This is a genomic window from Nonomuraea guangzhouensis (assembly GCF_019396345.1).
In the GTDB taxonomy this organism is placed as follows: domain Bacteria; phylum Actinomycetota; class Actinomycetes; order Streptosporangiales; family Streptosporangiaceae; genus Nonomuraea; species Nonomuraea guangzhouensis.
Genome location: NZ_JAHKRM010000026.1, coordinates 115,066 through 196,481 on the forward strand (window position 1 = coordinate 115,066; position 81,416 = coordinate 196,481).

At 68.7% G+C, this 81,416-nt stretch carries 76 protein-coding genes, 1 tRNA gene and 1 pseudogene (1 of these 78 running past the window's edge); 38 read left to right on the forward strand and 40 right to left on the reverse strand.

The annotated features are described in order from the left end of the window. The 5 genes from KME78_RS43440 to KME78_RS43460 all read left to right on the forward strand — a co-directional run. Positions 1–429, forward strand: the final stretch of a protein-coding gene (locus tag KME78_RS43440) for a PucR family transcriptional regulator (protein ID WP_219535472.1). It extends 798 nt beyond the left edge of the window; the window shows 429 of its 1,227 coding nt (coding positions 799–1,227); the start codon falls outside the window, past its left edge; its stop codon occupies positions 427–429. Positions 430–568: 139 nt separating this feature from the next. Then, a complete protein-coding gene (locus tag KME78_RS43445) occupies positions 569–2,164 on the forward strand; it encodes an ABC transporter substrate-binding protein (RefSeq protein WP_219535474.1) in 1,596 nt (531 codons plus the stop codon). After that, a complete protein-coding gene (locus KME78_RS43450; RefSeq protein ID WP_219535476.1) occupies positions 2,164–3,138 on the forward strand; it encodes an ABC transporter permease in 975 nt (324 codons plus the stop codon). The genes KME78_RS43445 and KME78_RS43450 overlap by 1 nt, the downstream gene beginning before the upstream one ends. After that, on the forward strand, positions 3,138–4,991 hold the full coding sequence (locus tag KME78_RS43455) for a dipeptide/oligopeptide/nickel ABC transporter permease/ATP-binding protein (RefSeq protein ID WP_219535478.1): 1,854 nt from the start codon (positions 3,138–3,140) through the stop codon (positions 4,989–4,991). Before KME78_RS43450 ends, KME78_RS43455 begins: the two co-directional genes overlap by 1 nt. Continuing rightward, positions 4,988–5,761 carry an ABC transporter ATP-binding protein gene (locus tag KME78_RS43460; protein WP_219535480.1) on the forward strand — a complete coding sequence of 258 codons (774 nt, stop codon included), beginning with the start codon at positions 4,988–4,990 and terminating at the stop codon, positions 5,759–5,761. Before KME78_RS43455 ends, KME78_RS43460 begins: the two co-directional genes overlap by 4 nt. Here KME78_RS43460 and KME78_RS43465 read toward each other — a convergent pair. After that, the gene (locus tag KME78_RS43465; RefSeq protein ID WP_219535482.1) at positions 5,717–6,541 is read right to left on the reverse strand and encodes an NAD(P)H-binding protein; all 825 of its coding nucleotides are present in this window, start codon (positions 6,539–6,541) and stop codon (positions 5,717–5,719) included. The genes KME78_RS43460 and KME78_RS43465 overlap by 45 nt on opposite strands. 85 nt (positions 6,542–6,626) lie before the next feature. Between KME78_RS43465 and KME78_RS43470 the strand changes: the two genes are divergently transcribed. Beyond that, complete coding sequence (locus KME78_RS43470) at positions 6,627–7,577, forward strand: Lrp/AsnC family transcriptional regulator (RefSeq protein WP_219535484.1); 951 nt, start codon at positions 6,627–6,629, stop codon at positions 7,575–7,577. 5 nt (positions 7,578–7,582) lie between these two features. Here KME78_RS43470 and KME78_RS43475 read toward each other — a convergent pair whose 3' ends face one another. After that, positions 7,583–8,938: a dipeptidase gene (locus KME78_RS43475; RefSeq protein WP_219535485.1), complete on the reverse strand. Its 1,356-nt coding sequence runs from the start codon at positions 8,936–8,938 to the stop codon at positions 7,583–7,585. Positions 8,939–9,185: 247 nt separating this feature from the next. On the opposite strand from KME78_RS43475, the gene KME78_RS43480 reads away from it, so the two are divergent. Beyond that, positions 9,186–10,568, forward strand: a complete 1,383-nt coding sequence (locus KME78_RS43480) for an aspartate aminotransferase family protein (RefSeq protein WP_219535487.1) — start codon at positions 9,186–9,188, stop codon at positions 10,566–10,568. A gap of 27 nt (positions 10,569–10,595) precedes the next feature. Then, positions 10,596–11,711 (forward strand): alanine dehydrogenase, encoded by a 1,116-nt coding sequence (gene ald / locus KME78_RS43485; protein WP_219535489.1) that lies wholly within the window; start codon positions 10,596–10,598, stop codon positions 11,709–11,711. A gap of 91 nt (positions 11,712–11,802) precedes the next feature. Here the strand turns inward: ald and KME78_RS43490 are convergent, their stop codons facing one another. The 6 genes from KME78_RS43490 to KME78_RS43515 all read right to left on the reverse strand — a co-directional run bounded on the left by KME78_RS43490 (position 11,803) and on the right by KME78_RS43515 (position 16,257). Continuing rightward, positions 11,803–13,191 carry a tetratricopeptide repeat protein gene (locus KME78_RS43490; RefSeq protein WP_219535491.1) on the reverse strand — a complete coding sequence of 463 codons (1,389 nt, stop codon included), beginning with the start codon at positions 13,189–13,191 and terminating at the stop codon, positions 11,803–11,805. Between the two features lie 50 nt (positions 13,192–13,241). Beyond that, positions 13,242–14,234 carry a sulfite exporter TauE/SafE family protein gene (locus KME78_RS43495; RefSeq protein ID WP_219535493.1) on the reverse strand — a complete coding sequence of 331 codons (993 nt, stop codon included), beginning with the start codon at positions 14,232–14,234 and terminating at the stop codon, positions 13,242–13,244. Positions 14,235–14,368: 134 nt separating this feature from the next. Then, positions 14,369–14,605, reverse strand: coding sequence for an SHOCT domain-containing protein (locus tag KME78_RS43500; protein WP_219535495.1), 237 nt, complete (start codon positions 14,603–14,605; stop codon positions 14,369–14,371). 113 nt (positions 14,606–14,718) lie between these two features. Next, a complete protein-coding gene (locus KME78_RS43505) occupies positions 14,719–15,465 on the reverse strand; it encodes a class I SAM-dependent methyltransferase (RefSeq protein ID WP_219535497.1) in 747 nt (248 codons plus the stop codon). Between the two features lie 119 nt (positions 15,466–15,584). Beyond that, positions 15,585–16,052 carry a Clp protease N-terminal domain-containing protein gene (locus KME78_RS43510; RefSeq protein ID WP_219535499.1) on the reverse strand — a complete coding sequence of 156 codons (468 nt, stop codon included), beginning with the start codon at positions 16,050–16,052 and terminating at the stop codon, positions 15,585–15,587. 7 nt (positions 16,053–16,059) lie between these two features. After that, positions 16,060–16,257: a helix-turn-helix domain-containing protein gene (locus KME78_RS43515; RefSeq protein ID WP_214633670.1), complete on the reverse strand. Its 198-nt coding sequence runs from the start codon at positions 16,255–16,257 to the stop codon at positions 16,060–16,062. 56 nt (positions 16,258–16,313) lie between these two features. Between KME78_RS43515 and KME78_RS43520 the strand changes: the two genes are divergently transcribed. Further along, positions 16,314–18,026 carry an FAD-dependent monooxygenase gene (locus KME78_RS43520; RefSeq protein WP_219535501.1) on the forward strand — a complete coding sequence of 571 codons (1,713 nt, stop codon included), beginning with the start codon at positions 16,314–16,316 and terminating at the stop codon, positions 18,024–18,026. Between the two features lie 129 nt (positions 18,027–18,155). Here the strand turns inward: KME78_RS43520 and KME78_RS43525 are convergent, their stop codons facing one another. Continuing rightward, positions 18,156–18,827 carry an NADPH-dependent F420 reductase gene (locus KME78_RS43525; protein ID WP_372455073.1) on the reverse strand — a complete coding sequence of 224 codons (672 nt, stop codon included), beginning with the start codon at positions 18,825–18,827 and terminating at the stop codon, positions 18,156–18,158. Positions 18,828–18,901: 74 nt separating this feature from the next. On the opposite strand from KME78_RS43525, the gene KME78_RS43530 reads away from it, so the two are divergent. Beyond that, the gene (locus KME78_RS43530) at positions 18,902–19,303 is read left to right on the forward strand and encodes a winged helix-turn-helix transcriptional regulator (RefSeq protein WP_219535506.1); all 402 of its coding nucleotides are present in this window, start codon (positions 18,902–18,904) and stop codon (positions 19,301–19,303) included. A gap of 556 nt (positions 19,304–19,859) precedes the next feature. Here the strand turns inward: KME78_RS43530 and KME78_RS43535 are convergent. Further along, positions 19,860–20,024, reverse strand: a complete 165-nt coding sequence (locus KME78_RS43535) for a hypothetical protein (protein WP_219535508.1) — start codon at positions 20,022–20,024, stop codon at positions 19,860–19,862. A gap of 105 nt (positions 20,025–20,129) precedes the next feature. Here KME78_RS43535 and KME78_RS43540 point away from each other — a divergent pair, with 105 nt between their 5' ends. Next, a complete protein-coding gene (locus tag KME78_RS43540; protein WP_219535510.1) occupies positions 20,130–21,500 on the forward strand; it encodes a hypothetical protein in 1,371 nt (456 codons plus the stop codon). 486 nt (positions 21,501–21,986) lie between these two features. On the opposite strand, the gene KME78_RS43545 is transcribed toward KME78_RS43540, so the two are convergent. After that, on the reverse strand, positions 21,987–22,934 hold the full coding sequence (locus tag KME78_RS43545) for a quinone oxidoreductase family protein (protein WP_219535512.1): 948 nt from the start codon (positions 22,932–22,934) through the stop codon (positions 21,987–21,989). A 92-nt stretch (positions 22,935–23,026) separates the two neighbouring features. Between KME78_RS43545 and KME78_RS43550 the strand changes: the two genes are divergently transcribed. After that, entirely contained in the window at positions 23,027–23,491 is a 465-nt protein-coding gene (locus tag KME78_RS43550; protein WP_246653198.1) for a MarR family winged helix-turn-helix transcriptional regulator, read from the forward strand. Positions 23,492–23,676: 185 nt separating this feature from the next. Here KME78_RS43550 and KME78_RS43555 read toward each other — a convergent pair whose 3' ends face one another. Continuing rightward, positions 23,677–25,266, reverse strand: a complete 1,590-nt coding sequence (locus KME78_RS43555) for a hypothetical protein (protein ID WP_219535516.1) — start codon at positions 25,264–25,266, stop codon at positions 23,677–23,679. Positions 25,267–25,652: 386 nt separating this feature from the next. Continuing rightward, positions 25,653–26,645, reverse strand: coding sequence for an Lrp/AsnC family transcriptional regulator (locus KME78_RS43560; protein ID WP_219535519.1), 993 nt, complete (start codon positions 26,643–26,645; stop codon positions 25,653–25,655). Between the two features lie 116 nt (positions 26,646–26,761). On the opposite strand from KME78_RS43560, the gene KME78_RS43565 reads away from it, so the two are divergent. Beyond that, positions 26,762–28,300 carry an FAD-dependent monooxygenase gene (locus KME78_RS43565; RefSeq protein WP_219535521.1) on the forward strand — a complete coding sequence of 513 codons (1,539 nt, stop codon included), beginning with the start codon at positions 26,762–26,764 and terminating at the stop codon, positions 28,298–28,300. A gap of 59 nt (positions 28,301–28,359) precedes the next feature. Further along, the gene (locus KME78_RS43570; RefSeq protein WP_219535523.1) at positions 28,360–28,947 is read left to right on the forward strand and encodes a Uma2 family endonuclease; all 588 of its coding nucleotides are present in this window, start codon (positions 28,360–28,362) and stop codon (positions 28,945–28,947) included. Positions 28,948–28,969: 22 nt separating this feature from the next. Here KME78_RS43570 and KME78_RS43575 read toward each other — a convergent pair whose 3' ends face one another. The 4 genes from KME78_RS43575 to KME78_RS43590 all read right to left on the reverse strand — a co-directional run bounded on the left by KME78_RS43575 (position 28,970) and on the right by KME78_RS43590 (position 31,385). Then, a complete protein-coding gene (locus KME78_RS43575; RefSeq protein WP_219535525.1) occupies positions 28,970–29,383 on the reverse strand; it encodes an SRPBCC family protein in 414 nt (137 codons plus the stop codon). Continuing rightward, the gene (locus KME78_RS43580) at positions 29,380–29,853 is read right to left on the reverse strand and encodes a MarR family winged helix-turn-helix transcriptional regulator (protein WP_219535527.1); all 474 of its coding nucleotides are present in this window, start codon (positions 29,851–29,853) and stop codon (positions 29,380–29,382) included. Before KME78_RS43580 ends, KME78_RS43575 begins: the two co-directional genes overlap by 4 nt. Next, positions 29,840–30,757 (reverse strand): N-acyl homoserine lactonase family protein, encoded by a 918-nt coding sequence (locus tag KME78_RS43585; RefSeq protein WP_219535529.1) that lies wholly within the window; start codon positions 30,755–30,757, stop codon positions 29,840–29,842. Before KME78_RS43585 ends, KME78_RS43580 begins: the two co-directional genes overlap by 14 nt. An 88-nt stretch (positions 30,758–30,845) precedes the next feature. Next, positions 30,846–31,385, reverse strand: a complete 540-nt coding sequence (locus KME78_RS43590) for a cellulose binding domain-containing protein (RefSeq protein WP_219535531.1) — start codon at positions 31,383–31,385, stop codon at positions 30,846–30,848. 38 nt (positions 31,386–31,423) lie between these two features. On the opposite strand from KME78_RS43590, the gene KME78_RS43595 reads away from it, so the two are divergent. Continuing rightward, the gene (locus KME78_RS43595; RefSeq protein ID WP_219535533.1) at positions 31,424–31,567 is read left to right on the forward strand and encodes a hypothetical protein; all 144 of its coding nucleotides are present in this window, start codon (positions 31,424–31,426) and stop codon (positions 31,565–31,567) included. Positions 31,568–32,187: 620 nt separating this feature from the next. Here the strand turns inward: KME78_RS43595 and KME78_RS43600 are convergent. Continuing rightward, positions 32,188–32,766 carry a TetR/AcrR family transcriptional regulator gene (locus KME78_RS43600; protein WP_219535535.1) on the reverse strand — a complete coding sequence of 193 codons (579 nt, stop codon included), beginning with the start codon at positions 32,764–32,766 and terminating at the stop codon, positions 32,188–32,190. 59 nt (positions 32,767–32,825) lie between these two features. Between KME78_RS43600 and KME78_RS43605 the strand changes: the two genes are divergently transcribed. Further along, a complete protein-coding gene (locus KME78_RS43605; RefSeq protein WP_219535537.1) occupies positions 32,826–33,971 on the forward strand; it encodes an FAD-dependent monooxygenase in 1,146 nt (381 codons plus the stop codon). 25 nt (positions 33,972–33,996) lie between these two features. Here the strand turns inward: KME78_RS43605 and KME78_RS43610 are convergent, their stop codons facing one another. Then, positions 33,997–34,803: a twin-arginine translocation signal domain-containing protein gene (locus KME78_RS43610; RefSeq protein ID WP_219535541.1), complete on the reverse strand. Its 807-nt coding sequence runs from the start codon at positions 34,801–34,803 to the stop codon at positions 33,997–33,999. Between the two features lie 316 nt (positions 34,804–35,119). On the opposite strand from KME78_RS43610, the gene KME78_RS43615 reads away from it, so the two are divergent. Next, positions 35,120–35,818, forward strand: coding sequence for an SDR family oxidoreductase (locus KME78_RS43615; RefSeq protein ID WP_219535543.1), 699 nt, complete (start codon positions 35,120–35,122; stop codon positions 35,816–35,818). A gap of 125 nt (positions 35,819–35,943) precedes the next feature. On the opposite strand, the gene KME78_RS43620 is transcribed toward KME78_RS43615, so the two are convergent. Beyond that, the gene (locus KME78_RS43620) at positions 35,944–36,879 is read right to left on the reverse strand and encodes a CU044_5270 family protein (protein ID WP_219535545.1); all 936 of its coding nucleotides are present in this window, start codon (positions 36,877–36,879) and stop codon (positions 35,944–35,946) included. After that, entirely contained in the window at positions 36,879–37,442 is a 564-nt protein-coding gene (locus KME78_RS43625; RefSeq protein WP_219535547.1) for an RNA polymerase sigma factor, read from the reverse strand. The genes KME78_RS43620 and KME78_RS43625 overlap by 1 nt, the downstream gene beginning before the upstream one ends. 174 nt (positions 37,443–37,616) lie before the next feature. Between KME78_RS43625 and KME78_RS43630 the strand changes: the two are divergent. Then, positions 37,617–38,111 (forward strand): annotated as a pseudogene (locus KME78_RS43630) (transposase); the annotation flags it as partial. Positions 38,112–38,293: 182 nt separating this feature from the next. Here KME78_RS43630 and KME78_RS43635 read toward each other — a convergent pair. The 3 genes from KME78_RS43635 to KME78_RS43645 form a co-directional block, all read right to left on the reverse strand. Further along, positions 38,294–39,112, reverse strand: coding sequence for a DUF4097 family beta strand repeat-containing protein (locus KME78_RS43635; RefSeq protein ID WP_219535551.1), 819 nt, complete (start codon positions 39,110–39,112; stop codon positions 38,294–38,296). Positions 39,113–39,171: 59 nt separating this feature from the next. Next, positions 39,172–40,362, reverse strand: a complete 1,191-nt coding sequence (locus KME78_RS43640; RefSeq protein ID WP_219535554.1) for a lipase family protein — start codon at positions 40,360–40,362, stop codon at positions 39,172–39,174. Positions 40,363–40,791: 429 nt separating this feature from the next. Next, a complete protein-coding gene (locus KME78_RS43645; protein WP_219535556.1) occupies positions 40,792–41,934 on the reverse strand; it encodes a helix-turn-helix domain-containing protein in 1,143 nt (380 codons plus the stop codon). 224 nt (positions 41,935–42,158) lie between these two features. Between KME78_RS43645 and KME78_RS43650 the strand changes: the two genes are divergently transcribed. Then, complete coding sequence (locus tag KME78_RS43650; RefSeq protein WP_219535558.1) at positions 42,159–42,617, forward strand: ATP-binding protein; 459 nt, start codon at positions 42,159–42,161, stop codon at positions 42,615–42,617. Then, entirely contained in the window at positions 42,614–42,865 is a 252-nt protein-coding gene (locus KME78_RS43655) for a hypothetical protein (RefSeq protein ID WP_219535560.1), read from the forward strand. The genes KME78_RS43650 and KME78_RS43655 overlap by 4 nt, the downstream gene beginning before the upstream one ends. 331 nt (positions 42,866–43,196) lie before the next feature. On the opposite strand, the gene KME78_RS43660 is transcribed toward KME78_RS43655, so the two are convergent. The 3 genes from KME78_RS43660 to KME78_RS43670 all read right to left on the reverse strand — a co-directional run bounded on the left by KME78_RS43660 (position 43,197) and on the right by KME78_RS43670 (position 45,689). After that, the gene (locus KME78_RS43660) at positions 43,197–43,436 is read right to left on the reverse strand and encodes a hypothetical protein (protein WP_219535564.1); all 240 of its coding nucleotides are present in this window, start codon (positions 43,434–43,436) and stop codon (positions 43,197–43,199) included. A gap of 446 nt (positions 43,437–43,882) precedes the next feature. Further along, positions 43,883–44,530: a response regulator transcription factor gene (locus tag KME78_RS43665; RefSeq protein WP_214633688.1), complete on the reverse strand. Its 648-nt coding sequence runs from the start codon at positions 44,528–44,530 to the stop codon at positions 43,883–43,885. 46 nt (positions 44,531–44,576) lie between these two features. After that, positions 44,577–45,689, reverse strand: a complete 1,113-nt coding sequence (locus KME78_RS43670) for a sensor histidine kinase (protein WP_219535566.1) — start codon at positions 45,687–45,689, stop codon at positions 44,577–44,579. A gap of 93 nt (positions 45,690–45,782) precedes the next feature. Here KME78_RS43670 and ggt point away from each other — a divergent pair, with 93 nt between their 5' ends. Next, positions 45,783–47,513, forward strand: a complete 1,731-nt coding sequence (gene ggt / locus KME78_RS43675) for a gamma-glutamyltransferase (RefSeq protein WP_219535569.1) — start codon at positions 45,783–45,785, stop codon at positions 47,511–47,513. On the opposite strand, the gene KME78_RS43680 is transcribed toward ggt, so the two are convergent. Then, positions 47,514–48,968 (reverse strand): flavin-containing monooxygenase, encoded by a 1,455-nt coding sequence (locus KME78_RS43680; RefSeq protein WP_219535571.1) that lies wholly within the window; start codon positions 48,966–48,968, stop codon positions 47,514–47,516. A 161-nt stretch (positions 48,969–49,129) separates the two neighbouring features. Next, a complete protein-coding gene (locus KME78_RS43685) occupies positions 49,130–49,300 on the reverse strand; it encodes a hypothetical protein (RefSeq protein ID WP_219535573.1) in 171 nt (56 codons plus the stop codon). A gap of 105 nt (positions 49,301–49,405) precedes the next feature. On the opposite strand from KME78_RS43685, the gene KME78_RS43690 reads away from it, so the two are divergent. Together KME78_RS43690 and KME78_RS43695 are read left to right on the forward strand one after the other, a co-directional pair. Further along, positions 49,406–50,191: an SURF1 family protein gene (locus KME78_RS43690; protein WP_219535575.1), complete on the forward strand. Its 786-nt coding sequence runs from the start codon at positions 49,406–49,408 to the stop codon at positions 50,189–50,191. Positions 50,192–50,193: 2 nt separating this feature from the next. After that, a complete protein-coding gene (locus KME78_RS43695; protein WP_219535578.1) occupies positions 50,194–50,505 on the forward strand; it encodes a DUF3817 domain-containing protein in 312 nt (103 codons plus the stop codon). Positions 50,506–50,526: 21 nt separating this feature from the next. Here the strand turns inward: KME78_RS43695 and KME78_RS43700 are convergent, their stop codons facing one another. The 3 genes from KME78_RS43700 to KME78_RS43710 form a co-directional block, all read right to left on the reverse strand. Then, positions 50,527–50,721: a tail-anchor membrane protein gene (locus KME78_RS43700; RefSeq protein ID WP_219535581.1), complete on the reverse strand. Its 195-nt coding sequence runs from the start codon at positions 50,719–50,721 to the stop codon at positions 50,527–50,529. A 103-nt stretch (positions 50,722–50,824) separates the two neighbouring features. Further along, the gene (locus tag KME78_RS43705) at positions 50,825–51,928 is read right to left on the reverse strand and encodes a protein kinase domain-containing protein (RefSeq protein ID WP_219535583.1); all 1,104 of its coding nucleotides are present in this window, start codon (positions 51,926–51,928) and stop codon (positions 50,825–50,827) included. Positions 51,929–51,971: 43 nt separating this feature from the next. Next, positions 51,972–52,826 carry an arylamine N-acetyltransferase family protein gene (locus KME78_RS43710; RefSeq protein WP_219535586.1) on the reverse strand — a complete coding sequence of 285 codons (855 nt, stop codon included), beginning with the start codon at positions 52,824–52,826 and terminating at the stop codon, positions 51,972–51,974. Positions 52,827–52,898: 72 nt separating this feature from the next. Here KME78_RS43710 and KME78_RS43715 point away from each other — a divergent pair, with 72 nt between their 5' ends. The 7 genes from KME78_RS43715 (at position 52,899) to KME78_RS43745 (ending at position 62,109) form a co-directional block, all read left to right on the forward strand. Continuing rightward, positions 52,899–53,582 carry a response regulator transcription factor gene (locus tag KME78_RS43715; RefSeq protein ID WP_308127352.1) on the forward strand — a complete coding sequence of 228 codons (684 nt, stop codon included), beginning with the start codon at positions 52,899–52,901 and terminating at the stop codon, positions 53,580–53,582. Further along, a complete protein-coding gene (locus KME78_RS43720; RefSeq protein WP_219535588.1) occupies positions 53,579–56,848 on the forward strand; it encodes a DUF4153 domain-containing protein in 3,270 nt (1,089 codons plus the stop codon). Before KME78_RS43715 ends, KME78_RS43720 begins: the two co-directional genes overlap by 4 nt. A gap of 127 nt (positions 56,849–56,975) precedes the next feature. Beyond that, a complete protein-coding gene (locus KME78_RS43725) occupies positions 56,976–58,565 on the forward strand; it encodes an N-acyl-D-amino-acid deacylase family protein (RefSeq protein ID WP_219535590.1) in 1,590 nt (529 codons plus the stop codon). Positions 58,566–58,597: 32 nt separating this feature from the next. Then, positions 58,598–59,239: a class IV adenylate cyclase gene (locus tag KME78_RS43730; protein WP_219535592.1), complete on the forward strand. Its 642-nt coding sequence runs from the start codon at positions 58,598–58,600 to the stop codon at positions 59,237–59,239. Between the two features lie 188 nt (positions 59,240–59,427). Next, positions 59,428–60,510, forward strand: a complete 1,083-nt coding sequence (locus KME78_RS43735) for an alanine racemase (RefSeq protein WP_308127353.1) — start codon at positions 59,428–59,430, stop codon at positions 60,508–60,510. A gap of 9 nt (positions 60,511–60,519) precedes the next feature. After that, complete coding sequence (locus KME78_RS43740; protein WP_219535595.1) at positions 60,520–60,903, forward strand: RidA family protein; 384 nt, start codon at positions 60,520–60,522, stop codon at positions 60,901–60,903. A gap of 9 nt (positions 60,904–60,912) precedes the next feature. After that, positions 60,913–62,109, forward strand: a complete 1,197-nt coding sequence (locus KME78_RS43745; RefSeq protein ID WP_219535597.1) for a hypothetical protein — start codon at positions 60,913–60,915, stop codon at positions 62,107–62,109. Positions 62,110–62,176: 67 nt separating this feature from the next. Here the strand turns inward: KME78_RS43745 and KME78_RS43750 are convergent, their stop codons facing one another. Further along, positions 62,177–62,722 (reverse strand): TetR/AcrR family transcriptional regulator, encoded by a 546-nt coding sequence (locus KME78_RS43750; RefSeq protein ID WP_219535599.1) that lies wholly within the window; start codon positions 62,720–62,722, stop codon positions 62,177–62,179. A gap of 4 nt (positions 62,723–62,726) precedes the next feature. Beyond that, positions 62,727–63,344: a LysE family translocator gene (locus KME78_RS43755; RefSeq protein WP_219535601.1), complete on the reverse strand. Its 618-nt coding sequence runs from the start codon at positions 63,342–63,344 to the stop codon at positions 62,727–62,729. A 102-nt stretch (positions 63,345–63,446) separates the two neighbouring features. Here KME78_RS43755 and KME78_RS66650 point away from each other — a divergent pair, with 102 nt between their 5' ends. After that, on the forward strand, positions 63,447–66,182 hold the full coding sequence (locus tag KME78_RS66650; protein WP_308127354.1) for an ATP-binding protein: 2,736 nt from the start codon (positions 63,447–63,449) through the stop codon (positions 66,180–66,182). A 247-nt stretch (positions 66,183–66,429) separates the two neighbouring features. Here KME78_RS66650 and KME78_RS43765 read toward each other — a convergent pair whose 3' ends face one another. Beyond that, positions 66,430–66,816: a response regulator transcription factor gene (locus tag KME78_RS43765; protein ID WP_219535611.1), complete on the reverse strand. Its 387-nt coding sequence runs from the start codon at positions 66,814–66,816 to the stop codon at positions 66,430–66,432. A gap of 116 nt (positions 66,817–66,932) precedes the next feature. On the opposite strand from KME78_RS43765, the gene KME78_RS43770 reads away from it, so the two are divergent. The 3 genes from KME78_RS43770 (at position 66,933) to KME78_RS43780 (ending at position 69,047) form a co-directional block, all read left to right on the forward strand. Beyond that, positions 66,933–67,004, forward strand: a tRNA-Arg gene (locus KME78_RS43770). A 259-nt stretch (positions 67,005–67,263) separates the two neighbouring features. Next, entirely contained in the window at positions 67,264–68,133 is an 870-nt protein-coding gene (locus tag KME78_RS43775) for a hypothetical protein (protein ID WP_219535613.1), read from the forward strand. 206 nt (positions 68,134–68,339) lie between these two features. Next, positions 68,340–69,047, forward strand: coding sequence for a hypothetical protein (locus KME78_RS43780; RefSeq protein WP_219535615.1), 708 nt, complete (start codon positions 68,340–68,342; stop codon positions 69,045–69,047). 139 nt (positions 69,048–69,186) lie between these two features. On the opposite strand, the gene KME78_RS43785 is transcribed toward KME78_RS43780, so the two are convergent. Next, positions 69,187–71,082: a hypothetical protein gene (locus KME78_RS43785; protein WP_219535617.1), complete on the reverse strand. Its 1,896-nt coding sequence runs from the start codon at positions 71,080–71,082 to the stop codon at positions 69,187–69,189. A gap of 211 nt (positions 71,083–71,293) precedes the next feature. Here KME78_RS43785 and KME78_RS43790 point away from each other — a divergent pair, with 211 nt between their 5' ends. Further along, positions 71,294–71,479 carry a hypothetical protein gene (locus KME78_RS43790; protein ID WP_219535619.1) on the forward strand — a complete coding sequence of 62 codons (186 nt, stop codon included), beginning with the start codon at positions 71,294–71,296 and terminating at the stop codon, positions 71,477–71,479. Between the two features lie 342 nt (positions 71,480–71,821). Here the strand turns inward: KME78_RS43790 and KME78_RS43795 are convergent, their stop codons facing one another. The 4 genes from KME78_RS43795 to KME78_RS43810 form a co-directional block, all read right to left on the reverse strand. Further along, positions 71,822–73,030 (reverse strand): pentapeptide repeat-containing protein, encoded by a 1,209-nt coding sequence (locus KME78_RS43795; protein WP_246653200.1) that lies wholly within the window; start codon positions 73,028–73,030, stop codon positions 71,822–71,824. A 945-nt stretch (positions 73,031–73,975) separates the two neighbouring features. Beyond that, positions 73,976–74,431: a DUF4231 domain-containing protein gene (locus KME78_RS43800; RefSeq protein ID WP_219535621.1), complete on the reverse strand. Its 456-nt coding sequence runs from the start codon at positions 74,429–74,431 to the stop codon at positions 73,976–73,978. 67 nt (positions 74,432–74,498) lie between these two features. Then, positions 74,499–78,518: an nSTAND1 domain-containing NTPase gene (locus tag KME78_RS43805; protein WP_219535624.1), complete on the reverse strand. Its 4,020-nt coding sequence runs from the start codon at positions 78,516–78,518 to the stop codon at positions 74,499–74,501. Positions 78,519–78,527: 9 nt separating this feature from the next. After that, positions 78,528–79,004 carry an NBR1-Ig-like domain-containing protein gene (locus tag KME78_RS43810; protein WP_219535626.1) on the reverse strand — a complete coding sequence of 159 codons (477 nt, stop codon included), beginning with the start codon at positions 79,002–79,004 and terminating at the stop codon, positions 78,528–78,530. A 198-nt stretch (positions 79,005–79,202) separates the two neighbouring features. Here KME78_RS43810 and KME78_RS43815 point away from each other — a divergent pair, with 198 nt between their 5' ends. The 3 genes from KME78_RS43815 to KME78_RS43825 all read left to right on the forward strand — a co-directional run bounded on the left by KME78_RS43815 (position 79,203) and on the right by KME78_RS43825 (position 80,943). Beyond that, positions 79,203–79,379, forward strand: a complete 177-nt coding sequence (locus KME78_RS43815) for a hypothetical protein (protein ID WP_219535629.1) — start codon at positions 79,203–79,205, stop codon at positions 79,377–79,379. Then, on the forward strand, positions 79,376–79,666 hold the full coding sequence (locus tag KME78_RS43820) for a hypothetical protein (protein ID WP_219535633.1): 291 nt from the start codon (positions 79,376–79,378) through the stop codon (positions 79,664–79,666). Before KME78_RS43815 ends, KME78_RS43820 begins: the two co-directional genes overlap by 4 nt. Before the next feature lie 431 nt (positions 79,667–80,097). After that, entirely contained in the window at positions 80,098–80,943 is an 846-nt protein-coding gene (locus KME78_RS43825; RefSeq protein WP_504740171.1) for an NsdA family TPR-like regulatory protein, read from the forward strand. Positions 80,944–81,416: the final 473 nt, after the last annotated feature.

Sequence of the window (81,416 nt, forward strand, 5' to 3'; positions counted from 1 at the left end):
GGCGAGCCGGTCGACGACCTGCGCGACTTCTACCGCTCCTACCAGCAGGCCGCGCACGCGGCGCGGGTGACCCGGCTGGCGGACGGGTTCGGGCAGGTCACCTCCTTCGACCGGCTGGGCGTGTACGGGCTGCTGTCCCGCATCCCGCCGGAGGAGCTGACCGTGCACGCTCTGCCACCCGGGCTGCGCCGGCTCCTGGAAGCAGGCGTCAAGGGTGAGCAGCTCGCCGACACGCTGGAGGCGTTCCTGGAGCACGCCGGCGACGTCCAGGCGGCGGCCGAGAAGCTCTTCATCCACCGGACGACCCTCTACTACCGGTTGCAGCGCATCGAGGAGTACACCGGGGCGCAGCTGGCCCTCGGCGAGGACCGTCTCGCGCTCCACCTCGGGCTGAAGATCGCCCGCCTGATCGGCCTGCGCCACGACTGACGGCCGCCGAGCGGTCACTCCGACAATCTGCTGCGTTTGTCCGCCGAGGATTGCGACTCCTGTCGTTACCGCTGGTCCGCGGCCCGTACGACACTGATGCGAACGCGCTCAGCTGAGCCCTTTCGATTGGAACAGAACCATGCGCATCAGGTTCAGCGTTCTCATCGCCGCCACTCTGACGACCGGGCTGGCCGCCTGTTCGGGAGGACAGGCCGGCGTCGGCGGCAAGCCGGTGGAGTACGCCAAGGACGGCACGTTCACCTTCACCCTGCCGAGCGATCCCGGCGTCGTCGACCCGTACCGCAACATCGCCAGCCTCGGCGAGATGGGCAGCCTCGCCTACGACCCACTGATCAACGTGACGCCCGAGGGCGAGATCGTGTCCGGACTGGCCGAGAAGTGGCAGGCCGACGAGAAGACGGCCACGTTCACCCTCAGGAGCGGCGTCACCTGCTCCGACGGCACCCCGCTGACCGCGAGCAACGTGGTCAAGGCCTTCGACTACCTCAAAGACCCGAAGAACCAGTCGCCGCTGTACGGACTGCTGGTCCCCACCACCCCCTTCACCGCCACCGCCGACGACGCCGCCCGCACCGTGCGGGTGGAGATGAAGACGCCGTTCGCGCTCCTGCTGCAGACGCTCGGCCGGGTGCCCGTCATCTGCCCCAAGGGCGTCGCGGACCCCACGCTGCTGGAGAAGTCGTCCGCCGGCACCGGGCCCTTCGTGCTCAGTGAGATCGTCCGAGGCGACCACTACACCTTCACCCTGCGCAAGGGCTACGCATGGGGACCGGGCGGCGTGCGCAACGACGTCCCCGGCACCCCGGCGAAGATCGTCGCCAAGGTCGTACCCAACGAGACCACCGCCGCGAACCTGCTGCTGTCCGGCGAGGTCAACATGGCACTCGTCGCCGGCGCCGACCGCGATCGGCTCGCGGCCCGCAAGCTGCCGCACTTCGACGTCTCCGCGACGCTCGGCGAGCTCTGGTTCAACCAGCGCGACGGCCGGCCCGGCACCGACCAGCAGGTACGGCGCGCGCTCACCGCCGCGCTCGACCTCGACGAGCTGGCCCGGGTCTCCACCTCCGGGAAGGGCAAGAGGGCCGACGGCCTGGTCGCCAACGACTCGCAGCCGTGCGCCGCCGACACCGTCACCGGGCTGCTGCCCGCGACCGACCCCGGCCAGGCCGCCGCCCTGCTCGACCAGGCGGGCTGGAGCACGGGCGCGAACGGCGCCCGCGCCAAGAACGGCAAGCCACTCAAGCTGGACCTGCACTACAGCACCAACGACGGCGAAGGCAACATCGCCGCGGCCGAGCTGGTGGCGCAGAAGTGGAAGGCGCTCGGCGTCGAGGTCAAGCTCACCGGAGACGACCTGAACGCGCTCAACCGGGCCATGTTCGAGACCGGCGACTTCGACGCGTACTGGGCCGGGTTCAAGCTCAACCTGCCCCACCAGATCGTGCCCTTCGCCACCGGCGGGACCCCGCCACAGGGCCAGAACTTCGTCGGCATCAAGAACGCCGCCTACGAGAAACTGGTGGCACAGGCCGACCGGACCGCCGGCGAGGCGGGCTGCAAGCTGTGGAACGACGCGGAGAAGGCGCTGTTCCAGTCGGCGGACGTGGTGCCGGTCTCGGAGTCGGAGGTCCCCTACTTCCTCAACAAGGCCGAGGCGCGGACCGAGGGCTGGCTCCAGCTGCCGATCCCGACCAGCATCCGGGTGCTGCGCTGATGACCAGCGTGCCGATCAGGCCGCTGAGCGCCCCCTGGCTCTCGTTCGCGCTGCGGCGGACCTGGCGGTTCCTGGTGTCGCTGTGGGTCCTCGTCACCGCGTCGTTCCTGATGATCCACCTGATCCCGGGCGACCCGGTGCGGGCGGCGCTGGGCACCACGGCGCCCGTCGAGCTGGTCGAGGCCCGCCGCCAGGCCCTGGGGCTGGACGCTCCGCTGTGGCAGCAGTACGCCGGCTTCCTGCGCGGCTGCCTCACCGGCGACTTCGGCGCCTCGATGGTGAGCAACCTGCCGGTGTCCCAGGTGCTCGGCGAACGCCTGCCGGAGACGGTCAAGCTGGCCCTGCCGGCGTTCGTCCTGGTGCTCGCGGTCGCGGTGCCCGTGGGCGTGCTGATGTCCGTGCTGACCAGGGGCGGTCGGCGGCGGGGCGGCGAGCTGGCGTTCACGTCGGCCAGCGTGTTCGTGGCCGCCGTCCCGGAGTTCCTGCTGGCGGTCGGGCTGGTCTACGTGTTCGCGGTGTACCTGCCGTGGCTGCCGGTGGCCGGGCGGGAGGAGCTGAGCTCGTACGTGCTGCCGGTGCTGTCGCTGGCGATCGCCCCGGCGGCGGTGATGGCGCGGATCGTCCGCGTGGAGATGCTGTCGGTCCTGGGCGAGGACTACATCCGCACCGCACGGGCCAAGCGCCTGCCGGACCGGTTGGTGTACGTCCGTCACGCGCTGCCCAACGCCCTCACCGCGACGCTCACGCTCGCCGGCCTGATGCTGACGGCCATGGTCGCGGGCACGGTCCTCGTGGAGAACGTGTTCGCCTGGCCAGGACTGGGATCGACGATCGTCCAGTCGATCCTGCAGAAGGACTACCCGATGGTGCAGGGCGTCGTACTCGTCTACGGCATCGGCGTGCTGCTGGTGAACCTGCTGGTCGACGTGCTGCTGGCGGTGCTCGACCCGCGTTCGACGATCAAGGAGAGCTGATGGGCGGGAAGTGGCTCGCGGCCCTGCGCACCCCCGTCGGGGCCTGCTCGGCGGTGCTGCTCGTCGTGGTGGGCGCGCTGGCGGTCCTGGCGCCGATCCTGTGGGGCGTAGGCGCGGACGCGACCGACACCGGCGCCATCCAGCAGGGCCCGTCAGGCTCGCACCTGCTCGGCACGGACTCGCTGGGCCGGGACATCTTCCTCAGGGTGCTGGTCGCGACCCGCCTGTCGGTCGGGCTGGCCGTGACCGCCACCCTGATCGGGCTGGTGGCCGGCGTGATCCTGGGCATGGCGCCGTCGGTCCTGCCGCGCCGGCTCGGCCGCCTGGTGGTCTCGGCGGTCGGCATCGCCGTGGCCTTCCCGGCGCTCCTGCTGGCGCTGTTCCTCGCGGTGATCTTCGGGGTCGGGATGCAGGGCGCGGTCCTGGCCATCGGGCTCGCGGGCGCGCCGTCGTTCGCCCGGCTGACGCAGACGCTCGCGGCGTCGGTCGCCGGGCGGGACTTCGTGTCGGCCGCCAGAGTGGTCGGGGTCGGCCGGCTCCGGCTGATGACCCGCCACATCCTGCCGAACATCGGCGAGCCCCTCGTGGTGAACGCCACCATCGGCGCCGGCAACGCGCTGCTGGCCTACGCGGGCCTGTCGTTCCTCGGGATCGGGGTGCAGGCCCCCGACTACGACTGGGGGCGGCTGCTCGGCGATGGACTCGACCGCATCTACACCAATCCGGCCGCGGCCCTCGCGCCCGGCGTCGCCGTGGTGATCGTCGGGCTGGCGTTCAACCTGTTCGGGGAGACCGCCGCCGCGGTCGTCGGCACGCGTACCCGGACCCTCAGGCCCGGCCGCGAGCCGACGAGCCGGGCCGCGCTCCCCTCCTCAGGCGGCGGGTCCGTGCTGGCGGTGGAGAACCTGCGGGTGGCGTTCGGGTCCGCGACCCCTGTCCGCGGGGTGAGCTTCACCGTGGCGGCGGGCGAGGCGGTGGGCGTGGTCGGGGAGTCCGGCTCGGGCAAGAGCCTGACCGCGCTGGCGGTGTCGAGGCTGATCGAGCCGCCTGGCGTCGTGACGGCGGACCGGCTGGAGTTCATGGGCGCGCCCCTGAACACCACTCCTGACCGCCTGCTGGGGACCTCGTTGTCGGTGGTGTTCCAGAACCCGATGACCTCCTTCAACCCCACCCGGCGTGTCGGCAGGCAGCTGGCCGAGGTGTCGGAGCAGCACCAGGGGCTGTCCCGCCGGGCGGCGCTCGACCGGGCCGTGGACCGCCTGCGCGCGGTGCACGTGACGGATCCGGGTCGGCGCGCCCGCCAGTACCCGCACCAGTTCTCCGGTGGGATGCTCCAGCGGGCGATGATCGGCATGGGGCTGATGGCGAGCCCGCGACTGGTGGTGGCCGACGAGCCCACCACCGCGCTGGACGTCAGGGTGCAGCGCGAGGTGTTACGGCTGCTGGCGGAGGTGCGTGCGCGCGAGAACGCGGCCATCCTGCTGATCAGCCACGACATCACGGTGGTCGCGCAGGCCTGCGAGCGGGTCCTGGTCATGTACGCGGGCCGGATCGTGGAGGACCTGCCGGTCGGAGACCTCGACGGCGGCGCGCGCCACCCGTACACGCGGGCCCTGATCGCCGCCGTGCCCGGCATGGACACCGACCGCGAGCAGCCGCTCGCCGTCATCCCCGGCCGGCCGCCGGAGCCGGACGCGATGCCTGACGGGTGCGCGTTCGCGGCGCGCTGCCCGTCCGCGAGCGACCGCTGCCGCGCGGCCGACCCGGAGCTCGCCACGGCGGGGCCGGGGCACCGCGTCGCCTGCTGGCACCCGGCGGACCTCGTCATAGGAGCTACGGGAGGTGCCGCATGAGCGAGCTGGTCTTCGAGGAGGTCAGCGTGCACTACGGCAAGGTCGCGGCCGTCGAGCGGGTCACCCTGGCGGTGCCGTCAGGCACGACGGTCGGGCTGGTCGGCGAGTCGGGATCGGGCAAGTCCACCCTCGCCAGAGCCGCCGTGGGCCTGGCGCCCATCAACTCGGGCCGGGTCCTGGTGGACGGCACGGACGTGCGACGGTTCTCGCGGCGGCACCGGCCGCTGCAGATGGTGTTCCAGGATCCGTACGCGTCACTCGACCCCCGCATGACCATCGGCGAGTCGATCACCGAGGCCATGCCACGCGGCACCGCCGACCGGCGCGGCGAGGTGGCTCGGCTGCTGGAACTGGTCAGCCTCGATCCAGAGCGGGCGGCTATGCTGCCTGCCCAGCTCTCCGGTGGCCAGCGACAGCGCGTCGCCCTCGCTCGCGCGCTGGCCGGCCGGCCCGAGGTGGTGATCGCCGATGAGATCACCTCGGCGCTCGACGTGTCCGTGCAGGGCGCGATGCTCAATCTCCTACGGGAGCTGCGGGGCGAGATGGACCTGACGATGCTGTTCATCTCGCACAACCTGGCGGTGGTGCGCTACGTCAGCGACATCGTCGCCGTCATGCGTCACGGACAAATCGTCGAGGCCGGCCCTGTCGACCAGGTGCTGGAGGATCCGCAGCAGCCGTACACCCGCGACCTGCTGGACGCCGTCTCCCATCCGCTCGGCTCCTCAGCCGAAGTCGGCCGCGTGGTCGGTGGCCCATTGGCGCAGTGATCGGGCCGGGGCGCCGGTGACGTCCTGGACGGTGGTGGTCAGGGTGGGCGGCGGCCCGGCGAGCATGGCGGCGTAGCCGTCGAGGAGCACGTCGACGAAGGAGTCGGGGAACGTCTCGTCGGCCAGCAGCCGTCGGCGGGCCTCCTCCCGGGTGAGCTCCCGCCAGCGCAGCGGCCGGCCCAGCGCCTCGCCGATGACGCGGACCTGGTCGGCCTGGGTGAGCACCTCGGGGCCGGTCAGGGTGTACGTGGCGCCGTCGTGCCCCGGCTCGGTGAGGGCACGGACCGCGACGGCGGCCATGTCGGCCTCGTGGATCAGGGACATCGGCAGCGCGCCGTAGGCCCCTTCGACGATGTCGCCCGCCCGGATCTGGTCGGCCCACCACAACGTGTTCACCGCGAAGGTGCTCGGCCTGATCATGGTGGACTCGATTCCGCAGCCGTGGGCGAGCCATTCCTGCTCTTCGAAGCTGAAGTCGGGGACGCCGCCCGTACCCAGGAAGACCACCCGGCGGGCCTGCCGCGCGATGACCTCCAGCACGGCGGGCAGCTGCTTGCCGGTGTGCAGCGGCCAGAGCAGGAAGACCGCGTCGATGCCGTTCAGGCAGGCCGCGATGGTGTCCGGTTCGGACAGGTCGCCGCGCATCACCTCGACGTCGGCGGGGAAACGGGCGCGGTCCGGATCGCGGGTGACCGCCCGCACGGCATGGCCGGTCTGTTGTAACTGGGTGATGATCTGGCCGCCGACGTTTCCGGTGGCGGCGAGGATGAGCAGGTTCATGGCACGAGCGTCGCCCACGACCCCGTACCGTGCCCATCCAGGCGACTAGGATCGCCGGAAACCGTCACTAGAGCGGGGTTTCCGGATGGATACTGTCGACCGGGGTCTGGTTCACGCACTGCAGATCGACGGCCGGGCCTCGTTCAGGGCGATCGCCGACGTGCTCGGGGTCTCGGAGAACACCGTGGCCCGCCACTATCGGCGGCTGCGCGGCCAGGGCGTGCTGCGGGTGGCAGGCCTGGTCAACGGCGGACGGCTGGGGCACACGCAGTGGACCATCCGGCTGCGCTGCACCCCGGACGCGGCCGGGCCGGTCGCCAAGGCCCTGGCCGCCCGTGACGACACCTCGTTCGTGTACCTGCTGTCCGGCGGCACCGAGGTCTCCTGCACCGTGCAGACCCGCGGCACCCAGGACCAGGACGCCCTGCTGCTGGGCAGACTGCCTCGCACCAGCGGGGTCGTCTCGATCTCCGCCCACCTGTTGCTGCGGGGGTTCGTCCTGCCGGACGGCTGGCAAGGGCTCGCCTGGCTGGCACCCGACCAGGCCGACCGGCTGCGACCGCCGCCGGTCGAGGCCGGCGACGGCCCGATCGAGCTCGACGAGGGCGACAAGGCGCTGCTGCGGGCGCTCAACCTGGACGGCCGCGCGCCGTACGCCGAGCTGGCCGCCGCGACCGGCTGGTCGGAGACCACGGTGAAACGCCGCCTGTACGCGCTACGCAGCCAGGGAATCGTCAGCTACCAGCTCGACATGCCGCCCTCGGCGGTCGGATTCGGCACCCAGGCCCGGCTGTGGATCGCCGCCCGGCCGGCCAAGGCGGTCGAGGTCGGTGAGGCACTGGCGCGGCACCCAGAGATCGCCTTCGCGTCCCTCACCACCGGCCCCACCAACCTGCTCGCGGCCCTGAACTGCCGCGACCCACGGGACCTGGGCCACTACCTCACCGAACGACTCGCCCCGCTGGAAGCGATCACCACCATGGAGACCGCTCCCATCATCCGCACCGTCAAACGCGCCGGGCCGCTGCTGCTGTAGCGGAATCAGACCCCGAGAGCGGAGGGCAGGCTGAGCTCCCGCAGGAACAGCGCCTCGGCGGTGGCGATGCGGCGCAGCTCCTCCAGGTCCACCCGCTCGTTGGGCGCGTGGATGGCCGCGTCCTCGTCCTCGGCCCCGAACAGCAGGATCTCCGCCGCGGGGAACTGCTTCAGCAGCGTGTTCACCAGCGGAATGGACCCGCCGGCGCCCACGTCACGCGGCGGCCGCCCGAAGGCGCGCTCCATCGCCCGGTTGAGCGCCGCGCGGGCCTTGCCGCCCGAGTCGGCCTGGAAGCCCGACCCCACGGTGAAGTCGCCGAACGAGACCTGCGCGCCCCACGGCGTGACCTGCCGGAGGAACTCGACCACCGCGTTCACGGTCGTCTTGGGGTCACCCGACGGGGGAGTACGGACGGTGACGCGGGCGCGGGCCGCGGGCTGGACGGCGTTGATGGCGCCCGACACCGAAGGCGCGTCGATGCCGGTCACGGTGATGGCGTACGACGCCCACAGACGGTCCGCCAACGAGCCGGAGCCGACCAGCGAGACGTCGTCCAGCGCCCCGGCGGTCTTGCGGAACTCCTCCTCCGACGGTCCCTGACCGAGGAAGCTGCCCCGGGGCAGGCCCGGCACCCGGATGTCGCCGTTGTCGTCGTGCAGCGAGGTCAGCATCCGCATGAGCGCCGCGAGCGCGTCGGGGGCGGCACCGCCGAAGGAGCCGCTGTGCACCGGCTCGCGCAGGGTGCGGACCTCGATGGTGAAGGCGGCCATGCCGCGCAGCGAGGTGGTGACCGAAGGGTCGCCGACCCGCGGGTTGCCGGTGTCGGCCACCACGATGGCGTCGGCCCGCAGCAGGTCGGGGTTGCGCTCGACGAACGCCTCCAGGCGCTCCCCGGCGTACTCCTCCTGGCCCTCGATGAGGACCTTCACCCCGACGGGGAACTGCCGCTGGAACACCCGCAGAGCGGTGACGTGCGAGATGATGCCCGACTTGTCGTCCGCGGTGCCCCGGCCGTACAACTGGCCGTCGATCAGGGTCGGCTCGAACGGTGAGGTGCGCCAGGCGGCGGGATCACCGGCGGGCTGCACGTCGTAGTGCGCGTAGAGCAGCACCGTGGGCGCGCCGGGCGGTGCGGCCACCTCCCCGTACACCGCGGGGAAACTGCCCTCGACGGGCACCCGCTGCACGTGCGACAGCCCGGTGCTGCGCAGGAGTTCCTCGGTCAGGGCCGCGGCGGCGAGTACGGGCTCCTCGGGATGCCCGGGAAAGGCCACGGACGGGATGGCGGCGAGCCGCCTGAGGTCCTCGACGGCCTGCGGCATCGCGGCCGCGACGGCGCTCTCAATCTGTTCAGGAGTCACGGACGGTCCCCCGGGGCTTTCTCGGTAGTTGTCGTTCTCGACAGTTAACGTCTCATTGGATCACAGAAGGCTCCACAACGCGTGAAACAGGCATGACCCGCGCGCTAATCTACCTGCGGATTTCGTAGCTGTTACATACCGTTCCTGCGGATCTCGGATTTCTTGCATACTGTTGCGACGCTTTCGCTTGGCAAACCCGAGGTGAACATGCAGACTGTGGGGAGATCGGACACGAGGGAAGATAATCATGACGCAGCCGGAAAACGAGATTCTCAAGGCCGCGCAGGATCACCTGTGGTTGCACTTCACCAGGCACAGTGCCTACCAGCAGTCGGAGATCCCGACCATCGTTCGCGGTGAGGGCTCCTACATCTACGACATCCACGGCAAGCGCTACCTGGACGGCCTGGCCGGACTCTTCGTGGTCCAGGCCGGTCACGGCCGGAGCGAGCTGGCCGAGGCGGCCGCCAAGCAGGCGCAGGAGCTGGCCTTCTTCCCGCTGTGGTCGTACGCGCACCCGAAGGCGGCCGAGCTGGCCGAGCGGCTGGCGAGCCTGACTCCGGGCGACCTCAACAGGGTCTTCTTCACCACCGGCGGTGGCGAGGCGGTCGAGTCCGCCTGGAAGCTGGCCAAGCAGTACTACAAGCTGGTCGGCAAGCCGCTCAAGCACAAGGTCATCAGCCGCCAGATCGCCTACCACGGCACCCCGCAGGGCGCCCTGTCGATCACCGGTATCCCGGCGTTCAAGCAGATGTTCGAGCCGCTCGTGCCCGGCTCGGTGCGGGTGCCGAACACGAACCACTACCGCGCCGACGAGATCACCGGCGTCAAGGGGATGAGCCCGGAGGAGTACGGCATCTGGGCCGCCGACCGGGTCGCCCGCGCGATCGAGATGGAGGGCCCCGACACGGTGGCCGCCGTCTTCGCCGAGCCGGTGCAGAACGCCGGCGGCTGCTTCCCGCCCCCGGCCGGCTACTGGCAGCGGCTGCGCGAGATCTGCGACGAGTACGACGTGCTGCTCGTCTCCGACGAGGTCATCTGCGCCTTCGGCCGGCTCGGCACGATGTTCGGCGGCGAGAAGTTCGACTACGTGCCCGACATCATCACCTGCGCCAAGGGTCTGACCAGCGGCTACTCGCCCATCGGGGCGATGATCGTGCACGACCGGCTGTTCGAGCCGTTCAAGAGCGGCGACGAGATGTTCGCGCACGGCTACACCTTCGGCGGCCACCCGGTCTCCGCGGCCGTGGCGCTGGCCAACCTCGACATCTTCGAGCGCGAGGACCTGCTCGGCCACGTCACCAAGAACGAGCCGCTCTTCCAGGCCACCCTCGACGGGCTCAAGGACCTGCCGATCGTCGGCGACGTCCGGGGCGCCGGTTACTTCTGGGGCATCGAGCTGGTCAAGGACAAGGCCACCAAGGAGACGTTCACCGCCGAGGAGTCGGAGCGGCTGCTGCGCGGGTTCCTGTCGAAGGCACTGTTCGACGCCGGGCTCTACTGCCGGGCCGACGACCGTGGCGACCCCGTCATCCAGCTCGCGCCGCCGCTCATCGCGGGGCCGAAGGAGTTCGACGAGATCGGGTCGATCCTCCGCAACGTGCTCACCGAAGCGTGGGCTCGCCTCTAACGCTTTAACGGAACGAAAGGATCCGCGATGAAGATCGGCGTGCCTGCCGAGGTCAAGAACCACGAATACCGAGTCGCCGCAACCCCGGCAGGCGTGCACGAGCTGGTCCGCCACGGCCACGACGTGACCGTCCAGCGAGGTGCGGGCCTGGGCTCGCACATCCCGGACGAGGAATACCTGGCGGCGGGCGCGAAGATCATCGACAGCGCCGACGCGGTGTGGGGCGAGTCGGAGATGGTGCTCAAGGTCAAGGAGCCGATCGCCGAGGAGTACCACCGGCTGCGCGAGGGCCTGGTGCTGTTCACCTACCTGCACCTGGCCGCCTCCCGGCCGTGCACCGACGCGCTGCTCGGCGCGAAGACGACGGGCATCGCGTACGAGACCGTGCAGGTCGGCCACACGCTGCCGCTGCTCGCCCCGATGTCCGAGGTCGCCGGCCGGCTGGCCCCGCAGGTGGGGGCGTACAACCTGATGCGCTTCAACGGCGGGCGCGGCGTGCTGCCGGGCGGCGTGCCCGGCGTGGCCCCGGCCAAGGTGGTCGTGATCGGCGGCGGCGTCTCCGGCCTGAACGCCGCCCAGATCGCCGTCGGCATGGGCGCGGACGTCACCGTGCTCGACACGAACGTCGACCGCCTGCGCTTCATCGACGCCATCTACCAGGGCCGGCTCAAGACGCTGGTCTCGACGTCGTACGCGATCGAGCGGGAGGTGCTGAACGCCGACCTGGTCATCGGCGCGGTCCTGATCCCGGGCGCCAAGGCCCCGACGCTGGTCTCGAACGAGCTGGTCTCGCGCATGAAGGCGGGTTCGGTGCTCGTCGACATCGCCATCGACCAGGGCGGCTGCTTCGAGGACTCGCGCCCGACCACGCACGCCGAGCCGACCTACACCGTGCACGGCTCGATCTTCTACTGCGTGGCGAACATGCCGGGCTCGGTGGCCAACACCTCCACCTACGCCCTGACCAACGCGACGCTCCCGTACGCCGTCAAGCTGGCCGACCAGGGCTGGCGCGAGGCGCTCAAGGCCGACGCCGGCCTGGCGGGCGGGCTCAACACCTATGACGGGCTGCTCACCAACGGTCCGGTGGCGCAGGCACTCGAACTGCCGTTCACGCCGGTGACCGAAGTCCTCGTCGCCTGAGCCCTCTCAGCCTGAGCTGTCTCAGGCTGAGCTGTCTCAGGCTGGGGCAGATAGCGAGCAGTAGCTTGAGCGTCCGATAGCGCGAGTGGTGCTATCGGACGCCGAGCCGTTGGCGCAGGTCGCGGGCCGTGGCCAGGACGTGGTCGATCTCGCCGGGGCTGGGCCAGGGCGCGCTGCCCGGACGCAGCAGCGTGCCGCGTACCGACGCCAGATACTCGATCGCGCTGGAGTGCAGGCCGCTACGCCGCACCAGCCAGCCCAGCACGTCCGCGTGGTCGTGCAGCGGCCTGGTCGCCAGGTCCCAGGTGCCGAGGATCTCGGCCAGCTCGGGTACGCCCAGCGAGACGCCGCCCCTGCGACCGGTGGCGGCCGCGGCCAGCTCGGCCCGCGCGGCCAGCTCGGGCTCGGCCAGCCGGTTCCACGCCGGGGGTGGCGGGTCGGCCAGCCATCGCGCGGCCTCGTCCGTCTCCCCGGACGCCGACAGCAGCCCGGCCAGCTCGATGGCCGCCTGGTGATGCCCGGCCAGCGCGGCCTGGCGGAACCAGTGCCGCCCACCCGCCAGATCACCGAACTCGGCGATGAGCAGCAGCCCGAAGTGGAAGGCGGACTCGGCGTCGCCGCTGGCCGCCGCCCGGCCGAACCAGTGGCCGGCCCCCGCGGGATCGCCGAGCTCGACGCAGACGAACCCGGCCATCCGCTGATCCGCCAACCGGCCCGCGTTGGCGGCCCGCTCGAACCAGGCACGGGCCGTACGCAGATCCCCGTGACTCAGCGCGATGCCGCCGAGCTGCGAGGCGGCACCCGGATGCTCGCTCTTGGCGGCCAGCCGGTAGTACGCCTCGGCCCCCTCAGGGTCGCGGCTGGCCTGGAGGAACAGACCGAGACAGTAGGCCGACTCGGCATGGCCCTCGCGCGCGGCGTACTCCCACCAGTGCAGGGTCTCCTCGTCCTCGCCCGCCGCGTACGCCAGGAAGCCCAGATCGTGCGCGGAGGCCGCGTCGCCGTCGGCGGCCGCCCTGCGGTGCCACTCGCGCGCCGCCGCGACCTCGCCGCCGTCCTCGCAGACCAGCGCCAGTCGCCGGGCGGCCGTCCTGGAGCCCTCACGGGCCGCGGTCTCGAACCACCTTCTGGCGGCCTCGACGTCTCCGCGCTGCTCCAGCAGCATCGTCGCCAGGTTGACCGCGGCCTCGACGTCGCCGGTGGCGGCGGCCAGTTTGTACCAGGAGACGGCCTCATCCAGGCTGCCGTGCTTCTCGTGCCAGACGCCCAGGTTGTAGGCGCTGTCGATGTTGCCGCCCGCCGCCGCCCGTTCCCACCACTCCTTGGCCGCCGACCGGTCGCCGCGCTGCGCGCACAGCCGGCCGAGCCGGTGCGCCGCCTGCGGGTCGCCCGCCTGCGCGGCCATCAGCAGCTCAGGCTCGTCTCCCACGCGTGGCGCCGGAACGGCCGGCGCCGCCACCTCCTCTTGCCACCACGCCATGGGCACAGGGTGCCAGGTAATCGAGAGAATGCGAACAGTAATCGCCGACGCTAGGAGAAGTTGATGTACCCGATGTACATCCCCATCCCGCATACGTAGCGAAGTGACCCTGGGCGTTGTGATGGCAGGCGTACCGTCGCGGGCAGGGCGAAGTCCCGCCCGGCGATCGTGACCGTCCGGGTGCAGCCCTGATCGGCCAGCTTGAAGACGATGTCGACGGGCACTCCCGCGCGCGCGGTCACCATCGCGGGCCGGTAGCCGTCGCGCGTCGCCCAGACGGTGACCGTACGGGCGGCTGTGGATTCATCGGTGGCCGGCCCCGGACCCGCTTCGGTGGTGGCCGATCCCGGAGCCGCGAGTGTGGATTCAGTGATGGCCGACCCCGGTGGCGCGAGCCAGCCGCCCAGACTGACCCCCGAGCCGACCGTCCACAGGCCGGCCACGAGCGCCGCCACCCCGGCCAGCCTGGCGAGCCTGGTCCGCGAGACCCGCCGCAGGACCCAGCCCAGCAGCGCGAAGGCAGGCGCCGTGCCGATCACGAACCCGGCCATCACCGCCGCGCCGCCCAGCGGCGACCCGCTGGAGACCGCGACCATCTCCATGCCCAGCGTCACTCCACAGGGGATGAGGATGGTGGCCGCGCCCAGCAAGGGTGCGCTGCCGACCGCGTTGCGGATCGCGCTGCGGACCGCACTGCTGGCCTCGCGCCTGGGGGTCTCGTCGCAGCCGGACTGTCGCCGCCGCCGGAGCAGCCTGGTCGCGTACGCGATGACCATGATGCCCGCCGCCACCAGCAGCAGCGCCCGCACCTCCGGGGGCAGGCTGACGGCCGAACCGACAAGGCCGAGCAGCACCCCGGCGGCCGAGTAGGAGACCAGCCGGCCCGCGAGGAACCAGGCCACGAGCACCGGATCGCGCGACGGCCGCTCACAGCCGCCTGAGGTGAGGCCCACGAGCAGGCCGCCCTGTACTGCCGTACAGGACGCGGTCCCCGCCACGAGTCCGGCGACGAGCCCGCTGGCGAGCAGGGCGAGAGGCTGCACGCTCAGCAGCTGCACTGGCCGCAGAACCGGGCGATCGACTGCATACGAGCCCCCACTTCTCGACAGTCCCTAGAAGCAACGTAACGTTGCGAACCGGGTGCGGCCAGTAACAGTTCTTTCACCCGCCGGGACGGTTAGCTCTTGAGTACCGACATCCGCTCGAAGTACTCGTCGTCGGTCATCTCGCCGCGAGCGTACCGCTCGGCGAGGATCCGCTCCGCCGACCCCGTCGCGCTGACCTCGGTACGCCGGCGACCCTTCTGCCAGGCCCGGGCGCCCAGGGCGACGAGGGCCACCCAGAACAGACCCCAGAGAACCGGAATGATCGGCCAGAAGCCAGCGCCCCAGCCCCAATGCGTCATCGTGTTCATGTCTTCCAGGGTCGCCGCCGGATGAGCCCGGCACATCAGACCCTCGGCGCGTCCTGAGCTTCACCCAGGGGAGTGTTCGGCCTCGTTCGTCGTACGCCCGCGGTGGTAGCCGGTCAGGCCCTGGCCTCGATCAGGAAACGGGTGGAATGGGCGACGAACGGTCCGTCTTCCTGGATGCGTTCGTGCAGCTCGCGCAGCTCTTTTCGATAGCGGCCGACCGAGAAGTCCGGCACGGTCCAGATGACCTTGCGCAGGAAGTAGATCACCGCGCCGATGTCCCGGAACTCCATCCGCAGCGACTCGGCCCGGAGGTCGGTCACGGTGAGCCCGGCCTGCTCGGCCGCTGCCCTGGCCTTCTCGGGGTCGCGGCTGGAGCCGTCCAGCGGGCCCAGGAAGTATTCGCTCAGCTCGACGACACTGCGCGGGCCGACCTGCTGCGAGAAGTAGGTGCCGCCCGGCCTGAGGATCCGGGCGATCTCCGCCCACCAGGTGTGTACCGGGTGGCGGCTGACGACCAGGTCGAAGGTGTCCGCGCGGAACGGCAGGCGCGGCCGCTCGTCGTCGGCCACCAGCGCGGCGCCGCGGGGCCGCAGCCGCCTGGCGGCCAGGGCGAGGTTGGGCGGCCACGACTCGGTGGCGACGGTGATCGGCGGGAGCTTCGGAACCCCGGCCAGGATCTCGCCGCCGCCGGTCTCGATGTCGAGCGCGGCCTCGGCCGTGGCCATCCGGCCGGCCAGGAGACGGGCGTACCCCCAGGAGGGGCGGGCCTCCGTCGCCCGGCCATCGAGCCAGGAGAAGTCCCAGCCGTCCACGGAGACCGACTCGGCCTCTTCGACCAGGTCGTCGAACGTGCGGTTCATCCTTCGAGCCTGTCAAGGGGGTGGCTCGCGATCAACTCGATTTCCCCGCACACCGCCTTGTTCTTAGGCGGCCAGGGTTAAGTGGCCAGGTTTAGGCGGCCCGGTTTAGGCGGCCCGGTTTAGGCGGCCAGCCGATCGCGAACCTCCGTGCGGTCGATGCCGAGGTGGTCGATCAGCGCGGCCACGGGATCGGGCCGTCCCTGGGCGAGCAGGGCCAGCAGGAGCTGGGCCGGGCCGGCGGTGTTCCTGACCTTGCGGGTGGTCGCCTTGATCGACTGATTGATCGCCGCCCGCGCGCTGGAGGTCAGCGCGGTGCCCGGCACCGCCGGATGCTTGCGCGGCCGGGCCGGTGGCACCTCACCCACGTCGATCCCGAGCGCCCGCAGCGCCGCCCGGTCGAGCTCCTCGAGCGCTGCCCGCGCCCGTTCCAGATCCACGCCGAGCGCCTGGGCGGGGGCCTGACCCGGATCACGCAGCAGCCCGAGCAGCAGATGCTCGGTCCCCAGCCGCCGATCGCCGCGCTGCCTGGCCTCCTCCAGCGCCGCGGTCACGACCACCGCGAACGGGCTCTTCTCCATCCCGAACATACGAACCTCACTTTCCGTACTTCGCGTGCACCGACTGCCGTGACATGCCGAGCGCGTCGCCGATCTGCTCCCACGTCCACCCCTGCTCCCTGGCCAGGGCCACGGAGACGGCCTCGACCTGCTCGGCCAGCCGGTGCAGCGCGCCGACCGCGCGCAGCCCCATGGCGGGGTCGTTCGACTTGATGCGCTCAGAGAGTTCTCCCATGTCCACCCTGTCAGGCTAGGTTGACAGGGCTGCTTTGTCAATCTAGCCTGACGGCCATGGAAGAAGTAGTGATCATAGGAGCGGGCCCCGCCGGGCTCATGCTGGCGTGCGAGCTGCGCCTGGCCGGCGTCCGTACGATCGTGCTGGAGAAGCGAGCCGAGCCCGGCGACCTCCCCAAGGCCAACGGCCTGGGCGGGCAGATCATCCGGCTGCTCGACCACCGGGGTCTGCTCGAACGGTTCAGCGCGGGCAGCCCGTTCGCCGGGCGCGCGCCGCGCTTCCCGTTCGGCTCGGTGCCCCTGAACTTCGCAGAGCTGGGCGGCGACGCCCCCTTAGAACTGCTGATGATCCAGCAACCGCGCCTGGAGCGACTGCTGGGCGAGCGCGCGGCCGAGCTCGGCGCAGAGGTCAGATGGGGCCACCGGCTGAGAACGCTCGTCCAGGACGACGAAGGCGTGACGTTGGAGGGTGACGGCTTCCGGCTCCGGGCCCGGTATGTCGTCGGATGCGACGGCGGTCGCAGTCTGGTGCGCGAACAGGCGGGCATCGGCTTCCCCGGCACAACGGACGACGAGGTGCTGCTGCTCGGCCACTTCAAGGCGCCCCATGCGTCCCTCTTCGACAGCCCGCAGGTCAGTGGCCTGCAGCCGGGCTGGAACCGTACCCCGAACGGCCGCCTGCTGCTCACCTCACTCCGGCCCGGCGTCCACATCGTCGGCGTGCGCGAGAAGATCGCTGATGCCGGCGAGAAGATCGTCGGCCTACGCGAGGAGGTTGTAGGCGTACGCGACGAGGCCGTCGGCGTCGGCGAGGAGGTTGCGGGCGTACGCGAAAAGGGGACGGCGCCTGCGTCGGCCGTCACTCTGGAGGAGTTCGAGGAGGCGGTGCGCCGGGTCATCGGTGTCGACCTGCCGCTTGGCGAGCCCATCTGGCTGTCGAGCACGGTCTCGCAGGCCCGCCTCGCCGACCGCTACCGCGAGGGCCGGGTGTTCCTGGCCGGTGACGCCGCCCACCTGTTCCCGGCAGGCGGCTCGGCCCTGAACGTCGGCCTGATGGACACCGCCAACCTCGCCTGGAAACTGGCCGCCCACCTGCACGGCCACGTGCCGACCGGCCTGCTCGACACGTACGAGGCCGAACGCCGTCCGGTGGCCGCCCACACCCTGCGCCACACCCGCGCCCAGGCAGCCCTGGAGCGCCTCACCGGCGAGGACGGCACGGCCCTGCGCGACCTCCTCGCGGAACTGCTCACCTTCGAGCAGCCCCTGCGCCACCTCGGCGAAATGCTGCAGGGCTCCGACATCCGCTACGGCACAGCACCCCACCCACTGACCGGCCGCTTCGCCCCCGACCTGACACTGACCACCGCGGACGGTCCGACCCGCGTGGCGGACCTCATGCGATCGGCCGACTGGCTACTCCTCGACCTGCGCCCCACATCCTCGGAGCCGGGCGAACTCGTCAGCCAGCGTCCGGTGGCGTCGGACCTGGGCGAGTTGGTCGGCCAGCGTCCGGTGGCGGCGTCGGATCTGGGGGAACTGGTCGGCCAGCCGGTGGCCTCAGACCTTGGCGAACTGGTGGGCCGGCGTCCGGTGCCGTTGGACCTGGGTGACCTGGGTGACCTGGTCCGCGATGGCCGCCTCCGAGTCGTCGTCGCGCACTGCGCGGCCCCGCCCGCCGACGCCCTGCTCATCCGCCCCGACGGTTACGTGGCCTGGGCGGGTACGGACGGCCTGCCCGAGGCGGTGACCACCTGGCTAACCCCTTGACCTGCTGGTCGTTCCGGCGGAGTCACTCGCGACCACCTGGCTCACCCCCTTGACCTGCTGGTCGTTCCAGCGGAGTCGCTCGCGACCACCCCGTACAACCCCCGCCCGACCCTCCAGTGCCCTTGGACGTCAATGAGCGATGGCCATCGCGAAAGGCACAGGCCCGAGCGCGCGAACGAGGCCGCCGACCATCAGCAGGAACGCCTCGGGCCCCCGTGCCGTCTCCACACCCCCGAGGTCGATGATCCACTCCGGTACCCAGCCCAACTCGGCCAGCAGCCCACCGACGACCTTCTTGGCGTCGGCATCGTCCCCGGACAGGAAGGCGGTGGGCGACACGGCCAGCAGGGCCGGATCGGCCATGACCGATGAGTGCATGGTGTTAAGCGCCTTCACCACGCGTACGTCCGGCAACGCCCGCTGGATCTCCTCAGCGAGACTGCTGCCCGGATAAAAGAGAGCCGACGCGAAGCCGTACGCGTCGGATTCGGTGGCGTTGGCGATGTCGACCAGCACCTTGCCCGACAACTCTGCCGCGAGGCCGGTCAACACCTCCACCGACACCCCGCCGGGCAGGGCATTGATCACCACCTCCGCTGACTTCGCCGCCTCACGCAGCCCGGCGACCCGTACTCCGAAGTCGGCGGCGACCGCGTCCGGGGCACGAGAGCCCACAATGACCTCGTGCCCCGCGTCGCGCAGCCTGCCGGTAAGAGCCCGGGCCACATTGCCCGAGCCGAGGACGGTGATCGTCGTCATGCTCTCTTCACTCCTAGATCGGGCGGGATTCGCCCTGTTCATGAGCGAAGTTAGGCGGTGCTACGGTCGAACGGCAGTACGCACTTCAAAGTGCCCAGCGCACGCGAAGGGATGCCATGACCACGCGCACCGCCGCCCACCGGCGCGTCGACGGCCGGGACTCCTACCAGGCCCGCTTCACCGCCTGCCCGGTCAACCGACTGATCGACCGCATCGGCGACAAGTGGGTAGCCGTCCTGCTCAACGAACTCGCCGAAGGCCCGCGCCGCTACGGCGACCTGACTCGGACGATCGCGGGCGCGAGCCAGAAGATGCTCACGGAGACACTGCGCCACCTCGAACGCGACGGCCTGATCTCACGCACGGTCACCCCCGCAGTGCCGGTACGCGTCGACTACGCACTCACCGACCTGGGCCGGAGCCTGCTGCCCGTGATCGAGGTCATGAAGCAATGGGCCGAGGAGAACATCGACCAGATCGACAGCGCCCGCGAGGCATACGACACCCGCGACCGCTGAACCCCCTCCAAGCAATGCCTTCCCCAGTGGGCGCTCCGCGCTCAGAAGCTCAGACAGTGTCCAGTGGGGGCGCGCCCCCACACCCCGCTCAACTACATCGCCTTCGCCGTGGGGGCGCTTCGCGCCGATCAAACTCAGACTGTGTCTATTGGGGCTCCCGCCCCAAACCCCAAGCCGAGGGGCTCCCGCCCCTCGAACTCCCCGACCGCTTCGCCGTCTGGAGCGGTCGCTTCGTTGACCTGAGTCACATCAGCAAAGCTAGTGACCCGTCACGCAATCTTGGCCAGGTAACTGGTCCAGCTCCGGATGAGTGAGTTGGCGGCGAAGCTGGTTTTCGGCTACGCGCGAGTGTTGCGCCAGTGGACGTAGGCGACGATCGCGGCTTTCCGCTCGTCATGAGTGCGATGATCGGTGCCGTTGACGGCGTAGTAGCGCAATGCGACGAATTCGGACTCGATTCAGTTCAGCCACGAACCGTAGGTGGGCAGGAGCATTCAGCTCGATGTCGTTGTCGGCGGCCCAGGAGCGGACCTGGGGATGTTTGTGCGGTGAGTAGTTATCCAATGACCACGTACAGTTCCTCGCCGGAGAGCTTGCCGGCGGCCAAGTCGAGCGCGGCGATCATGCGCACCACGCCGAAGTAGCGGTTGTAGGTGGCCCGCAGCCGAACCGGGTTTCCGGCCGGCCGCCAACGTTTGCCCTTGCGCGACATCAGCTTCACACCGAAACCGCAGGTCGCAACGTCACTTTACGACCTCTTAATGCCACTCGAACCAAAGCCTCAACCACATGACCGAATGGCAGCAAACACGAATATCATGTGGACATGTGGAAGGTGCCGGTCACCGCTCCCGAGGCACTGCCGTACGTCGTGGACGCGGCGCGCCGTGAACGCTATCTCGGGCTCATGGTCATTCTGGCCCGCACCGCGGAGGCGCGCACGCTTCACGAGGAGTTGGTACGGGACTGGACCAGCATTCATGACGTGACCGGCCAGAGCATTGCCGTGCTTTGCCCGGACCCCGGGTTCGTGCTGAGAGAGTCGGAGAAGGAGGGCAGGTACTACGGGATCGAGAACAGCGTCACCAGATACTGGTCGAACCTGACCCTCGACGAGGCTCGTGACCTTCCCCACACCCGGTTGGTGATTCCCGGCCAGGACAGTCTCCCCCGTGGGCGACCGCTCCCGCTCCCGCCTTATCCGGCAGAGGTGCAGCAGGCCGCCTGGACCGAGGCCGTGACTCGCTGTGCCACCTACTTCGGCATCCGCGAAAGCCGTCTCCCCGCGTTGCTCGTGCTGTGCTTGCGAGACGAACGGGACGCACTGATCCAACTCCGGCCGCAGACGAGCATCTACCGGCTGTGCAAGAGAATCGCGTCGCACCCCGGCCACGAGCCGGGAGACGAGGACCGGCTGGAGGAGCGCGACGAACTCGCCGAACTGGTCGAACACCTCGCGATCGGTCGCGGTCACCATGCGCTGGTACCGGACAACGACCCTCCGCGGACCATGCGCAGGCTGCTGACCGTCGCAAAGGTGAGCACGCAGTTCGAGGGGTTGCACAAACACCTGAGCATGATCGCGAATGTCGATCCCGATCTTAACCTTGCGTGGTGCACACGACTCGATGAGCTCACCGAATCGGACGCCGACCACAACGCCGTGCTGTCCTACCTGTCCGAGATGGCACAAGCTGTCCACGCGCACCCACGCAGGACCGAGCTTCTCAATCTGAACAAGAAGGCCCGCAAAGTTGAGCGCGCCGTCAAGGCAGCCGCGAATCCACCTCCGGAGTGGCGCTATATCCCCGAAAGTCCGGCCGCGAGGGCCAAACGAGAGGCGGAACGCGCCCGAGCGCAGGCTAAATTGGCCGAACTGGAACGAGTGTTGAACAGAAGGCCGGGGTTGGCGGCCGCATGCGAGACCGCGGCCAGAGCCGAACTGGGCGCATGCGAGATCGCCCAGCTGGAACTTGACGAGTACATCGGCATCCTCCGGGGCTATCCCACACAGCGAATACACGCGGTGACGCCGATCGGCCCGCCACCCGATGATGGCGCGAACATCGCGACCCACAACGACATCTCCGGGACGGTGCACGGGACCGCGGTGCAGGCGGGGCACATCGACGCTGTGCACTTTCACGGCCGCCGCAGGTTGTTCGGCATCATTCGAAAGCGTGGCCGTCGGCAGTAGATCCAATGCCGCAACCATCCTTATGGCCCAATGCAGGCCGTGAAGTGCTTCTCGGCAGCAGCCCAGGTACTACGCATGACCCCCGAACCACCCGTGCAACGGGCCAGCGCACCCGTGTCTGCAGCCCGGCCACCCAACCCGGTGGCCGGGCCAGCTTGCAAGATCACCCCAATGGGCGGCCGTGATCAGCACCCGGTCACCGTGACGGACATGTAAGCCAGGCATCAGCGCAGTTCAGAGGAACGATCTGGTCATCGGCGGTCGGTAAAGACTTGCACCACACCCCGGGCGATGAGGTGTTCGGCCAGGGTGCGCAGGCTCCAGGTGGAGTGGCCGGTGATGTCCATTCCGCGGGGACCGTCCGGGCGATCAGGCAGATGTGCTCGCGCACCTGTTCACTTCAAGGACGGGCCACAGTAGCTGCCGATCAGGCGGCCCAGGGCGCTTGTGGTGCCCGACAGCGCCCCGAGCAGGCATGGGCTGACGTCACCCGATCCGGACGATGCTCTTGCCGCGGGTCGCTCCACCGGCGAGATCGGCGATGGCGGTCTCGACGTCGGCCAGCTCGTATTCGGCGGTGATATCTATGCCGACCTTGCCGTCCCCGACCAGTTCCAGCGCGCGGCGTACGCTGTCGGCGAGCCGCTCGGGATGGGTCTGGCTGAGCAGGTTGCTGTTGTAGGTCAGCATCGACGTGCCCCGCATCAGCAGATCGTTGGCCGAGACCGAGACCGGCTCGAAGGTGGCGATGTTGCCGTAGACCACGATCCGGCCGTGCGCTGCCAGGCGTTCCAGGTTGGCCAGCCGGGTCTGGCCGCCGATGGGATCGAGAATCACATCGAAGTGCTCCCCGTCCAGAGCTTGGGGGAACTCCTCGCGGCTGAGCACCAGGTCATAACCGATCTGCCGCGCGTAATCCACCTGTGCCGGATTGCCCACGACACCTACGACCCGCCCCGCGCCGGCGGCCCGGGCGAACTGCCCCGCGAGCGTACCGACCCCGCCGGCCGCCGCGTGGATCAGCACGCTCTGGCCCGGTCGGACACCCGCGACCGTGTTGATCAGGTCGTAGGCGGTGGAGGTGACCCAGCCGAACGCGGCGGCGGTCCGCGAGTCCACGGTGGGCGCCGCGATCGCCAGCACCGAGGGAACGACGACGACTTCCGCGAAGCCGCCCGAACTGGTCAGCGCGATGACCTGCTCCCCGACGCGCGCCGGATCGACACCCTCCCCGACCGCGACGACCTGCCCGGATGCCTCGAAGCCGGGTACGAAGGGACGAGGAGTCGGGAAGTGACCGTCACGGATGAGCACGTCCCCCCACTGAACACCCGCGTAGGCGACGCGGATCGCCACCTCCCCGCGCCCCGGGACAGGCTCGGCGATCTCGGTCATGCGGAGCTGGTCATCGGTGGCGAGCACTGCAGCCTTCATAGTTCACAACCTTCTTGCTCGACTCAGTATCCTGATACTCGGAAGCTAGCGAGTCTCAGGTAGCTGAGTCAAATTAGGAAGCTGTGACAAAAATGGCCGAGGTGTCCGCCGAGGAGTACCTATGCACAAGGATCCGCCGCGCCGAACAGGCTCTGACGGCCCATCACGAAGCCGTCCTGCGTACCTACGGGCTCACCATGACCCAGTACGCGGTGCTGCTCACGCTCTCCCGCGATGAAGGCATGTCCGGCGCCCAACTGGCTCGCGCCTGCGGCGTCACCCAACAGAGCATGGCCACGGTCCTCACCGGCATGCAGGCCAAGGGACTCATCGATCGGCAGCCATCACCCGTGCACGCCAAGGTCATGATCGCCGATCTCACCGACGCCGGCCAGAGCCTCCTCGACAAGGCTTACCAAGAAGTCAACGTGCTCGAGAAAGCCTTCATCGACAGGTTCACCCCGGCTGAGCACCGGCAATTCTGCGACCTCCTCGATCGAGCCACGGAAACTCTGGTCGAACAGACCATCCGACCCCCGAAGCCGGCGTCGACCTGAGTCGAGCCGGGAGAACCGCGGCGCTGGCTGGGGGAGGGGAAGGCCGTAGCGAGGTCGGGCCACGGGAGCAAGTAGCGGGACCTGATTTCCCTGCGGGCGATGCGCCAGCATCCGTCCTCATGAACACAGTCGTCGCGGTAGTAGACACAGGCAAGCACCATCCAGGCCATGCTCGGCGTGTGCGCTCACGGTTCCGGGCGCATGGAGGTGCCGAATAATTCGGATAGACACTTTGTGCTGAAAGAGCTCTGCGCGAGGCGCACCTCCGTTGCGGCGGCGAACATGAGAGCTGGAATGCCGTACAGCGCACTAGCTTGAACAACGCGATCTACTCCAGCGCCTACAAGGGGCGATACGGTGCGTAGTGTCCCTTCAAGCGCCACCGAGCCGGTCTGGCCCGCATGGACAATTAAATTTCTTTGCCGGTAGAGTCGGCGAAATGAATCTTCGAGTTGATTTACGATGCGGGGCAAGATGGCATTCGGATTGGCTGTCAGTGCGCGAATGCGCAGAAGTGCGAGTTGCGGCCCTGCGCTTTCAAAGTCATCCAGGGTTCCGCTTCTTATCGCCTTCTCAAGAAAGACAGCTCTCTCCTGGTCGTCGCTAATTGACCGCAACTGCGCGGCGATCGCGTCATCTCGGGTGCTGGCATGCGCTTGCGCAAGGGAAAGAAGCTCGCTTGTAATGTAACCGCAAGTCACGATGCGTGCCATCCGTGTTGCGGCGACCACTCGGTTGGAGGTGTCTCCTGGCCCTATCAGAAGCGCTTCGAGTGCGGCCCAACTGCCCGCTGTTGCTGCAGCAGGTGTGCCGCGGTCCAGTGGCTGTAGGAGTTCAAGGGCGGCATCGATTTGGGGATCGAGGCGAAGGCGGAACACTTCTTTTGTGCGTTCGAGTGCGTGCACTTGGACTCGGCGCGGGCCGCCTATGTAATCCAATGGTTCTTGTTCGCCGATCATGTACAGCGTTGGATGAAACTCCAGCCGTTGGCGGGCACCCACCTGGAAGCGAGCCGTGAGCCTATCGACCTCGCCGTTCACTTCCTTGAGGGCCGAGTATTTGTCTTTGGCGTCGATTTCTAGAACAAGGCCACCGGATTGCCTGATGTTCGGAGCGGATGGAAACCAGTGTGCGAGCCATTCCGCGGCCTTCGGTGAATCCAGCCAACAGTCTGGTCTTGCTTCTGGAAGCGGCGGGCAAGCTGTCAGCGGAACTAGGATATTGAATCTTACTTTAGGTCGGTTGAGGAGGACCTGTGCTTCCTCGCACAATTCGCTTAGGGTGATCTTGACTTTGCTGTATTTAATGTGATAAGTGAACCATTTGTGTGTTGCTTCTGCGCTGTAGCCTTCATCCATTATATGGCTGACGATTGCCCGAGCAACCGGCTCGCAGTTTGCTGCCTCGTCCCTGAGGTGACTCGCCCATCGAGATAGATATTTGGGACGGCTCTCCTGTAGTAGGAGATTTAGCGCTACCCAGTCGTGTCCATCTATCTGCATGGTTCTGTTCACATGCTTGATCAGCTGACCGCGTTCAGCGGGAGAGCCCATCCCGGGGTCGCGCTGAATCCTTTTCGCGAGCACATCTCCTAGGTATTTTACGGAAGACTCGGCGAGCGCTCCCAAGGCTTTTGCGTTTATCGCCTCAAGAAGCTCGGACAACTCGAGCAGGGTGCCAAGCCGCCACAACCTGCGATGCCAAGGGGTTGCGGCAGTTGCGAAGTCAAGCATCCGCTTGGCTGTGTAGTGATGCTGCTGGTTGTCATCGAGCATCGGAAGAGGTAGTCTCCTTCTCATACGGGAGGAAGTCGCTTCGGCCGCTTCCTCCCTTTCACGTGCTGCAGTATGCCATCTCTTGATTGCTCTTTGTGGGCTCTTTGCGTTTGTCCCAGATTTACCAAATGATGCGCTGTCGGGGTCGCGAGAAGGCGTTGGGCAAGTATTAGCGCTTAGGTTTGGGATAGTGATGGTTTGAGTCGGGTGGCAGGTTTGCGCGGCGCCGTCGACCTCGCAGCCCCGGGCACAGCGCTGGGCGGCCTCAGCTCGCATCTTGATGGCCCTGGTCATGGTGGGTCTGCGGAGGGTCGGCAAGGCGCGGACGACACCCCGTTCAAGCGCATCGCCACGTCGGGTAAACGTGCCGGCCGGGGGCCTGGGGTTCAGAAGCGACGCGGTGGCAATTGGCTCAGTGAGCCCCCGTATTTCACGGCGCGCAGCACAGGCGCCGTCTCCAGGTGGTGAATGCCGCGCAACGGCGCAACCCGGTTGGTGAGGTAGTCGTACAACGCCACCCCGTCCGCGCTGGAAACGCTCATGCACAGGCCGGAAGATCCGGTGGTGGCCACGACGAAGGCGGTTTCGCGGTGATCGGCCAGCGCCTGCCCGATGGATTTGAGACTCGCGGGGGAGACGGTGAGCCAGATGATGGTCCGCAGCCCGAGCCCGAACAACCGCGGGTCGAACTCCACGTCGAAATACATGGCGCCGCTCAGGCGCAGCGCGGCCATTCTGTGCCGCAGTGTGATAGCTGACATGCCCGTCTGCGCGACGAGTCGCGTGATGGGAACACGGGCGTCATGACGTAGAACGGCCAGGATCCGGCGGTCGGCGGCGGTCAGTTGGAGATCGACGACCGGAGTGGCGGGCTCAACGTGCTCCTTCAGGCGTTCCACCTGCTCCTCGCTCAGGGCGGGATACTTCTCCAGCAGGCTGAGGGAGCCGCCGTAGAACAGGTGCAGGACACGGTGCGCCTCCACAGAGAGCAGCCGAGGGGTGTGGGGCAGTCGCTTGAGCAGTTCCTCGCCGCCACTCTCATCCGGCTGGGCGCGTACGGCGCAGAAGATCTCGGTGCCCACCGAGGTGAGGTAGACCCAGGAGGTGTCATCGCGGCGGGCCAGCGCCTCCGCCATCGGATGCGCCGCCCCGGGAGCGCATCGAAGTCGCAGGAACCAGTGGACATGCCCGGTCAGCAGCGGGTTGGCCAGCCCGACGACCCGCAGCAGGCCGGCGGAGCGAAGCCGGGCATACCTGCGGGCCACGGTCTGGTCCGATACGCCGAGCACCTCGCCGATCCGGCTGAACGGCGCGCGAGCGTCGACCTGCAACGCGTGGGTGATCTGGCGATCCAGGTCGGTGAACGTATCGGATCCCATCGCTTCTTCATGCTCCATTGGGGAAAAAGGATGATCTGTGGCCTACGGATGGGAACAGGGTGTCACTCCACAGCACAGTGGGGCGAAATATCCCCAAGCCTTGAGGAGATGGCCCCATGGCCACCAACAGCCGCTCACTTGCGGAGGTGATCGTCGCGGGCGCCGGCCCGGTCGGCCTGACGCTGGCCGCGGAGCTACGCCTGGCCGGGATCGACGTCCTGGTCGCCGAACGTGCCCTCGAACCCAGCCGCCACTCCCGCGCGTTCGGCCTGCTCCCGCGCACCATGGAGGTCTGGGAGCAGCGCGGCGTCGCCGATCGTTTCACCGGCCCGCGCCTACCGCACGCCGACCTGGCCGCTGACCTGGTCGATCTCGACTTCACCCGGCTCGACACCCGCCACGGCCAGATGCTGCTGGCCCAGGCAACGACCGAACGGGTGCTCGCCCAGTGGGCGGACGAACTGGGCGTCAAGCTGGTTCGCGGGTACGAGGTCGTCGGCGTCGAACAGGACGCTGACACAGTGACGGTCGACATCCGCACCGCGGGCGAACGCCGACGGATCCACGCCGACTACCTGGTGGGCTGCGACGGCGCGCACAGTACGGTCAGGACCTGCGCGGGCATCGACTTCCCCGGTGAGTACACCCGGGCGGAGTTCGTGCTGGTCGATCTCGTCGAGGTCGACCGGAGGAGCGACCCGCGTTTCGAGCGGTTACCGCTGTTCGAGCGAGGGCCGAACGGGTTGCTGGTGATTTTGCCGATCTCCGCCGACACGGTGCGCGTGGTGGTCCATGAGTACGGCGCGCCGTACCGAGGAGGGCGCGGCGCCCCGACGTGGGAGGAGGCCAAGCAGGTGTTCGCCAGGGCCGCCGGGTTCGATCTCACGGCCGGCAGGCCTGTGTGGATCAGCCGTTTCGGCAATACCGCTCGCCAGGCCACGGCGTACCGGCAGGGCCGGATCCTGCTGGCCGGCGACGCCGCGCATACCCTGCTGCCCGCCGGCGGCCAGGGGCTCAACCTGGGCGTGCAGGACGCCGTCAACCTCGGTTGGAAGCTGGCGGCCGAACTGGGCGGCTGGGCCCCGCCGGGGCTGCTGGACACTTACCGCAGCGAGCGCCACCCGGTGGCCGGGCAGGTGCTGCGGAACGCCAAGGCACAGTTCGCGCTCATGCTGGGCGGCCCCGAGATCGACGCGCTACGCGAACTGCTGGGCGAACTCCTGGCCTTCGAGGACGTCAACCGTTTCCTCGCCGGCCAGGTAGGCGGTACGGCCATCCGGTACGACGTCGGCCCGGGTGCCCATCCGCTGTCCGGGTGCCGTCTGCCGTACCGGCCGCTGACCGTCGAGGGCGAGCGGACCGACACCATGCGGTTGCTGCACCGGGCCCGGGGCGTGCTGCTCGCGCTCGCTCCCGGGCCGTGGACGGTGGCGGACGGCTGGACGGACCGGATCGACATCGTGCGCGCCCGCGCGCTGGACACCGACGCGGGGTACGCCTGCGCGCTGATCCGCCCTGACGGTCACGTGGCCTGGGCCGCGACCGCGGAGGCTCCTGACGTGGACGGCCTCAACGCCGCCCTGCGCCGCTGGTTCGGCGCGCCACGAGGTGAACGGGTGACGGGCAGGATGAGCGAGTGCCCTGCCGAGCTATGATCGACGCAATTCCCAAGCCTGACATTGCTCGGTGTTCGCCTCAAGCGGGGGAGGCCGGTATGGAAATCCCGCCCTGGTTCGAGTCGCTTCCCGAAGTGATGGGTGAGGCCGAATATCAGGCGCTGCCTGAGGGCATCGCCAGAAGCATCGAGGTCGTGCACGGCCATGTGATCAAGTGCGAGTCGCCGGCTCCGCGGCACAACCGGATCGCACGTCGCCTCGCCAGTTCGCTGGAAACCGCCCGTCCCGCTAGTGGTCCATGTATGAGTGTCGAGACCGACATTGATGTAGTGCTCTGGCGGGTTCCCAAGTTCACCTTCCGGCGTCCGGATGTCGTGGTCTATAAATGCCTGGACGATCCTGGCCAGAAGCCGGAGGCATCGCAGACCCTCGCGGTTGTCGAGGTGTCCTCGCCGGGCACGGTCCGCGAAGACCTCACCGACAAACGCATCCAGTACGCGGCCTCTGGTATCCCGCTCTACCTTCTGATCATGCTCGACGAGAAATACGAGATCGTCGAGGTGAAGGAGTTCCACCTTGACGCCGTCGCTTCGGAGTACCGGCTCCATCAGGTGCACAGGTCCGAACTCGAGCTGGAACTCCCCATCCGGGCGACCATCCCGTTCCTCACCCTGACCGCCCCCTGAAACTCGACCGCGTACCCGCGCCTCACATCAAGACGCGCGGCTGATGAGCCCGTTGGGTGAGGCGGTCGAGTCGTAGTTCGGCGACGCCGCGAAACGCCTGGCTCAGGATGCCGGCGAGAGGTCCCGCATGCCGGAACTCGTGGGTCACAAGGGTGCCGTCGTCCTCCGGCTCCAGCAGCCACACGGCGGTTTCCCGGAATCCGGGGACGTGCCAGGCCGTATCGATGCGCTGGTCCGCGATGGCCAGGTACTCCCAACTCCCGGTGAGCCCGCCGCGCACGGTGATGGGATAGGTGACACCGGTGGCGGCGTGGGCGGGCCCATCGAGGGTGTGGAAAGCCGGGTTCCAGGCGGGCAGCGCCAGTGGGTCGAGCAGCACCCGGTGGACGTCGTACGGTGGGACGTTCAGGCGCCGGATCGCTTGCTGGGCGGTCATAAAAGAGCTCCCTCGTCAGTGGTGATACGCCGAGCCAGCGCCTCGCCCGCGGGTCGGCCGGCGACGAAGGCTCGGAGAAACGCGGTGACCGCATCGAGGTCGTGGCCTTCGGCCGCGGCGTCGATGGACCGGTAGAGGTCGTCTTCGATCTCGATGATCTGCCGGGCCAGGCGCAGTCCCTCTTCGGTGAGGGACAGTTCGATGTGGCGGCGGTCGTGTGCTGACACCTGACGGTCGACCAGGCCCACGGACGTGAGCCGATCGACCAGGCGGCTGGGGCTGTTGCCGCTCTCGCAGACCAGCAGGTCGCCGAGGCCGTTGAGGGTGAGCGATCGGCGATCCTGCAGGATGCGGATCACTTCGGCCTGCGAGGGGGTGATGCCGAGCGGGCGCAGGGCTTGGGCGAGCAGCCGGTTGCCTTCGCGCTGGGCGGCCAGGATCAGGTATCGGAGTTCTTCAGCCGGTCGCACCCGAACGCACCTCCAGCTTCCCGGAGAAGGACCCGCTCACGGCGGCCAGACGTGCGGCCGCTCCAGGATCGTGCGCCGGCAGGATCACCAGATCCGGGTACTGCTCGCGCAGGGTGTTGATCGCCTCGGTGGTAGTGCTCAGTTGGCGCCTCTCTCCGACTCCCGGGACCAGGCTCTCCCGCAGCAGGCGAGCGTCGTACGTCAGGTCGCCGACCATGAGCAGTGGCGGATGTCCGGCACCGCGGACCAGCAGTGACAGCGACCCGGGAGTGTGGCCGGGGGTGGGGAGCAGGACGAGGTCACCGTCGCCGAACAGGTCGTGGCCGGTCGTGAAGGGCGCGAGCCGAGGGTCGTCGATGGGGCCGGGCTCGACCTGGCGCCAGCGCAGTCCGGGAAGGTCGATGTGAGAACGCAGGAGCCCGCGGAGCTCGGGCAGGGGCTCTTGGAAGGATCGCCATTCCGCGCCGCTGACCACGATCTCGGCATGGGTGAGCTCGCGCAGGCCGCCGATGTGATCCTGGTGCAGGTGGGAGAGTATGGCCATGCGTACGTCGGCGATGTCGTAGCCGATGGTGGCCAGCCGGCCCTTGAGGGTGTCGTCGGGGCCGATGTCGAAGCGTGCCAGCCTGTCGTACATCACGCCGGTGATGCCGCCGGGAAAGTAGCCGGGGTCGGTGACCGACGCGCGGTCCTGACCGGTGTCGAACAGCACCAGCCCATCGGCGCGCTCGATCACATAGACGTTGATCGGCAGCGGCGGGGTCCATCTGCGCGAGGTGAACAGCCACCAGTACATCGGCTTGCGGGTGGGGCCCACGTGCTCGGGGTGGATCGCCACGCTTCCCGTGCTGACCACCGAGACCTGCTTGATCGTGCTCGTCGCACCTGTTGGTTCGTTCCTCATGCAAGTTAGATTACACGACATGTATGTCGTGTCAAATATATGGAGTCCCGGTCCACCCGCGCTGGCGGGGGACCTGGGGGCACGGATGTCAGGCGCAGGTGTAGCCGGACGGAAGTGCGGTGTTGCCGTTCGGGCGGGTCGCCTGGAAGCCGACGCTGGTGGTGCTGGCCCCGGGGGCGAGGGTGCCGTTGTGGCTGACGTTCCTGATCGTCACGGTCTGTCCGCTGACGGTAGCGGTGCCGTTCCACGAGCCGGACAGCGTATGTCCGGCCGGCAGCGTGAAGGTGGCCGTCCATCCGGTGATCGTCGAGGTGCCGGTGTTGGTGATGGTCAGGGGCTGGATGACGTACCCGGTGCCCCACTGGGTCTGTACGGTCGGAACCGTCGTGCAGGTGCCGCTGGACGGGCCGGGCTGGGTGGTGAGCTCGGCGGTGTTCGAGACCGGCGAGGTGTTGCCCGCGGCGTCCCGTGCCCTGACCTGGTAGCGGTACGTGGTGCTCGGGGTCAGGCCCGTGTCGCTGAACGAGGTGGTGGTCGAGGTGCCGACCTGGGTGAACGTGCCGCCGCTCGCGCCGGGCGCGCGCAGGATGTCGTAGCCGGCGACGCCGTTGTCGTCCGTCGAGGCCATCCGGCAGGCACGCGAGCGCTACCAGGCTCGACCCGGACGTGAGACTGACCGTCGACACCCCCGGCGGGGTGGTCGTCACGCTCGGCGCCACCGAAGTCGCCGCCGGTGGCCGGATCACCGCCATCGCGATCGTGGCCGATCCCGCCAGGCTCGCCTCAATACGCCTGTCGGACCCTGCGTGAGCTCCTGACTTGTGATAATTGGTTCGCCTGCCAGGAGCCCTGCGGCATCATGTGATGTACGCCGTGTTCTGATTACAGAAATCAGCTGTAGAGCCAGAGGGCGTAGCCGGGGCTGTCCCATTTGCACTTGTAACTCTTGGCGTGCTCTATTCCTACGAAGTAGCGACCCCAGCTGTCGCATTGGAGCGCAGTTTCGTACACCTTATAGATATACCCGCTGGTCGGCTCGACTGCCGACGCGACGGTCGTGGGGGCGGACTGAGCGGCCTGAGCGGGCGATGCCACGCCAATGCCCGTGAGGAGGGCCGCGGCTGCGACGAGTAGCGCAGCAGTTCTCTGCCGTTTGCCGGGCAGGCGCTTGCTGTCGGCCTTCGCCAAGGGGGATTGCATGTGTGCTCCATTCTCCGGCGGGCGTCCGATATCGAGACCGGCTGTCTCACGGAGGATTGTCGCGGATGGCGCCACAAAATCACTACAGGATCGCCACAATTCGCTCTTTGCGCGCCTGAATGCCCAGGTGAGGCTATGCCGCCTTGACAGATTTGGTCATGGTGAGTTATGTGGAGGGTTTGCAAGGTGCGGGTGACACACCGCTCGGCAGACGCGGCATTGCGGCCGAGTCAAGGCCGCCGCTGGACGTGTCCGGCACAGCCGTACACGATGCCCTGAACCACGTTCTGGACGACATCCCTGCTCACGCTCCCTGGCGGCGCGGTGACCAGGGTGAACAGCGCGCCCCCGTAGAGCGCGATCAGCGTGGGGATCCTCTCGGGTGGGGTGGCGAGGCCGAGTTTGTCGTGGTGCCCGGCGGTGACCAGCAACGCCGTGTCCTGTAGGCGCGCGAGCACCGAGGCGAGCGCCGGCCGGCGCGCGGCCTCCAGTTGCAGTTCGAAAATCGCCAGATAGCGGTTGCGCAGGGTGGTCGCCGCTGTGAGCAGCGATTCCGTAAGCAGGTCGACCAGGGACGCGGGCTGCTCGATGGCCTGGTCGGTGTCGGCGTGATGCAGTTCGGCGATGCGCTCTGCGGCTGCCACCAGCAGGGCTTCCCGACTGCGGAAGTAGTTGGAGGCTGTTCCCGGCGGGAGATCCGCTGCTTTCTCCACCGCGCGGTGGGTCAGTCCATGCACGCCGGCCGACGCCAGCAGTTCGATGGCGGTATCGGTCAAGGCTTGGCGACGGGCTGGATTGGTGGGTGGCACGCGAGGATGATACCAATATTCGTACTAGTACGATCGTAGTGAATCAATCAGGAGGTCTCATGAGGATCGTGGTGGTCGGCGCCGGGCTCGGAGGAGTGGCGGCGGCGGTGGGGCTGCACCGTCTGGGTCATGAGGTGACACTCTTCGAACGGGGTACCGAGCTCCGTGAAGCGGGCACGGGGATCGTGGTCATGCCCAACGGGCTTCGCGCGCTGGACGCGCTGGGGCTGGCTGAGGACGTTCGCGGGCACGTCATGCATGCGACCCACGGGGGATTGCGGGACAGGCGTGGACGGCCGCTGCTGGTGACTGACTTGGCCCAGGCGCAGCAAGAGGTCGAGACACCCGCCATCATCGACCGGACGGAACTGCACCGAACGTTACGCGCCCCACTGCCCCCCGACCTGGTACGAGCCGCGACCCCGGTCGAGCGCCTGGAGCCCGACGCCACCGGGGTAACCGTGATCAGCGACGGCGACCCCGTCGCGAGAGCGGACGCCGTGATCGCGGCCGACGGCATCAGCAGCAAGTTGCGCGCACAGCTCTTCCCCGACCATCCCGGGCTGCGGCGGACCGGCCGGATGGACCTGCGCGGCATGCTGCCCCGTCCTCCCGGCCTGGCTCCAGACCTGCTCGTCAGCCAGCTCGTCGACCGCCGCAACGGGGCGATGTTCGGCCTGTTCCCCGTTGGCGAGGATCGCCTGTACTGGTTCACCGACTCCGTCCTGCCAGCCACGCCGCCCGACGCGAACGAGGCACGCCGGCAAATGCTGTCCCTGATGGCCGACTGGCACCCCCTCGTCACCGCGCTGATCGAGGCCACCCCGCCCGAGGACATCTACGTCGACCTGATCACCCGCCTGGCCGAACCCCTGCCTTCGTTCGTGGCCGGCCGGATCGCGCTCCTCGGCGACGCCGCGCACGCCATGCCACCCGACCTCGGCCAGGGCGCCAGCCAGGCCTTCGAAGACGCGGCCGCGCTATGCCGCCACCTGACCAGCACCGAGCCGACCGACGTCGTCCGACAGTTCCTGCGCTACGACGCCGAGCGCAGACCCAGTGCCAACCGGATGATGCGGGCGGCGTTCCGGCAATCGCGGCTGACGTCTCAGACCGGCGTCGCCGCATGGCTGCGCGACATGGTGCTGCGTGCCATACCGTCCCGACTGGCCACTCGGCAGCTTGCCGCCCTCTGGCGCGCGTAGCGCTCGATCCGTCGCAGCGGGTATCTCAGCCGATCAGGCGAGCGTTGTCCCAGCCCGAGCCGCGTGGGTATTCGATGAGATAGCCGTACGCGTCAAAGCCCCATTCCGACATCATGCCGTTGTTCTTGAGCTCGACGAACCGGATTCCGGTGTTGTCCCCGTCATGATTGACTCCCGCGATCAACCGTGTGTTGTCCCAGCCGACGCCGATGGGGAGCTCGGAGAGTCGCTTCGTCGACCACTCGATGCGCCAGAGCGACAGGTTACCGTTCTGCTTGATTTCCAGGAAATCGCTCCCATACTGCGTTGAACCCCGCTGCAGCCCGGCGATCAACCGCGCGTTGTCCCAGCCCGAGCCGACGATCGTTTGCTGGTACCCGTTTCTGCCGTAGACCCAGAGGGACAACAGGCCGTTGTTCTTGACCTCGAGGAACTCTCCGGTCTGGCCGCGGAGGCCGGTGATGAGCCGGGCATTTTCCCAGCCGTTGCCCACGTTCAGCTCTTGGTAGGCGCTGTTCTCCCAGTACCAGGCCGAGAGTAAGCCGTTTGTCTTCACCTCGAGGAAGCTCCAGTGGTCGTACAGGCTGATCAGCCGAGCGGTTCCCCAGCCGACGCCGACCACGCTGCGAATCCAGTTGGGGCCGCTGTTCTGGGCAGACCAGCTGACGAGCTCGCCAGCCTTGTTCACCTCGAGGAAGTTCCTGTTGGGCACCCAGGCAGCCGGAGACGCGCCGTCGCCGGGCGACGCATGCGCCGGAGACGCCCCGACCGCGGCCAGGCCGGCGACGCCGGCGACCGTCGTGAGAAAATTACGTCTGGTGCTCTTCAGCATGAGCGTTCCCTTTCCACGCACGAACGAGAAGCCGTCGGCATAGATGTACGAAACCCCGATGTCGTGGCGATGTCGCGGCCCTGTCGTGCACCACCGTGCCCGGTTCGACATGAGTGAGTTCCTGGAGCGCCACACCATCTTCCGCCTGCTGGGCGCGTCGCCCGCTTATCGGGGGTGCGCAGGACGATCCGGAGCACCTGGACAGCGCGGTTCTGGCGCTTGGCGGAGGGGGCCCGCTGCCGGCGTTCGTTCTCCGACATACCGTCCACGATGCGAGCTTGACCTTGAGTCGACTTCAGGTCCTAACGTCCTTCCCATGACTGACTCCGTGACTCTGATCACCGGTGGCGGCAGTGGCATCGGGGCCGCGACAGCCCGGCTGCTGCTGGGGCAAGGACAACGAGTGACCATCACCGGGCGTGGCGAAGATCGCCTTCGTCGTTTCGCCGAAGAACTCGGTAGTCCATCCGAACTGCTGCCGCTGGTCGGCGACGCGTCCGACTACGACGACGTACGGTCGGCGGTACAGGCCACCGTCGAAAGGTTCGGGCGGCTGGACACCGTGGTGGCCAATGCCGGCTTCGCCACGTTCGACAACCTCGACGACGGGGATCCCGCCGGGTGGCGCGACATGGTGCTGACCAATGTGCTCGGCCCTGCCTTGCTGATTCGCGCCGCGCTGCCCGCCTTGAAGCAGACACGCGGCCGGATCGTCCTCGTGGGTAGCGTCGCGGGCCTCATCCACACCCCGGGCAATATCTACGGGGCGACCAAGTGGGCGGTGACCGGGCTCGCCGAGAACACCCGGCTCATGGTGGCCGCGGATGGCATCGGCGTGACGTTGATCAGTCCGGGAGCCACGCAGACCAACTTCTTCGACGCTGACGGCGGCCCACCTGATCGCGCCATGCTGACGGCCGACCAACTCGCCGGCTCCATCGTGTGGGCGATCAACCAGCCGCACGGCGTCGACGTCAACACCGTGACCGTACGGCCCACCGGTTCACCTCGCTGATCGTTTCATGTGACGGGGCTGGTGGCGGCTCGGGTCTGGGGCGAGAGCTGATGACCGTGCCGCGCGCCAGGGCGGTCGGCTGGACCGCCGCCCTGGTTCTCGTCGTCGGCCTGCTTCTGCTGTGATCAGGGGCGTTGGCCGGGCTGGTTCACGATCTTGGCTTCGAGCTGGGCGGTCATGCTCACCGTTCCCGCCTTGAAGGTCTCCTTACTGCCATCGGCCCGCTCGTATGTCCGGTCCTGCAGCCGCGTCGAGTTGGTGCCCAGAAACCGGAAGGTCTGCGGGTCCAGAACGAGCGATTGCCGTGCCCCGTCGTCGTCGAGGCTGAACGCCAAGCCTCGCCGTCCGTCGGCGACGGGCACGTCCTCGGTTTTGATGATGCCCTTGATCGTGGGCAGCGCGCGGAAGAGCGCGGCCCGCACCTCGGGGGCGAGCCACTGCTCGGTGATGAGCTGGTTGATCTCCATGAAGAGGATCTGTGTCGGGACATGGCCGTTCAGTTCCTGCGGCCCCCGGCGATCTTCGTCGAGGATGGCCGCCTTGATCTTGGCGATCACCCCGGCCGGGGTGACAGGAGCTTTGGCCAGCTCAGCCGGGTTGAAGACCGCGCTGCCCTGGAACATCAGCTTGCCGCCCTGGTACCAGGCCGACCGCTTGCCGTCCACGCTGGTCCAGCGTTCCCAGGTGTTGCGCTGGTCTCGGTCGATGTCCCCTTTGACACCGGCCAGCTGCAGTTCGTTTGTGTAGAGCCACTGAGTGGGGTCCGGCGCGGGCGTCGGGTCGTTCTCGGCCGCGTCGGCGGCACGCTCGCCCAGTTCGGCCACGCTGGCCACCGGCGCCATGTCCGGCTGGTCCCTGAGCGCCACGACGGTCCCGCCGACGACCAGGGCCAGCGCCGCCGCCACCGCGATCCGCCAGCCGAACCTTCTCGCGCCGGATGCAACCGACTTGCGCGCGGCCTCCGGTTCGTGGATCGCTGTCATCAGCCGCGCCTTGGCAGCGGTCGCGGCGTTGTCCGTCATCGCCGGGGTGTTCCGGCGCAACTCCTTCAGCTCGTTCACTACAGCTCCTCATCCCCTAGCACGTTGCTGGCCTTCTTCCGCGCCCGGTGCAGCCGTGACCGCACAGTCCCCACAGAGATGTCCAGCGCCCGTGCCACTTCCTCGTACGACATGTCCTCCCACGCCACCAGCAGCAGCACGTCTCGCTGCCCACGTGGCAGGGACGCCAGCGCCCCCGCCAGCTCACGCTCCCTGCCCTGCGCCGCCACCCGACACGCCACGGTCTCGTCCAGCGCCTCAGGCAGAGGGTCCACCCCAGTGCGGCTCAGCGCCCGCAGCAGCCGCTCCTCCTGCCGCCGATGTCGGGCGATCAATGTGGTGGCGATCCCGTACAACCAGGGCCTGGCCAGCGCGAACGAGGTGTCATACGTCCCGCGCCTGCGAAAGGCTGCCAGAAACGTCTCGGCCACGATGTCGTCGGCGGCCTGCGTGCCGAGCCGCCGCGCCGCGTACAGATGGATCTGCTTGGCGTAGCGGTCGAACAGCGCGGCGAACTGCTCTGGGTCGTGCGCCGATCGCCGGATCAGTTCTCCGTCGTCGATCTCGACCGTCTCAGCACTCAACGCCTCTCCTTCGTGAGTAGGTAATTTCACCCTGCTGTCTCCCGAAGGGCGTCACCGGGTTCCCGGGAATCGTGACGCGTTGGAGAAGATGCTGCCGCCGCCCGCAGGCGGCAGCTGTATGCGATATTTCGTTGAGTTCCGCCGACAGAGGTGGGCGTGCTGGTCGACGACCTCATGACCGCGCTGGCACCGATGTTCACCCGGCTCGAACCACGGCTGCAGGCCGCCAAGTACGTCCGAGCCGTCATGTCCGAGCTGCCCAGACGCAACGGCTGGACGATCGCCGAGTGGATCGGCGACCGCCGTCCGGACGCCACCCAGCGCTTGCTGAACCGGGCTCGGTGGGACACCGCGGGCGCGATGAGCACCATCCGCCGCTTCGCCGTCACCCGACTCGATGCCGCCGCCCGGCCGGGCAGCCTGACCATCGGCGTGCTGGATGAGTCCGGCCAGGAGAAGAAGGGCGTGGCCACGGCGGGTGTCAAGCGCCAGCACATGGGCTGCGCCGGCGGCATCGACAACGGCATCAACACCGTCTACCTCGCCTACGTGCGCGCCGCCACCGGGCACGCGCTGATCGGCGCACGGCAATGGATCCCCGCCGAGCAGATCAGCGACCCCGCCACCGCGATCACCACCGGCCTGCCGCTGCATCTGACCTTCGCAACTCTGCGCGGCCACCGCCGCCGCGACCCGGCACCGCACCGATACCCAGGCCACACGCCCCACCCGTCCCGACGAAGCACCCGCCCGAGGAGCCTGGCCTGATCCCGCTGACGATCGCAAAGGTCAAGCGCCTGTTCAACGCCGTCGCCGGCCACAAACCGCCCCTGGAACACGTTGCTCACTGGTCAGCCTGGCGACGCCGCCATCAAGCACGCGCCCGCTGGTTCCATCACCGCGCCCATCTGGCCACCGCATACACCCAGCTCAGCTAACGAATGGCAGCTGTCGCTGGGCGGCGCCGGTAAGGGCGTCCTGACCTCCAGGTCCCCGGAGTCGCTGGACAGCGCGATCGTGCGCTGCGCCGAGGGGACGCTCGCGGGCTTGATGTTCTTGTGGCCGGAGTCCGTCTTGGCCACGATGTTGTACGACCCCTGAGGCACCTGGATCACGGTCTTGCCCGAATCCGTGGTGGTGGTGACCTGGTCGGGCGGTCCGGCGAAGGCCAGGTTCATATCGCCCGAGTCGGTCTTCGTGGCGATCTTCTTGCCTGTCAGCTCAGTGGCCTCGATTGCCCCGGAGTCGGTGGTGGCTTCCAACTCGCCCGACAGGTTCTTCAGTGTCAGGTTCCCCGAGTCCGAGCTCACCTTGACGCGAAGTCCCTGGGGCATCTCGACCTGGTAGTGCACGTCGCAGGACGTGCCCAAGGCGCCCCACCCCCAAGTGGTGGGACAGGTGAACGTCAGTTCCAGCGTGTCTCCTTGCACCTTATGGCTGGTCTTCGGCCTGTTCCTGAGCCAGCTGAGCCGCTCCGTCACACGGATGCTCCGACGATGGGACTCCACCACTTCGACGGTCCCGGCGTTGTCGGCTTCGACGTGCAGCGCCGCCACCTTGTCGGTGACGTCGTACGACACGGTGTCCTCCTCCGGCGGGCTGCTGGTGCCGCAGCCGGTCGACACCGCCACGAGCCCGAGAAGGCCCGCGATTATCATGGTTCTCTGCATCTTCGTCATGTTCATATCTGAGAGATTCGGCCGTAGCGGTGTTCTCGAGGCCAGACGGATCAGGCCCGGTTGCCCGTGAAGCCGGCGACCACCAGGGGCAGCACCTTACGGACGCTCTGGTTATGATCCACGTTGCCCGCGTCGGTGAGGGTCTGCGTGGCGCCATGCGAGCGTAGTTGACGCTGGCAGTACAGCGCGTTGTCGTACGCGACGTCCGTGTCGCCCTTGGCGTGATGCAGGCGGACCGGAACGGCTGGCTTCCAGTTGCAGGTGGAGCCGAGCGCGGTCAGCAGTTCTTTCAGTTTGCCGGTCGGCTTGCGGATCCTGTCCAGGAACTGCGCGGTGAACAACTTCTCGGACGTCGGCGGCAACGCCTTGGCGATCTCCGCGGCCTGGTGGTTTCCGTCGAAGAGCTTCTCCACCTGCTCGTCGTACGGGGCGCGGAAGGCCTCGCTCGGCGTGCGGTAGATGTCGGTATAGCGGTCCGCCGAGATCACGAAGTAGGCCAGGTAGAGCGAGGCCATCCGAATCTTGTCGTCCGCCGCGGCGGCCTCGAAAGAACTCAGGTCGAAGGGACCGGCGATCGAAGCGAGGCCGCCCAGCCGGAAGTACGGGTCCTGGCCCTGTTGCAGGAAGCGCCCCACCATCATGGTCGCGGGGCCGCCCTGTGAGAAGCCGCTGACCAGCACGCGCGAGTCGAGCCGCGCTCGGCCCCTGGTGAAGGCGCGGGTCGCGCGCAGGGCGTCGACCGGGGCGGAGACCGTGGTCCGCGGGTCTCCGTAGGTGTGGTAGCCGGGCCCCGTGCCCAAGCCGAGATAGTCAGGGGCGGATACCGCATGCCCGGCCCCCGCGAACAGCAGCGCCGCGGCGCGGTCGGTGGATTTCTCGTTCACCGAGGCCACATCACCCCGGTAGACGGTGGTGCCGTGCAACCAGGAGACGACCCGGAGGTTGCGCCGGGTGTTGTCAGGCAGGGCGACCAACTGGCTGGCGGTGGTGGACCGGCCCTTGGCGTCCACGGTGCGATAGACCACGCGATAGGCGCTGACCCCGTATTTCACCTGCGCCGCATCGATGCCGGTTGCCTTGATTCGCTCGGCGACCTGGCCCCTGTCCAGCTTCTCCACGAGGGTCGAGGAGACCACGCCGCCGCGTGCCACGGTTTGTGCTACTGAGGCTTCGGCGGGGAAAGTGGTGGCAAGGCAGCCCAGGGTGAGCCCGGCGGTCACTATGGCGCGAGAAAAGGTCATGCCGAAACCCTAGATACAGCCGCAATGAGCGGCATTGCTGGCGGCACCCTGGTTCTCGGTAGTGCCAGCCTTACCCCTGCGCCTCCGTGCAGCGTGAACGGCGTCTTCGTCCCGCCCGGACCGCACCTGCCGGCATCAAGTACGCGCCCGCTGGTTCCACCAACACACCCGCCTGGCCACCGCATATACCCAGCTCAGCTAACGAATGGCGGCTGCCGTATTAGGAACCGTCCGCGAGGCGCCAAATCAAGTGCCTTGCGCCAGCCGACAGATCTTAGTTTGTCCGCCATCTCGAGGCGGAGACTTGCGGCCATATCGCCTATGCCGCCATCAGCGAAGGCGCGAGCTATCGCGTCGCTATGCTACGACAGGCTGATCGCAATACAGGCGTGTCACCTCGTAAATCCCACGGACGAATACGGGGTCTCGTCAAGCGGGAGAAAGTTCAGGCGACAGCATCGCGTGCAGACGCTCACGGGAAACACGGACCTCAGGAATTTGATCCCATTTGGCGGAGCCCTGAATGATGTCCTTCGCCTGACTGTTCACCCGAGCGGAGCTGATAAAAGGCAGCGCCCGCGTCAGGCTTTGTATGTGGTTGACGGCGAGTGCCGGGTTGTTCGCCTGGATTGCCGTTTGTGCTAGCCGGCCTAGGTATTGGGTCCGGAAGAGGAGCGACCACTGCCCCATGGCATCGGCGGCATCGCCCAGGAGTTGTGCCGCTTGACCGTATTGCCCAAGTTGGCTTAGGCCGATAGCTACATCCCCGCTGAGAGCGGCTTCCGCGAACGCGCTCAGGCCGCGTGCGTCCAGGGCGCGATCGAGGGCGTCCCTCGCCTCCTTCTGGCTCCCCTTGATGCCGGCCAGGCCACGCCCGAGGCGCATGTGCAAGCTCGACAGGCGGCTGGAGGGAAGGTCTGGTATTCGTAGCCCGCGCTGGGCATAGTGCACGGCCCGCATCGAGTCATCGCGGTAGAGGCTGACGCGGCTCAGTGCATCGTAGGCGCGTGCCTGCGCGGGGAAGTTCTGTGCATGGTGCGCCAGGTCGAGGGCGATCGTCCCCGCGTGCTCGGCTTGAGCGAGCCTCCCGGCGTCGTACAGGGCAATGCTGGCCTGGTACATCAGGTCGGAAGCGGCTCCTTGCAGTTCGATCCCGATCGTGCTCGTTTTGATGTTATTGATTTGCTTCACATGCCCCAGAGCGCGTGCCGCAATCGGCACTCCTCCCAGCTCGTATCGGCCACGTGCCAGGCTGTCGGCGAGAGCACGCACATAGTCCGGGTCGAGATAGGGATTCGAGCTGGCAGCGGATGATACGAACATCACGGATGCGGCGGCTGCCAGGAATTCCCTGCGTTCCACAGGTTCCTCCACAGAAGGTGAAAAGCGCATCTCCCAGCCGACGCGCGCAAGCAGCTGCTTTGCCCTGGCCAAACCGGTATCCGCGACGCCACGGCAGATGCGCGAGATCCATGCTTGAGAAACTCCCAACTCGTGGGCGAGCTGGATCTGTGTCCAACTCCGTTCTTCCATGATCGCTTTGAGCGCTTCGGGGAGAGTCCGGATGTCCACTGGCTCAGCGTATAGCGGAGAGGTATTGGCTCAATACTGCCTTATACCTCTGGTGAATACCCGTGCTGGTTCTGTGGAAACAGGCTGCGCGAGCATGTGCCGGTCGCGAGATGAGATGAGGCGCATCGCGAGCTTGGATCTGATGACGGCGATGGAGGCAGACGGTGTCATTGGTTCATCAGCACGGCACGCCCGCCACGGCCCTCACGTGTCCGCAAGGCGGTATGACCCTGGTCTCGGCTGCGAGCCTGCGGCGCAGTAACGAGGCGCCGCGACAGGCGAGAACAGCCTTGTGCGGTTGGCTTGGGCAAGATGATCCGCTCTTGCTGGATGCTCAACAGGTCATCACTGAGTTGATCTCGAATGCCATCACACATGTTGAGGGCGGCGAGGGGCGCGATTGGGTGGTGCTGCGCGTCGCTCGCGGCAACGGCTCCATTCGCGTTGAGGTCATCGATCCGGGCGCCGTCGATGGGGATGGACCGCAGGTCGTGCGGCAGCCGCCGACCCCAGATCCGAAGACGCGCGAGGGATTGAAGGCCCTGACGGAATCAGGACGGGGTTTGTACATCGTGAGGACGCTTTCTAGCGCCTGGGGCACATATCTGAGCGGCCAACGCCGTGTGGTCTGGGCCGACCTGCCGTACCCGGCTTCTTCACGATGCGAAGAGGTGGCGCGATGACCAAGGAAAGCCTCCAAGAGCGGTTCGGCAACGAATGGGTGATCCACACTTTTCTCATGATCGGCGTCGCGGCCTCCCGTGGACGACAAAGGCTGACGCCGGAGGAGGAAGCGCGCGGCATGGTCCTTGTGCTCCTCGCCGCCGACCTGGAGGAGTTGGCCGGCAAACTGGCCGCGCAGCCGGACTGCCGCACGCCCGTCACTCCTCTGACCTCCAAAATCGGATGGCGGGCCATCCCTGGCCCGTGATCATTGGCCACAAGCCTGTGACCAGTCGAGAGCCGTTCAACGGCCTTCCCCCGTGGCTGGTCACGCCCCCCATGGTCCTGCCGCTGAGGGGCGGAGATAAGAGAGACGGGCTCCGTCCATCCGGGCCTGTCTCTTGGAAGTGGACCTTGGGGGCGGCCCCGCCGTCGAGCCTGGCCGGGCGCAGGCGGCGGGGCCGCAACAAGCCCCAGAATTGGCCCCACGGTCCTGAAGGATCACGGGGATTCCTCGCTAACCTCCACGAAAGCGCCTCAAGCCGCTGGGCGCACCGCCCGGCTGGCCAAGCCGTTGACGATGGCCTTGGCGCGGGGCTTTATGGCGCGTGTTCGGGTTTGGAGCCCTCATTTGAGGTTGTTTCGGGGCCTGGTGGTTGTCTGTCTCGTGTCCGCTTATCGGGGGCGCGCAGGACGATCCGGAGCACCTGGACAGCGCGGTTCTGGCGCTTGGCGGAGGGGGCCCACAGGGCGGTCAGGCCTGCCGCGACAACGATGATCGCCAAGGCGAGCGGCAGCACCGAGGCACTTAAGCCCACTGTCTTGAAGAAGTCGAGCACGGACGGCCTCCTGGCAGCGCGAAGCTTGCCAGAGGTCTCTCCCGCCCGGTTCAGGTGCGGACCAGCAGCCCCGGGGGCCCCGTGGAGCGGGGCTGCACCGTAATGACGAGGCTGCTGCGAAGGGATACTCCCCCCTGTACTGCGAAGAGTAAGGCTGGGCGAACTCGCTGTCTGTATGCAAGGCAGTAAGGCTTGACGAACTCCGGTCCTTGAGCGCCACGGCTGGGTAGCGGGATGCCTCTTACCGGTTTCGTCGGCGGAACCCAATGATTTCTATGCCGAGGTCCCGACGGGTCAGGGGCGGTAGCCCGGGCGAAGCGTGTCGGGAGGGCGCCCGAGCGGAGCGAGGACCATGCTTTTGTGGGGGTGTGGGGGGCGCGGAGCCCCCCACTGAACACAGTCTGAGTCCCCTTGCGCGAAGCGCCGACCGGGCGAAGGCCTTGCGTTTAGAGCCACCCGGGTTTCACCAGGCCGGATTCATAGGCGATGACGACGAGTTGGGCGCGGTCTCGGGCGTGGAGTTTCATCATGGCGCGGCTGACGTGGGTTTTTGCCGTCGCGGGGGACATGAAGAGGTTCGCGGCTATCTCGTCGTTCGTTTTGCCGGTGCCCACCAGTGACAGTACTTCGCGTTCGCGGTCCGTCAGTTGGTCCAGGTGGTTGGTGGCGGAGGGTTCCTTGGCGCGGGTGGCGTACTCGGCGATCAGGCGGCGGGTGACGCTGGGGGACAAGAGGGCTTCGCCGGCCGCGACCACGCGGACCGCCTGGATGAGTTCGGCTGGTTCGGTGTCCTTGACGAGGAAGCCGCTGGCGCCGCCGCGCAGGGCCTCGAAGACGTACTCGTCCAGCTCGAATGTGGTCAGGATGATGACGCGTGGGCCCGGTGGCATCTGGCGGGTGGCGGCCAGGCCGTCGGTGCCGGGCATGCGGATGTCCATGAGCACCACGTCCGGCGCGTGCTCGCGCGAGAGGCGTACCGCCTCGGCGCCGTCGGCGGCCTCCGCGACGACCGTCATGTCGGGCTGGGCGTCGAGCAGGGCTTTGAAGCCTGCCCGTACCAGTGCCTGGTCGTCGGCGAGCAGGAGCTTGATCATGAGGTCTCCTCTGCGACGGCTGTCATGTTGAGCGGGCCCAGGTTGATCATGAGGTCTCCTCGGGGAAGGGCAGTTTGGCCTCGACCTGGAAGCCGTTGCCGACCGGGCCGGCGGTCAGGGTGCCGCCGAGGGCTGAGGCGCGTTCGCGCATGCCGGGGATGCCGTTGCCGCTGCCTGCTTCGGCCAGTACGGCCGGCTTTGTCGCGCCGGTGTCCGAGATCAGGACGCCCAGCTCGCTCGTGCCGTACTCGAGCCGGACCGTCACCCGGGAGCCGGGCGCGTGGCGGGCGGCGTTCGTGAGGGCTTCCTGGATGATCCGGTACGCGGCGCGTTCGAGTTGTGGCGGTAGCGGCCGGGAGCCGACGTGTTTGAGTGTCACGTCCAGGCCGGAGCGGGTCACGAGCTCGTCGAGGCGGTCGAGGCCGGCCGTGGGGGAGCGGGGGGCGCCTTCGCGGAGGACGTTCAGGACTGAGCGCATCTCGCCGAGAACCTCCTTGGAGGCGGACTTGATGGTGGTCAGGGCTGTACGTGCCTGCTCGGGCTGTTCGTCCATGAGGTGCAGGGCGGTGGACGCCTGAACGTGGATCAGCGAGATGTTGTGCGCGAGTACGTCGTGCAGCTCCTGCGCCATCGTCAGCCGCTCCTCGCTGGCCTGCCGCCTGGACTCCTCCTCGACGACCCGCTGGTGCTCGGCGCGCCGCTCACTGCGGATCCTGACCAGCTCGCCGATCACCATGAACAGCAGGATGAACGCGGTGATCGCCAGCGTGTGGAAGGCCCAGAGGCCGTGATCGCCCCCCAAAGAGGCATAAATCACGAAGACGGCGAGCGTAACCCCCGAGAGGATCCACGCGATCAGCCGCCGCCCGCCCAGGATGAGCGACCAGAGCATGAAGATCGGCGCCAGAAAAACCGGCCCATACGGATAGCCACCCACCACAAACGCATATGTCGCCAAAAGCGTGACAACGGTCGAGATAACGGGAAATTTCCGGCGGGCCAGGATCGCCACCGGCCCCACCAGCAGCAACACGTACGCCAGCGAGTCCAACGGCTCCCTGTATCCCCGCTGCCCCCAGGCCGCCCCCTGCGACAGCACCACCTGGACCACCGCGACGATCAACGCGACGTAGACGTCGTTCCCGGGCTTCTTACGCACCCCCCAACGCTAGGCCACCTACCTGACCCGCACATCACCCTCCAGCCGCAGGGGCCCTACCGCGATGGGCGTACCTGGTCCATCGTGGAACACATGCGCCGAATGATCGTTCCCGCAGCAGCAGTCCTCCTCTCGCTGGTGTCCGCCCCAGCGCTGGCTGCCACACCCCCGCCGCCGCAGAAGGCTCCCGTCGCCGAGGGGTACGGCGGCGCGGCCGCCACGGTGGACTTCGACGCCAGCAAGGCCGCCATCGCCGTACTCAAGCAGGGCGGCAACGCCATCGACGCGGCCGTCGCCGCGGGTGCGGTGCTCGGCGTGACCGAGCCCTACTCCGCGGGCCTGGCCGGCGGCGGCTTCATGGTCTACTACGACGCCCGCAGCCGGAAGGTGGTCACGCTGGACGGCCGCGAGACCGCCCCGCAGGCCATGACCGCCACCACGCTGGAAGGCATCCCGTTCGACGAGGGCGTCACCAGCGGCCTGTCGGCCGGCATCCCCGGCACGCTCGCGCAGTGGGACCTGGCCCTGCGCAGGTACGGCACGCTCTCGCTGAAGCAGGCGCTCCAGCCGGCCATCGAGGTGGCGTCCAAGGGCTTCGTCGTCGACCAGACCTTCTACGACCAGACCGCCGCGAACGCCGCCCGCTTCAAGGACATCACCTCCACCGCCAAGCTCTACCTCCCGGGCGGCGCGCCGCCGCCCGTCGGCTCCGTCTTCAAGAACCCCGAACTCGCCGCCACCTACCGTGAGCTGGGCAAACGTGGAATCGGCTGGCTGTACGACGGCCAGCTCGGCAGGGAGGTCGTCGCCACGGTCAAGCAGCCGCCCGTCACCCCCGGCGCCACCCGCAACGTGCGGCCGGGCCTGATGGAGCTGTCCGACTTGCGCGCCTACCGCGTCATCCAGCGCGAGCCCACGCGCGTGGACTACAACGGCATGCAGGTGTACGGCATGGCGCCCCCGTCATCCGGCGGTTCGACCGTGGGGGAGGCGCTCAACATCCTGGAGTCCCTGCCGAGCGTGGGCCTGCACGAGTATCTGGAGGCGTCCCGCCTGGCCTTCGCCGACCGCAACAAGTACGTCGGCGACATCCCGAACGTACCGCTGAAGGAGCTGCTGTCCGACGGCTTCGCCAAGGAGCGCGCCTGCCTGATCGGCGAGAAGGCGATGGCCCACCCGGCCCCGCCCGGTAGTCCCGACGGCAGCTATGAGGCGTGCGCCACCCCGGCCGGCACGGCCACGGCGACCACCGACGAAGGCCCCGAGACGACCCACATGACCATCACCGACCGGTGGGGCAACGTCGTCGCCTACAACCTGACGATCGAGTCGACCGGCGGCAACGGCATCGTGGTCCCGGGACGCGGCGTGCTGCTCAACAACGAGCTCACGGACTTCACGTTCGGGCCCGCCCCCGGTGACCCGAACCTGCCGGCCCCCGGCAAGCGCCCGCGCTCGTCGATGGCGCCCACGCTGGTGTTCGACCACGGCAGGCCGGTGCTGGCGGCCGGGTCGCCGGGCGGCTCGACGATCATCACGACCGTGCTGCAGATCCTGGTCAACCGCTACGAGCTCGGGATGAGCCTGCCCGAGGCGGTCGCCGCGCCGCGGGCCACGCAGCGCAACACCGAGCAGACGCTGGCCGAGCAGGCGTTCCTCGACAAGTACCGGGCCGAACTCGAGGCCCGCGGGCACAAGCTCGCGCTGACCACGGAGATCGGCGCGGCCACCGCGCTGGAGTTCCTGGGCCGGGGCAAGGTGCAGGCGGTCGCCGAGCCGGTCAGGAGGGGCGGCGGCAGCGCTCTGGTGGTGCGGCCGGGCTAGCTAGTAGATCAGTTCGTACGCGCCGGGCTTCATCTTGCGGGTGCGCGCCCAGTACTCGAAGGTGAAGCCCGGCCAGATCGTCCGGTTCACGCCGTGCTCGTCCAGGTACCAGGACGTGCAGCCGCCCGCGTTCCACACCAGCGGGTCGAGCCGTTCGCGCAGCCGCCGGTTGAACTCCCGCTGTCGTCCCGGCTTGACGTCGATGGCCCTGGCCTGGGTTTTCGAGAGCAGCCGGAGGCAGTCCATGACGTACCGCACCTGTGACTCGATCATGAAGACGACCGAGTTGTGGCCGAGGCCGGTGTTGGGGCCGAGGAGGAAGAACAGGTTCGGGAACCCGGCGGTGGAGATGCCGTAGTAGGTCTCGATCCCGTCCTGCCAGGCGTCCTGGATCTTGAGCCCGTCGCGGCCCACGATCCGCTGCCGCTGGAGCGCCTCGGTCACCTTGAACCCGGTGCCGTAGATGATCACGTCGACCTCGTGCTCCACGCCGGCGGCGTCGACGATCGAGTGCTCCCTGATCTCGGTGATCCCGTCGGTGACCAGCGCGACGTTCGGCCTGGTCAGCGCGGGATAGTAGTCGCTGGACAGCAGGGTGCGCTTGCAGCCGATCGTGTAGTCGGGGGTCAGCCTCCTGCGCAACTCCGGGTCGGGGATCTGGCTCTCCAGGTGCTTGAGCGCCAGCTTCTCGTGCGCCTTCATCAGCTTCGGGTCGACGGTGAAGCCCAGCGCCCTGGTCTCCAGCAGCCAGTAGAGGGCGGTGCGTACCGTCCTGGCGGCGCCCGGCAGCTCCATGAGCCGCCGCGTCCGGGGTGAGAAGGCGACGTCCGGCTTGGGGTGGATCCAGGGCGGCGTGCGCTGGAACACGGTGAGCCGCGCCGCACGGTCCGCGATCCGCGGCACGAACTGGATGGCCGAGGCCCCGGTGCCGATGACCGCGACGCGCTTGCCGGTCAGGTCGACCGAGTGGTCCCACTCGGCGGAGTGGAAGGCCGGACCGGCAAAAGCCTCACGCCCCGAAATTTCGGGGAACGATGGGATGTGCAGGGCGCCGATGCCTGACACGACGGCGTTCGGGCGCAGGGTCTCGCCGTCGTCCGTGGTCACCGCCCACCGGCGGTCGACGTCGTCGTACTCGAGCGAGACGACCCGTTTGCCGTACCGAATATGCGGGGTGATGCCGTACTTCTCGCCGCACGCCCGCATGTAGTCCCAGATCTCCTCCTGCGGGGAGAACAGCCGCGACCAGCCGGGATTGAGGTCGAACGAGTAGGAGTACAGGGGCGACGGCACGTCGCACGCGCAGCCGGGGTAGGTGTTGTCGCGCCAGGTGCCGCCCAGGTCGGCGGCCTTCTCCAGGATCACGAAGTCGTGGTATCCGGCGGCCTTGAGCTTGATCGCCATGCCGATCCCGGCGAAGCCGGAGCCGATGATCACTATCCCTGGCTCGTCCACTGCTCCTCCGCATTATTAGACGCAATGTCCAATGTAGTGAGAGATGGCGAGGTCCGTCCAGAGTGACGCGAATCACACCGACTGGTCGGTATGTTATCCGCCCCCAAGGCGCACGAAAAGCGCCGAGGGCGGTTTGCCGTCGGCGCCCTGGTGCGCGTGAGTCAGCGCAGGAGCAGGAAGGCGGCCACGCCGATGATCACGACGACGGCGATCACCGCGATGATCGGGATGAGGGGGGACTTCTTGCTCGGCGCCGCCTCCTGCTCGGACCGCTGCGCGAACGCGCGGAACTGCTGAGTATTGCCGGCAGGGTCGATATGCTGGTCAGACATGCCCAGCAGCTTAGCGTGATCGTCTGGTGCGTTTGCGGCTTTTAGTGTGATCTGTGGACATGGGCTGATTAGGGGACCGGCCTGGTGGGCGGATAGCTTTGAAGCATGCTCCGGACCCTGTTCTCGCCACGCGTGGTGGGTTTGCACCTGCTGACGATCGGGGTCCTCATCGCCTTCATCCTGCTCGGGCGCTGGCAGCTCGGCGTGTTCCAGGATTCCGGCAAGCCGCACGCGGTCACCGATCCCGCCCCGGTCGGCGTCACCACGCTGTCCCAGGTGGGCGCGCAGCTGACGGGGCCCGCCGTGGGCCGCAAGGTCTCGGCGGAGGGCGTCTACGACGCGTCGCGCCAGTTGCTCGTCGCCGACCGCCCGGCGGACGTCGACGCGCCGGGTGGCAACGTCTCGCGCGGCGAGGGTTACTGGGTGCTCACGCCGCTCCGGCTCGATGACGGCACGCTGATGCCCGTCGTACGCGGCTGGGTGGCCGAAGCCGGTGACCCGGCGGCGGCCGTGCCGGGCGGCAAGGTCGCGGTGACCGGACGGCTGCGCCCGCAGCAGAGCACCGACAGCGTGCAGCGCCGCACCGAGGAGTTGCCCGCGGGGCAGGTGCAGACGGTGTCCACCGGTGAGCTGATCAACCTGTGGAGCGGGCAGAAGGTACGCAACGGTTTTGTCGTCGCCCAGCCGCCCTCGGGGCCGCTGGTCCAGGTGAAGGTCCAGCCGCCGGTCGTCGGTGGCGAGCTGACCTGGCGTAATCTCGCTTATGCCGCCAACTGGTGGATCTTCGCTGGGTTCGCGGTGTTCATGTGGTTCCACTTCGTACGCGATGCCGTACGAGCGGATCGTGATCGGGACAGTGGCAAGTCCCCCGAAATTGTTCTGGAAGGTTAACGGTGGAATCGGCTCTGAAGCCCTTCCGGGTGCTCGCCTACATCGTCGGCGTGATGCTGCTCGTGCTCTGCGTGGCCATGGTGCTCCGCTACGGCTTCGGCATCGTGGGCATATCGAAGATCGTGGCGCCCATCCACGGCTTCCTCTACATGATCTACCTGGTCACGGTCATGAACCTGGGCATGAAGGCCCGCTGGAGCTGGCCGTACATGCTGGGCATCATGCTCGGCGGCACGGTGCCGTTCCTGTCGTTCTACATCGAACGGCGGGTGACGAGCCGGGTGCACGCGGCCCTGGCCGCGGCGGCGGCCTGAGGGCCGCGCCGCGAACTCGGGTCAGCTGCCGATGCCGCGTCTGCGGGCTCGCTTGAGCCGCTCGCGCTGCGACGGGTCCAGCATCAGGTAACCGACTACCGGGGCGGCGACCACGCCGAGGACGACCAGCAGGGTGATAAAGCCGGGCCCGAAGATGATCAGTGAGAGCAGGACCGCGGCACCTGCGCCGATGGCGTACTTCTGGACTGGTGACATCCTCAACTTCCTCCGAACGCGGAGCGCGCGCCCCGCCTCTCCCACATTGTGCGTCGTGTGTTCAACGCATGGACCACTCTGGTGGTTCCAATCGCGATGTATCTCAAAATAGGTCGGCGACGGCTTTCAGATCTTTGCGGAGCGCGTCCGGCCCCGGCCGGTGCGCGGGGAACCCCGACAGCAGGCGGAACAGCACCGGCGCCAGCGCGCCCGCCCTGGACAGCGGGGCACCGGGCACCGGCGGATGCCCCTCGACGGCCGCGAACAACGTGGCACCCAGCGACCACAGATCAGCCGCCGGTCCTGGCACCCGCTCGGGCGCCGTGTAGGCCGGGATCGTCGCCGGCATCACGGGGGCGAGCGACATCGGCGCGGGCAGCGGCGTCGTGGCCAGCGTGGCCCGGTCGTCCACGTCGATCAGGACGTTGCCCGGTTGTACGCCGCCGTGATGCGCTCCCCGGGAGTGCAGTTCGGCGAGCTGATCGAGGACGGCCAGCCCGATCTCGGCCACCCGGGCCGGAGGCAGCGGTCCGCCCGTGGCCAGCACGTGGCCGAGCGTCTGCGACACGGCGAGCCGGTCGAGCATCTCGGCCACCACCTCGACCGGCGGCGGCCCGGCGGGGTCCAGCATGGCCCGGACCAGCCACCGGAACGCGTCGGTGCTCTCCGCGGGCGCCCGCCCCGGCGGCCGGCCCTCGACGGCGAAGTGCAGCGTCGCGGCCATCGACCACATGTCGGCGGACGGCCGCATGCCGAGCCCCGGCAGCCCGAACCCGGTGAGCACGGCCCGGCCCGTCGAGGTGAGCAGCACATTGCCCGGATTGACCCGTCCGTGGACGATCCCCGCGTCGTGCGCGGTCCGCAGCGCCGACAGCAGGCACACGCCCACTCTGGCGGCCTGCTGGACGGGCAAGGGGTGCCGCGAGTCCACGGTCTTCTCCAGCGAGGTGCCGGAGACGAACTCCATGACCAGCCACGGCTCGCCGTCCTCCACCACCACGTCGAGCACTGGCACGACGGAGGCATGACGGAGCTCGGCGGCCCGCCGCGCGTCCTGCAGCGCGGCTCCCCGTAGCTCGGCGGGCACGCGTAGCTCTCTGACTGCGACGTCACGATGCTCTGTCTCATCGAACGCCAGTCGTACCGAACCCGCGCCCAAAGGATTCAGCAGCCGGTAGCGACCGACGAGCTTCCTGAACTCTCCCATTCCGAGGTGCACCATAGCGCCCCGGATCAGACCAAAGCCATGGCTAGGCCGGGGTTCCCGCCACCCACTTCTCGTGGGCCTCAAAAACCTTCCCGAACAGGGCGTCCTTCTCCTCTTCACTCACGTCATCCAGCTGCAATCCGAACACGTCGGACAACGCGGAGTAGTAGTCACGAGCCGTGTGCAGAGTGACGGAATGAGCGCCGTTGCCCAGGCGTGACAGGGCGAGCCCGCGGAGGAGGTCGACGCCGGAGGCGTCCCGCCGGGCGACCGACGCGACCCGCACGAAACCCGACTCCGGCGACGTCGACAGGTGATGATGCATCGCGGTAAAGGCGGACATGTCGGCCGGGGCGGAGTCGAAGTCCATGCCGATGAACGAGCCGCTCGGGTCGTGGTCGAGCCGCCAGCCTTCTGGCGCGACCTCTGAGTGCCGCAGACCGTACGAGAAAGGGCCCTGCCGGTAGATGCCCGCGACCAGCGGGAGCGGCTCGTGCAGCGCGTCGCCCAGCCCCAGGTCGGCCAGCCACTCGCCGCCCGGGTTGTCCTCCGACGGCAGCCCGCGCACGGTGAGCACCAGATGGTTGGCGGTGATGGCGGGCTCGCCGCCCCGGCCCTGCACGCCGCCCACGTGCCTGGTCACGGCGTAGCCGAGCTCCTTGATCAGCAGGGAGAACGCGCCGTTCAGGTGGTAGCAGTAGCCGCCGCGGCCACGGATGATCCGCTCGGCCGACTCGGCGGGATCGACCGTGGTGGGGCGGCCGAGCCAGATCTCCAACGCCTCGTACGGGACCCGCTCGATGTGCGCGACGTGCAGTCGGCGGAGGTTCTCGGCCGTGGGCGGGGCGTCCAGCAGGTCGGGCAGCCCGATGCGGCGCAGGTATGCGGCGGTGTTCACCGGCCAAGTCTGCACCGGATGTGCACACATTGGGGAGTGCCGTCTGCACAGTGCCCTTCTAGGCTTTCGTCCGTGGCAGAGCAGCGACGCATCCTCCTGGTCGAGGACGACGAGACCATCGCCTTGGCGGTACGCAACAGGCTGGCGGCCGAGGGTTTCGACGTCCGGGTGGCCGGTGACGGGGAGACGGCCCTGGTCGAGTACGGCAGGGCGGAACCCGATCTGGTGATCCTGGACCGGCTGCTGCCGGGGCTCGACGGGCTGGAGGTGTGCCGCCGGATGCAGCTGGCCCGGCCGGTGCCGGTACTCATGCTGACCGCGCTCGGCGAGGAGACCGACGTACTGGTCGGGCTCGGCGTGGGCGCGGACGACTACCTGGCCAAGCCGTTCAGCATGCGCGAGCTGGTGGCCAGGATCCACGCGCTGCTGCGCAGGGTCGAGCGGGCCGTCCAGCTCGCCTCGGAGGACACCGTGATCAGGGTGGGCGAGGTGGAGATCGACACCGCGGCCCGCCGGGTGTTCGTCCGCGGCGCCGAGGCGCAGCTCACCAGGACCGAGTTCGACCTGCTCCGCCGCCTGGCCGAGCGGCCCGGCCAGGTCTTCGAGCGCGACCGGCTGCTGTCCGATGTCTGGGGCTTCTCCGAGGCCGCCGCGACCCGAACCGTCGACAGCCACGTACGGGCGTTACGCCGCAAGCTCGGCTCCGGCGTCGTGCGTACGGTGCACGGCGTGGGCTATGCCCTGGTGCGCCGATGAAGCAGCCGCTCGACTTCCTCGGCCGGATCAAGGTCAAGCTCGGCCTGGTGATCGTGCTGGCCGTGGGCACCGCCTTCGTGGTGAACGAGGTCGGCATCAACTCCGGCCTCTCCCGGGGCATCAGGATCGCGGTCGCGCTGGTTCTCGCCCTGATCATGGTGCAGGTGCTCGCCATGGGCATGACCAAGCCGCTGCGCCAGATGGCCAGGGCCGCCCAGACCATCGCCAAGGGCCGCTACACGCTGCGGGTCCGCGCCACCTCACGCGACGAGGTCGGGGAGCTGGCCAGGGCGTTCAACGCGATGGCGGCCGACCTCGGCGAGGTCGACCGGCAACGGCGCGAGCTCGTCGCGAACGTCAGCCACGAGCTCCGCACCCCGATCACCGGCCTGCGCGCCGTCCTGGAGAACGTCGTGGACGGCGTCTCCCCGGCCGACCCGGTCACGATGAAGACCGCGCTCGCCCAGACCGAACGGCTCGGCCGGCTCGTCGCGCAGCTGCTCGACCTGTCACGGCTCGACTCGGGCGTACGCCTCATCGAACCCGACGCGGTCGAACTCGCGCCCCTGCTGGAGCAGGCCGTGCGCGAGGCCGCACTGGCGCGCGAGGACGTCCGGCTCGACCCTTCGGTCCCCGTCGACCTCGTCGTCCGCGCCGACCCCGACCTGCTGGCCCAGGTCCTGGCGAACCTGCTCGACAACGCGGTACGCCACAGCCCGCCCGGCGGCGCGGTCACCGTGACGGCCGCTCCCGACGGCGACGGGGTCCGCATCGCCATCACCGACCAGGGGCCGGGGATTCCCGCCTCGGCTCATGGGCGGGTGTTCGAGCGCTTCTCCCGGCTGGACACCGGGCGGACGGCGGACGCCGGGGGTGCCGGGCTGGGGCTGGCGATCGTGAAAGAGATCGTCGAACTGCACGGCGGTTCGATCCGTATCGGCGACTGCGCGGGGTGCCGCATGATCGTCGATTTACCAGGGAGGACGACTATGGCGGACACGCCGTTAGAACCTGAGCCCGAGCAGGCCGTGGGGGCGGGCGAACGGGTGCCCGGTCCTGTTGCGGCGGGTGACGACGCGCTCGACGGGCGGTCGGATCTTGTGGCGTCGGTTGGCGGTGGTGAGATCCTGCCGGAGGTTGCGGCTGCGCACGTTGAGGAGGACGGGGAGGCCTCGCCGTCGGCCCGGCCGGTGACCGCGGCTCAGCCGGACTCCTCGGCGCAGTCGCCGTCGTTGGAGCAGCCGACGCCTTTGGCGGTGTTGCAGGCTTTGGCTCAGCCGGTCGCGGGGGTGCAGCCGGTCGCTGTGGGGCAGCCGGTCTCCTCGGCTCAGCAGGTCGGGCTGGGGCAGCCGACGCCTGCGGGGCAGCCGGTCGCTGCGGCCCCATCCGCCTCTTCGGCGCCGCCGATGCAGGCGGTCACGCAGTCTACGCCGATGGTCGATGGGCGGCGGCTCGCGCGGATGGTCTCGGGGGGAGTCATCGGCCTGCTCCTCGGGTTCCTGGCCGGGCTGTTCGCCGCCGTGTTCGTCAGCGTGGCCGTGGGCAGCGGTATAGCCGCGCTCATCACGCTCGTGCTGGTCACCGCGCTCGTCGGGGGCGTCGGGGTGTCTGTGGGGGCGGGCACCGGGCGGCGACCCGCCGGCGCCTTGCCGTACCAGCCCGCTCAGGGCCGCCCGCCGGGTCAGCTGTACGCAGGGCAGCCGTACCAGGGACCGGCGTTCCAGGGGCAGGGGCAGCCCGGCCCGCAGGTTCACGGCCCGCAGGTTCACGGCCCGCAGTCGCCGCCACCCCCGTACGTCCCGCCGCCGCTGTTCCCACGCCCAGAACTGCCTGAGACGCCGCGCTGGCTGCTGCCGGCGGCGGCGGGGGCCGGTGTGTTCTCGGCCGTGGCGTTGCCGGACGCGCAGGTGGGGCTGGGCGTCGTGCTGGTCGCGATGGTGCTGGGCGCCGCTGCGCTGCCCGCGGTGCTGCGGCGGATCACGCCGTGGACGGTGATGTTCGGCCTGACCGCCTACTGGCTGATCGCGATGGCCGCCGTACGGGACGCCGACTGGCTGGTGGGGATCCTGTTCCTCGCCGGGTGCGGGCTGCTGGCGCTGGCCGTCTCCGGTGCCGGGTTCGGCTGGCTGGGCGTGATCAGGGGCGGCGCGTCGGTGCTGCTCGCGCTGGGGCCGGTGCCGTGGTTCCTGGCCAAGCCGCTGAAGCGGCTGACCGCCAAGCGGCGCATCATGCCCATGCTCACCGCGCTGGGCATCACGGCGGTGTTGTTGCTGGTGTTCGGTCTGCTGTTCGCCTCGGCGGACGCGGTGTTCGCCACCTACCTGGAGCGCCTGACCACGACCCCGGACTGGGCCGAGTCGGTGCCGCTGCGGATCTTCCTGTTCGTGGTCGGAGCCGTGCTGCTCGCCGCCGTGGTGCTGGTCGCGCTGCGGCCCGTGGTGGACCCGGTCGGGCCCGAGGTCAAGTTCGCGGTGACCAGGACCATCTGGCTGGTGCCGCTGACCGCGGTGAACCTGCTGTTCGCGGCGTTCGTGGTGGTCCAGATCACCGCGCTGTTCGGCGGCAACGCCTTGGTGCTGAAGACCGTCGGCCTCACCTACGCCGAGTACGCCAGGCAGGGCTTCTTCCAACTCGTCATCGTCAGCCTGTTCGTGCTGGGCATCGTCGCCGTCGCGGCCGGGCTGCTCCGGACCGAGCGGCGCGAACGCTGGCTGCTGGCCGGACAGCTCGGCGTCCTCTGCGCCCTCACGATGGTCGTGCTGGCCTCCGCGCTGCACCGCATGGACCTCTACACCGACGCGTACGGCCTGTCGCGGCTGCGCCTGTCGGTGCAGGCCACGGTCTGGTGGCTGGGCGCGCTGTTCGCACTGGTCATGCTGGCGGGCGCGGTACGGCTGCTCGGCCGCGGCTCCGGCTGGCTGCCACGTACGATCGTGCTGGTCACCGGGCTCGGGCTGGGCGCGTTCGCGATCGTCAACCCGGATCTCCAGGTGGCCCAGACGCAGCTGGAGATACGCGGCGTGGCCAAGATGGACGCCGACTACCTGGGCGACCTCGGCGCGGAGGCCGTACCGGCCCTGGACCGGCTCCCCGAACCGCAACGCAGCTGCGTACTGGCCGACGTGGTCGCCGCCAACGGCCTGAACCAGGCCGACGCGTGGAACGGCTGGAACCTGGCGAGATCCCAGGCCCGCGAGCTCCTCGCCAAACGACCGGTCGCCAGCCCGCTCACCGGCTGCGACCGCCCGGTAGGCCGAACCGACTGAGGGGTCCGCCGCCTGGCCGAACGTCTGGTCGGTCGCTTGGTCGGCCGGACGTTCGGTAGTTGGTCGCCTCGATGGTGGTCGGCGTTGGTGCGACCGCGGTGCTGCTCGGATCAGGTTTAATCCTTGAGTGGCTTTCGATGTGATCATCAGCGGCGGACGTGTGCTCGACGGGACGGGAGCGCCGCCATACCGGGCCGACGTGGCGGTCACCGGCGACCGGGTCGTGGCGGTGGGCCGCCTCGACGGCGCGGAAGCCGCCTCCGTCATCGACGCGAACGGCCGGTTCGTCGCACCGGGCTTCATCGACTGCCACGCCCACGGCGACGCGGCCATCTTCGACCCCGCCGTGCAACTGGCGGCGCTTCGCCAGGGGGTGACCACGTTCGTGCTGGGCCAGGACGGCGTGTCCTTCGCCCCCGGCTCCGCGGCCACCGTCGCCTACGCCGCCCGCTACTTCGCGGCCGTGAACGGCCCGCTTTCCGCCCGCAGCCGTGCGGGCGGCGCGCCTTCGGACGGGCCGTTCACCGGCGGCGCGCCTTCCGATGGCGCGCTGACGGTCGCCGAGCTGCTCCAGGGCTATGACCGTACGGTCGCGCTCAACGCCGCCTACCTCCTCCCGCACGGCACGATCCGCTACGACGTCATGGGTCCCTCCTCAGACACACCCGCACGTGACGAGCTGGCCCGCATGCTCGCCCACGTCGAACGCGGCCTGTCTGACGGCGCGGTCGGCCTGTCGAGCGGCCTGGAGTACCTGCCGGGCCGTTACGCCTCCGCCGAGGAACTGGCCGCCCTGTGCGCGCCGCTCGCGGGCCTCCCGTACGTCACGCACATGAGGGCATACGGGGCACGAGCCGGAGTCGGCATGTCAGAGGTCGTCGAGATAGCCCAGCGCTCCGGCACCGCCGTGCACGTCTCCCACCTGCACGGACCCGCGGACGTCCTGCTCCCTCTCGTGGAGGAGGCGCTCGCCGTGGGCGTCGACCTGACCTACGACTCCTACCCCTACCTGCGCGGCAACACCATCCTGGCGATGGTCGTACTGCCGCCCGAGGTCCCGGCCGCCGAGCCGGAGCGCGCCATGGAGATGCTGTCCTCCGGAGAGCTCGACGCCTGGTGGCCGGGGCTGGCGCAGACCTGGCCGCGGCTGACCATCTCCCACGCCCCGGGCCTGGAGTGGGCGGAGGGCTTGGGCATGGTCGAGGCGGCCGAGCGGGCGGGCTTGGCGCCGCATGAGTTCTGCCGCCACCTGCTCATCGAGACCCGCCTGGAGGCCGGCTGCGTGACGGCCCGTCCCGACGAGGGGCCGGAGGGGGAGGAGTCGGTACGCCGCATCCTGCGCCACCCCGCGCAGACAGGGGGCTCGGACGGCATCTACGTGGGCGGCCACCCGCATCCACGCGGCTTCGGCGCGTTCGCCCGCTTCCTGGGACGGCACGTACGCGAGCTGGGGGACTGGACGTGGGAGCAGGCCATGGTCCACCTGTCCTCACACCCCGCACGCCGCTTCGGCTTGACGGACCGCGGCCTGCTCCGACGCGGCTTCGCGGCCGACCTGGTGGTGATCGATCCGGCGACGGTGACGGACCTGGCGACGTACGAGGCTCCCCGCACACCGGCGACGGGAGTGAGCGACGTGCTCGTGTCAGGGGTGCCGGTGCTGGCGAACGGCACCCTGACCGGCAAGACTCCGGGACGAGCCCTGCGCCCGAACTAACTTCAGGCTGGTCGCCGGGCGTGAGGAGCAGCATGCCGATAGAGGCCGAGATCAAGGCGCGGGTCCGCCGGCCGGAGGCGGTACGTGCGGCCATGCGCGGACGCGCGGCCGCCGAGGCCCGCGTCTACACCGACGCCTACTACGACGCTCCTGGCCGCCCGCTCACCACCGCCGGCAGCGAGCTACGCATCCGCACTGTGACCACGCCGGCCGCCGGCCTGGGTCAAGACCCCAACCCGCCCACAACGCCCTCCAGCCGGGCGCACAGGGCGGACACCACCACAACGGCCTCAAGCCGCACGATCCTCACCTACAAAGCGCCCAGCGTGCACGAGGCCACCGGCTCGAAGCCGGAATCCGAGACGGAGGTGGCCGATCCCGAGGCGCTGGACGCGATCCTGCGCGGTCTGGGCTACGAGCCGGTCATCTCGTACGAGAAGCACTGCGTGAACTGGAGCTACACCACCTCCGGCCGCCGCCTGCTGGCCACCCTCGTGACGATTCCAGACCTGGACGGAACGTTCCTGGAGATCGAGACCCTGACCGACGACCTCCAGGACCTGCCGGCGGCTTTGGCGGTGGTACGAGCGGAAATGCTCGACTTGGGAATCGACGAACACGACTTCACCACCGAGCTCTACACCGAGGCAGTGGCCCGAAGCCGCACGGGCTGAGCGCTCGACCACGGACGAGGCCAAGAATGCGCACGTCACGGCGCCCAGCCCGCTCCACCGGAGGAGCGTGTCCCTGGACAGGGGCCGGGCACGTGTGGCGGGTGGGGCCCGCCGGGCTTGCCGTACAAGATCGAAAAAATATGATGATGCCCATGAGATAGGGTCAGACGCGGACAAATGGGGGTGTTGTGCAGGGCTTCCAAGAACGCGACAGGTCCGTCTTCGACGGGGCGTCGCTCCCGCTGATGGTTGTGCACCGGGAGGCGTTGGAGCACAACATTGCGACCATGGCCGCCTTCGCGCGGGATCACGGCATGGAGCTGGCGCCGCACGCGAAGACGCACATGTCCGGAGAGATCGCCACCATGCAGCTCGAAGCGGGCGCATGGGCGCTCACCGTGGCGACCCCGAGGCAGGCGATGGCCGCGCGGGAGTTCGGGGCGGCCAGGGTCATGGTGGCCAACCAGGTCGTGGACCCGGTTGGGCTGGAGTGGGCGGCGGCGGAGCTGGCCGCGGACCCGGGCTTCGACTTCCTGTCCTTCGTGGACTCGGTGGCCGGGGTGGACATCCTGGCCCGGCACGCCTCGTCACGGCCGTTCAGCGTGCTGGTCGAGCTCGGGCACGAGGGCGGGCGGGCCGGGTGCCGGACCCTGGAACAGTTGCTCGAGGTGGCCGCCCATGTGCAGCGGACCGATGGGGTGGAGCTGGCCGGGATCGCCGGGTACGAAGGGGCGCTGAAGACCGCTCCGGAAGTCCGGAAATATCTGTATCAGTTGCAGGAAGCGGTCGAGCACCTGCGCGTCAAGAATCCGATCCTGACCGTCGGCGGCAGCCAGTGGTTCGACGTGATCGGGCGCGAGCTCGTCACCACCCAGGCCAGGGTCGTGCTGCGCGCCGGAGCGTACGTCACCCACGACGACGGCTACTACCGCGAGCGCACGCCCTTCAACCGCGTCCCCGGCGAGCTGTGGCCCGCGCTGGAGGTGTGGGCGTACGTGCTGTCCACGCCCGAGCCGGGGCTGGCGATCGTCGGCATGGGCAAGCGCGACGCGCCCTACGACGAGGGCCTGCCCGTCCCCAGGCGCGGTGGCGTCACGATCGTGAAGATGCAGGACCAGCACACGGTGGTCCGCGCCGACGGGCTCAAGCCGGGTGACCTGCTCGCCTTCGGCATCTCGCACCCGTGCACGGCCTTCGACAAGTGGCGGACGCTTCCGCTGGTCGACCGGGACTACCGCCGCGTCGGCACGATCAACACCCGTTTTGGTTAAGGAGCTTTTGTGAAGAAGGAATTGAGGACCACCGAGGGCGCGCCCCCCATCGGCGCGTACTCCCAGGGTCTGGTCGTGGGCGACTTCGTCTACACCTCGGGCGCGGGACCGCTCAACCCGGAGACCGGTGAGATCGTCGGCGGTGACGACGTCGCCGCCCAGACCCACCAGGTCATGCGGAACCTCGGCGCCATTCTCGCCGCCCACGGCCTCGGGTTCGACGACGTGATCAAGGCCACGGTCCATCTGCAGCACCTCAAGCGCGATTTCGCCGCCTACAACGAGGTGTACAAGTCGTACTTCAGCCAGCCGTACCCCGTTCGTACGACCGTCGGCTCGGACCTGATGGACATCCTGGTGGAGATCGACTTCGTCGCGCACAAGAGCGCGTAAGGTCGGTCCGTGGACAGTTCGGTGTACGTTTTCGTCGAAGATCTACGCGGCGAGGGCGTCGAGCGGGTGCTCGACAGGATCAGCGGCTACGGCGTGGCGGGCGTCACCATCGGCGCCGTACACCACGCCTCCCGCGACGTCACCCCGCACGGACTGTCCAGGCTCACGCTCCGCCATGACGGCGCGCACTTCGTCCCGCCGTCGGACCTGTTCTCCGGTTTGCGGCTCAGGCCGACGGCCGGATATCAGAACGCGCTCGACGGCCTTCGCGAAGCCTGTTCGGAGCGAGGGCTGAAGCTCCACGGCTGGACTGTTTTCCTGCGCAATGCGACGCTCGGCACCCAGCATCCGGACGTGACCGTACGCGACTGCTTCGGCGATCGCGGCTCGCTCACCGACCTGTGCCCGGCGCATCCAGATGTGCGGCAGTACGCCGTCGCGCTGTCCAGGGCGGTCGCCCGGCTCGGCGTCGACAGCGTCGTGGCCGAGTCGCTGCACTTCAGGCCGCTCAAGCCGCAGCGTTCTTTCGTACCGCTCGGGCCGATGGACACCTACCTGTTCGGCCTGTGCTTCTGCGACTACTGCATGCGCCGGGCCACCGACCTGGGCGTCAACGCCGAGGTGGCGCGCGAGGAGTGCGCCAGGATCGTGGGCGGGGTGTTCGACGGCGACCCGCCCGCGCAGGGCGAGGTGACCCGGGCCGCGCTGACGGCGTACGCGGGGCCCGAGGTGGTCGCCTACGCCCGCGCCCGGTCGGAGACCGTCACCACGCTGGTCTCCGAGGTGGCGTCCGCGGTGGCGGAAGAGGGCTCCAAGCTGGTGTTCATCGACTCCACCGGCGCGGTCAAGGGCTACACGGACGGTCTGCCGTCGCCAGGCCTGGCCGCGCACGACGCGTGGCAGCTCGGGGTGGATCTGGTGGCGCTCGGGGATCTCGTGCCCGCGTTCGGGGTGCTCGCGTACGCGCGGGACGCCGCTCGGGTGGCCGACGACGTGGGCGCCTACCTGCGGTCGGTGGGTAAGGACCGGGAGGTACGCGCGGTGCTGCGGCCTGGTCACCCCGACAGCGACTCGGCCGATCGGCTGGTCGCGAAGGCTCGGGGGGCGAAGGCCGCGGGGGCGTTGGCGGTGGATTTCTACGCCTATGGGCTGATGCAGTATCCGGTGCTGGACCGCATCCCCGCCGCCCTGGCTGAGGCACTCTGAGGCGTCGCGGGCGGGTGGGCGGCGCGGTGCGCCGCAGGGCGGCGGCGGGGCGGCCGGATTTATCCCGCTAAGTCGCAACCCCACCAAGCACCGCGGAAACCGCCTGATTCGCGAAGTCGTCCGTGAGCGGCAACCCCCGGAACACCGCCCTGACCCACACCGCCCCGGCCAGCAGATCGATCACGAGCATCGGGTCCACCGACCGCTTCAGCTCACCCCGCCGTACCGCCCGCTCGAAGACCTGCCGCTCCCGTGCGAACCGGTCCGCGAAGAACCTCCGCGCGTCCAGTTCGGGATGGCGTACGGCGGCGCCGAGCGCGGCCACCGCGATGTCCCTGGCCGGCGGCTCGGTGAGGAGCCGCCTGATCCCCTCCACGAGCGCCACGAGATCGCCCCGGAGGCTCCCCGTGTCCGGCGGCTCGAACTCCAGCAGGTCCGCCTCCACCAACGCGGCCCCCAGCAGCGCGGCCTTCGACGGCCACCAGCGGTAGATCGTCGTCTTGTTGACGCCGGAACGCTCGGCCACCCCCTCGACGGTCAGACCGTCATAGCCCTTCTCCGCGACCAGCCGCAGCGTCGCGTCGAAGATCTCCTGCTGCTTCCTCGGCGCCATGCGGTCATTTTCTCCCGGCGAACGCCGTGAGCACGCCCAGCCCCAGGTACACCACGCCGCTGAAGTGACGCAGCGCCCTGGCCCGGCTGGCGAGGCGGGCGCCGAGCGCCCCGGCGGTGAACACGTACACCATGTCGGAGATCAGCCCCAGCAGCAGCAGCGTGACGCCGAGCACCACGATCTGGAGCGCCGGCGACCCCGCCGACGGCTGCACGAACTGCGGCAGCAACGACAGGAAGAACAGCGTGACCTTGGGGTTCAGTACGTTCACCACGAGGCCTTCGAGGAACACCTTGCCGAGCGGCTGCGGCGGCGGCGCCTCCGCGCCGGCCTGCTCCTTGCTGGTGAACGCGCGTATCCCCATATAGACGAGATAGCCGACCCCCGCCCACTTGACGATCGCGAACAGCGTCGCGGACTTGGTGATCAGGTACGAGAGCCCGGCCGCGGCGGCCGCGATGTGCACCAGCGTTCCGGTCTCGACGCCGAACGCGCTGGCCAGCCCGGCTGCGCGGCCCTGAGCGAGGCCCCTGGCGGTGATGTAGAGGTGGTTGGGACCCGGAATGAGCACCAGCGCGAGCGACGCGCCCACGAAGAGCACGTACGTAGACCAAGGGATCATGAAATATCAGCGTAAGGCGGCGTTGGTACGCCGTTAAGGGCCAATCAGGTACGCCGTTTCTGGGCCAATCGGATGTCGGCCGGGCGTGGCATAGTTGCTGCCGTGAAGGGTCTCCTGGTCGGGCGCGCTGCTGAGCTGGCGAGACTCGCCCGCGTGCTCGAATCCGCCGCCGACGGCACCGCCGAGGTGGCGCTCGTCGGCGGTGACGCCGGCATCGGCAAGACCCGGCTGGTCACCGAGTTGGTCGCCGAGGCCCGCTCCCGTGGCTTCAACGTGCTGGTCGGGCAGTGCGCCGAGCTCGGCGACACACTGCCGTACCTCCCGCTCGCCGACGCCCTGCGCGGTGCCGAGCCGGCCGTGCGTGACGCGGCCGCCGCCCACCCCCTGCTCGGCCAGCTGCTGCCGGGAGTGGAGAGCGCGCCTCCGGCGGGGCTCACGCAGCAGCGGCTGTTCGGCTCGCTGCTGGGGCTGCTGGCGGAGGTGCAGCCGGTGGTGTTCGTGATCGAGGACCTGCACTGGGCCGACCGCTCGACCCGTGACCTGCTGGTGTTCCTGAGTCGCATGGTGCAGACCGAGCGCGTGTGCGTCGTCGGCACCTACCGCACCGACGACCTCCATCGCCGCCATCCCCTGCGTCCGGTGCTGGCCGAGCTGAAGCGCCTGCCCAGCGTCACCCACCTGGAGCTGGGCCCCCTCGACTCCGGCGAAATGTCCGACTATGTCACGACCATGGGTGATCTGGACGCCCAGGAGCTTGGCGTGATCATCGCGCGGGCGGGCGGTAACCCGTTCTATGCCGAGGAGCTGTTCGCCGCCGTGGCCGAGGGCGACAGCCTGCCCGACGGGCTGGCCAGCCTGCTGATGTCCCGGGTCGAGGTGCTGTCCGAGCCCGGCCAGCGCGTGCTGCGCGCCGCCGCGGTCGCCGGGCGCCGCGTCGAGGACCAACTGCTGCGCGAGGTCTCCGAGCTCCCGCTGGCCGACTTCGAGGAGGCCGTACGCGAGATCGTCTCGCGCGGCCTGCTCCGCGTCGACGGCTACGGTTACGCGTTCCGGCACGCTCTGCTGCAGGAAGCCGTCTACACCGACCTGCTGCCCGGAGAGCGCACCAGGCTGCACGCCGACTTCGCGCGGCTGCTCACCTCGCCCGCGGAGCTCGCCCACCACCACCTGGCGGGCCATGATCTCGCGGGAGCCCTGGCCGCCTCGGCGGAGGCCGGCAGGGTGGCCGAGCGCCTCGGCGCGCCCGCCGAAGCCCACAGCCACTACGACCGGGCGCTGAGCCTGTGGGATCGAGTCCCCGGCGCCGCCGAGCTCGCCGGTGAGAGCCGGGCCGCGCTGGCCTTCCGCAGCGCGGTCATGGCGGCCGACAGCGGCGACAACCACCGTGCCGTCCAGCAGCTCCGCGCCCTGCCCTTGACCTCCGAGGTCAGCGAGCGGCTCGCCTACTACCTGACTGAGCTCGACGACCAGGATGCCGCCCTCGCCGCCGCCGAACACGCCGTCGAAGCCGCCGCCGACCAGGCCACCCTCGCCCGAGCCCTGGCTACCTACGCCCGTACGATCACCTGGACCGCCCGCCACACCGACGCCCAGGACCTCGCCCGCCGCGCCATCGAGACGGCCAGAGCCGCCGGCGCCCGCGACGCCGAAGTAGGCGCCCTGCTCATCCTGGCCATACACGCCGAGCACGAGGGTGACATAGCCAGAGCCCTCTCGCTCGCGCAGACAGCCACCACCGAAGACACCGGCGACCTGGCCATGAACCTGCGCGCCCGCTTCCACCATGGCCGTCTCCTCTACGAGCAGGGCCTGCTCGCCGAGGCGGCCGAGGTCGCCGACGAAGGCATCCAACTCGCTGTCGAGACCGGCCTCAACTGGAGCACCTACGGCACCGACCTGCGCTTCCTCCGCTTCCTGATCCACTACGTGGCCGGCGAGTGGGACCAGGCCGAGGCCATGGCCGCCGGCTTCGGCGCCCGCGTCGGCACGCGGCCGGAGGCGGTCCTGTCGTCGTTCGCCCTGTTCGTCGAGGTGGCCCGCGGTCTGCCCGCCGTCGAAGCGCGCCTCAACTGGCTGCGCCCGTTCTGGTCCGACCTGCTCGTCGCCTACATGTCCCGCGGGGTCGCGGCCGAGCACGCCCTCTGGCAGGGCGAGCCCGCCATAGCCCTCGAACACGTAGAGGCCGCCCTGGCCACCTGCGAACCCGGCGACCCGGGCATCCTGCGCCTCGCCACCATCGCCCTGTGGGCACTCGCCGACCTCGGCCAGGTGGAAGGCGCCGACGACCTCCTGGCCCGCGTCCGCTTCGCCGTAGAAACCGGCCCGGTGGGCCAACGCGGCCAGATGGGCCCGGAAGGCCAGGCCTGGGCCCTGCGCGCGGAGGCCGAATGGCATCGCGTACACGGCCGGCTCGACGTGGACCTGTGGCGGCGGGTGGTGGCGGCGTTCGACTACGGCTTCGTCTACGAGGCGGCCCGCGCCCGCTGGCGCCTGGCGGAGGCTCTCCTGGCGGCGGGAGACCGGCCAGGAGCCCAGTCCGAGTGGGAGCAGGCCCGCGAGACGGCCGGAAAGCTACGTGCGGCCCCGCTGGACAACGCCCTGAGCGACTTCGGCCGCCGAGCTCGCTTCACCGGCGGACAGGGGGACGGGAGCCTGACGGCGCGGGAGATCGAGGTGCTCCGGCTGGTGGCGGAGGGCCTGACCAACCGGGAGATCGCGGAGCGGCTCTTCATCGCCCAGAAGACGGTCAGCGTGCACGTGTCCAACATCCTGGGAAAGCTGGAGGTCTCTACCCGCACCCAGGCGGCAGCGGCAGCCCGGACCCGCGCACTGCTCTGACAAGCGTGGGCCTCCCAGGGGGTCGGGCTGTGTTTCCCAAGGGGCTCGCGCCCCCTTCGACCCCCCGAAAGGCGTGGTCCTCGCTTCGCTCGGGCGCTTTATTTCAGGGCTTCGCCTCTGGGCGAAGGGCTTTCCAGCCCCTCGCGCTCCCCGGCGTCGACCGATTCACCCTCGTCTCTGATGGACGGCCGCTGAACAACCGATCGCGGACGTTGAACCCGTCAGGCCCTGGCGCTCGACGAACCCGTCAGGCCCTGGGGCTCGACGCGAGATCACGTACCACCTCAATGAGCTCCGCCGGATCAAACGGCTTGGTGAGGTAGGCGTCAACGCCGATGCCACGTCCGCGCCGCTTGTCATCATCCTGCGCCCTAGCAGTGATCAACACGACCTTGATGTGACTGGTCGCCTCCTCGGTACGCAGCTTCTGCGCCGTCACCCAGCCGTCAAGCAACGGCATCATCACGTCAAGCGTGATGACATCGGGCATGACGTCGAGCACACGGTCCAAACAGTCCTGCCCATCGGTGGCGGTGGCGACCTCGAAGCCTTCCAGGCTCAAGTTCACCGCGATCAACTGACGGATGACCTCGTCATCGTCCACGACCAATACCCTGCCAAGAACCTCGCCCACGGCCGCAAAGCTACCCGTAGTGGCGCGGTCACGTGCGGTTTTCCTTGGATGTGTGGCTGGACCTTTATCGTGGTGCGGAGTGGTGGCCTGATGCTGGTAGCCTTATCACTCGTTGAGCCCCCTTAGCTCAGGGGATAGAGCACCGGCCTCCGGAGCCGGGTGCGTAGGTTCGAATCCTACAGGGGGCACTCTTCGCCAGCCAGGTCAGACGTCGTCTGACCTGGCTTTTCGCGTGATCGCTGCGACGCGCGGCTTTGCCATCCCGCGACACGATGTGACGCCGGATGACGGTCTCGGCGGGCAGGACGCGGGCAAAGATCATCTCGCTCCATCACCGCAGCGGCGCGGGAACGGAGGTGCACCGCCAGGCCGGGACATCCGCCGGAGAGGATCCTGCGTTCCACGCATGCGGTTAGGGGCCCTCCACGGTCCGCAGCGGGATCCGGCATGAGCGCCGCGATGGCGGCCCACGAGGCCGCAGATCCGGTTGCGGGCATCCAAGACGATGCCCTGCCTCCTGACAGGCCCGTGTCGGCCCGCGGCGGATATGTCCAGGTGCCATCGGCCTTGCTGCGTTCGCCACTGTACGGCGCTCTGTCGGTGGCCGCGTGGGCGATGTACGAGACGCTGATGCCCCGCGGCCTGGACGGTGGCCGGGCTCCGGCGCGTGCGCGGCGCTGCTGGGTGGCCGATGCGCTTGGCGTGAGTGAGAAGACCTTGGATGGTGCCCGCCGCGAGTTGCTGGCCGACGTCGCGGGCGGTCCGTGGCTGGCTCGCTCCAGTCCGCTCGGTGCCAAGCGTGCGGTCCGGCACGCGGCGCTGCGCCTGCCCCGCGACACCGGCGACTCCTACGTCAAGGTGCCCGCCTGGACGCTGGACCTGCTATCTGCCTCCTGCGAGGCGGGCCGGCGGATCTCGCCGAGCGCCTGGCGGCTGTACGCGCTACTGCTGGTCAACCGAGGCAGGGCCGACCAGCCGCTGGAGACCTCTGTCGGCTACCTGGGCGGCCTGACACCGGCCGCCGCAGGCTACGGGAACTCGAACGCGCCGGTCTGGCCGAGGTCACCGCGCGCCGCGGCGGCCGCCTGCTGGTGCGCCCCGTGCTGGACCCGAACGAGGCCGCAGAAACCGCCGACACCTACGCCACACAAGGCCGTCGACACACCACCAGCCCCTCGCACCCCAGAGCATTCACCCCTGGCAAAACCGGGCAGTCACCCCTGGCAGATCCGGGCACTCCACAGAAGGCACCTGATCATAAGACACCTGGGCTGGAGGCATCTTTGCCTCCCGCCGCAGGCGACGTACAGGTGGTAGACGATGATCCGCCCGACACTGGAAGATCATTTTTGCCGGTACGCGCGGCGGCTCGGGCCCCATCATCACCGACGACGTCGTCCACGCCGCACGCAGTACCCTCGTCATCGGCACCGCATAACCCTGAAAACCCCGCCACCCTCAGCCAACTCACACACCACTCTGGACCGGGGATAACTCGACCGCCCGACCAAGGACTTCAGCCCATGGGCAACCCACTCTTCGAGGCCACGCAGACCATCACCTCCTTGGCGCCTGGCCAGCGGCCCGTACCCATTCGGACCCCACTTGTCCGCGACGAGTGCACATGGTTCCTCCAGGCCATCGGCCAAGGAATCATCACTTTCCGGGAATGTCCATCAGACTGCCCTCGCCGCAGAAAGTGGGGCGAGACAGGACCTGACCATTTCGACACCCCGGCAGGAAAGCCACGCCATCTGTTCTCCAAGCCCACAGGGGAGACCGCCTGGCTCAACCGCGAATACATCCCGCACATCGCCGCCTACACGCTGGCCATCGAACGCTACGGATACACCAAGGCCGCTAGCTCCTTCTCCCGGTACCGGACCTACTCCAGAGACCTGATCTCAAAGAAGCAGGGCGGAAGCTACGAGACCGATGCCGAGTTCTACAACAGCTCGGGCGAAGTCCACCTTCAGATCGAAGCCAAGGCGAGCGCCGAACAGACCGCGCGCCTAGCAGGGCAGATCGACAGGCACGGCAAGCTGACGAACCTGCCGCACACGGCGGCTAAAGAGATCGAGTACGTCCTTGATCTCTCGCCCTCTTACCTGTGGATTGCCGGACCCGGGAGCATAGATCCTCCGCGCTACGTGTACGCGGTCACGGTTGTGAACGACACCAACGCCGTCTTCAGCCCGCTCACAGATCTGCCCGCACCACCTACGTCATGACCGCAGACACCAGAGCGCCACACATAGCCCTGAAACTCGCGCCACTCACCGCTGAAAATCACAGGTCTGTGGCCGCGTTTTCAAGATCTTCAAAAAACGATCGTTATTTTGAATACTCCGAACTTCCCTGCCGAGGACCTCACCACGGGGCCGCCACTTGGCTATCCGCCTCCAAGCCGAACCGCAGTAGATCAGACCATCGACCATCCACGTCTAGTCGCACGCGATTCTCGGCCAGGTTTTGTAGTGCGGTGGTGTCGCCGGTGTCGGCGGCGGCGTGGGCCAGCTGCTCGGCCTCCTGCGGGTCCCCGGCTCGCTCGCGTATCGAGGCCAGTTCCCGTAGCGCGGCGGTGTCGCCGGCGTCGGCGGCGGCGCGATACACCCGCTCGGCCCCCTCCAGGTCCCCGGCCCGCTCTCGCATCGAGGCCAGGATGCGCAGCGCGGCGGTGTCGCCAGCATCGGCGGGACGCCGCCAGAGGTTGAAGGCGTGGCGGTAGCGACCCCGGGCATAGGCGGCGCGGGCAAGAGCGGCGTGGTCGGTGGGAGTGGCAGCATGCCACGTGGCGGCATCCCAAAACTCGGACGGTGGGCACATCAGGCGGCGGGTGCGGGCGCCGTGTTGTTCCAGGTAGTCCGCCAGCCGGTAGGACGGTTCTTCGCCCTCCGGCCGGGTGTTGCCGGCGCCGGAGCGGTGCCGAATTCGAGTCAAGGGGGGCAGGGCTCCCCGGCAGGGCCGAGGGTCGGTCAGGTAGGCAAAGGCCTGTTCCAACCAGTCATCGCCCAGCAGGTCCCACTGGTCCTCGCTCAGGTATCCGATGGCGGCCTGCTCCAGCAGCAATCGGGGCAGCGCCACCCGGTGGCCGAGCCGTCGGGCGTCCATGGCGGCGTGCAGCACGGCCCGGGCTTCGGCGGTGGCGTTCTGGTAGCGCTCGATCAGTGCCGGGCCGCCGGCCAGGTACTGGGTCAACGCCCCGGCGCGGGCTTGCCGCAGTGCTTCAGCCCATCGGGGGTCCCTGCCCGCGCCGGCCATGCGGGCGATCGTTTCCAGTTCCGGGCCGGTGAAGGCCTCCGGGACCCGTAGCTCGGCACCTTTGAGTAACTCCCGGGCCTGGGCGTACGGATCCGGCTGGCCGGGGTCCGGGACAGCCGACAGGATCGCGGCGTACTCGGGCCACAGGGTGCCCACCACCAGGACCGGCCCTCGCTCGGGGGAGCGGAGCAGGTCGCGCAGCCCGGCAGCTACCTGCTCACCGGTGTCATCGGCGGTGAGCAGATAGTGCTGGGTCTCATTCAGCCAGATCACCGTGTGCGGGCCGACCTGCCGCAGGTCGGCGAGGGCGGCCTGAGGGCGGCCCGGGTCGATCGGATGCCACAACCGCCACGGCTCCTGAAGCCCGCGCACCGCCTCCCACAGGGCGCGGGTCTTCCCGGTAGAGGACCCGCCGACCAACACCACGACCCGGCTTGCCACGCCCCGGGCCGCAGCTACGATTCCGGCGAGCACCTCATCGTGCGCTCGAGGCAGGTAGGCGGGCAGCACGCCGAGCCCGGCGGCTGCGGCGCCGGCGTCGATCGCCGGATGCACCTCCAGCGCGATCGGGTCCACCTGTGCCAGCGGCCGTCCCAGCCGCTGCGCCTCAGCCGCCGCGTGACCGGGCAGCGGACCCTCACCGCTGAAGGGTGCGCGGGTGCGGGGCCGGCCGCCACGACCGGCGCGCCGTGCGCGCTGCGCTCGCGCGCGCTGCGCTTCCCACCAGGGCAGCAGCCGCGCCGGGTGCCCGTTCCGGGCGGCTTTGCCCTGCAGATAGGACACCAGAAACGCCACGATGCGGGGCGAGGAGGGCACGCTCACCCCGGCCAGCCAGTCACTGAGCGAGGAATCGGTGACCTTCATCGGCGGCCGTTGCGCGGCGGCTTGACGGATCAGTTCGGCGTAGGTGGGGCTGCCGGCGTGTTCGTACAGTTCGGCCAGCGCTCGAGAGAACACTGGCTCGCCGTCTTCGCCCGGTTCAGAGGCGAGGGGTCGCTGCGGCACCGGCGGCTCCTGCAACACGCGATCGTTCGAAAGTTTCCGGCGAATGCTCCGGACCGGAGCTCTGCCGGAACATTGCGTCCCCCGACACCGGCCAGCCTAGAAGCTTGCCGCCGTCCAGCGGGCCGATCGCCGGAAACCCGGCCGGATGGGTGCGATTGCTCCCACATGCCCCGGCCGACCAGCAGGGGCCTAAGCCGCAGGAGTAGCGCACATGGACATCCTCACCGGTCTGCAGTACGGGGCGATGGCGGCGGGAGGCGGCGGGCTGCTGTATGGGATGACCATCACCACCCTGGCCGCCATCTCCGTCTTCGCCCGCAGCGCCACCCGCCGCCGCGACGCTCGCACCACCCTCGCCCTGCTGCTACGCCGCCACGCCGACCACGATGCCTCGTAACCATGAGCACCTTCGGAACAGCTGTTCTCGTGGATTGACGTCATCACCGCGTCTGCCGGGTGGTCTGCGCGGTGAGGTGAGGCCCTCATGGTCGCGCCGCAGCGCAGCCACGCGGGCGCGCAGACAGCCGATCTGCTCCCCCAGGTGCTCACGACTTGCCTCATGCTCCGCCGTGAGCTGCCGCAGCCGGGATTGATCCCACGGTACTCATGCCATTCGCCCCGCGTCTTTGACGCGCCCGCCCTCGCCCTCTCTAAGCACGTGGGCGAGTCAGCCGCGGCGCTGGTCGTCGGTGAGCACGTCCAGGCGGTCGGCGATCTGTGTCCAGGTGACGTCGGTGAATCAATCAAAGATCGTCGACGTGGAGATTTTCGCCTGCTCTTTGATCTGCGAAGAAGTTTTCCCCGTTACGCCGGTCAGGTCCGCGCCGGTCAGGTCCGCGCCGGTCAGGTCCGCGCCGGTCAGGTCCGCGCCGGAAAGGTCCGCATCAGTCAGGATCGTGCCGGACAGGTCCGTGCTGGACAGGTTCGCGTGGGACAGAATCGTGCCGGAAAGGTCCGTGTCAGACAGGTTCGCGCCGGACAGGTTCGCGCCGGACAGATATGTGCGGCCGAAAAGACCCATGCTGCGCAGGTGCGCAGTGGTCAGGCCCGCTTCGCGCAAGTCCGCCTCGCGCAAGTCCGCGCCGATCAGATACGCCCCAGTCAGGTTCGCGTCACGTAGGTCTGCCTTGAACAGGGTCGCACCTCGCATGTCCGCCTCGAAGAGGGTCACGCCGGACAGATTCGCGTCACGCAGGTCCGCGCGGGACAGGTTTGCTTCGGCCAGGTTTAACCCATGCAAGTCAGCTTTTGCGAGGTTGAAAGTGTAGGACTGCTCGGGTGGTCCCAAGCTCTTGACGGGCGGGTCCAATCGGCTGATCACGTTCAGAGCGGCGGCCACATCCACCATGGCCTGCCCTTCAATGCGCTCAGACTTGCTAGGTTGAGCGTGTACGCGTACGTAGGCGATGAGGATCGCGATGATGGTGTTCTTGTCGCGGGCTGAGTCCAGAGTGAGACGTTGAAGTGCGTAGATGCCCCCGAGCCGGACGTCGATCTTCGAGGATCCGAGCTGCTCTACCGCTTTGGTGTATCGGTCGGTGACTTGACCTTCACGAGTCGCATCCAGGGTACGGGTGGACACGTCCAGGGTTCGGGCCGTGTAGACGAGGCCAGCGCCGGTGAAAACCAGGCCGCCGACCACTACGAGTCCGGTCGCCGCCTGTAGCAACGTGGCCCGTGCGCTGTTGACCGCGTCGATGCGGTCTTTCACGGTGATCCCTTCGCGGTCACGGGCGCTCAACGGACCTCGCTCGCCCGCCATGTGCCGCGCGACTGGCCCGAGCAGTATCGCCATGACAAGAACACTCACCACGAGGACGGTCACCGTGGTGAGTGTCCACCGCAGCCAGTCCGGCCCACGGGCGCCAAGCGCCATCCACACCGCGCCGCCCCCAAGGCCTGTGGCCACTAACCCGCCCGCCAGCCACCATCGAGCAATCTGCTGCATGCCGTCATTGGAACCCGGCCGACGCCGCACGGATAGCGCTCTTGCCGCCTTGAGCTCAGAGCGTGACACGATGCTGCTTCACCTTCCACATGCGCGTCACACTGCGCACCGCCTTTTGAGCTCGACGCTCAACAATGTTGAGCGACAGGAGAATGTCGCGGGCCGCGACACTAAACGTCAGTAGCAGAGTGTGATCAGGCAGGTGGATGGAGAGTCTCGATGAACAGCGGCACCGAGGGCATCACCCTGGCTGACTGGGCAGCCAAGGTGGACCGCTCGGAGAAGTACGTCCGTAACTTCTGGCGGCTCTAGAGCGGCTTTCCCGCTCCAATGGGGCGACGGCCGCCCCCGCATACCACCGACCCGGACCCCGAGCTGTACGACGAGGCCGCCCTGGAGGTCTGGCGCGTCCGGGTGCTCGCGCAGCCAACGCCGTATCCGATGCCGACCCAGGCCAATTAGATGCGCACCCTGGGCGGGATCGCCCGGCTGCTGGGCGTGGACGGCAAGACGGTCACCCAGTACCGGGCCGCTATCGAGGCCCGCGTTCACGACCGTGAACAGCGGGGCAGCCGGACTCCGTACCGGGTGAGCCAGGTAGTCGACGCGATCAATAAGATTCGCCGCGGCCGGGGGTTGCGGCCGATCCGGAACAGGACCGCCGACGAAGATCGTCTGGCCGACCAGTGCCATGACGTATTCCACTGTGACGTGTTCGCAAATGAGCGATGTCATGGGAATAGGAAGAGTGACAATGTCAATTCCGATAGTTATCCGTCGGCTCGCCGCCGCACCTCGTCAAGAACGGCGCGCGTGACGTCGTGGCCATGACTGTCTCTGGCGGCCTCAAAGAGGCCTCGGTGAAGGCCGGGGTGGGCTCGCCCTCGGGGCATCGCCTCGAGGATCCGGTGTGGTCTTGCGGTCGCCGGGCGTGCCAGGTCGGGATCAGGGGGTGCTCTTCGATTCCGACACCGGGGAAGCGATCTTTGTCCAGGCGTCCATCTCCTGGCGCTCGATCATAGTGATCATGCTGGCGAGCCGCTGGTCCCGCGTGCTGTCATCGTGGTACGGAACGCTGCGCGTGAGATAGAGCCGGCGTTCGGCCTCCACGGTCTCCCGCGCGATGCTGAATCTGATGTAGTCGTCATGCCAATGGAAGACCGACCTGAGCCCGGTCAGCACCATGAGGACCGCGCCCAGCACGGCGGGCACCCGCGCGTCTCCCGGCACCAGCACGGCCACAACCGGAATGGTCGCCGAGATGAGGAGCTGCAGGGTCTCCGACAGCCGGAAGTAGCTCCGGGCCTTGATCGCTGCGCGCCGGTACCACTCATATGACGAGTCGGCCAGCCCCAACGCATACCCCGTCCCCGGGGTGTCTTCTGACGAGGTCTCGGCCACTGGTCCGCTCCGCTGGGTCGTCATCGCAACGTCACTGCCTCGATGGAACAGAGAACGGCCGGGAGCGTCAACACGGCTGCTTGTACGGGAGACCGGCCACGTATGTATGCCATTCCTCCTCGGTGAAGGGCCTGCCGGTCGTAGTACAGATGGCCGCCGCGACCTGAGAGGGGTCGGTGCTCCATATCCTGACCTTCCTGTCGAGACCGCTCGCGGCGACGGACTTTCCGTCTGGGCTGAACGCGACGGCGAACACGTCGTCGGCCGGGCCGGTGAGCGTGGTGCCGACGGTGGGCCGGCTCGACCGGCTCATGTCCCACAGGGACACCGTGTGGTCGGTGTTCGCGGACGCGAGAGTCCCGTCCACCGGGCTGAACACCAGGTGGGAGGGGTGACCGGGCCCGGTGAGTACAAGGGCCAGCTGCGCCGGGCGCCGTGGCTCCGCGAGGTCCCACACCTGTAGGGTCCTGTCGTCACGTCCGACCGCGAGGATCTTACCGTCGCGGCTGAAAGCCGCACTTAGGACGGCGCTGGCGAAGTTCTTCTGCCCCAACCATGTCAGCAGCACCGGGCGGGCGGGGTTCGTGACGTTCAGGAGGGCCAGGGATCCGTCGTCGCTGCCCACCGCAAGCGTGGTGCCGTCGGGGCTGAAGGCCACCGTCTGGACGAATGACGTCGAAGTGGGAGGCCCCGCGGCGAGGAAACGTGGCCTGCCGGGCTCGGCGACGTTCCAGAGCCGAACGGTCATGTCGTCGCCTCCGGCGGCGAGCAGTCCGCCACCCGGGCCGAACGCCATGGCGTTCACGTGCCCGTGCGCCCCTGTCAGGAGACGCTTCGACGGGCGCGGGCGGCGCGGGTCCGAGACGTCCCAGAGCTGAATGGTTCCCTCGCGGCTGGCCGCGGCCAGGGTGCGCCCGTCGGGGCTGAAGGCCGCCACGCCGTTGTAGCGCAGCCCCTTCACCGTGCTGGCCAGCGGGCGCAGCGGCAGGGGACGCCGGCCGTCGGAGACGTCCCACCGCCACACCTTCCCGTCTCTGCTTCCACCGGCGAGGGTTTTGCCGTCCGGGCTGTACTCCACGGAGAACACGCCTTGGGTGGGACCGGCGAGCACGGGGCTGGGCACCGCCCACAGCCGCGCCGTCCCGTCGTAGGCCGCAGTGGCCACAGCCGCGCCGCCCGCGGTGAAGGCGACCGCGGTAACCTGCGCCGGATGCGGGAGCGTGGCGGCGGGCTCCCGGTTGGGCAGGTCCCAGACGAGCACGGTGCCGTCGGAGCCGCCGGCGGCGAGGGATTTGCCGTCCGGGCCGAACGCGACGGAGTTGACGTAGCTCGCCAGGCCCGTCAGCGGCTCGTCCGGCGGCTCCAGGGCGTCGCCGTCGGCCAACCGCCAGGTCCACACCTTCCCGTCGTCGTCGCCGGCGGCCAGGGTGTCTCCGTCACGGCTGATCGCCACCGAGAAGACGGTCCCCCGCGGGCCGACCGGCGCCCGGCTCGAAAGGCGCGGACGGCGAGGGTCGGCCACGTTCCACAACCATACGGAGCCGTCCTGGTACCCAGCGACGAGGGTGCGGCCGTCTGGGGTGAAGGCGACGGCGCGGACGGCCGGGCGGGGGCGCAGGGGAGAGGGCGCGATCAGCGGAGGCCCCAGGCGCCGGTGCCGCGCGGTGTCCCACAGAAGGATCGTGCCGTCCGCGCTGGCGGCAGCGAGGATCGTGCCGTCCGGCCTGAACGCCGCGGACTGGATCGCCGAGTGCGCGCCGCGGAGGAACGGCTCCTTGAGACGCGGGTGCGTGGGGTCGGAGACGTCGAACAGCCGGACCGCCCAGTCGATGCCGCCGACGGCGAGGGTGACGCCATCGGGGCTAAAGGCCATCGTCAGCACCGCGTTCCGCCCGGCTTGGAGCGCGCCGCGGGTGGCCGGCCGCTGCGGGTCGGTCGTGTCGGTCAGCACGACGTTGCCGTACTGGTTGCTGGAGGCGAGGAGACGGCCGTCGGGCCGCACCGCCAGGGTGTGCGGCCCTCTGATCCCCACCGAAGCGGGGACGCGGGTCACGAGGTGACCGGCCGAGGAATCCAGCATGCTGCCCCGCGCTTCTGCGGTGTGCGACGTGTTGTAGGCGATCAGGCTGAGCTGCCTGGCCAGCCACACGTCGCTGTCGCGCAGTTGCCGGGCGGTGAGGGCGAGCAGGCTGGACTGCCCGACCAGGCGTGCTCGATGGGCGGCGGTACGCGCCTCCTCGGCGGCGCGCTGCTGCCGGACCGCGACGAGAGCGAGGACGAGCACGATGGACAGGGTGCCGGCCACGCCAGCGACGAGCACCCGGCGTCGTCGCCGCCGGGTCCGTATACGTGCGCGATTCGCGGACAGGAACTCCTGGGCGGTGGGGTCCAGGTGGGCGAGGGGAACGACCCGGTCGCTCTCCGGCTGCCCGCGTACCTTGGCATCCAGGCGCAGGCTGGCCTCGACCGCGATGAGCCTCCTGGCGTCCCAGAGGAAGTGCTCGGTGCGCCCGGCCGCGGCCCACTCGGCCGCAGCCTGCTCGACGGAACGCGCGGTGGCGAGCACCGCCTCCTGATCGGCGATCGCGGTGTTCAGCGCGGGCCATTCCGTCAGCAGCGCCTCGTGGGCGACCCCGACGCGAACGCGGTCGTCGTCGATGACCTCGGTGAGGAGACGTTCGTTCACGAACGTGGCGAACGCGGCGCGCACCGCTTCGGGGAGCGCGGCCGGCTCCACCGGGCGGCTCGCCCTCCTGCCCTCGTCATCGAGGGTCACCAGCCGGACGAGACCTGCGAGGACCTGCTCCCGGGTCAGCCCACTGTCGGCGATGGCTCGGTCCAGGGCGCGGTCGGCGTGTTGCATCAGGGCGCCGCCTACCCCGCCGATCTCGGCGTACCGGCTGGCGGAGAGGGTGCCGCCCCGTGAGAGGTTCTCCGCCAGCTCGTGCAGGGTGAACGCCAGGAGCGGCAGCGCGGTACCGCTCCTCGTGTCGCTGACCAGGCGGCCGGCCAACTCAGCGTCCAGCCGGAGCCCGGCGACGCGGGCGGGCTCCTCGACCACCAGGTGGAGCATGGCGGTGTCGAGAGGGCGGATCATGTGGGTGCCGATGTCCACGCCCGCCAGTTCGGGCAGGGCGACCAGGTCGGAGAGGAACTTCCCGCGAATGGCGGCGACGAGGCGCACCTCGTCACTGATCGCCTCTCTCAGCAGCGCGGCGAACGGGCCGGCCGCCGCGCCGCTTCGCGTGAAGAGCTCCTCGGACTGGTCGACGACGAGCACCAGGCTTCTCGGCCGGGCGCGGGCCAGTAGCTCCCCGGCGAGCTGGAGCAGGGCGCGCTCCCCTTCGCCGAGCACCGCGCGGACCTCGGATGGCGACCAGTCGATCTGGAGCCCTCTCGCCGCCGCGGTGAGGGCGTGGCTCAGCGCCGACACGGGGTCTTCGCCCGGCCGTATGGGGGGAGTGGCCAGCCACCGGTCGGCGTCGAGTGACGGCAGGAACCCGGCGAGCAGCAGCGAGGTTTTGCCGCATCCGGACGGGCCCGCGACGGCCAGGAAACGGGGCCCGGCCGGTCTGCGCAGTATCCTGACGAGCTCCTTGGCCTCGGCGTCCCGGCCGACGAAGATCCCGTTCGCGCCGGTGAACGGATCGAGGCCCGGAAACGGGTTCTCCCCTTCCCTCCAGCCCTGCCGTCCTTGGGCATCGAGGCCGCGCAGTTTCTTCGCCACCCGCTCCCGAGCCTCCGCCGGATCGGCGTCGTAATGGACGTGCTGGAACCGTTGCATCAGAGGGTGGCCCAGGCCGGGTTCGCGGTTGAGCGGTAGCAGCAGGCGGCCGTGCGCGTCGGCGATGGCGATCTCGGCGGCGCACCACACCGACATGAGGTATTTGGGTGTCACCACGCAGACGACGGCGTCCGTACGCAGGAGCTCGTGGTAAAGACGCTTGTGCCACTCTTCACCGTGGTCGATGCCGTGCACGGGGTGCTCGTTGAGAAACGGATCGTGTCCCTCCGCGTGAAGCCAGTCACAGACCTCCCTGACGAACTCCGGATCGTCGCTGGCGTGACTGATGAAGACCCGCGCCATGGCTGCACCTCACCTGACGACGATCACGTCGAACCAGATTCCGGCCAGATGGGGGAAGTACTGGCGTCCTCGCGCGTCGGCCATTTTCCACACCACATGGCAGACGGTCGGATTGGGGGGCGCGGTCACTCGTACGGTGATCGTGACGGTCCCCCGGGGGTTGGTGTCCGCTATCCGCACCTTCGGCTCCGACGCGCAGTCTCCTCCCGTGCCTTGGCGTACCAGGTAGCGATCTCTCCAGGGGACCTTGCCCGCGTTACGCAGGTCCCAGCTCTTGGTGAAGACCTGGGACACCTTGACCTCGGTCCCGTCAGGAACGGTCTCGCTCACGAATTCAGAGCCGTCGCCGGGGATCGGGCGTAACTCTTCGGTGGCGGTCGCGGGCGGCCGCTGCTTCGCGGCGTCGCCCGTGCACGCGGAGACGACGGCCGCCAGGGCAAGGGACGCCGACGTCAGCGTCGCGTTTCGCAGGAGGCTAGCTCGCATATCGGGACCAATCCAGGCATGTAAAGGGCCAGACCGAAAACTGTGGATAGGTCTGTAAAGCATAGAGTTGAATTCCCGGAGGCGGCTGGACTGCCGAGCAAAGTAATGTCCCAAACGAATGATTCGGCCTTCGGGTGCTCGTGTGCGGTGCCGGCCAAGTGCTGGCCCCCATGCGGCGCTCGGTGGCAGGCGGGAGCTGTGCGCGCTGGCGGCGCGGCGCTGCGTCGGGGCACCGCCCGCGTCGCGGCGCTCCTGCCCGCCGCCGATCTGGACGCCGTGCTGCCCCTCTTGACCCAGGCCGCCCGCCGAGTCGAGGAAGCGGCCGACGCCATCACCGGTCATCCGGCGAGGGCTCGGAAGGAGTCCAAGGAATGATCGCGATGGTGCATCCAGGGCCAGGCTTACGCACCCGCGATCTGCTGCGCGAACTGTACGGCCGCGACAAGAGCAGATATGAGCAGCAAAGCCACCCGCACCTGATCGCCACCTGGGACCCCTTCGAGCCCGACCCAGCGCGCACCCACGCGACACTCGACGACCTGGCCACGCACCTCAACCGCCCAGCCGAACACTACGCCCAGCCGCTCGTCCAGTACGTCTGGTACTGCACCGCCCTGACCGCCCGCCACGACCGGCCCCTCCCCGACACCACCTGGGCGTGAATCGCCGCCCGACTCGTCGACGCCGCCGGCATCGCACCGCTCGGCGACGTCGAAGCCTGCCGATGGATCGCGCTCCGGCACGCCCGCGACCACGTGCACCTGGTGACCACCCTCGCCCGTCAGGACGGACGAATCCCGGAGATGCACGGCAACTGGTACCGGATGCGGGAGACATGCGATCAGATCGAACCCAGGGCACACCAGAGCCTCCATCAGATCCGGAGCGCTTCAGGGTGACGGCCAGCGGGCCTTTGAACGCCTGGTAGCGGCGTTCGACCGTTTCCTGTCCTTTGTAGTGGCGCAGCACCTGTTCGGTGTCGGCCTGATCCGCATCGAGGTTGGTCAGCAGGGCGTGAAGCCACGGCCGGCCACTGCACGGTTCATCGCCGAGGCCCTCAGTCGGAAGGCTGGCGTGACGTTCTCGTTGGACGATGTTCGGCGGAGGGCACGCCCGAACTGCTCTTATCCAGTATTACAACCGCGAAGTCGTACCAATGCTCGATGGCAAGTTCAGCGAGCCCGTAGGACGCTCGCTGTACGAGGCGGCTGCGGAGATCACCGAACTGGTTGCCTGGACGGCATATGACCTCGGACGGCGTGGCCTCGCGCAGCGGTACTTCCTCCAGGGGTTGCGCCTCGCGCAGGCTTCGGGTGACCGCATGATGGGCGGCCTGCTGCTCGCCGACATGAGCCATCAAGCGAACTACCTCGGCCGGTACAACCAGGCCATCCAGCTTGCCCGCGCCGCCCAGGAAGGCTGCAAGGACGTAGCCACCGCCACACCCATGGCGTTGTTCTACGCGATGGAAGCGCGAGCGCACGCAGGCAATGGCGACGAGGCTCAGTGTGCCCGTGCCCTGCTCCAGGCGGAGAAGTTCTTCAGCAAGCGCAGCGTGGACGACGACCCGCCGTGGTCTCGATACTTCGACGCAGCGGAACTGGCCAGCGAGGGAGCGCACTGTTACCGCGACCTCAGGATCCCGTCACAGGCCATGGAGTTCGTGGGCCAGGCCGTCGATCTCTGCGACCCGATGTACGTGCGGACGCTCGCCTTCGACCGCCTGGTGCAGGCGGCGAGCTACGGCCACATGGGACAGCCGGCGAGGGCCGCCATGGTCGCGCTTGAAGCCATCAATCTGGCCGAGCGACTCAAGTCCGAGCGCTACCTGCGGTACATCCGAGACCTCAGAACCGATCTCGGGGGCTACGAGTGCGAAGCCTCGGTTCAGGCGTTCAACACCCTGGTTGCCGAGAAGTACCCGTCACTCGGCGCTTAATTGAGGCTGTGTCCGACTGATCACTTCTGCCGGTTCGACGGACCGGTCACTCGTGACGAGTTGCGTCTGCGACCTTGACGTTCGTGGTCGCCGTCGGGCGATCATGGTGCATGACTCACGCTCTGTCGACGCCGCCCGTCATTCCCTCCGGCTCCTTCGCCGGCTCCCTACAACCCGTGCTCGATGGATTCCCCGTCCCCGGGCGCACCGACAATCATTTCATTGAACCCTTTTCACCCTCGGGGCGGCAGGCTGAGGTCACAGCGTGATCGCAGGTTCGAGGATCACTTGATCATGTAGAGAAACCCCTGGTAGACGGGTTGATCACCACAATCTCCACCGTCACCACCAGGGGTCTCGGATGCTGTTCTACCGTGCTGCGGTCGATTTGTCGCGTTCAACGCTGAACTACGTGGCTGGATTGGTGCGCCGGCACCGTAGGGCCATCGGGTCCCTCTGGCGGCGCCTCAATC

Bases quoted from the DNA above. Each gene is read 5' to 3' on its own strand.
- KME78_RS43445 (WP_219535474.1), top strand. From the start codon at position 569: ATGCGCATCAGGTTCAGCGTTCTCATCGCCGCCACTCTGACGACCGGG.
- KME78_RS43450 (WP_219535476.1), top strand. From the start codon at position 2,164: ATGACCAGCGTGCCGATCAGGCCGCTGAGCGCCCCCTGGCTCTCGTTC.
- KME78_RS43455 (WP_219535478.1), top strand. From the start codon at position 3,138: ATGGGCGGGAAGTGGCTCGCGGCCCTGCGCACCCCCGTCGGGGCCTGC.
- KME78_RS43460 (WP_219535480.1), top strand. From the start codon at position 4,988: ATGAGCGAGCTGGTCTTCGAGGAGGTCAGCGTGCACTACGGCAAGGTC.
- KME78_RS43465 (WP_219535482.1), bottom strand. From the start codon at position 6,541: ATGAACCTGCTCATCCTCGCCGCCACCGGAAACGTCGGCGGCCAGATC.
- KME78_RS43470 (WP_219535484.1), top strand. From the start codon at position 6,627: ATGGATACTGTCGACCGGGGTCTGGTTCACGCACTGCAGATCGACGGC.
- KME78_RS43480 (WP_219535487.1), top strand. From the start codon at position 9,186: ATGACGCAGCCGGAAAACGAGATTCTCAAGGCCGCGCAGGATCACCTG.
- ald (WP_219535489.1), top strand. From the start codon at position 10,596: ATGAAGATCGGCGTGCCTGCCGAGGTCAAGAACCACGAATACCGAGTC.
- KME78_RS43490 (WP_219535491.1), bottom strand. From the start codon at position 13,191: ATGGCGTGGTGGCAAGAGGAGGTGGCGGCGCCGGCCGTTCCGGCGCCA.
- KME78_RS43500 (WP_219535495.1), bottom strand. From the start codon at position 14,605: ATGAACACGATGACGCATTGGGGCTGGGGCGCTGGCTTCTGGCCGATC.
- KME78_RS43505 (WP_219535497.1), bottom strand. From the start codon at position 15,465: ATGAACCGCACGTTCGACGACCTGGTCGAAGAGGCCGAGTCGGTCTCC.
- KME78_RS43510 (WP_219535499.1), bottom strand. From the start codon at position 16,052: ATGTTCGGGATGGAGAAGAGCCCGTTCGCGGTGGTCGTGACCGCGGCG.
- KME78_RS43515 (WP_214633670.1), bottom strand. From the start codon at position 16,257: ATGGGAGAACTCTCTGAGCGCATCAAGTCGAACGACCCCGCCATGGGG.
- KME78_RS43520 (WP_219535501.1), top strand. From the start codon at position 16,314: ATGGAAGAAGTAGTGATCATAGGAGCGGGCCCCGCCGGGCTCATGCTG.
- KME78_RS43525 (WP_372455073.1), bottom strand. From the start codon at position 18,827: ATGAACAGGGCGAATCCCGCCCGATCTAGGAGTGAAGAGAGCATGACG.
- KME78_RS43530 (WP_219535506.1), top strand. From the start codon at position 18,902: ATGACCACGCGCACCGCCGCCCACCGGCGCGTCGACGGCCGGGACTCC.
- KME78_RS43540 (WP_219535510.1), top strand. From the start codon at position 20,130: ATGTGGAAGGTGCCGGTCACCGCTCCCGAGGCACTGCCGTACGTCGTG.
- KME78_RS43545 (WP_219535512.1), bottom strand. From the start codon at position 22,934: ATGAAGGCTGCAGTGCTCGCCACCGATGACCAGCTCCGCATGACCGAG.
- KME78_RS43550 (WP_246653198.1), top strand. From the start codon at position 23,027: ATGGCCGAGGTGTCCGCCGAGGAGTACCTATGCACAAGGATCCGCCGC.
- KME78_RS43555 (WP_219535516.1), bottom strand. From the start codon at position 25,266: ATGCTCGATGACAACCAGCAGCATCACTACACAGCCAAGCGGATGCTT.
- KME78_RS43560 (WP_219535519.1), bottom strand. From the start codon at position 26,645: ATGGGATCCGATACGTTCACCGACCTGGATCGCCAGATCACCCACGCG.
- KME78_RS43565 (WP_219535521.1), top strand. From the start codon at position 26,762: ATGGCCACCAACAGCCGCTCACTTGCGGAGGTGATCGTCGCGGGCGCC.
- KME78_RS43570 (WP_219535523.1), top strand. From the start codon at position 28,360: ATGGAAATCCCGCCCTGGTTCGAGTCGCTTCCCGAAGTGATGGGTGAG.
- KME78_RS43575 (WP_219535525.1), bottom strand. From the start codon at position 29,383: ATGACCGCCCAGCAAGCGATCCGGCGCCTGAACGTCCCACCGTACGAC.
- KME78_RS43585 (WP_219535529.1), bottom strand. From the start codon at position 30,757: ATGAGGAACGAACCAACAGGTGCGACGAGCACGATCAAGCAGGTCTCG.
- KME78_RS43590 (WP_219535531.1), bottom strand. From the start codon at position 31,385: ATGGCCTCGACGGACGACAACGGCGTCGCCGGCTACGACATCCTGCGC.
- KME78_RS43605 (WP_219535537.1), top strand. From the start codon at position 32,826: ATGAGGATCGTGGTGGTCGGCGCCGGGCTCGGAGGAGTGGCGGCGGCG.
- KME78_RS43610 (WP_219535541.1), bottom strand. From the start codon at position 34,803: ATGCTGAAGAGCACCAGACGTAATTTTCTCACGACGGTCGCCGGCGTC.
- KME78_RS43615 (WP_219535543.1), top strand. From the start codon at position 35,120: ATGACTGACTCCGTGACTCTGATCACCGGTGGCGGCAGTGGCATCGGG.
- KME78_RS43635 (WP_219535551.1), bottom strand. From the start codon at position 39,112: ATGCAGAGAACCATGATAATCGCGGGCCTTCTCGGGCTCGTGGCGGTG.
- KME78_RS43640 (WP_219535554.1), bottom strand. From the start codon at position 40,362: ATGACCTTTTCTCGCGCCATAGTGACCGCCGGGCTCACCCTGGGCTGC.
- KME78_RS43650 (WP_219535558.1), top strand. From the start codon at position 42,159: ATGACCCTGGTCTCGGCTGCGAGCCTGCGGCGCAGTAACGAGGCGCCG.
- KME78_RS43655 (WP_219535560.1), top strand. From the start codon at position 42,614: ATGACCAAGGAAAGCCTCCAAGAGCGGTTCGGCAACGAATGGGTGATC.
- KME78_RS43665 (WP_214633688.1), bottom strand. From the start codon at position 44,530: ATGATCAAGCTCCTGCTCGCCGACGACCAGGCACTGGTACGGGCAGGC.
- ggt (WP_219535569.1), top strand. From the start codon at position 45,783: ATGCGCCGAATGATCGTTCCCGCAGCAGCAGTCCTCCTCTCGCTGGTG.
- KME78_RS43685 (WP_219535573.1), bottom strand. From the start codon at position 49,300: ATGTCTGACCAGCATATCGACCCTGCCGGCAATACTCAGCAGTTCCGC.
- KME78_RS43690 (WP_219535575.1), top strand. From the start codon at position 49,406: ATGCTCCGGACCCTGTTCTCGCCACGCGTGGTGGGTTTGCACCTGCTG.
- KME78_RS43700 (WP_219535581.1), bottom strand. From the start codon at position 50,721: ATGTCACCAGTCCAGAAGTACGCCATCGGCGCAGGTGCCGCGGTCCTG.
- KME78_RS43705 (WP_219535583.1), bottom strand. From the start codon at position 51,928: ATGGGAGAGTTCAGGAAGCTCGTCGGTCGCTACCGGCTGCTGAATCCT.
- KME78_RS43720 (WP_219535588.1), top strand. From the start codon at position 53,579: ATGAAGCAGCCGCTCGACTTCCTCGGCCGGATCAAGGTCAAGCTCGGC.
- KME78_RS43730 (WP_219535592.1), top strand. From the start codon at position 58,598: ATGCCGATAGAGGCCGAGATCAAGGCGCGGGTCCGCCGGCCGGAGGCG.
- KME78_RS43750 (WP_219535599.1), bottom strand. From the start codon at position 62,722: ATGGCGCCGAGGAAGCAGCAGGAGATCTTCGACGCGACGCTGCGGCTG.
- KME78_RS43755 (WP_219535601.1), bottom strand. From the start codon at position 63,344: ATGATCCCTTGGTCTACGTACGTGCTCTTCGTGGGCGCGTCGCTCGCG.
- KME78_RS43775 (WP_219535613.1), top strand. From the start codon at position 67,264: ATGAGCGCCGCGATGGCGGCCCACGAGGCCGCAGATCCGGTTGCGGGC.
- KME78_RS43780 (WP_219535615.1), top strand. From the start codon at position 68,340: ATGGGCAACCCACTCTTCGAGGCCACGCAGACCATCACCTCCTTGGCG.
- KME78_RS43790 (WP_219535619.1), top strand. From the start codon at position 71,294: ATGGACATCCTCACCGGTCTGCAGTACGGGGCGATGGCGGCGGGAGGC.
- KME78_RS43795 (WP_246653200.1), bottom strand. From the start codon at position 73,030: ATGCAGCAGATTGCTCGATGGTGGCTGGCGGGCGGGTTAGTGGCCACA.
- KME78_RS43805 (WP_219535624.1), bottom strand. From the start codon at position 78,518: ATGGCGCGGGTCTTCATCAGTCACGCCAGCGACGATCCGGAGTTCGTC.
- KME78_RS43810 (WP_219535626.1), bottom strand. From the start codon at position 79,004: ATGCGAGCTAGCCTCCTGCGAAACGCGACGCTGACGTCGGCGTCCCTT.
- KME78_RS43820 (WP_219535633.1), top strand. From the start codon at position 79,376: ATGATCGCGATGGTGCATCCAGGGCCAGGCTTACGCACCCGCGATCTG.
- KME78_RS43825 (WP_504740171.1), top strand. From the start codon at position 80,098: ATGTTCGGCGGAGGGCACGCCCGAACTGCTCTTATCCAGTATTACAAC.